Genomic DNA, 109,002 nt, shown 5'->3' on the forward strand with positions numbered 1-109,002 from the left:
GTGGCGGTCAAGCCAGCCCCTGAAGGCTTCGTGATCCGCCACCGGGCCGCCAGCGCCAAGGTGCTGGTGCTGACCCCGCGCTCGGCCGAATTGCACCGCAAGCTGCCGCCCAAGCAGGCGGCCGACACCTCCAAGCTGATCCTGTCGCCGATGCCGGGCCTGGTCGTCACCCTCGACGTCGTCCCCGGCCAAGCGGTGCGGGCCGGGCAGGCCGTCGCCGTGGTTGAGGCCATGAAGATGCAGAACATCATCCGCGCCGAGCGCGACGGCCTGGTCAAGACCGTCGGCGCCAAGCCCGGTGACTCCGTCGCCGCCGACGAAGTCCTCGTGGAGTTCGCGTGATGTGGACCGGGACGCACGCCAGCGACGTCACCTTGAAGGGCGTCACCGGCCAGTTCGGCCTGACCGCGCGGGCGGTGCGCTATTATGAAGAGGTCGGGCTGATCGTCACCCGCCGCGACCCAGGTAATCGCCGGCGGTTCGACCCGCGCGCGGTCTCGCAGCTGCGCATCATTGCCGAACTGCGACGAGCGGGCCTGGGCATCGACGATATCCGCGTCGCCCTGCAATCGCGACCGGAGGCCGGCGACGCCCGGCTGGACGTCAGCTACGCGGTCAGCCGACTGCACGAGCGTCTGGCCAATCTGGAGCAGGAGCGCCGGACGGTCGAGGCGACGCTGGAGGCCCTGACGTCCACTGCGGACGCGAGCTAAAGCCGCCCCATGCAATGGGGGGAACTGGGACCGCGCCTGCGAGCTTTCGTAGGCGTGGCTCGCCCTTCGTGGGCCCTTGATCCCAGAGGGGACCTTCCATGCAGATGAAAGCAGCCGTGGCGCGGGCTTTCGGCAAGCCGCTCACCATCGAGGAATTCACCGTTCCCGAGCCGGGTCCCGGCGAGGTGCTGGTCAAGGTCGTGGCCAGCGGCGTCTGCCACACCGATCTGCACGCCATTGACGGCGATTGGCCGGTCAAGCCGACCCTGCCTCTGATCCCTGGACATGAAGGCGTCGGTCATGTCGCCGCCGTGGGAGCGGGCGTCACCGACGTGAAGGAAGGCGACGCCGTCGGCGTGCCTTGGCTCTACGACGCCTGCCGCGCCTGTGAATACTGCGAGACGGGTTGGGAGACGCTGTGCGAGCGGCAGCGGAACACCGGCTACAGCGTCAACGGCGCCTATGCGGAATACGTACTGGCCAGCGCGCCGTTCGTAGGCCACCTGCCGCGCGGAACCGATTTCGTCGCCATGGCCCCGATCCTCTGCGCCGGCGTCACGACCTATAAGGGCCTGAAGGAAACCGAGGCTCGGCCGGGCGAGTGGGTGGTGATCTCCGGCATCGGGGGGCTCGGCCACGTCGCGATTCAGTACGCCAAGGCCATGGGGCTCAATGTAGTCGCGATCGATGTCGCCGACGACAAGCTGGCCCTGGCGCGGCGACTGGGCGCGGACCTGACGGTGGATGCTCGTTCGCCCGATGTGGTCGAGACGGTTCGCCGCGAAACAGGTGGCGGCGCGCACGGGGTGTTGGTGACGGCGGTTTCGCCGCCGGCTTTCCAATTGGCCATCGCCTGCGCTCGTCGGCGCGGCACGGTCAGCCTGGTCGGCCTGCCGCCGGGCGATTTTCCAACCCCGATCTTCGACGTGGTTCTGAAGCGCATCACTGTGCGGGGATCGATTGTCGGAACCCGGCGCGATCTGGCCGAGGCGATCGCGTTCGCCGCCGACGGCAAGGTGAAAGCGACGGTCACGGCGCGGCCGCTGAGCGAGGTGAACGCCGTGCTGGATGACCTGCGGGCCGGCCGGATCGAGGGCCGCGTCGCGCTTACGCCCTAGGCCGATTAGCGCTCGGAAAGCCGCAAGACTGACGATAGATCAAGGGTCTGGCGCTGCTTGAGCGGATTCGACCCATGACGATCACCATCTACGGCATCAAGGCCTGCGACACGATGAAGAAGGCCCGAACCTGGCTGGATGAGCACGGGGTGGCCTATGACTTCCATGACTACAAAATGGTGGGCATAGATCGCGCACGGCTGGAGCGGTGGGTCGGCGAGGCTGGCTGGGAGACCGTGTTGAACCGGGCCGGGACCACGTTCCGCAAGCTGCCTGATGCGGACAAGACGGGCCTCGACGCCGAGAAGGCCATCGACCTGATGCTGGCGCAGCCCTCGATGATCAAGCGTCCCGTCCTCGACCTCGGCGATCGGTTGATCGTGGGCTTCAAGCCTGAGGTCTATCAAGCCGCGTTCGGCTGACCTGACGACAGCCCGGTCGCCGCCCGGCGATCATGACGAACATTTCATGCGTGCCATTGCATCTGTAGGCATAGGTCGGCGCCTCTTCCTTTCAGAACGGGGCTGATAGGCCCAACCAAAGGAGAACGGGGAAGTAGATGGAAATACTCATCCCATTGGCGTTTTTCGCCATGATCGCGGCGATCGTCATCGTGCCGCGATACCTGAAGAGCATCGAGCGCCAGAAGCTGCAGGACACCCTGCGCGCTTCGATCGAGAAGGGGGCAGAGTTGCCGCCCGAGGTGATCGCGGCCCTGACCAGCGATGTGAAGCCGCGACCTTCGCCCTATCGCGACCTGCGCACCGGGGTGATCTGGCTTGGCGTTGCAGTGGCCTTTGTCGCCCTTGGCGCGGCGGTGAGCTTCGAGGAGCCGGACGCGCTCTATCCGTTGCTGGGCGTTGCGGCCTTCCCGGGTTTCATCGGCCTGGCCCTGATCGGGCTCTCGTTCGTGCAACGCGGACGGCATTGATCGCGGGAAAAGGTGGGGGAAGCGCCCCTGATGTCGGGCTCTCAAAACACTAGGCTGGCCAATCTCCACGATGTGGAGCTAGCCGCTCTCGCAGCGGCCGGCGATCGTGCGGCCTTTGGGGAACTGGTCCGCCGACATGGCTCGGCGGTGCGCGGACTGCTGCGCCGGATGGGCGCTGCCCCGGCCGAGGCCGACGACGTCGCGCAAGACGCATTCCTGGTGGCCTTTGAGAGAATTTCGGAATTCCGGGGACAGGGCGCATTCGTCGCCTGGGTGAAGAAGATCTCGGCGCGCCAATATCTGCGCCGGCTGCAGCGCGAACGACGGCTCGCCAGCGTGGCCGTGGAAGCTGAGGAACAGGCCGATGTCGCCCCTTCGCGTGATACCGGCGACCGCATCGACCTGGATGAAGCCTTGAAGTCGCTGGGCGCGGCCGAGCGGATCTGCGTCTCGATGTGCTACGGGGCGGGCCTTTCCCATGCGGAGGCTGCCGACGCCTTGAATCTGCCGCTTGGAACGGTCAAATCCCATGTCAAACGTGGTGTGGAGAAGCTCAGAGCGCGACTGGCGCCGCCCGCTGACGCCGCACTGGAAGGTAGGCGCGACAATGGCTGAGCTCGAATTCGAGCGCCGACTCGAACGTCTTTTCAATGAACCGCCGGCCTTCTCCGATGAGAAGGCGTTCGCCGTTTCGGTCGAACAGAAGCTGGATCGCGGCTGGACGCTGCGCCGCTGGATCATTGGCGCGGCCGGGCTGGTCGGCGGGGTGGTCGGCGCCAGCCAACTGATCATGTCCAACTTCGTCGAACGGGTCGAAACCGCCTCGCAAGGCTCGACCCGGCTGATCGAGGCTGGATTTTCGCAGTGGACGCCGCGGCTGGAAGTGTTGTCGGCGCTGCCGGCGGGGTCATCCGTGGTATGGATCGCCGGAGGCATGGCCGTGTTGGCCATTGGCTTCGTCGTTACCCGTGTTCTCGAGGAGTTCTAGCCATGTCGGCTCAGCGTCAGGAAACTGTGAAGCGCATTTCTGCGCCGGATATCGCCGCGCGTAAGGGCGGCGTCCCTATCGTTTGCCTGACCGCCTATACCGCGCCGGTCGCCGAGATTCTGGACGAGCATTGCGATCTGCTGCTGGTCGGCGATTCCGTCGGCATGGTCGTTCACGGCCTGCCCAATACGGTCGGCGTGACGCTTGAGATGATGATCATGCATGGTCAGGCGGTGATGCGCACCGCACGCCGCGCGATGGTGGTGGTCGACATGCCGTTCGGGTCCTACGAGGGCTCGCCGGAAATCGCCTACGCCAACGCCGCCCGCATGATGAAGGAGACCGGCGCTCAGGCCATCAAGGTCGAAAGCGGCCCGACCGTCGTCGATACGATCGAGTATCTGGTCAAGCGCGGCATCCCGGTGATGGGCCATGTCGGCCTGCGGCCCCAGGCGGTGCTGGTCGATGGCGGCTTCAAGGCCAAGGGCAAGGGCGCCGACGAGCGCGCGCAGATCCTGGCCGAGGCCAAGGCCACCGCCGAGGCCGGCGCCTTCGCCCTGGTCGTCGAGGGAGTGGCCGAAGGCCTCGCCCGCGAGATCACCGAAGCGGTCTCGGTCCCTACCATTGGGATCGGCGCCTCGGCCGGCTGCGATGGCCAGATTCTGGTGACGGACGACATGTTGGGCCTCTTCGACTGGACCCCAAAGTTCGTGCGGCGCTACGGCGATCTTCGCGGCGAGATCAGCAAGGCGGTCGCCGGCTATGCCGAGGACGTCCGGGCGCGCAAGTTCCCTGGACCGGCCGAGATCTACTTCGCCAAGGCTGGCTAGGACTCGCTGAGTTGAACTAGGCGCGCCTCCAGGAAGCGGCGTTCGGCGGGCTGGCGGGCCAGTTCCAGCGCCCGCCGGTAGGAGGCGCGCGCCTCATCGGTCAGGCCGAGCCTGCGCTGCATGTCGGCGCGGGCGGCGTGAGCCAGATGGTAGTTGTCCAATTGTCCCTGTCCCAGCACCGCCTCGATGGCGGCGAGACCGGCCTGAGGTCCGTCACGCATCCCCACGGCCGCCGCCCGGTTGAGCGCCACGACCGGCGAGGGACCCAGGCGCTGCAAGGCGTTGTAGAGCGCGACGATCTGCGGCCAGTCGGTGTCTCCCGCGCTTGGCGCCTCGGCGTGGAGGGCTGCGATCGCGGCCTGCAGCAGGTATGGTCCGGCACGCTGTGATGTCAGGGCCTGGTCGATCAACGCCTGGGCCTCGGCGATCAATTTACGGTCCCACAGGGCGCGATCCTGATCGTCCAGCAGGACGATGTCACCGGCGGCGTCGATACGCGCGGCGCGCCTGGCCTCGTGCATCAGCATCAAGGCGAGCAGGCCCAGTGCTTCCGGTTCGGCGATTAGGTTCGCCACCAGCCGCCCGAGCCGGATGGCTTCGGCCGAGAGGTCGGCTCTGGTCAGACTGGGGCCGTCGGTGGCGGTGTAGGCTTCATTGAAGATCAGGTAGATCACCTGCAGCGCGCTATCGAGCCGGGCGGGGAGGTCGGCGCGAGCGGGAACCTCGTAGGGGATCGCCTCGTCCCGGATCTTGCTCTTCGCCCGGACGATGCGCTGGGCGATTGTCGGGGCGGCGACGAGATAGGCCCGTGCGATTTCCTCCGTCGTCAGTCCGCCGACCTCGCGAAGAGTGAGGGCCGCCCGCGCGTCGGGCGACAGCGCCGGGTGACAGCAGATGAAGATCAGCCGCAGTTCGTCGTCCTGGATGAGGTCAGGCGTGACAGGCGCGTCGTCGCCATCCGCGAGTCTGGCGAGTTCAGGCAGGATTTCTGCGAGGCGGGCCTGCCGCCGCCAGCGATCGATGGTTCGAAAGCGTCCAGTCGAGACCAGCCAGCCATATGGGTTCGCAGGGACGCCGTCCCGTGGCCATTGGGTCGCGGCTGCTGCGAAGGCCTCATGGAGCGCTTCTTCCGCCGCCTCGAACGCGCCCAGCAGCCGGACCAGGGTCGCCAGGACGCGCCGCTTTTCGGTGCGATAGGCCGCCTCCAAAGCGTGGCGTGCGTTGTTGACGTCGCCGTTCGCCATGAGCGCAACTTTTCTCGAATATCTGCCGGACTACGCCCGCTCAGAGCGGCCGGATCCTCGAGATATCTATCGTTGTCTCGAAAACAATGCGCGGCGAGACATGCAGGGCCGTGGTTAGGGCGTGGAGTTGCGCGGAATCGAGCCTTCGTCGGCCATGTTCGGCCATGGACAGCTCTGCTTGGCTTAGCCGAATTTCATCGGCCAACTGTTGGAGGCCCAGACCACGGGCCTCGCGGATCGCTCTCAATCTCCGGCCCACGGCTTCCAGGTCCGTGTTCACCGGAGGCAACGAGATGATCATCGCCATCCCTCCCGCCGCCATTGCAAATATGCGGCGACGTCCAAGTTTAGGTCGAAGGCGGCGTATCGCCAATACTCAATGGGAAGCGCGCGCCGACCGCCCGACGGCGAGCAAGGCGCCCGCCGGTAGGGCGAAATGGTTCGTAAATTCAAACAGGCCGAAAACAGGTTCCAACTTTGGACATCCTGGCACTAGGTTCGCGCAATGGCGAAGCTCCCTAGAGCGTTCCGTTTCGTGGGCGCGCAACCGACTTTCCGGATACTGTTCAGCCTGGTGGCTGGACTGTGTGTGGGCGCCGCCCTGGCGGGGCACCCGGGAATGACCCGTGTCCTGGCGGTGGCCGATCCGGTGGGCGGCATGTGGCTCGACGCCTTGCGCATGACGATCGTGCCCCTGGTGTTCTCGTTATTGGTCGTCGGGGTCGCCTCGGCGGCGGGGACCGCCGCGGCGGGGGGAACCGCCGCCCGGGCGCTCGGGCTGTTCGCCTTGCTGCTGCTGGGGTCGGCCACCTTCGCGGCGGTGGGCGTCACCGGCATTCTAGCCATTTGGCCCGCGCCGACCGAGGCGGTGGCGGGTTTGCGGGACGCTGCGGGGCATTCGACGGAGAAGGTGCCGGACTTCCCCGCGATGAGCGCCTGGCTGCGGGCCTTTATTCCGACCAACCCCATCCAGGCCGCAGCTGAGACCAGCATCGCGCCGATGGTGGTGTTCGCCCTGTTGTTCGGCTTGGCGGTGACGCGGATAAAGTCCGAGCTCAAGACCACCTTGCTCCAGGTCTTCGACGGCATCGTCGAGGCTATGCTGGTTCTGGTCCACTGGGTGTTGCTGCTGGCGCCTATCGGGGTATTCGCCTTGGCATTGATGGTAGGGGCGAAGGCGGGCTTCGGGGCCGCCGGCGCGCTTGGCCACTACATCGTGCTGCTTTCGGGCGTCTGCATTGCAGTCGGTCTGCTCTCCTATCTCATCGCGCTGCTGGCCGGCGTGTCGCTGTTCTCCTTCGCCCGGGCGGTCGCGCCGGCTCAGGCGGTCGCCTTTTCCACCCAGTCCTCGATCGCCTCGCTGCCGGCGATGATCGAGGGAACCCAGCAGTTGGGCATACCCGAACACATCCGCAGCGTGGTGCTGCCGCTGGCCGTATCGCTCTTTCGTATAACGAGCCCGGCTGCAAACCTGAGCGTCGCGATCTACTGCGCCCATGTCTACGGGGTGCATCTCAACCCTGCTGTGATGGTGGCGGGGGTCGCGGTCGCGGCGGTTATCAGCCTGGCTTCTGTCGGTTTGCCGGGACAGATCACGTTCTTCACGACCACGGGGCCGATCTGCCTTGTCATGGGGGTGCCTCTGGATCTGCTGCCGATCCTGCTGGCGGTGGAGACCATTCCTGACATTTTCCGAACCGTGGCCAATGTGACGGCCGACGTCGCCGTCACCTGCCTGGCCAAGGGCGCGGAGGATGACGACGCATGAGCCCGGCCGCGTCGCCGCTGTTGATCGCGCGCGGGCGTCGCCGAAAGGGGGAGGGCGCGGATCTGCGCGCGGTGATCCTGGATGCTGCGGAACTGCTGTTCGCCGGCCATGGCTTCTACGGGGTCACCACCCGTCAGGTCGCAGCCGAAGCTGGCGTCGACGCCGCCTTGATCCACTACTACTTCGGCACCAAGCGCGGACTGTTCGATGCGGTCTTCGCGCGCCGGGCCGAGATCTTGAACGTCGAGCGTCTGGAGGCGATGGCCGCCTATGAGGCCGCTCAGCAGGGCGCCATGACTCCGCGCGGCGTCGTGGAGGCGTTCATCGGGCCGCTCATCGAGCGCTCGCTGACCGGCGAGGCAGGTTGGAAGAACTACTTCCGTCTCGTAGCGCTGGTGAACAATACGCCGGCCTGGGGCGGGGAGACGATGAACCGCTTCTTCGACCCTGTGGTCCAGGAACTGATCTCAGTGTTGAAGCGGACGATGCCGGAGGCGGAACTGCGGGATCTCTACTGGGGCTATCAGTTCCTGACGGGCTCGATGATGCTGGCGCTCTCGGAAACCGGGCGGATCGACCAACTCTCCGGAGGGCTTTGTCGCTCGACGGATCTCGAAGCGGTGAGGGCGCGGTTGTTCGACTACTGCGCGGCGGGGTTCGAGGCCATCGTCAAGCCGCTACCCTAGTTCGGGACGGCGGCGTTGAAATGTGCGATCTAGCTCAGGCTGGATTCTATCTGTTGAGCGTCTCGCTCTTCGATGGCGCGGCCACCGTGATTAAGCGCGACCGGATCGAATGACCGGGAGCGTTGCAGCCACGGCTCCGCCGCTATAGGTTCCGCCGCTCTGAACCCAAACGCCCATTCGCGCGGAGTCCCCTTACGTGGTTGATGTCTTTGAAGAGGTCGAGGAGCAACTCCGCACCGACCGCTACAAGGCGCTTGCGCTGAAAATCCTGCCCGTGGTCGGTGGCCTGCTGGTCATCGCCTTGGTCATCGCGCTGGCTGTCTGGGGCTACCAGCACTTCCGAACGCAGGCTGCGGCCAAGGCGTCGGAACAGTACGCGCAGGCGATCGAATCCTTCAACGCCGGGCGGCGCGACGAGGCGATCCGCCTGTGGAGCGAGGTCAGCCAAGGCTCGTCCAAGGCCTATAAGTCCCTGTCGCTGCAGCACCTTGGCGGCCTGAAGTTGGCCGACAACAAGACCGCCGAGGCGGTGAAGCTGTTCGACGAGGCCGCGGAGGCCGCGCCCAACGACGTTCTTGGCGATTCGGCTCGCCTCAAATCCGCCTTCGCCTTGCTGGACACGGCTCCTTACAAGGATATGGAGGCGCGCCTGACGCCGCTCACGAAAGAAGGCCGCCCCTATCGCGCTGAAGCTCGCGAAGCGCTCGCCTTTTCCAAGCTGATGGCCGGCGATCTTGCCGGGGCCCGCAGCGACTTCAGCCTGATTACGCTGATGGCCGATGCTGGCGAGGCCGCTCGCGCTCGCGCTCAGGCCGCCCAGGCCCTGATCGACTCCGGCTCGGCCAAGGCCCTGCCGGCCGCCGTGAAGAGCGCCCTGGCCCTGCCGCCGCCGGTCCAGCTTCCGCCGGGGGCCGCCGCGCCCACCGCGCCCCAATCCGCCCCGCCTGCGCAACAACAGCCAGCCCCCGGACCCCAATGACGCATATGCGCCGTAACAGCCTGCTTGCTCTCCTTCTCACGGCCAGTGTCGCCGTGAGCGGCTGCTCGACGATCGGCAAGATGAACCCCTTCAACAAGGGTGACGACGGTCCTCAGGAGACGGCTGCCGAGGGCGAGCGCATCGCCATCGTGGCCGCCGACCAAACCCTGGAAGTGGCCGAGGCCCTGAAGGGCGCCGACTTCTTCCTGCCGACTCCCGAGACCAACGCCAGTTGGGCGCAGCCGGGCGGCACGCCCGATCAGGCGATCACCCATCCGGAAGCGGGCGGCTCGCTGAGCATCGCGTGGAAGCGCGGCTTCGGCGAGGGTTCGAACCGCGGATCCCATGTGACCGCGCCGCCAGTGGCGGCCGACGGCAAGATATTCGTGATGGATGGCGGGGCCGCAGTCTCGGCGATCGACGGTCAAACCGGCTCGGTGCTCTGGAAGGCCGACCTGCGTCCCGGCTCGCGTCGCGACAAGGAAGCCTTCGGGGGCGGCTTGGCCTTCGCCGACGGCAAACTCTATGTGACATCCGGCTACCGCTTCGCCGCCCAGCTCGACGCTGGCACCGGCGCGGTGCTGTGGAAGACGACCACCGAACAACCGCTGCACGCGGCGCCGACAGTGTCGGGCGGCCGTCTGTTTGTTGTCGCGATCGACAACACCCTGATGACCTTCGATACCGCCACTGGCGTCGCCGGTTGGAACTATCAGGCGCTGTCCGAGCCGGCCCGCATCCTGGCGGCCTCCAGCCCCGCGGTGCAGGGCGACACGGTCGTGGCGTCGTTCGGTTCGGGTGAACTGGTCGCGCTGCGTGCGGCCAACGGCAACGACCTGTGGAACGAGGCGCTGAGCCGCGCCAACCGCAACAACGCCTTGTCCGAAATCCGCGACATCGCCGGCCGTCCGGTCATCTATCAGGGCGACGTGTTCGCGGTGAGCCACTCGGGGGTCTTCGCGGCCACCGACCTGCGCACCGGCCAGGCGCGTTGGAGCCTGCCCGTCACCGGCATCACCACCCCATGGCCTGCGGGCGACGTCGTGTATGTCGTCTCCAAGGCCGGCGAGGTGATCTGCGTCGCCCGTGAAAGCGGCCAGATCTACTGGATCCGCGATCTGGGCGAGGGTCGTGAAAAGCGCGCTGGCGGCTTCATGGGCGTCGGCAAGAAGAACTTCACCACCCGGCCGATCTGGTCGAGCCCGTTGCTGGCGTCCAACCGCGTGATCGTGGCCGGTCAGACCGGCGAACTGGTGGCGATGAATGCGCGGACCGGTGAAGTCGAGAAGACCGTGAACCTGGGAGGGCCGACATTGATCGGCCCGATCGCGGCCAACGGAACCATCTATGTCGTGACGGATGAGGCTCAACTCATCGCGCTGCGCTAAACTAGACAGAGCGTGACGCCATGCCCATGCGGCTTGCAATTGTAGGGCGTCCAAACGTCGGTAAGTCGACGCTGTTCAACCGACTGGCCGGGCGCAAGCTCGCCATTGTCGATGACCAGCCCGGCGTTACCCGCGACCGGCGCTTCGGCACCGGTCGAATCGGCGACCTGGACCTTGAACTGATCGACACCGCAGGCTTCGAGGACGTCACCGACGACAGCCTCGAATCCCGCATGCGCCAGCAGACGATTCTGGCCATTGAAGAGGCCGACGTCGCGCTGTTCGTGGTCGACGCCCGCGACGGCGTGACGCCGATGGACGAGGTCTTCGCCGAGATCCTGCGCCGTCACGACAAGCCGGTGATCCTTGCGGCCAACAAGGCCGAGAGCAAGGCCAGCAATGACGGCGTGAACGAGGCCTTCGGCCTTGGCCTCGGCGAGCCGATCGCCATCTCCGCCGAGCACGGCGAGGGCATGGCCGATCTCTATCAGGCGCTGCTGGCTGTCTGGCCCGAGATCGACGAGGAAGAAGACGAGGAGGGCGAGAAGCCCATCCGCATCGCCATTGTCGGCCGCCCGAACGCCGGTAAGTCGACCCTCGTCAACAAGCTGATCGGCGAGGACCGTCTGCTGACTGGCCCAGAGGCCGGCATCACGCGCGACGCCATTCCGGTCGATTGGACCTGGGACGACCGCTCCGTGCGGCTGGTCGACACCGCTGGCCTGCGCCGGAAGGCCAAGGTCCAGGAGAAGCTCGAGAAGCTTTCGACGGGCGATACGATCCGGGCGATCACCTTCGCCGAGATCGTGATCCTGGTGATGGACGCCACGCACCCGTTCGAAATCCAGGACCTGCAGATCGCCGACCTGGTCGAGCGCGAAGGCCGTGGCCTGGTGTTCTGCCTGGCCAAATGGGATCTGATCGAGGACCAGGGCGCGACCCTGAAGGAGATCACCGAGGAGGCCGGTCGCCTGCTGCCGCAGCTTCGTGGATCGCCGGTGATTGCGCTGTCGGCCGAAACCGGGCGTCACCTCGACCGGCTAATGCCGGCTGTGTTCAAGGTTCACAACGACTGGTCCACCAAGGTCAAAACCCGCGACCTCAACGACTGGCTGAAGATGGCGCTGGAGCGCCACCCGCCGCCCGCCGTCGGTGGCCGACGGGTCAAGCCGAAGTACATGGCCCAGACGAAGGCGCGCCCGCCGACCTTCGTGATGTTCGCCAGCCGCGCCGACCAACTGCCGGACCACTATCGCCGCTACCTGATCAACTCGTTGCGCGAGAGCTTCGAGATGCCGGGCGTGCCAATGCGCCTGACGGTCAAGTCGACCAAGAACCCCTACGCCGAGGGCGAGGAAAAGGGAGGACCTGCGCCACGTTCGCGTGTTCCGAACTTCGCGCCAAAGCTGGGCAAGAAGGTCGCTGAACCTAAGGGCGTGGCACGTGCGCGCCTCGGCATGGCGCCTCTCGCCGAACCCGTTGTCGAGGCCGCTGAGAAGGTCAAGGCCAAGCCGAAGCCCAAGGTGAAGCCGCGGAGCAAGCTGCTCTCGCCTGGCAAGCTGAAGGTGGGCGCGGGCCCCACGCCGAAGGGCCGCGCGCAGAAGCTCGCCCGTCCCGGCGTTAAGCCGAAGCGAGCTTCCCGGCCGCTTTCCAATCGGAAAAACGGACGTTGACCTTGGGCAGGCCCAGGTCCGCCTGAGCCAGCTCGACGATCAGCGGGCCGATTTCCGAGGGGTCGGCCAGGGTCGCAGGATCCTCGCCCGGCATGGCCTCGGCGCGCATCTTCGTCCGCATCGTGCCCGGATCGAGCAGGGTCGCGCGGATGTTGGTGTTCTCAAGCTCGTCGGCCCAGGTGCGGACCAGGTGCTCCAGCGCGGCCTTTGACGCGCCATAGGGGCCCCAGAACGCCTTCGGGCGTTCGACGCGCCCGGTCGTGAAGAAGATACCGCGGCCGGCGGTGGACTCGCGCAACAGGCGCTCGGTCGAGCGGATCAGCCGGTAGCTCGCCGTGACGTTGGTGGTGAACACCTTGTCCCACATGCTCGGATCGATATGCGAAACCGGCGTCAGGCCGCCGAGGATGGCGGCGGCGTGGACCAGGATGTCCAGGCGCTGGAACCGCTGGTGGATAGCCAAGCCCAGCGCGTCGATGTCGTCGCCCTTGTTCAGGTCGAGCGGAACCAGGGTGGCCGCCTTGCCGGTGGCGGTCTTGATCTCGTCGTCCAGTTCTTCGAGAGCGCCTTGGCTGCGGCCCACCGCAACGACGTGCGCGCCGGCATTGGCGAGCGCCAGCGCGCTGGCGCGGCCAATGCCGCGGGTGGCGCCGGTGACCAGGGCGATGCGGCCGTCGAGGGGAAGGGTCTCAGTCATGACTTTGCTCTTGAAGCGGGCGTTTAGCGTAGCGCTGCGCCAGGGCGGCGCAGACCATGAGTTGGAACTGGTGATAGAGCATCACCGGCAGAAGCACGAACCCAACTGTCGCAGCAGGGAACAGCACGCCGGCCATCGGCACGCCAGCCGCCAGGCTCTTGTTGCAGCCCGCGAAGGCGATGGCGATTTCGTCTTCGGTCGAGAAGCCGCGCGTTCGAGCGACCCAGATCATGAAGCCGAGCGACAGGGCCAGCAGAGCCAGGCAGATCATCACGATGCGCGCCAGGTCCCAGGCTGAAACCTGACTCCAGATACCGGCGACGACGGCGCCGGAAAAGGCGTTGTAGACGACCAGCAGGATCGAGCCGCGATCAGTCAGGCTGAGCGGCTTGGCGTACTTCTGGATCCATTCGAGGATCCAGCGGCGAAGGATCTGGCCGGCGATGAAGGGGACCAGCAGTTGCAGCAAGATCGCCTCAAGCGACGACAACGATAGCGATCCGCCCTCCGCCCCCAGCAACAACCCGACCAGCAGCGGCGTGAGGAACATGCCAAGCAGATTGGAAACCGAGGCCCCGCAGACGGCTGCCGGGACGCTGCCGCGGCCGATCGCCGTGAAGCTGATCGCGGACTGGATCGTGGAGGGCAGGCAGGCGAGGTAAACCAAGCCCGGCGCCAGCGCTGCCGGGACGATCCAGCCTGGAAGAGAGGCGGTGCCCAGGCCGACGATCGGCCAGAGTACAAAGGTGGTGGCTAGCACCAGACCATGCAGCCGCCAGTTCAGCAGGCCCTTGAGCACGGCGTCAGGGCTGAGCTTGGCGCCATGCAGGAAGAAGACCAGCGCGATGCTGATTTTCGTCAGGTTGGAGACGAGATGCGCGGCATCTCCGCGCGCCGGCAGGATGGAGGCGAGCACCACCATCCCCACGATCGCGGCGATGTACCAATCGAGGCCTAGCTTCTTGAGCCAGGCCGCCGGCCTTGAACTCACGCGTCGACCAGGAACGACAGTTGGCGGTCGGCGCCGTCGTTGCGGCCCTCGGCGATTTCACGATCCAGCAGGCGGGTCGGATAGTCGCCGGTGAAGTAGTGATCGGTGAACTGCGGATTGACCGGGTCGCGGGCCTCGGACTGCATGGCCGCATAGAGCCCGTCGACGGAGAGGTAGCCCATGGAGTCGACGTCGAGGATCTTGGCGATTTCCTCGACTGACTTGTTGGCCGCCAACAGGTGCTCGCGGTCGGGCATGTCGATGCCGTAGTAGTCGGGCCACATGATCGGCGGAGAGGCCGAACGCAGGTGAACCTCGGCGGCGCCGGCTTCGCGGACCATGCGGACGACGCGAACCGAGTTGGTGCCGCGAACGATCGAGTCGTCGATCAGCATCACGCGCTTGCCGGCCAAAACGTTGCGGTTCGGCGAGAGCTTCATGCGCACGCCCAGTTCGCGGGCGCCCTGGGTCGGCTGGATGAAGGTCCGGCCGACATAGTGGTTGCGGATGATGCCCATTTCGAAGGGCACGCCGGTCTCTTGCGAATATCCGAGCGCGGCCGGGACGCCGGAGTCAGGCACCGGCACGACCACGTCGACCGGGACATGGCTTTCCTGCGCCAGGCGGCGGCCCATGCGCTTGCGCACGTCGTAGACCGAGCGGCCGTTCACCACCGAGTCCGGGCGGGCGAAATAGACATATTCGAAGATGCAGGGGCGGGCGCGGGCGGCCGGGAAGGGCTTCAGGCTGCGGATGCCCTTGTGGTCGATCACGACCATCTCGCCGTGCTCGATGTCGCGGACGAACTTGGCGCCGATCATGTCGAGCGCGCAGGTCTCCGAGGCCAGGACCGCCTTGCCGTCGAGATCGCCGAGCACCAGCGGACGGATGCCCAGAGGGTCGCGGACGCCGATCAGCTTTTTGTTGGTCAGGGCCACCAGGGCGTAGCCGCCCTCGATCTTGGACAGGGCGTCGATGAAACGGTCGACGAACTTGGCCTTCCGCGAGCGCGCCAGCAGGTGAAGGATCACCTCGGAGTCGGAGGTCGACTGGAAGATCGCGCCCTCGGCGACCAATTGCTCGCGCAGGGTCAGGAAGTTGGTGAGGTTGCCGTTGTGGGCCAGGGCGACGCCGCCAGCCTCAAGATCGGCGAACATCGGCTGGACGTTGCGGATGAAGCTGCCGCCGGCCGTCGAGTAGCGGGTGTGACCGATGGCCGAATGGCCCGGCAGGCGGTCCACAAGATCGGAGCCGGCGAAGGCGTCGCCGACGTGGCCCATGTGGCGTTCGGTGTGGAAACGCTGGCCGTCGAAGACCGCGATGCCGCAGGCCTCCTGGCCGCGGTGCTGCAGCGCGTGCAGGCCAAGCGCCGTAATAGCTGCGGCCGCCGCCGTGTCGTGAACGCCGAACACGCCGCACTCAAGGCGGGGAGTGTCGTCGTCAGGATCCCGGAAGGTCGGCTCGCGCCATCGATCTTGATCCTGAGTCATCGGGATTTCTCCACCAGATCGTCTAGCCCGCGTCGTTCGCGGGGGTCATAGCCTTGGGCGTCACGAGAGTCACGTTGATCGGTCGCCGAACCTTCACGCACCGCATCCTCAACGGCCGGTGCGAACTTGTCTGCCATGTCTAAGCCCTTGGGCGCGAAGGCTTTTAGGATTTCGCCTGACGCCTTGGTCAGGGGGTAAAACGCCGCACCCGTCATCCATTTCGGAACCCGGTCCGGCGGCGTCGCGGCATTGAAGGCCAAATGCAATGCTCCGAGCACCACTAGCGCGCGTAGAAGTCCGAATCCCAATCCGACCGTGCGGTCCAGGATGCCGAGGACTTGGGTGCTCTGTACGCCCCGGGCAAGGCCGCCGCCGGTGATCCGAAGTGCGGCATAAACGACCACGAAGACGATCAACCCGGCCAGGACCGTGCCGCCCCAGTCCGGATCGACGAGATCGCGGCCGATGGGGCCGGTCCAACGAAGGCCATAGATCGCGATGACCGCGGCGAGTACGAACGACAGCGCCCGCACCATCTCGCGCGTGGCGCCGCTGACAAAACCGAACCCGGCCGAGGTCAAGAGGATCGCCAGGACGACAATATCGAACCAGGGCAAGCCGTTCATTCCCATTGGCTTTCACCAATACGCCGGATCGCGTCGGCCAGGCGCGTCACGCCATGTATCTTCATGGAGCCGCCCTCGAGGTCCTGGGGACCGAGGACGCGTTTGAAGCCGAGCTTGGCGGCTTCCTTCATACGGCTTTCCATACGGCTGACCGGGCGAATGTCTCCGGACAGGCTGATTTCGCCGAACACTACGCAGTCCTGCGGCAAGGCCTCGTCAAGCGCTGAGGAGGCCAGGGCGGCGGCGGCGGCGAGGTCGGCGGCCGGCTCGCTCACGCGCAGGCCGCCGGCGACATTCAGATAGACATCGCGATTGCCCAGCGAGAGCCCGCAGCGAGACTCGAGCACCGCCAGCACCATGGCCAGCCGTCCGGAATCCCAACCGACCACGGCGCGCCGGGGCGTGCCATAGGCCGAGGGAGCGACGAGAGCCTGGAACTCGACCAGCACCGGGCGCGAACCCTCGATGCCCGCGAACACCGCCGCGCCCGCCGCGCGTTCACCCGAGGTGTCGAGGAACAAGGCCGAGGGGTTGGTCACCTCGCCCAGCCCGGCGTCACCCATTTCGAACACCCCGATCTCGTCGGTGGCGCCGAAGCGGTTCTTGGTTCCGCGCAGGATCCGGAACGGATAACCCCGCTCGCCCTCGAAGGAGAGGACGGCGTCGACCATGTGCTCAATCACTCTGGGACCGGCGATCGTGCCCTCCTTGGTGACGTGGCCGACCAGGATCACAGCGACGCCATGCTTCTTGGCCAACCGGACCAACTCGCCGGACGCCGCCCGCACCTGGGTCACTGAGCCCGGCGCGGCCTCGTGAGCATCGCTCCACATGGTCTGGATCGAGTCGATAACGACGAGGTCGAACTTCTCGCGCTTCAGACTCTCGAGAATGTCGCGAAGCGAGGTTTCGGTCGCCAGGCGAACGGGGGCGTCGGCCAGCCCCATCCGTTGGGCGCGGCCCCGCACCTGCTCGATCGCTTCCTCGCCGGAGATGTAGGCGCAGCGCACGCCGCGGCGGGCGGCGCTGGCGGCGACCTGCAACAGTAAGGTCGATTTCCCGACGCCGGGGTCGCCGCCCAGCAGGATCGCCGAGCCGGGCACGACGCCGCCGCCGCAGACCCGGTCAAACTCGTCCACCCCCGTCGAGATCCGGGGCGGGGCGGGTGTCGATTCGTCCAGGCCTTGGAACGAAAGTCCACGCGCCCGGGCGCTGCGGCTAGGCGCGAGCGCGCCGGGCGGGCGCGTCTGGAGTTCTTCCACGAGGGAGTTCCAAGCGTTGCAGGCGGGGCACTGGCCAGCCCACTTGGTCTGCGTGGCTCCGCAGGACTGGCAGACATAGACGGCGCCGTCGCGGGCCATGCGAACTCTCTGATTCGGGTAAAGCAGCAGTCTAGCGGGCTGCGCGGGCCAAGTCCGTCGCGGTGAAGTTGTTGCTCGTCGCAGCGCATGGGATAGATTCACATGACGCGGTTACGGAAGCCGACTTTCAAGGGCGGGACAACATGAGCGCAGTAGAACCGGGATCGGCCACGTCGGGCCTCGTCGAACGGGTGAAATCCATCCTTCTAAGGCCGGCGCCCACTTGGGACGTCATTGACGTCGAGCCGGCGACCACGTCGGGATTGTTCAAGAACTACGCCATGATATTGGCGGCGATTCCTGCGATCTGCGGCCTGATCGGAGGCGCCGTCATCGGGGTTGCTGGTTTCCGGACGCCGCTTCTCGGCGGGATCATCGGCGCCATCGTCGGCTACGTCCTGTCGCTGGTCATGGTCTATGTGCTGGCCTTGATCATCGACGCGCTCGCGCCGAGCTTCGATGGCCAGCGGGATAAGATCCAGGCGCTCAAGGTCGCGGTCTATTCCAGCACCGCGGGCTGGGTGGCGGGGATATTCTCGCTGATCCCAATGCTGGGGATTTTGGCCGTCCTTGGGGGCCTCTATGGCCTCTATCTCCTATATCTTGGGCTGCCGAAGCTGATGAAAGCGCCGCAGGAAAAGGCGCTGGGCTACACGGTCGTCACTGTGATCGTCGCCGTCGTGCTCTCGATCGTGGTCGGCGCCGTCACCGCCGCCGTCGCGGGTCTTGGCATGCTGGGGGGCGGTATCGGAGCCATGGGCGCGGCCAGCGCGCTCAACGGCGGTTCGGTCAAGCTGGGCGACCACTCTGTCGACCTCGCCAAACTGGAGGCGGCGTCCAAGCAGGTCGAAGCGGCCGCCAAGCAAATCGAGAACGGCGAGGGGCCGGCCCCTACAAATCCCGATGTCTTGAAGGCCTATCTGCCTGAGAACATCGCCGGCTATTCGCGGACCGAGCTCACAACCGGCTCAGGCGGCGTCGCCGGCATGAGCGGATCCCAGGCAGAGGGCGCCTACGCCAAGGGACCCGTCACCTTCCGCCTGACCATCGTGGACATGGGCGCCGCAGGGGCGCTGGCCGGCATGGCCGGCGCGTTCAACGTCCAGTCCTCCAGCGAGAGCGAGGGCAAGTACGAGAAGATCGGTAAGGTCGATGGCCGGATGACCCAGGAGTCCTACGACAAGGCCTCCAAGCACGGCGAGTACAGCGTGCTGGTCGGTGACCGGTTCATGGTCGCGGCCAAGGGCGATGGGGTCAGCATTGACGAGCTCAAGGCCGCCGCGTCCGCGGTAGGCCTGGCGCGTCTCGAGGCCCTGGCCAAGGCCGGCTAGACCTCTCCGAGATAGATCCGCTCAGCCCGGGTGCTGAGGCGCACGAGGCATTCGTGCGCCACGGTGCCCGCGGCGGTGGCGATGTCGTCCAGCAGTACGTTAGGTCCCAGAAGTTCCACCCAGTCGCCGATCCGCGCCTGGGCCGGGCCGATGTCGAGGGCGATGAGGTCCATGGTCACAATGATGACCGGCCGCCGCTCGCCGGCCAGCCAGCCATAGCCGCCGTTGCGCGAGGCGCGAATGATGCCGTCGGCGTATCCGGCGCCGACTACCGCCACGCGGGTCGGACTGTCGATCACAGTGTGTGAGCCGTAGCCGATCATTTCGCCGGGCTCGACATTGCGAATGTAGAGGATCGGCGCCTCGAACTTGGCGACGGCGTGCAGCCGCGCGTCCGGCCGTTCCTCAGGGCCGCCGCCATAGAGGCTGATGCCTGGGCGGATCAGGTCGTTGCGGTAGTCCGGGCCGAGCATGATGCCGGCGGAGGCGGCGAAACTGGTGCGGACGCCGGGGAACAGGCGGCGGACCTGGGCGAACCGTCCCAACTGCAGTTCGTTGCGTGGATCGTCGGGGCTGGTCGCTGAGCCAAGGTGGCTCATGAGCAGGACGATATCGAGGCCGCGAAGTCGGTCGCCCGATTGGGCGACGGCCTCAGCCTCGGCCAGGGTCAGGCCTTGGCGGTTCATGCCGGTGTCGACCTGGAGGGCGACGGCCAGCGCTTGCCCCGACGCGGCGGCGAAGGTGGTGGCGGCCTCAATCTGCGGCAGGCTGGAAAGCACTGGGGTCAGGCGTGCGGCGGCCAGGCGGGGACCTGCGCCGGCCAGGAAGCCGTCGAGAACATAGATGGTCGCCGGATGCTCGGCGCCGAGCGCCGCCCTCAGGCTTTCGCCCTCCGACAGCCGCGCCACGAAGAAGCCTTGGGCGCCCTCGGCCCAAAGGCGGCGCGCCACCTGGGCCGCGCCCAGACCGTAGCCATCGGCCTTGATCACCGGCGCGGCGTCTGCCCCGGCGGCTTGCGCACGCAGCACAGCGAAATTGTGCGCGAGCGCGTCGAGATCGATGGTCAGGCGCGCGGAGGTCGGAAGAGACATTGGCGGTCCCATAGCCGAGCAGGCGGCCCTAGGCGACGTCTTACTCGTCGGGAGCGAAGAACTGGCTGTGCGCCAAGTTGCCGAACTTGGTGATGTCTTCGTTGAAGGAGAGCCGCACGGTGCCGATGGGACCGTGACGTTGCTTGGCGATGATGACGTCGGCGGTGCCCCGCACCTTGTCCATGTCTTCTTGCCAGGTGAGGTGTTCGGGCGTGCCTTCGCGCGGCTCGGACCGGCCGAGATAGTAGCTCTCGCGATAGATGAACATGACCATGTCGGCGTCCTGTTCGATCGAGCCCGATTCACGCAGGTCGGAGAGCTGCGGGCGTTTGTCTTCGCGGTTTTCAACCTGACGGGAGAGCTGGGACAGGGCGATCACCGGCACGGCCAGTTCCTTGGCCAGGGCCTTCATCGATTGGGTGATCATCGAGACTTCCTGCACCCGGTTGTCGCTCTTGCCTTCGCCGCCGGTGACCAGCTGCAGGTAATCGATGACGATCAGGTCGAGGCCGTGGGTCCGCTTCAGCCGCCGCGCGCGGGCGGTCAGCTTGGCGATGGTGATGCCGCCGGTGGCGTCGATGAACAGGGGCGCGTCCTGGATTTCCAGGGCGGCGTCGCGCAGCCGGCCGAACTCCAAGGCGTCGATCTCGCCCTTACGCAGGCGGTCGCCGGAAACCCCGGACACTTCGGCCAGCAGACGCATGGCCAACTGCTCGGCGGACATTTCCAGCGAGAAGAACGCAACGACGCCGCCGGACACGGTCTTCTTGGTGCCGTCCGGCTGGGGTTCCCAGGCGTAGTTCCGGGCGACGTCGAAGGCCACGTTGCAGGCCAGAGAGGTCTTACCCATCGATGGACGGGCGGCCAGGATCAGCAAGTCGGAGGGATGCAGGCCGCCGATCTTGCGGTCCAGGTCCAGCAGGCCGGTCGAAATCCCGGCCAGGCCGCCGTCGCGGGCGTGAGCCTCCGCCGCCATGGTGACGGCGCCGTGCAAGGCGTCGGCGAACGGCACGAAGCCCTGATTGCTGCCGCCGGCCTCGGCCAGGGTGAAGAGCTGGGCCTCGGCGGCCTCGATCTGGTCGCGGGCCGACCGGTCGGCGTCGCCCTGGGCGGCCTGCTGGGCGATCTCGCCGCCGATCCGGATCAGGTCCCGACGCAGGGCCAGGTCATAGACGGCGCGCGAATAGTCGGGCGCATTGGCGGCGGGCGGGGCCCGGTCCACGAGGTCGGCGAGGTAGCGGATGCCGCCCAGTTCCTCGAAAGCCGCGTCGCGGTTGAACTGTTCGGCCAGCAGGATCGGCTCGGCCAATTGGCCCTTACGGACCGCGCTCTCGATCGACGAGTAGAGGCGCTGGTGGAAGGGTTCATAGAAGTGGCGGGCCTGCAGGAAGTCGCCAATCCGTTCGAAGGCGGCGTTGTCGTAGAGCAGGGCGCCCAGCAATGCCTGTTCAGCCTCGATATTGGCAGGGGCGTGCGGGATCGCGATGTCGTTCTGAGCGGGGCGGAGGTCGAGAGCGGGGACGAGCGACATGCGTTTACAGGTACCTAAACCGTCGTACTCTGGTCGCTGACGATCTCGTGGAACTCACAGGAACTTGCGACCCTGTGGACAGATCGCGGAACAGAAACGGCGCGGAGCTTGTAGCCCCGCGCCGCGTCAGTCTCGGTCGTATAGTCGACCTGCTACCAGTTGTAGGCGAGGCGCCCGTACACGAAGCGGCCGCTGAAGCCGAACGGCGAGAACGACGAGAACGGCGAGGCCGAGGTCGTGTTCTGCGACGGGATGATCTGGCGCGGATAGACGTCAAAGACGTTGTCGGCGCCGACCGAGGCGGTCAGGCCCACCGGGAAGGTGTAGCGCGCTTCCAGATCGACCAGCCCACGGTTGCCGGTGCTGTTGTCGGCGCTGCCATCAGCCAGCGTGCCGGGCGAGAGGACGTCGCCATAGAAGGTGGTGCGCACGGTCGCGCCCCAGGCTTCCTTCTTCCAATCGCCTTGCAGGGTCAGCTTTTGCTTCGGCGTGCCTTCCTCGAACCGCAGGCGCGCCTGGCGGGCAAACAGCGAGGTCGGGGTCGGCAGGGTGGTGGTCACCGGGGTGCGCTTGACCTCGATGTCGTTGACGTTGCCCGCGGCGGTCAGGTCGAAGGTGCCGGCTTGCTCATCGACAATCCGATAGCGCGCGACCACGTCCACGCCGACGGTGTCGGTGTCGACGCCGTTGATGAAGAAGCGGGCCGCGGTGGCGCCGTAGGGCGCGAGCAGGTCGTAGATCACGCGGGCGTTGGTGCCTGGCGCGGCGGTGGGACTGCCCTGCAGGGTCTCGGACAGAACGATCCGGTCCTTCACGTCGATCTTGTAGCCATCGACGGTGAGTTCGAAGGCGCCACGACGGAAGACGAAGCCCAAGGCGTAGTTGTCCGAGGTTTCAGCCTTCAGCGGCTGGGCGCCCAGGGCGGCGGCGACGTTGCTGGTCGCCGGATAGGTGCCGGTCTCGAAGGGCACGTTGTCGATGTAGAGGATCGAGGTCGACGTGTAGTACTGCTGTTGCAGCGCCGGCGCGCGGAAGCCGGTGGAGACCGCGCCGCGGATGGCGAATTCCGGCGTGAAGTCATAGCGAGCGGCGAGCTTGCCGGTCGTGGTGTCGCCGAAGTCCGAATAGTCCTCGTAGCGCACGGCGGCCGACAGGGTCAGTTGCTCGGTGACCTTGCCTTCCAGGTCGATATAGACGCCGACATTGTTGCGATCGACATCGACTTCGTTGGACGGGGTGAAGCCGGTGAAGCCGCGCGAGCCGAAGGCGACGTTGGTGATCGGACCGCGGGCGTAGGATTCATATTGGCCCTGGTTGATCTTGTAGGTCTCTTGGCGAGCCTCAAGGCCGAAGGCGACGTTCAGGGGGCCAGCCAAGCCGACCTCGAATTCGCGGCTGAAGTCCGCGCCGAAGACGATTTGATCATAGGTCAGGCCACCGGCCTGGAACGAGGTCGGCGAAGCGGCGCCGAACGACGGGTTGATCGTGTTCTGCACGCCGAAATCGATGTCGTTCTTGCCGTAGACGACATTGAAGTCGGCGGTGAAGCCGGCGATCTCGCCGCGGATGCCGAGGCCGGCGCTGTTGTCTTCGGTGTCGGTCGTCAGGAAGGGAAGGTAGCCGTTCGGATAGACCGAAGGGACGTTTTGCTGGGTGTCGGTCGGCAGGCGGAACGTCGCAGCGCTGGAGGCGTCGCGATGCTGGTAGCCATACCAGCCATAGAGATCCCAGGTGTCGTTCAGCGACTTGCCGGCGTTGGCGTAGAACGACAGGTCTTCCACATCGGCGTCGCCGAAGCGCGAGGTGATGCGGTTGGGCGTGACGCGCTTGTCGATGTCGCTGCGGTTGGTGTTCTCGCGGTTGCGATACTCAGCCGACAAGGTCAGGAAGCCGTCGCCCAGGAAGCTCAAGCCTTGCCAGCCCGAAACGGTGGTGGTGGCGCCGTCGGTGATGTCGTCGTTGCGGCCGTAGAAGCCGTCAAAGCTGGTGACGTTCGAGCCGTAGGTGACCGACAGGCCGCCGCCGCTGGCCGCTTCGCGCAGGCGCAGGTTGATGACGCCGGCGATGGCGTCCGAGCCATACTGCGCCGAGGCGCCGTCACGCAGGACTTCGATGCGGTCGATGGCGGTCGACGGAATGGCGTTCAGATCGACGGCGGCCGAGCCGCGGCCGACGGAGCCGTTGGTGTTGACCAGGGCGGTGGCGTGGCGGCGCGTGCCGTTCACCAGCACCAGGGTCTGGTCCGGGCCTTGGCCGCGCAGCGTGGCCGGGCGGATGGCGTCGGTGCCATCGGTGTTCGACGGACGCGGGAAGGTGATGGACGGCACGCTGGTCGCGAGCGCCGTGGCCAGTTCGGTGCTGCCGCGTTGTTGCAGCGCATCGGCGCTGATGACGTCGACGGGCGCCAGGGTCTCAAGACGCGAACGACCCTCGGTGCGAGTGCCGGTGACGACCAGTTCCTCTACGTCGGCTCCGGTCTGAGCAAACGCCACGCCGGATGTAAGACTCGCAGCGGACGCCGCCGCGAGTAGAAACACGCGATACTTCATTGATATTCCCCAATTATTTTCCGTCATGAGAGACGTCAGGCTTAAGCCTTGGCGGAACCTATGAATTTGGGGCCGCGGGGGGAATGACATGGGCGCCACATCCGCGGGAAAACGCCCGTTTGAGTGGAGCGAACCGCGCAACCCCAAGGCGCGCGGGCCTGACTATGAGGCCGGACAGAAAAACTATGAGGTCTCTGGCGTGTCGACGCCGGCTAATGAGGCTGCGCTGCGACTGTCTGCGCGCACGAAAAACGGCGCGGACCGTGAGGTCCGCGCCGTTCTCTAGGTCCGAAGGACCAGGTAGGCTTAGCGGTCGGCGCCGAAGTCGACTTCGTGCGAACCAGCTCCACCGGCCACCATGTCGGCGGCGGCTTCTTCGTCCGCGAGACGATCTTCCTCGTATTGCGAGGCGATCACGTTCTCACCACGGGCTTGGCGCTCGGCCTCGTCCTGGCTGCGGGCGATGTTGATGTTGATGCTGACGACCACTTCGGAGTGCAGGCGAACCTTCACGGGGTGGACGCCCAGCGTCTTCAGGGGCTTGTCAAGAACGACCATGGAGCGGTCGAGCTTGCCACCGGCGCCGTTGACGATGTCGGCGACGTCGCGACCGGAAACCGAACCGTAAAGCTGACCGGTTTCGCCAGCCTGACGGATCAGGATGTACGAAGTGCCGTCCAGGTTATCGCCGGCTTTCGCGGCAACTTCCTTGGCCTTCAGGTTGCGGGCTTCGATGTCGGCGCGTTGGCCTTCAAAGATCTTCAGGTTGGCGCTGTTGGCGCGCAGGGCCTTGTGACGGGGCAGGAGGAAGTTACGGGCATAGCCGTCCTTCACCGTGACCAAGTCGCCGAGGCCGCCACGACCTTCGACTCGTTCGAGCAGAATAACTTTCATGTGCCTGGTCTCCCTACTTCACGACGTAGGGCAGCAGGGCGAGGAAGCGAGCGCGCTTGATGGCCTTGGCCAGTTCGCGTTGCTTCTTGGCCGAGACCGCGGTGATGCGCGAAGGGACGATCTTGCCACGCTCGGAAACGTAACGCTGAAGCAGCTTCACGTCCTTGTAGTCGATCTTCGGAGCGTTGGCGCCGGAGAACGGGCAGACCTTGCGGCGGCGGAAGAACGGGCGGCGAGCGCCGCCGGCGGCGGCCGCGGGGGCCGAAGCGGTTTCGTCAGACATTAGAAGCCACCTTCCTTCGGAGCAAAGCCACCACCTTCTTTGGCGCCGAAATCGTCGCGGCGCGGCTCACGCTCGCGTTCACGATCGCGACGGGCCAGAACCGGCGAGAGTTCCAGGTCGAGTTCCTCGACGCGGACAGTCAGGGTGCGCAGAACGTCTTCGTTCAGACCCAGCTGACGTTCCATTTCCTTCACGGCCGCCGGCGGGGCGTCGAGCGAAAGAAGGGAATAGTGGCCCTTGCGGTTCTTCTTGATGCGGTAGGTGAGGTTGCGAAGACCCCAGTACTCGATCTTGGCGACGGTGCCGCCGCCTTCTTCGATCAGAGCCTTGATCTGGTCGTTCAGGGCTTCAGCCTGTTGCGGCGAGATATCCTGCCGCGAAATAACAACGTGCTCGTAGAGCGCCATTTTTTCCTTTTCCCATTTGGAAGGCGGCGCGTCCTGCGGCGGGTGACCGCGGGAAGCGATGGATCTCAGGCGCGGCGACCGGGATGTTCCCGATCCTTTCGCGTTCCGGCTTGAGACCGCCTTCCGTGAAGAGGCGCGCTAATACGGGAAAAGTGGTTGTAGGGCAAGGGTTGTCGCTCGCCGTGCCCCCTCCGCCCGAAGGGAAGGGGGCCGGCGGCGCGCCTATTTCTTCTTCGGGTGGCTGGCGTTCCAGGCCTTCACGGCGGTCATCGTCTCGGTGACGTGGTCGTTGGCCTTCATGTCGGAATAGGCGTGGATGACTTGGCCGGAGGGCGAAATCACATAGGACGTGCGGCTCGACCAGCCCGGGCGCACTGCCATCGTGGCGTCGTAACTGGCGGCAATCTTGGCGCTGGGATCGGCGGCGACCGGGAACTTGCCCGAGCACTTCTCGGTATCGGCCGAGAAAGCGGCCAGCTTGTCGAGGTTGCCTGAGGTCACGCCGATGACGGTCGCGCCCTGCTTCTTAAAGTCGTCGGTCGCCTCGGCGAACAGCCGGGCTTCCAGGTTGCAGCCGGCGGTCTCGGCGGCGGGGAAGAAATAGAGCACGACGGGACCCTTCTTGCGGGCCTCGGCCATGGAGAAGGTGATGGGCTTGCCGGCCTGATAGCCCTGGGCGGTGAAGTCGGGGGCCTTGGCGCCTTCCTTCAGCGCCGCGAAGGCGGGCGTGGCGGCCAGGGTGGCGAGAGCGGCGGCGAGGGCGAGGCGGCGCATGCGGTATTCCTCCGTGTTGTGGAGACTATACGGAGCGTAGGCCTCTTTGTCTTCGCGGTGCTTGAGGTTCGCGGCGGGGGCTGGCCTGACCGCCGGAATAGGCTAGAGAGCCTGCTCCTGGTTTCGGCGCGGATCACCTCCATGGACAAGACGGCCCTTACGCGGCACGCCCATCGCGTTCTGCGCGACGCGATCATTCCCGAATTGCCGAGCCCGTATTTCGGCAAGGTGCGCGACAACTACGATCTGCCGGACGGCCGGCGGATCATCATCGCCAGCGACCGGATCAGCGCCTTTGATCGCATCCTGGCGGCGATCCCCTTTAAGGGCCAGGTGCTGACCCAGACCGCGCGGTTTTGGTTCGAGAAGACCGCCGACATCTGCCCCAACCACGTCCTCAGCTACCCGGACCCGAATGTGGTGATCGGCCGCCGGCTGGACATCCTGCCGGTCGAGATCGTGGTGCGTGATTACCTTGCCGGCACGACCGGCACCTCGATCCTGACGCTCTACAAGCAGGGCCAGCGCGAGATGTACGGCCACACGCTGCCCGACGGCCTCACCGACAATCAGAAGCTGCCGACGCCGATCATCACCCCGACTTCCAAGGCGTTCGACGGCGGCCACGACGAACCGCTGACGCCCGAGCAGATCGTGGCGCAGGGGCTGCTGACCGCCGAGCAGTGGGAGACGCTCTCGACCTACGCGCTCGCCCTGTTCGCACGCGGACAGGAGATCGCAGCCGAGCGCGGCCTGATCCTGGTCGACACCAAGTACGAATTCGGAACCGACGCCGAGGGCCAGATCATCCTGGCCGACGAGATTCATACGCCCGATTCCAGCCGCTACTGGTTCGCGCAAAGCTATCCGGAGCGGTTCGCCGCCGGGCAGCGGCCCGAGAGCTTCGACAAGGACTTCGTCCGCTCGTGGGTGGCTGAGCGCTGCGATCCCTACAAGGATCCAATCCCGGAAATTCCGGCGGAGATGCTGGTCGAGACGGCCGCCGTCTATATCCAGGCCTTTGAGACGATCACCGGCCAGGTCTTCGAGATCGAAGAGAGCGACGAACCCGTCCTGGAACGGATCCGCCGCAATCTCGCGCAGTTCTTCTAGAGGCCCTGCTTTCTAAAAGGTCTGGCGGAAGGTCACGCCGATCGTGCGTGGCTGGTTGGTCTGATAGCCGTAGCGGGCGCGCAGGCCGCGTTCGCGGTCGATCGAGAGCAGGGCGCGTTCGTCGGTGAGGTTCTGGACGAACAGCGCCAACTCGAAGTCGCGATAGCGAAGACCGCCCCGCAGGTTGACGATCTGGTAGTCAGGCAGTTCCAGCGGGAAGCTGAGCGTGGACACCGTGGGCGCGCCGATCCCGAACAGGGCGACATCCCGCGGATTGTCCTCCTGGTCGGAAACCTGCGTGAAGCGGTCGCCGACATACTGCCAGGTCAGGTTGCCGAACGGCGTCCATTCCCCCCACTGATCCCCGACATAGTTGAGGCTGAAGGCGGCCTGGAACTCCGGCACGGTCGGCAAGCGATTGCCGTCCCGCAGGCCCTGGATCGGGACGCCGGCGGCGTCCTCCACGCTCGAGGTCAGCTCGGCGTTGTTGTAGGAGGCCGAGGCGGCGACATCGAAGTTGCTGTTGAAGCTGTAGGATAGTTCAGCTTCGACCCCGGCCGACTTGGCCTTGGGCACGTTGACGATGACGCGCGAGGAGCAACTGCCGGCGTCGATGGTGGCCTGCAGGTTTTCAATGTCGGAATAGAAAGCGGCGAAGGTCAGGGACCCACGCCGGTCCGCGAACTCGGCCTTCACGCCGGCCTCGTAGTTCCAGACGGTCTCATTGTCGAAGCTGGGCGTGGACAGGGCGTTGAAGGTGGCGAAATCGGCCGGCGTGCAGAGCGGCCGATTGAGCGGGTCGTTGATGCCGCCAAGCCGGAAGCCCTTGGAGGCCTGGGCGTTCAAGGTGATGTCGTCGGTGGCCTTGTAGGCGACGATGACGCGGGGTGCGAAGTCGTCTGCGTCGGTGTCGCCGGGCACGTCGATGGTGCGTTCGGCGAAGATCCCGTCGAAGGTGAGGGTGCGGGTTTCCTCATAGCTCGACCAACGCAGGCCCGCGGTGATGTCGAGCCGCTCGTTGACTGACCAGGTCCCTTCGCCGAACAGGGCGTACTGGTTCTGATCGTAGGGCACGACGGAGTAGTAGAGCGCGTCTCTAGGCGCGGCGGGCCCAGCCGTGGGAATGCCGGTGAGGGCTTCAAAACCTCGGACATCCAGGATCTGGGAATAGTCGCGCTTCACGTCGCTGTAGAAGCCGCCGATCACCCAGGCGAAGGGGCCATCATCGGTATTGGCCAGCCGGATTTCCTGGGTGAAGGACTTCACCTTGGTGGCGTCGTTGAGCGGGGCGTTTAGGGTGTAGACCGGCTCTGGTAAGCCGATACTGCCGCCGGTGATCGAGCCGGTCAGGGCGGTCGCATCGCGGATCACCAGGACATCGCGATCCTGGTAGGTCGAGATCGAGGTCAGGCCCAGGGCGCCGAAATCGTACTGGATCGTCAGGTCGGCAAGCAGCAGCTCGTCCTCGAACTTCTCCTGAAGCTGGGTGAACTGCTCGAGATCGCCCAGCGTCACCGCCGGGCGGGTCGTCGTGTAGGGATTGGCCAGGATGTTGAAGAGATCGACGCGGTTGAAGCCGTCCACGTCGATCTTCTGGTACAGCACACGCGGGGTGATGCTGAGTTGGTCGGTGGGCTGGATCAGCAGGGCGGCGCGGACGCCGGCGCGGGTCCCGCCATTCACGTCCTGGTCGACCCAGCCGCCGGGCTGAACCGCATCAATGAAGCCTGCATAGTCGGTCGCGTAGCCAACGATGCGCAGGGCGACCTTGTCGCTGAACGGCATATTGACCATGGCCTTGATCTCGGCGCCGGTCTGGCCGTCCTTGACCCCGCTCAACGTGGCTTCGACCGCGCCCTCCAGTCCGGCGGTGGTCGGCTGGTTGGTGATGTAGCGGACGGTCCCGGACAACGATCCTGAGCCGTAGAGCGTCCCCTGTGGGCCGCGCAGCACCTCGACCCGGTTGAGGTCGAAGAGGTCGATGTCGGGGGTGAAAAGCGAGAGCGAGATCACCGACTCGTCGAGATAGACCCCGACCTGTTCCTTCACGCCGGGCTGGTCACGAACGATCTGGCCGGCGGAGATGCCGCGGATCGCGACCTGGCTTTGGCCTGGGCCCAGGTTCTGGACCGTGAAGTTGGCGATGTTTCGCGAGAGCTCCTCGATATTGGTCGCGCCGCGCTCGCGCATCTTGGTCTCGCTGAGCGCGTTGATCGAGAACGGCACGTCGATCAGCGCCTCGTCGCGCTTACGCGCCGTGACGAGGAGTTCTTCGACAGTGGATTGCGCCAGGGCCTGGCCGGCCGGCAGCGCCATGATGAGAGCAAGCAGACTCACTTGAGCCGCGGAGCCGCGGTGATACGCCATGATGTCCTCCCTCTGACCCCATTGCTCGGCGATCTCTGGCGAGGCGCACGGCATGGGTGTTCTGAGAGGAAGGGTAATCCCTTGGCGCCAGTCGCTGTCTAGCGCCGTTGTCGTGCCGGAAAATGCAGCCTGAACAATGGTCTAGCTAGATTTTTAGGGCGGGCGATCACGCAAACCCTTAGCTGGGGCGGTTTAGCGGCGATTGGTGGTCGCATCGCGTGGGCCATTGCGCCTGTGGCGCCGATCGCACAGTGGGCGGAGCATCGACACGCGCAGGCCCGACAGGTCCTGCGCGGTCTGATTTCGTAGGGGTTTTAGCCGAGGTCGAGTTTGCTGACGTCAACGCCGCCGGCCACCACCTTGACCTGCAACAGGCGCATTTCGCCGCCCGTGAAGCTGAGGTCCTGAACCGGGATTTCACCATCGCGCCGGATGTTGGATGCATCGCGGAGCGTGAGGCGCAACGTCATGGCCTCTCTTTCGACCCCGGCCAGCAGAGCAGCTTCGATTTCGCCGCAGAACTTGGTGGCCAGCGAGCCGCGGGGCGGGACGGGGCGGCGGACGGGTGTCTCGGGGTTCATTACGAAGGCTCCGGTTAGATGAGCCGAACCACGGGACCCCCGCGCCTAGGCTGGTGGGTGGGTGCTATGCGGAAGCGAAGAAGCCGTGCTCGCCAGTGACCCGCACTTGGCATGGCCGGCCTGCGTCCTGCGCAGCGCGAGCGCGCTTGTTCGCGGCGGCCTTGGCTTCTTCCTTGTCGATGGTGTGGTCGAAATACTCGCCGCCGTGTTCAACGGCCCAACGGCCGTCGTGGCGCGCCACGGTGAAAATGGAACGATCGGCTGAATCTCTAATGGCCATGCGGATAACTCCTTCTGTCCACGCCGGCGCGTCGTCGGGCGCGACGGCGGCAAAGTCCCACGCCGCAGGGCGCGCGCGGATGCGCGACTCCTGGAGCGTCGGGGCGAATGTCGTTTATCTATAGGTAATACGCGAAGAAGTCTGCGTATTTCGGCCAAGCGACGTTCGATCTCGTCGGCTGAGAGGAAAATCTCGCTGAATCCACGACTGGTCGTGGGCTCGAATTCATGTGTTGATTTGCGTGTTGAAATCCTGCGGATCAGCTCATTTTGATTTGGCTCATATCGACGAAAACTGATCCGCAGTTACTGAAGATTATTCGCGATGTCTTGGTTTCAGGCCGCGAGTTGCTCTTCCACCTGGCCTAGCCGTTCCTTGCCGAAGAAGATCTCGTCCCCGACGAAGAAGGTGGGGATTCCGAACGCGCCCCGTGCGGCGGCGGCCTCGGTGTTGGCGATGAGCTCGGCCTTCACCTCGGGGTCTTGGGTAGCGTCCAGGAGGGCGCGAGCGTCGAGCCCGGCCTCGGTCAGCACGTCGGCCACCACGGCGGGGTCATCCATTTTCAGGCCCCGTTCCCACATTCCCGCGAAAACCGCGCGGGTATAAGCGCCTTCGACCCCCATGCGGCGGGCGGCGATCAGGCCGCGCATGATCAGCAGGGTGTTGATCGGGAAGTGGGGGTTGTGCCGGTACTGGCTCAGGCCGTGCTTCTCGATGAACCGGCGGGTTTCGAGCGCCTCATAGGCCAGTTTTCCCTTTATCTCGCCAAAAGCCGTCATGGGCGCCTGATTGCCGGTGAGCTTGAAGATGCCGCCCAGCAGGCAAGGGGTTACCTTGATGTCGGCGTCGGTGCGCCGGGCGATGTCCGGCAGGATGCAGTGGGCGAGATAGGCGTTGGGGCTCGCGAAATCGAAGATGAACTCGACAGTCTTTCCCATGGGATTCTTCCTCACCAGCTTTCCGACCAAGGGCGCAAATCGAGTTCGTGCGTCCAGGCCGAGCGTTGTTGTTTGTGGAGCCAGACGTAGTTGCTGGCGATTTCCTCAGGCTTGAGGATGTCGTCGCGATCGACCCGCTCTTGGCGGTCGGGAATGTTGGTGCGGGCGAAGACGCCATCGATCGCGCCGTCGACCACTACATGGGCCACATGGATGCCGCGCGGGCCTAGTTCCTTGGCGGCCGACTGGGCGACAGCCCTCAGCGCCTGCTTGGCGGCGGAGAAGGCCGAGAAACCCTGCCGGCCGCGCAGTGAGGCCGAGGCGCCGGTGAACAGGATCGTGCCCTGGCCCCGGGGCAGCATCACTCGGGCTGCTTCGCGACCTGTCAGGAAGCCCGCGAAGCAGGCCATTTCCCAGACCTTCTGGAAGACCCGGCTGGTCGTCTCGGTCAGCTCGAAGCGGACATTGGCTCCGATGTTGAAGACCACCACCTCCAGCGGCCCGACCTCACGCTCAATGCGGTCGAACAGGGCGATCATTTCGTCCTCGGAGCGGGCGTCGACGCCATAGGCGTGAGCCTTGCCTCCATCGTCGCGGATCGACTGGGCCAGTTCTTCGAGTTGGCCGATATTGCGGGCTCGGCGCGTGATGCAGACCTCGAGCCCCTCCTTGCCGAAGGCGCGGGCTATCGCCCCGCCGACCCCGTCTCCGGCTCCGACCACCAGACAGACGCCCATGGCTCATCTCCCGTCAGTTTATTTTCTGGACGGACGATGGTATCGAATCTGGACCCGGTCAACAGGGGGTGAGCGAGGTACGCGATGAAGTGGGAAGATTTGGCGCAGGAGCCGTGCTCAGTGGCGCGTTCGGTCGCGGTCATTGGTGATCGCTGGACCCTGATGATCCTGCGCGATTGCTTTCTGGGCGTGCGCCGTTTCGAAGCTTTTCAGGAACGGCTGGGGATCTCGCGCACCATCATCGCCGACCGCCTGAAGCATCTGACGGAGGAGGGCGTACTGAGGCGCGTGGCCTATCAGGAGCACCCGGTCCGCCATGAGTACCGGCTGACCGACAAGGGCCTGGACCTGCATCCGGTGGTCATGGCCATCGTGCACTGGGGCGACCGCCACTATGCGGGCGAGGCGGGGCCGCCGCTGCTGCACCGGCACAAGACCTGTGGCTGCGATTTCCATCCGGTGCAGACCTGCTCGGAATGCGGCGAGCCGGTGGACGCCCGGGCGGTCGAGACGCGCCCGGGCCTCTAGGGCGCTTCAGTCCATCAACTGCTGCGTCAGATAGGTGTATTCCAGCGCCTGACGCTTGGCTGTCTCGTTGAGATTGGCCGCTGCGGCGTGACCGCCGTCGATGTTCTCATAATAGAGGTAGTCGTAGCCCAGTTCCTTCAGGCGGGCGGCGGCCTTGCGGGCGTGGGCGGGATGGACCCGGTCGTCCTTAGTGGAGGTCTCCAGGAACACGCGTGGGTAGGGCTTGCCCTTGGCGAGCTTCTGATAGGGCGAATAAGTGTCGATCACCGCTCGCTCGGCCGGATTGGCAGGATCGCCGTATTCGCCGACCCATGACGCGCCGGCGCCGATGTGGGTGTAGCCGATCATGTCGAACAGCGGCACCTGGATAACCACGGCGTTGTAGAGCTCCGGCCGCTGGGTCAGGGCGACGCCCATCAGCAGCCCGCCGTTCGAACCTCCCATGATGCCGAGCTTCTTGGGATTGGTGACCTTACGGGCGATCAGGTCCTCAGAGACGGCGAAGAAGTCGTCATAGACCCGTTGGCGATTGAGCTTCAGGCCGGCCTCGTGCCAGCGCGGCCCGAACTCCCCACCGCCCCGGATGTTAGCGATGGCGTAGACGCCGCCGCGTTCGAGCCACAGCTTGCCGACGCTGGCGGCGTAGCCGGGGGTCTGGGACACTTGAAAACCGCCATAGGCGTAAAGCAGGGTCGGCGCCGAACCATCCAGTTTCAGATCCTTTGGCCGCGCTAAGAAGTAGGGGACTTTGGTTCCGTCCTTGGAGGTCGCCCAGTGCTGCTCGACGACGTGCTTGGATGCGTCGAACCGGGCCGGCATGGTCCGCAGGGTGTCGGACTTGCCGGACGCCGCGTCCGCCAGGACCTGAGTCGAAGGGGTGAGGAACCCGGCGATGTGCAAGATCAGGCTGTCATCGTGGTCCGAGGCTGATGCGATCCCGACCGAGATGTCCTTCGGCAGGTCGAGCTGGGTCGAGGTCCAGCCCTTGGGGCCGTGCTGGAAACTGAGGATGCCGCCCTTCACGTTGTCATACAGCGCCACTACCAACCGGTTGCGGGTGGTCGCGACCTGTTCCACCGCCTGACTGGCGGTCGGGCGCAGAACCAGCGCCGGCCTCACCGAGGCGGCGTCGGTTTTCAGGCCCGCCAGATCCATCGCCAGCAGGTCGCCGGACTTGCCGTCGGCCGCGGCCCAATCCTCCTCCAGGGTGAGTATCATCTGACCGTCGATTAGGCCCTGGACCGAGGACCGCAATGGCAGCGGCAGCTTGGTCGCGCCAGCCGGGCCGATCAGGTGATGCTCGGCGTTGAAGGTGTCGAGCGGTCGGTGGGCGATCAGCGCCTGCAGCTTGCCGTCGGCGTCGCGCAGGGCGATCGGCGAGACGCCGTATCCGCCGTCGTCAGCCTTGCCGCGGAAGACTTCATGGGCGTCCGACAAGGGTTGGCCGCGCTTCAGCAGCTTGATCACATAGGGATAGCCGGAGGTCGTGACCTCGCCCTTGGTCCACTCGGTGGCGACGGCCAGGGTGTCGGCGTCGACCCAGGCGAAGCGATGCTTGCCCTCGGGTAGCAGGAATCCGCCCTTGAGGAACTGGCCGGTCTGCATGTCGAACTCGCGGACCTCGACGGCGTCCTTGCCGCCATCCGACAGAGAGACCAGGCAATAGCGGTCGTCCGGCGCTAGGCAATCGGCGCCTTTCCAGACCCAGTTCTTGCCCTCGGCCTTGGCCAGGGCGTCGATGTCCAAGATGGTGCGCCACTCGGGCTGGCCGGTGCGGTAGCTTGCGAGCGTGGTGGATCGTAGGACGCCGCGTACGTGCTGGGCGTCCTGCCAGAAGTTGCGCAGGGTCTGGTCGCCCGTGAAGCCGACGGCTGTGATCCGGTCTTTGGCCGTGGCGATCGCCAGCGCGTCCGCATAGAGCCCGGCATAGCGCGGGTCGTTCTGCAATTGCGGCAGGGAGCGGTCGTTCTCGGCCGTGGCGAAGGCCATGGCGCGGGGACCTTCGATCTCCTCCATGTAGACATACGGATCGTTCGAATCGGGCAGGGCGGCGGCGGGGAATGCGGTCATGCCGCTCAACATGGCGCCGATGGCCAATTTTCCAAGGAACGGGACGCGCATGAAGAGACTGCCTGGGGACTGTTTCACCAGGTTCGGGTTCTGACAGGGCCGGCTTGGGCGCGCAAATCGAGAGCGGTGAAGCAAGCCTGGACGCGTCCCGATGGCGCAGTCCGGCGTCCAGATATTCCGAAATGGCGAAGCTGAACCTGCAGTCTAGTTCGCTGACCGGGAATCCGTCATGGTCCCGCGCCATGACAAACGAACCCTTTTTCAAACGGGACGGTCAATATTTCGTCCCAACCTCCGCCTGCCGTGGTCCCTGGAATCCGAAATCCCTGCATGGCCGGGTAATTATCGGCCTTCTGGGCTTCGAACTTGAACAGCGACATGGTGATCCGGAATTTCTGCCGGCGCGCCTGACGGTCGATATGTACAAGCTGCCCGGCTTCGATCCGATCGAGATCACGACCAAGGTCGTCCGTGAGGGCAACCGCATCCGGGTCGTCGACGCCGAGTTCATTTCCGGCGGCGTCAGCATGGGACGAGCCACCTGCCAGTTCCTGAAGCGCACCGAGAACCCCGAGGGCGTGATCTGGAAGCCGCTGGCCTGGGACGTTCCGAAGCCCGCCGATATCGAGCCTCCGCCCGAGCGTCCGATGGGCGGCATGTGGGCGACCCGCCAGATCAGCGGCGGCTTCGCCTCGAGCGAGCAACGCCGGATTTGGATGAGCGAAGTGCGTGAAGTGGTAGAAGGCACGCCGCTGACCCCGTTCCAGCGCGCCGCCGTCGCCTGCGACTTCGCCAGCCCCGCCGCCCACGTCAGCGACCAGGGCCTGGGCTACATCAACTCCGACGTGACCCTCTATCTGCACCGTCTGCCGGCCACCGAATGGATCGGCTTCGAGACCACCTATCACGACGCCGACGACGGCGTGGCGGTCGGCGAATGCCGGCTCTATGACGAGCAAGGTCCGATCGGCCTGGCGAGTTGCGCGGCCTTAGCCCAGCGGCGCCTGCCGCCTCCGCCGCCGCCTAAACCTGCGAGCTGAGCAATGACTGACCATCTGCTGTTCGTCACCCACTCCGAGGTGGTGATCGATCCGGATCAACCGATCCCGGATTGGCCGCTGTCAGAGGTGGGGCGGGCGCGGATGGTCCAGTTCGCCGAGGCGCTGGCCACGGGCGACATGCCCGTGGCGGGCGTCTGGTCGAGCGACGAGCGCAAGGCCCGCGACAGCGCCGCGATCATCGCCGGGCGCCTGGGGCTGGAGCCCCGTATCGAGCACGGCCTCCACGAGAACGACCGCAGCGCCACCGGCTATATCGCGCCGCCGGAGTTCTGGGAGGTGGTGGCCCAGTTCTTCGGCCGCCCGGACGAGAGCGTCCGGGGATGGGAGACCGCCAGGGCCGCCCAAGCTCGGATTGTTCAATCTGTTGAGCAGGTGTTGGCGGCCGAGACTGCGCCCGGCCTCATCGTCGTCGTCTCCCATGGCGGCGTGGGGCAATTGCTGACGGCGCACTTGCAGGGCGTGGAAATTGGCCAGGAAGACCGCCCAGGCAATCCTGGCGGTGGATGTTGGATCGCCATTGGTCGCCAAGATCTCAGGCTCGCCGGCGCGTGGCAGGATATTGAGGCCTACGAACCCGTTTCGTCCCCACCTTAAGTCGAGCGCGACCCGAGGCGTTGTTCCCCGCTAGGATGGGCTCCATGTCCGACACGCCACCGGTTCTGAAAATTGTATCCCTGACGAAGTCGGTCCCCGGCGGCCGGGTCCTGTTCGAGAACCTGAACCTTGAACTTCAGGCCGGCGAGTTCGTGGCGATCATGGGCGAATCCGGCGTCGGAAAATCGACGTTTCTCAATCTCATCGCCGGACTCGATCAGGCCGACGCCGGAGCCATCGCTATCGACGGCGTCGATCTGGCGGGCCTGAATGATGATGCTCGGACCTTGCTTCGGCGCGATCGGATCGGGTTCGTATTCCAGGCCTTTCACATCCTGCCGCATCTCACCTTGGGCCAGAACGTGGCCTTGCCGCTGGTGCTGCAACAGGCGCCCGGCGAAGGGGCGCTGACCAAGGCGCGAGCGATGATGGAGGCTGTGGGGCTCGGCGGGCGGGCCGAGGACTATCCGCGTCAGCTTTCTGGCGGTGAACTGCAGCGGGTGGCCATCGCGCGGGCGTTGGTGCATCGACCAGGCCTGCTGCTCGCCGACGAGCCGACCGGCAATCTGGATCCTGAAACTGCAACCCGGGTTCTGGCGGTCTTCGCCGATCAGGTCCGGCGCTCGGGTGCGGCGGCGGTGCTGGTTACTCACTCAGAGGTCGCCGCTGCGGTGGCCGACCGCACCCTGACCCTGGCGCGTTCGGGCCTGGTGGAGCGCCATGGCCGCTAAGGGAGCCGGCCTCGCCGCGCGATGGATGATCCTGGGCGAGTGGCGGGCCCATCCGATGCGGGTGGTGACGGCCGGCGTGGCCATCGCCATCGGGGTCGCACTGGGCCTAGCCGTCCATCTGGTCAACGCCTCGGCGCTCAGCGAATTTTCGCGGGCGGTCAGCACGGTCAATGGCGACGCCGAACTGCAGGTCAGGTCCGCCGCCCCCGCCGGTTTTGACGAGCAGCTCTATCCGCGCCTGGCCCGGTTGCCCGGCGTGAGCGCGGCCAGCCCGGTCATCGAGTTGAAGGCTACGACCGGACGTGCTGACGAGCAGATCACTGTGCTCGGCCTGGATGTCCTGCGCGCCGCGGCCGTGACGCCCAGCCTGCTTGGTCGCCCGGTGGCGGCGGAGGGTGAGGGAGCGCATGGCCCGACAAACGACGCGCCGTTCGACGAGGATGCGATTTTCCTGTCGGAGGGCGCGCTCGAGGGTAGGGCGGTCGGGCAGCTGATCGTCCTGACGGCGGGCGGGCGCACGGCGACGTTCAGGATTTCGGGCGTCGCCTCGGGCATCGGCGAGGGACGGAAGGTGGCGGTCCTCGACATCGCCGCGGCGCAGTGGCGGCTGGGCGAGATCGGCCGGCTGCAAAGGATTGATCTGAAACTGGCCGAGGGCGCCGACGAGACCCGGATGAGGGCGGTTATCGCAGCGGCGCTTCCCGCCGACGCCCAGCTGGTGACGCGCGATAGCGAGGCCCGTCGCAGCGATAGCCTGAGCCGGGCCTATCGGGTCAATCTCGACATGTTGGCCTTGATGGCGCTCCTGACCGGCGGCTTCCTGGTCTATTCGGCGCAGTCGCTGTCGGTCGCGCGGCGGCGTCCTCAGTTCGCGTTGCTCCGGGTGCTTGGCGTGCGTCGCAACGCGCTGCTGGCGCAGGTCCTGGTCGAAGGGATCAGTGTCGGTCTGGTGGGCGGACTGGCTGGCCTGGCCCTGGGCTTCGGACTGGCGAGCGGCGCACTGCACCTGCTCGGCGGCGACCTCGGCGGCGGTTATTTCGGCGACACCCGTCCCGAACTGGTGTTTTCGCCGCTCGCCGGATTGGTGTTCCTGGTGCTTGGCCTGATGACCTCGATCGTTGGGAGTCTGGCCCCGGCGCGAGAGGCCGCTCGGGCTCAGCCCGCCGTCGCACTGAAGAATGCTGGCGATGCGGTCGATCCACGAATATCGCCACCGATCTGGCCGGCGCTGGCCTTGTTGGTCGCCGGCGGAGCGGCGGCGCTTGCCCCGGCCGTCGGCGGCATCCCGCTGCTCGGCTACGCGTCCATGGCGCTGTTGCTGGCGGGCGGGGTGGCGGCCATGCCATGGATCGCCCGAACGTTGTTGGGACCCGTACAACATCTCAGCCTGAGGTGGGCGGCGGTGGACCTGGCGTTCAAACGGCTATGGGGCGCGCCGTCGCAGGCGGCCGTCGCTCTTTGCGGCATTGTCGCCAGCACCAGCTTGATGGTCGCCATGGCGGTGATGGTCTCCAGCTTCCGCGGATCGGTCGACGATTGGCTGCAACAGCTCTTGCCGGCCGATCTCTATATGCGCGTCGATGGCGCGGGCGCTGGCGGCGGCTTCGATCCCAAGGCGCAGGCCGCATTGGCCGCCACGCCGGGGGTGGCGACGATCATCTTCCAGAAGACCACCAGTTTGATGCTGGCCGCCGATCAACCGCCGCTGGCCATTGTGGTTCGCCCGATGAGGGGCCCGGAGGCCGCCAATCCTCCCCCGGTCATCGGCCGCGAGTTGGCACCGCCATCGGGGCAGACGCCGGTATGGGTTTCCGAGCCTGCGGCATGGCTCTACGGCTGGAAGCCCGGCCAGCAGATCGTGCTGCCCATCGCCGGCGCGCAGCCCTTCTTCGTGGTTGGCGTCTGGCGCGACTATTCGCGTCAGCATGGCGCGGTGACGCTCGACGCTCGCGACTACACACGGCTGACAGGAGACTATTGGCGAACAGAGGCCTCGGTCGATGTCGCCGAAGGCCGCTCACCCAATCAGGTCATGGAGGCTCTCCGCGCCAAGCTTCCGGCCGATGTCGCGCCGCGCGTGACCTTCGCCGAACCTGCAACGCTGCGAGCCTTCGCCCTTCGGATTTTCGACCGGAGCTTTGCGGTGACCTATGGCCTGGAGGCTATCGCTATCCTGGTCGGGCTGGCGGGCGTCGCCGCAACCGTGTCTGCCCAGACCCTGGCGCGGACCAAGGAGTTCGGCATGTTGCGTCATCTGGGCGTCACCCAGCGGCAGATCGTCGCCATGCTGGTCACCGAGGGCGCGCTGCTGGGCGCGGTTGGCGTGGTGGCTGGGATTGGACTGGGACTGATCATGAGCCAGGTGCTGATCCATGTGGTCAATCCGCAGTCGTTCCACTGGACGATGGAGACCAAGCTTCCTTGGGCCCTTCTGGCCGGCGTCGCCTTCGCCCTGGTGGCGTCGGCCGCTGGGACCGCCCTGCTGGCTGGCCGGCGCGCGCTGTCGGCTGACGCCGTCCGCGCGGTGCGGGAGGATTGGTGATGGCGCGGTTTCTGGCCCTGCTGGCGGCGATGCTGGTCCTGGCGAGCCCGGCGGCCACGCAGCCAAAGTCGGCTGTGCGGCTGCCCGTCTTTCCTGCGGTCGAACCGGGGGCGCCGTTGCGGTTCCCAGCGGACCACGGCGCGCACCCGGACTTCAGGACCGAGTGGTGGTACGTCACCGGCTGGCTCGACGCGGGCGACGGCCAGCAGATCGGCTTCCAGGTGACCTTCTTCCGATCGCGCCCGTCGATCGATCAGCGCAATCCGAGCGCGTTTGCGCCCAAGCAGATTCTGTTCGCCCATGCGGCGCTTTCGGACCCCAAGCTTGGCAAGTTGCTGCACGACCAGCGGGCGGCGAGGGCGGGTTTTGGATTGGCCGAGGCCGCGACCGGCGACGCCGATATTGTAATCGACGACTGGCGCTTTCATCAAACTGCCGATGGTCGCTTCAAGGCCAAGGCGGGCGGCAAGGCCTTCATGCTCGACCTGAACTTCGCGCCGACCCAGCCGATCCTGCTGCAGGGGGAGGGCGGATATAGTCGCAAAGGACCCAGACCCAGCCAGGCCAGCCACTATTACAGCATCCCGCAGCTCCAGGTTTCGGGGACTGTGACGCGAAACGGGAAAGCGGTTCCCGTGAAGGGTTCGGCGTGGCTGGACCGCGAATGGTCCTCGACCTTGCTGGATCCCAAGGCAGTCGGCTGGGATTGGGTCGGGCTCAATCTGGATGATGGCGGGGCCTTGATGGCGTTCCAGGTGCGCGACGCCGCGGGCCAGCCCTTGTGGGCCGGAGGCTCGCTGCGCGGTCCAGATGGAACCGTCACGCGTTTCACGCCGGGCATGGTGCGCTTTGGCGCCGAGCGCATCTGGCGTTCGCCTCGCACGGGGGGGCGATACCCCGTCGAACGCTCGCTCACCATCGCCCTGCCGCAGGGCGAGCGGCGCTGGAATTTGAAGCCGTTGTTTGACGACCAGGAACTCGACAGTCGCGCCGCGGGCGGCCCCATCTATTGGGAGGGGGCGGTGTCGACCGATGGCGGGCGCGGCTATCTGGAGCTGACTGGTTATGTCAGCCCCATGAAGCTCTAGGCGGCGGCCCACGCATCCGCGACGGCCAGGAATTCTCTGGCGAGGCGCGGCTCGCCGAGTTGGTGCAGCAGCAATCCGGTCGAGACCCGTTCGATGAAGCCCCATTGCCAGATGGGCTCGGGGTCCACGCCGGTCAGGCGGGCGAGCAGCTCGCAACGGCGCCGCCCGAGTTCGAGCGGATTCCCGGCCAGGAGTTTCTCGCCCCACTCCCGCATGGGGATCGCCAGGTCGTAGGCGCGCTCGACGAAGAGGCTGTCCGGGTCGATGAACTTGAAACAGGCCTCGTCGCCGGGAACGGCCAGGGTATTGGCGGCATGGGCGTCGCCGTGGGCCAGCACGCAGGTGTCTGGATCGAAGGCTTCGCGGCGCAAATCCGCGAAATGGTAGGCCACATCGACCGCCCGCTGCGAGCAAACGCCGGCGAAGTCGCGCCACAGCCCGGCTATGAACGTCGCCAGACTGTCGGCCTTCTCGGCCCCAGTCATGAACCCGCCTCCGTCCGGACTGGCCGACCAAGTTTCACGCAAGGTCGCGCAAATCGCCTCGATCTGGGCGCTCACGGGTAGGCCCAGTTCGCTGAGTTGCGGGCCGAGCTTTTCCATCAGGATCGCATTGCGGTCTGGATCGTGGCGGAGCACCGTCACGTAGCCCCGGCCGCCGAAGGCCAGCAGCGCGCGGACCTGATCGTTCCCAGGCGTGAGCCCGGGCATCATCGCCTTCAGCACGACCTCCTGGCGGTCGCGAGTACGGCAGGACACCACCAGAGCATCCGTGCCGCCGGTGAGTACGCCGATGGTCTCCAGATCCCACTCGCGCGCCAGGCTGGCGGCCACGGCGGGCAGGTCGTCGACCCAGCGCCGGCCTTCCTCGCCGCGAAGCAAGGCCCGCGCCCGCACGATCTCCGGAACCTGGAGTTCGCGCACGCCGCTAGCGCAGGTCCGGCTGGACCAGGATCTTCACGTGAGCTTCGGGGTCGCCAAGGTCCTTGAAGGCCTGGGCCACGCCGTCGAGACCGACCGCGCCGGTGACGACGCCGCTGACGTCAATGACGCCCTGGGCGATGTTGTGCAGGGTCTCGGCGAACTCCTCGGGCGTGTAGCCAAACACGAAGGTGAGCTCGATCTCCTTGGTGATGGCGATCGCCGGCTCGATCCGGTCGGTTTCCATGCAGACGCCCGCCACGACGATCTGCGCGCCGGCGGGGGAGGCCTCGATCAGGCTCTGAACCACGCCGGGCGAGCCGACGCACTCGAACACGACCGGACGGCCGAACGAACCGCCCATCATGCGGACCATGTTCTGCGCCGCGCGAGCCGTGGGAACCCCAAAGCCTTCCCAGCGGGTGTGGGGGCTCTCGACCGCTGGGTCGATGACCACGTCTGCGCCAAGCATTTCGGCCGCCGCGCGGCGACGCGGGGAGTAGTCGGCCGCGATCACCGGCCCATGTCCCTTGGCCTTCAACCCGGCGATGACGGCCAGACCAACCGGCCCGCAGCCGACCACGAGGGCGACACTGTTAGGGTCGAGCCTGGCCTTGGCCACCGCGTGCGCGCCGACGGCGAACGGCTCGGTCAGGGCGGCCTTGTCGGTCGGCAAGCCGTTGGGGACTTCCAGCAGCAGAGCTTCGGACAAGATCATCTGTTCGGCGAAGCCGCCGGGCAAGTTGTTGGAAAAGCCGAGCATCTCGACGCCGCCAGCCGGGGTCAGGGTGGCGGGGATCGAGACGATACGTGCGCCGGCCTTCAAGGTCTTGAGCGTGCCTGGACCGTGATCCAGGATTTCGGCGCAGAACTCGTGACCGAATACGGTGTCGGCGGTGGGATCGAAGCCATTGGTCATGCCGCCGTTGGCGCGGCTGGTCAGGTCGATCATGTGCTCCATGTGATGCAGGGCGTGGAGGTCGGACCCGCAGATGCCGCAGGCGAGCGTTCGGACGAGGACCTGGCCTTGATCCGGCTTCAGATCGGCGATTTCGTCACAGACCAACTGCTTGTCGCGCCGGATGACCGCCCGCATTGCTCTCTCCCGTCCTTGATCGCCCACCTTGCCGGGGCTTGGCATATCCCCTAACCCTCCCGGCTCGGAATCGTAAGTGCGTGGGAGACGCGCAATGAGCCTCGCCTTTCTTTTTCCCGGTCAGGGCAGCCAAGCTGTCGGCATGGGCGCCGACCTCGCAGAGGCCTTCGCCTCAGCCAGGGAAGTGTTCCAGGAAGTCGACGACGCCTTGGGCCAAAAGCTGTTCGCGCTGATGCGCGAGGGGCCGGAAGATCAACTAACCCTGACCGAGAACGCTCAGCCCGCCCTGATGGCTGTTTCGCTGGCGGTCACCCGGACCCTGGAGAAGGAGTTCGGCGTCGGGATTGAGCGAGCCGCGTTCGTCGCGGGCCACTCGCTGGGTGAATATTCGGCGCTGGCCGCCTCTGGCGCGATCAGCCTGGCCGACACCGCCCGGCTGCTGAAGCTGCGCGGCCAGGCCATGCAGCGGGCCGTTCCGGTCGGCGCCGGGGCCATGGCCTCGCTGATCGGACCCAAGACGGACGTGGCCCTGGCCGAGGCCGCGGCGGAAGCTGGTTCGGCCGCTGGCGTCTGCGTGGTCGCCAACGACAACAACAACGGAAATGTCGTGATCTCGGGGGACAAGGCCGCGGTCGATCTGGCCATCGAGAAGGCCAAGGAACTCGGCGCCCGCGCCATTCCGCTGAACGTCTCGGCGCCGTTCCACTGCCCGCTGATGCAACCGGCCGCCGACGAGATGGCGCAGGCGCTGGCCAGCGCCACCATCCTGGCCCCGCGGGCGCCCCTGGTCGCCAACGTCACGGCGCGTCCGACCCTCGATCCGGAAGAGATCCGCCGTCTGCTGGTCGAACAGGTCACTGGCCGCGTCCGGTGGCGCGAGAGCATGATCTGGCTGGCGGGCGAGGGCGGGGTGACCCGCTTCGCCGAAGCCGGCGCCGGCAAGGTGCTATCGGGGATGGCCAAGCGCATCGCCCCGGACGCCGAGGCCACGCCGCTGAACACGCCTGCTGACCTCGAAGCCTTTGCGAAGGGACTCTGAGATGTTCGATCTGACCGGAAAGACGGCCCTGGTCACCGGGGCGACCGGCGGCATCGGCGGCGAAATCGCCAAGGCGATGCACGCGGCCGGCGCCCATGTCGTCCTGTCAGGCACCCGTGAGGCGGCCTTGCAGGACCTGGCCCAGGTCCTGGGCGAGCGCACATCGGCGGTCGCGGCGAACCTTTCGGACGCCGAATCTGTGGATGGATTGATCGCTCGCGCCGAAGAAGCGGCCGGCGCCGGCCTCGATATTCTGGTCGCCAACGCCGGAATCACCCGCGACGGGTTGCTGATGCGGATGAAGGATGAGGACTGGGACGCGGTCCTGAAGGTCAATCTCGAGAGCTATTTCCGCCTCAGCCGCGCGGCGATGCGCGGCATGATGAAGCGTCGTTCCGGCCGAATCATCGGCATCACTTCGGTGGTCGGCGTGATGGGCAATCCGGGCCAAGCCAACTATGCGGCGTCGAAGGCGGGCATGATCGGCTTCTCGAAAGCCTTGGCTCAAGAGGTCGCAACACGCGGGATCACTGTAAATTGCGTGGCGCCGGGCTTTATCGAGAGCCCGATGACTGACGCGCTGAATGAGCAGCAGAAGGCGCAAATCCTAAGCACGATCCCGGCTGGCCGTCTCGGTTCAGGCGGTGACGTGGCCGCGGCATGCGTTTATCTGGCAAGTAATGAAGCTGGCTACATGACGGGACAAACCCTTCATGTGAACGGCGGCATGGCCATGATCTGAGCCCGCTGGCGTGGCCGTAGCGAACATGCTACGTCGCCGCCCGAACCGGCGAGGCGAAGGTCTCAACCTGTATGTTTGCAACGGTTGACATCCTGTCAGTCGTCGCAGATGGATTTAGAAACAAAGGGACTTAAGCGAATGTCCGACATCCTCGAGCGCGTGCGTAAGATCGTCATCGAACATCTCGACGCCGATCCTGAGAAGGTCACCGAGAAGGCGAGCTTCATCGACGACCTGGGCGCTGACAGCCTCGACAACGTCGAACTGGTTATGGCCTTCGAAGAAGAATTCGATATCGAAATCCCCGACGACGCTGCGGAGCATATTCAAACCGTTGGCGACGCGGTGAAGTTCATCGGTGAGCGCCTGGGCGCCTAAGGCAACCCACGGAATTCATTGACTATTCGACCGCCGCGAAGCTCTTCGGAGTTCGCGGCGGTCTGCGTTTTGGAGGCCCCCACGCATGCGTCGCGTCGTCGTCACCGGTATCGGTCTACTCACCCCTCTCGGCCAAGGCGCCGAACTTAGCTGGCAAGCCATTTTGGCCGGCAAGTCGGGTGCGGGACGGATCACCACTTTCGACCCCACGGACTACGCCTGCCAGGTGGCCTGCGAGATTCCCCGCGTCGATGGACGCGGCGGCGGTGGCGCAGGCGTCCCGGGATCGTTCAACCCGGACGACACCATGGCCCCCAAGGACCAGCGCCGAGTCGACGATTTCATCCTCTATGCCATCGCCGCGGCTGACGAGGCCGTGAAGGATTCTGGTTGGGTTCCCGAGTCCGACGAGGACAAGGAGCGCACCGGGGTCATTATCGGATCGGGAATTGGCGGCCTGGCCACCATCGAGAAGACCTCGATCGAGCTCTACGAGAAGGGCCCCCGCCGGGTCAGCCCGTTTTTCATTCCCTCGGCCCTGATCAACCTCGCCTCGGGCCAGGTCTCGATCCGCCACGGGTTCAAGGGGCCGAACCACTCGGTGGTGACGGCTTGCGCGACCGGTGCTCACGCCATCGGCGACGCCGCGCGGATGATCAAGTACGGCGACGCCGACGTCATGGTGGCGGGCGGCGCAGAGGCGGCGATCTGCCCCGTGGGCGTCGCAGGCTTCATTGCCTGCCGGGCGATGTCGACCGGCTTCAACGATGCTCCCGAAAAAGCCAGCCGCCCCTATGACAAGGACCGCGACGGGTTCGTGATGGGCGAGGGCGCGGGCGTCCTGGTCCTGGAAGAATACGAACACGCCAAGGCGCGTGGCGCGAAGATCTACGCCGAGGTGGCCGGCTATGGCCTGGCTGGCGACGCCTATCACATCACTGCTCCAGCCGAGGACGGCGACGGCGGGTTCCGCGCCATGAAGGCGGCGATCAAGGACGCCGGGATCGACCCGTCCGAGATCGACTACATCAACGCCCACGGCACCTCGACGCCGCTTGGCGACGAGATTGAACTGGGCGCCGTCACGCGCCTGCTGGGCGATGCGGCCAAGGGCATGACGATGTCGTCCACCAAGTCGGCGACCGGCCACCTGCTTGGCGCCGCCGGGGCCATCGAGTCGGCTTTCGCGGTGCTCGCCATCCGCGACCAGATCGCGCCGCCGACGATCAATCTCGACAACCCCTCGGTTGAAACCGAGATCGACCTGGTTCCGAACAAGGCCAAGCCGATGAAGATCGACATCGCGCTGTCCAACAGCTTCGGCTTCGGCGGCACCAACGCGTCCGTGGTCTTTAAGAAGGTCTCGTGAGCCGCAAACCTCGCAAAGCCAAAGGCAAGGGACGTCGGACCGCAGGTCTCTCGCCCATGCGCCGGTTTATCATCATGCTCGGCAGCGCCGCGGCGACGCTGGGCGTGGTCGTGGCCCTGGTCCTGGCCTGGGGGCTGTGGTCCTACCAAGGGCCCGGCCCGGCGACCGACGGCGGGGAGCCCCGCGTTGTCATGTTGCGCAAGGGGGCGGGCCTGACCGAGATCGCCTCGACCCTCGAACGCGATGGGGCGATCCGTTCAAAGGCGATGTTCGCCGCGGCCGCCCAGGTTACCGGCGCGGCCAAGTCGCTGAAAGCGGGTGAATACGAATTCAAGAGCCGCGCCTCGATGGCCAGCATCCTGCGCGACATTCGCGACGGCAAGATCGTGGTTCATCAGGTGACGATCCCCGAGGGCATGACCTCGCAGGCGGCGGTTGAATTGTTGATGGCGCGCCCGGACCTGACAGGCGACGTGGCCGCACCTCCTGAAGGGGCGATCCTGCCGGAAACATATCAGTACGAGCGCGGCGAAGACCGCGCCGCCGTGCTGAAGCGGATGATGGACGCCCGCGACGAACTGCTCGTGCTGCTCTGGGACAAGCGCCAGCCCGGCCTGCCGATCACCACGCCGCAGGAGGCCGTGACCCTGGCCTCGATCGTCGAGAAGGAAACCGGCATCGCCAGTGAACGGCCGCAGGTCGCCTCGGTGTTCGTGAACCGCCTACGCGCCGGCATGCGGCTGGAGAGCGATCCGACGATCATCTACGGCCTGACCGGCGGCAAGCCGCTGGGCCGCGGTCTGCGAGCCTCGGAGCTGGCTGTCCCGAACCCGTACAACACCTATCAAATCGACCGGCTACCCCCGACGCCGATCGCCAATCCGGGCCGTGCGGCCTTGGCGGCGGTGCTCGATCCGCCCAAGAGCGACGCGCTGTTCTTTGTCGCCGACGGCACCGGCGGCCATGTCTTTGCTCCGACCTACGAAGAGCACCTGAAGAACGTCGCCAAGTGGCGCGCGATCGAGCGGGAACGCGAGGCCAAGGCGCTGCAGGACAAGGCCGCCGAGCTGAAGGCTGGGCGGTGAGCCATCGCCGGGTGTGACCGGCTTGCCCATTGGACGGGCGGAGAATTCTGATGCCGCTATCTGGAATGACGGGCTTTGGTCGGGCTGAAGGTTCGGCCGCCGAGTGGAGCTGGGCGGTCGAGGCGCGCTCAGTGAACGGGCGCAATCTGGAGATCCGCTTTCGCGGCCCTCCCGGTTTCGACCAGCTTGACCGCGCCGCACGTGACGGCGCGCAGAGCCGTTTCGCGCGCGGGCAGGTGAGCGTCGGCTTACAGGCCAAGAAGGCCGAGGCTGGCGTTCAGGTGCGGGTCAACCAGGAGCAACTGGACCGATATCTGGACCTTGGCGCGCCGTTGATCGCCGCCGGCCGGGCGGGGCCGCCGAGCCTCGACGGCCTGCTGGCCTTGCGCGGCGTACTGGAAGTCGTGGACATCGAGGATGATCCGGAGGCCCAGGCGAGGCTGGAGGCCGCGATGGCGCTCTCGGTCGGCGCGGCGTTGGACGCCTTGGCCGCTTCACGGCGCGAGGAGGGTCTGGCGTTGACCGCAGTGCTGGTGGCGCTGGTTGACCGGATCGAGATGCTGGTGGGCCGTGCCCACGCCCTGGCGGAGGGACAGCCGGCCGCGATCAAGGAGCGTTTCGAGCGCCGGATGGCCGAACTGATCGGCGAGGCCGCGCCCGCTGACAAGATCGTCACCGAGGCGGCCGCCATGGCTGTGAAGGCAGACGTCCGCGAGGAGTTGGATCGGCTGCGGGCCCACGTGGACGCTGCGCGCGGGCACATCGTCGGCGAGGGCCCGCAAGGACGCCGCCTGGACTTCCTGACCCAGGAGTTCATGCGCGAGGCCAACACCCTGTGTTCAAAGTCCGCGCTGAGCGCGATGACGACGGTCGGGCTGGACCTGAAGGCCACCATCGAACAGTTCCGCGAGCAAGTGCAGAACGTGGAGTAGTCACCGTTGGTGACAGTTCCCCTTGAAGGGGAGCATCTAAGTGCGACCGCTCCCAGGCCGGGAGCAACTGGAAGAGATTGATGACCGACGACCACGCCAAGCCTTGGGAAACCACCCGTCGCGGCCTTCTCCTGCTGGTCTCCAGCCCGGCCGGAGCGGGTAAGACTTCGCTTTCGCGGCGACTGGTTTCCGACCACGCCGACCTGACGCTGTCGATCTCCTGGACGACGCGGGCGCCACGGCCAGGCGAGGAGGAGGGCCGTGAGTACTTCTTCGTCGATCGGCCCGGCTTTGAGGCGATGATCGCCAAGGGCGGGTTCCTGGAGTGGGCCGAGGTGAACGGCAATCTCTACGGCACGCCGATGGCGGCCGTGATGTCCGCTCTCGATGAAGGCAAGGATGTCCTCTTCGACATCGACTGGCAGGGCGCCAAGCAGATCGCCGAGAAAGCGCCGGACGACAGCGTGCGGGTGTTTATCCTACCGCCGTCGTGGGAGGACCTTTCGCGCCGCCTGCATGCCCGCGCGCAGGACAGCGAAGAGGTGATCAACCAGCGTCTGGCGCTCGGCAAGGAAGAGATCGCCCACTGGCGGCTCTACGACTACGTCATCGTGAACAAGAATTTCGACCGAGCCTACGCCGATCTTGGCCATATCTATCGCTCGGAACGGATGAAGCCCGGCCGCAATTCCTGGCTGCCCGAGTTCGTGGACGGCCTGTTGGCGGAGTAGCCCGGCTCAAAATCAGCACGACCCTGGGGATAACAGCCGAAAACAACCAGAACTGAGTCGCTCAAGCCTTCGTGTTCTGTCTTTGTTCTAGTCATGGAGGTGCTCATGGCTAGACGCGACGGGCCGCCCTTGCTGGCGTGCGTTGGGATGGATCGGCATCTGGTGGCGCGTTGCGCTTCGCCCGGGTGCGAGCGAGCCACGCCATGCGATCCGACGATCTGGGTGGCGCAGGGGCTTGGCGGCCTGCCGCTGGGCGCGTTTTCCGAGCGATTGCGCTGCGTTTGCGGATCCCGCCGAGGACGGCTGCAAATTGAAAGCGGCCCGTTCCCGGATGTGCAAGCGGGCGGCGGTCTCTACGTCTTCCGATGAGGTGCGCAAACGAGCATCCAGCCAAGCTTGGACTGTTGCAGCGCCCGCATGCTGCTATCGTCCGGGCGAAGGGCGGAGAACAGATCAAATGCTCAAGCCGGCCAGGACGAAGGCGCTCTACGCAGGATCGTTTGATCCGGTGACGCGCGGGCATCTGGATATCATCAGCAAGGCTCTGATGACCTTCGACGCCGTGCATGTCGCCATCGGAACCAACGTCCGGAAAGCGCGGGCCTTCGGCGTGGCGGAGAGCCAGGCGCTTATCGCGCGCTCGATCATCGAATTCTGGCCTGAAGCGGCCGACGGAGAGGATCCGCAACCAGGCGCGACGCTGTTCGGCGGCGCGCTGGAGATCGGCGAGTTCACCAACCAAAGCCTCATCGGCTATGCCCGTAAGATCGGAGCCACGCACATCGCGCGGGGCCTTCGGGAGGCGAGCGATTTCAACGACGAGTTCAACCTCCACGGTGTGGCAGGGCGGATAGATCCGTCCATCCCAATGGTGCACTTCATCTGTGAGGCGCAGTACCTTCACGTATCGTCGAGCACCGCCAAGGAGTTGGCGGTCATGGGCGAACAGGTCGGCTGGTTGGTCATGCCGTGCGTGGAGGCGGCCTTCGAGGCGCGCCGCAGATAGGCATCCTGCGCGTGTTTAGATTGGCGTAAAAGGTTCAGGTTGTTAGGCTTCGGATTGGCGCAAGACCGCGCCAATCTGGAGCGCCTCATGGACATTCCTTGCGCGATCCTGATCACCGCCTTCTGCCTGCCGGATTCGAACTTCAGGCTTGAGGTGAAGTCGGGGCCAGACGGGGCTGTCGCCATCGTCACGTCCGGCGAAGTTCGCGCCAATATCCTGCTCTCCGACGATGACGGCGCGCCTCCGACCCAGATGGATAGGCAACTCTGCTATGGAGGAACCTGCGTCGATTATTCAGCGCGGCTTAGGGACGACGCCTCATCCATCGAACTGCTCATCGCGGCGGGCCGGGGACGGGAGCGGTTCATTCAACTTCGCGGTCCCCTTCAGCCAGTGACGGATTTCTCAGCTCAGATGAGCTACGTGGTCGACACCCGCGATGGCTGGGTGCGGATCCCCCTCAGCGAATTTCTGCCCGCAGTCGATACGCCGGTTGATGAGCCGCCGTGGCCCTATCGCTACTGACAGTCGTAGGGAGAAGAGATGCGATCACCGGTGAACGTGCTTGTTCTTCCGTTTCGGGGTACGCTGAAGGACGGATTTAGCTACGCGGTTTTTCGACGTTCGGATGGTGATGCAGCGTCTTGGCAAGCCGTCGCTGGCGGTGTCGAAGGTGGGGAAACTCCGCTGGAGGCGGCCCAGCGTGAGCTTGAGGAGGAGACAGGCCTGTCTCCCACTAGGCGATGGGTGGAACTGGATGCGCACGCCACCGTTCCCGCGCGTTTGTTTCGCGATTGGCCAAGTTGGGGGCCGGATGTGTACGTCGTTCGCGAACTGGCGTTCGGGGCCGAGGCGGCGATGGACGAGATCATTCGGTTGTCTGATGAACATGCCGACGTGCAGTGGCTGAGCTATTCCGATGCCCGCGAATTGCTCCGGTGGGACAGCAATCGCACCGCCCTGTGGGAACTGCACACGCGGCTTACCGACGGCGTGCTGGCGCCGGCCGGGTTGGACTGAGGGCGCAAATCCTGTAGGAGGCGCGCTTCACCACATCTGTGACGGCCTCTTTCGGGTTTCCGGCCGCCACTGACATCCGAGCCCGCTGCTGGAGAAATCCCATGGCGTGGCTCGCGCTTAGCATTGCCGTCGTAACCGAAATTATCTGGGCGTTGAGCCTGAAATGGGCCGGCGTGCAGGCGACCTGGCAATCAGCGACGGTCCCGATTGCGCTGAGCTTCGTGAACATGGGCCTGCTAGCCTTCGCCATGCGCGGTTTGCCGGCCAGCACCGCCTATGCGATCTGGACTGGGCTGGGCGCGGTCGGGGTGGGCGTCTGCGGCGCCTTGCTGTTCGGCGAGAAGCTGTCCATGGCCCAGATCGGCTTCATGGGCATGATCGTGCTGGGGGTCGTCGGTATGAAACTGGTCTCCCAGGCCTAAGAAATCGAAGGAAGTAGGCGCTCAATGTCGCGTTCGCAGGTCATCGTGCTCAATGGGGTGGGCAGCGTCGGAAAAAGTTCGACGGCGCGGGCGCTGCAGGAGATCGCCGCCCGCCCTTTCCTGCACGTAGCCATGGACACGTTTCTGGAGATGCTGCCGCCCAGCATGATGGGGCATCCCGACGGGCTATTGTTTGAGCCCGGGCTCGAAAATGGCCATCCATCCATCGCCATCCGGACCGGCCTGGTGCTGGACCGCGCCATGCAGGGCATGCGTCACGCGATCGCGGCGATGGCCGAGCAGGGTAATCACCTCGTCATTGACGAGGTGATGCTGGGACGGGGCGAAGCGCTGGCCTATCGCGAGCTGCTCTCTGGCCATGACTTGCGTATCGTCGGCCTGTTTGCCCCGCTTGAGGTGCTGGAACGACGCGAGCGCGAGCGGGGAGACCGTGAACTCGGACTGGCGCGCTGGCAATTCGAACGCGTTCATCGCGACGTGATCTACGATCTGGAGATCGACGCCACGGCCACGACGCCGGCGGCGAATGCTCAGAAGATTTGCGAAGCTTTCGGGCTGTAGCCCACATGCGAAAACGCCCCGACCTCGGTGAGGGCGGGGCGCTTTGTAGCAAGGTCTGGCAGGCTGGTTACTTGGCGAGCATCGCCTTGAGTTCAGCCTGGGTGGCGTTGATCGTCGCCGAACCGTCAGCAATGGCGAGCTTGTCGGTCTCCACCGCGAAGGTGTCGGTTCCCATCTTGATGGTCGCCACCTGCTTGCCGGTCGGATCCGGCTTCACGGCGGTCACCTCGCCGATCGACGTGCCGGTCTTGTCCTTGACGGTGGCGCCGACCGCCAAGGTCGCCGCCGTTGCGCTAGCGTCCGCGCCTGCCGGGCTGCTGGCCGCAGGCGCCGCTTCCTTGGCCTCATCCGACTGGGCCGCGCTTTGAGCCATGGCCGGAGCGGAGGTGATCGCAAGAGCAAGGGCCGCGGCCCCGAAGGTGAGAATTGAACGCATGAGGTCTCCCGAAATGATTGAGGCCTCCCCCGACGAATGTTCAGGCTGGAGGGGCTTTGCGGTCATCAATGGACCGTGATGGGGCGATATCTTGGCTTGGCTGTAGCGCGCCTGACCTTGCGAACATGGCCAAAAGACCCGAGACCTTGGCTCGAGGCCAAGCTGGTCGGTGGGCGGATGCTTGAATGACAGTGCTCTACTATGCGCTCGCGGCGGTCGCTGAGATCGCCGGATGTTTCGCGTTCTGGGCGTGGTTGCGGCTGGACCGCTCGGTGTGGTGGGTGGCGCCGGGGATGGCGTCGCTGGCCTTGTTCGCCTTCCTGCTCACGCGGGTCGATAGCGACGCGGCGGGGCGGGCCTATGCGGCCTATGGCGGCGTATACATCGTCGCCTCGATTGGCTGGTTGTGGCTGGTGGAGCAAAGGGCTCCAGACCGTTGGGATCTGCTGGGGGCCGCGATCTGCCTGGTCGGCGCGGGCGTGATCCTGCTGGGGCCGCGCAGCGCCTAGGCGTTGACAGGCGAGGCTTGGCGTCCCTAGCTGAGGCATGGCCTGAGATCGGCATTCGGGGCGTGTTTCGCGCTCCCTTCTAAACGCTCCGCGGCGTTCGCCGCGCGGGGCCCTCCGATCACGCGCCACCGAGACATTCCCATGAGCACCCCTACGGTCGCCATCCGCCGCATCTGCGCGCAAGACCTCAACCAGATCGGCCGGTTCGCCTTCACCGTGTCGATAACCGAGCCGCTGACCGAAGCTGACCGGCTCGGCCAGGCGTTGGAGAACACCGGATTCTGGCAGGAGGAGGCCGGCGCTGTCGCGATTGTTGAGACAGCCAGCGGACGACTGCTGGGCACCGCGCAATTCTACCGTTCCGGACCGTGCATTCACGGGTTGGAACTGGGCTACATCATTCACGATCCGTCCGACCGCGGCCGGGGCTACGCCGCGCCTGCCGTGGCGATGTTCGCCGACCTGTTGTTCGAGCAGCGGCCAGGCGTCCACCGTCTGCAGCTGATGATCGAGGTGTGGAACACCGCGTCCTGGAGGCTGGCCGAGCGTTGCGGTTTCGTCCGCGAGGGGCTCGTGCGCAGTTCAGGGTTTGGCGAGAGCGACCCGGGCGACAGTTTCCTCTACGCCCGAACCCGAAAGGACTGGCGTGAACAGCGTCAGACCAAGGTTGGCGGCTAGGCGAGCGGGTTCCTGGCAAGGGTGCAAGTGACGCCGACGCAGATCAGGGCCTGGCCGAAGAAATAGAGGCCCCAGATGGCCAGGCCGATCCAGGCTGCGTGTTCGAGGGCGCCCGCCCGGGCGAAGATCAACAGGTCGGACACCACGAACATCAGCGCGCCCGCGCCGACCAGCGCGCGCGGAAAGCGGCTGGTCCAGGCCATGGCGGCCATCACCGCAAGGCTCATGGAATAGAGGGTGGCGGCGGCCGCCAGAGCGCGGTCCGTAGGCAATAGGAAGGCCAATATTCCCGTCGCCGGGACCAGGAGGATGGCGAACAGCATCTGACTGCGAGTCACCGCCCGCCGTCGATTTCGCAGGTAGAGCCAGATGGCGATGAGATGGCCGACCAGGAACGCCACTGCGCCCACCGTCAGGCCGGCGGCCTCCAGCAGCATGTCGCCGAGCGCGCCGAAGGCCATGACCGCACAGATCAGCCAGCCGTCGAGGCTGCGCGCCTTGAGGCCGGCATAGAGGGCCAACAGGCTGACGCCAGCGCCCTTCCAAAGCATGCTGGCGAGAGGCGGGATATCCATGTCCCATGAGGCCACATAGCTGACGCCAGCCGCTATGGCGCAGGCCAGCACCAGGTACGGCGCAAGGTTGCGTCGATCCATTCTTGTCTCCCCCCAAGGCGCTTAGGCGCCAGGCCGGCAATAGAGCCGGTGGCGGGGGAGGGCGGCAAGCCCTTTGCTACCAGACCTTCCACCACTGATCGGACGCCACGGACGCATCGCCGGGACGGACCTCCTGCTGTCCCCAGGAGAAGACCATGAACAGGGTGTGGCTACGGATCTTGGCGGTGCCGGCCATGCGTGCGCCCAGCGCGATCGGACGCCCAGAGTGGGTGTCGTAGGCGAAGGCGGAAAACTCGGCGACGCCAGTCCGGTCCCGACGGGAATAGGCTGAAAGCTCCGGAATGGTGGCGTTGGTCAGGTTCGAGGAGATCGGCAGGGTCAGGCGCGGAATGCCAACCACCCGCTGCATCTTGTCGATCGACAGCGCGCCTAGCCGGATCTCGACGACGATGTCGGAGTCGGCCTTGGTCGGGCTAAGCCGGTTTCCCCGGGAGACTAGCGCCTCGCGCACCGCGCTGGCGGCGTATTCCGAGCCCTCGCCCCGGAAGTTGGATGTGTCGAGAAACACGCGCGCATCGGCCGGCAGGGCTAGAGAGAACTCGCTCGCCGCACGCTCGGCGGCGTGGGCGACCAGCAGTTGCTCGGTAGCGGTGCGGGCCGGCGCGGTCTCGTTGGCGCTGGCGCACGCGGCGAGAATGGAGCCGCAGATCGCGACGGCGCAGTACCCAACTAACTTCACTATATCGCTCCGGCCGTGACGGAAGGGGGCCAGAGGCTTCTGATTCGCGGCATCAATGGGGCGACGCCCACATTCGGTAGCAGGCTGTAAACGCTCGCTGCTACACTTTCTGCGGGCAGTTGGGGGGGAACAATGGCGAAGCGATGGATCTTGGCGGCGTTGGTGGCCGCTAGCTGGGCCGGGACGGCGATGGCCGCGACGATCAGGATCGAGCCGGTCGAAACCTTGGGATCAATGGTGGAGTTTCGCGACGGCATGGCCGGCGCACGCTCCAGCTTGGCGCGAAGCGACGCGGCCCTGCTGGTGCAGCGGGCGACCCACGATGAGAAGGATATGCCGGCGCTGGTGATCGCCGTGGAGAACCACAGCCAGGCTCCGTTCAACCTGACGCCTTCAAGCGTCGTCGTGACGACGCAGAGCGGTGAACCGGTGGCCGTCTTTACGCGCGATGAGATGATGGCCAGTCTCGAAATCCGCGCGAGGAAACGCGCGAAGTGGGCGCAAATCGCCGCGGCGATGGACGGGGCGGGAGCAGCGGCTCGCGATCGGCCGACGCCAACCAATCCACGAATCCAGGATGGCCCGGCCCGTGTCGAGGCCGAGAACGAGGCGATGATGGCCGCGGCCGAGGGCCTGGGCTTCGTGGCTCAGACCGTCCAGCCAGGTGAGAAGCACATGACCGACTTGGGGCTCGGTCCGTTGCCCAAGGATACCAGCGAGCTGACGGTGACGGTCACCCTGGCGGGCGAGGCGCACCGCTTCCCGCTGAAGGTGACGCGCTATCGATAGGACGGTGAAAATCCGGCCGACGAACGCCGTCGGCCGGTGGAGGCCCTAGTCGAAAATATCGAAGATCGAGCGCTTCTTGCGATAGCCACCATAGCCTTGGCCATACTCGCCGCGCTCGCCGTATTCTCCTCGCTCTCCGCGCTCCCCATACTCGCCACGTTCTCCGCGCTCGCCGTAGCCGGTGTTCCAGGGCGTAGCCGCTTGGGGCGGCGGGGCGGTGGGGCTGGGAGCAGCCTGTCCGGCGGGCGGCACGGAGGCTTGAGCCCCCGCCGCCATCAGTTTCTCCAACTCACCGCGGTCAAGCCAAACGCCGCGGCAGGTGGGGCACATGTCGAATTGTACGCCTGCACGGTCCACGGTCTGCATGGAGGTGTTGTCGTTGGGGCATAGGAGTAGCGGCATCAGGGCTTCCTTCTGGACGATGGAGGCGCGACAGCTTCGGGCCGGCCTCACGTGGTGACGTGATGCGTCCGACATCATAACCACCGACAAAGCCGGCGGTTACCAGAGGGGCCCGGTCCGCGCGCAGAAGATGGGAGTTCGCCTTACTCCCGGCAAGACCCCGGCTTGCCGTAGCGCTGCGGCGCCGCGAAAAGAGAAGCTGGGCGCCAACCGGTGCTCCGCACGGCCGGGAGGAGGCGTAGGTTGATCGTTCCAGATGTGCTGAACCCACAGCAACTCCTCACCATCCAAGACGGCTTGGCGAGCGCGCCGTTCCGCGATGGGCGGGCGACCGCGGGGGCGGCGGCCGAGCAGGTGAAGCGCAACGAGCAGGCCCGTGGCGACGATCCCGGCGTGATCGATCTGGCCCGGAAGGTGCGGTTCGCGCTCGAAACTCACCCGACATTCCGCACCCTGGTCCGGCCGGCGCGTTGGTCCAGCCTCATGTTCTCGCGCTACGGACTTGGCCAGCAGTACGGCCTGCATGCCGACAACGCCTCGATGTACGACGTGGACGGCTGGCCTCTGCGAACCGACCTGAGCTTCACCGTCTTCCTTTCCGACCCTGAAACCTATGAGGGCGGGGCTTTGCTGCTGCGCGACCTAGCCGGCGATCGCGAGTTTCGGCCGGCGGCCGGCTCAGCGGTCCTCTATCCGACCGGCCAGTTGCACCGCGTCACGCCGGTCACGCGCGGCGTTAGGCTGGCCTGTGTCGGATGGGTGCAGAGCACGATCCGCCGCGCCGACCAGCGAGAGTTGCTGTTCGATCTTGAGCGCGTCCGGCAGGGTCAGGACCGCGAAGAGGCGGCCCTGCTTCTGGACAAGACTATCGGGAACCTGCTGCGGATGTGGGGCGAGGACTGACGGCGTCTTGGACAATCGCCTCGGCCATCAGGGTCTGGGTGGTGGCCTGAAGGGCGGGAGACTTCTCGGAGAGCAGTTGGACCATGCCGACGAATAGCAGGTCGTTCTGCGGATCTACCCAGAACCAGGTCCCCGCCGCGCCGTCCCAGTGATAGGTCCCAACGCCAACGGGAATGCCGGCCGCTTGCGGGTCGGTGAACACTACGCCGTTGAAGCCGTAGCCGAAGCCGGGGCGGATTTGCTGGTGTCCGACGCCCCAGCCGTTGGCAAGCATTTCGCCTGACAGCTGGTTGGTCATCATCAGGCGCGCCGCCTGCTCGCTGATGATCCGGCGGCCATCCAGCTCGCCGCGGTTCAGCAGCATCTGCGCGAAACGGGCGTAGTCGCCGACCGTCGAGACCAGTCCGCCGCCGCCGGAGGCGAGGGCCGGCGGCGCCTCATAGTCCGGCAGCAGGGGATTGACGGGGAGCGGAACCAGGCCGCGGCTGGAGCTGGAACGATAAAGCGTGGCGAGCCGCGAGCGCTTCTCCGGCGGGGTGTGAAAGGCCGTGTCGACCATGCCCAGCGGCGCGAAGATTTCGTCGCGCATGAAGTCCGGCAGGCTCTTGCCGCTCAGCTTCTCGATGATCGCGCCCTGGACATCCATCGCCAGGCTGTAGATCCACTTGGTCCCGGGCTGGTAGGCCAGGGGTAGGTCGCCCAGTCGCGCGGCCATGTCGGTCAGGTCGGCCGAGCCCCAGACATTGGCGGCCTCGTAGAGCGCCTCCAACCCGCCCATCGGCTCACGGCCATAGGTCAGGCCGGCGGTGTGAGTCAGAAGTTCACGCAAGGTCGGTTCATGATCGGCGGCGATCAGGATCGGCGCGCCGTCGCCATCCAGCCCGCCAAACACCTTGGCGCCTGCAAAGGCCGGCAGATGCTTGGCGATGGGATCCTCAGGAGACCACAGCCCGCGGTCATGCAGGATCATCATCCCCACGGCCGTCACCGGCTTGGTCATCGAGAAGATGCGGAAAATGGTGTCGAGGGCCATGGGCTCGCCGGTCGCGAGGTCCTTTTGGCCCAGGGTGCTGGTGTGGATGATCTTACCGTGGCGGGCGGTCAGGGTGACCAGGCCGGCGACAACGCCCTTGTCGATCCAGCCCTGAAGGTAGCTGTCGATGGCCGCCAGGCCGGCCTCGCTTAGCCCTACCTCCGCTGACGCGGCGCGTGAGAGATCATACATTCTAGGTCGCTCCCTGGCCTCTGTCGGGCCTGGGAAAGGAAAGTATCTGGCAATCGCCGACACGCCAGCCTCGTGCGCTGTTGATGCGCGACTGGAACCTTCGCCCATGGTGCAGGTTTGGCTCATATGTCCATTCTCATTCTCATCCTCGTCGTCGTCGTCCTTCTGGCCCTGGCGCTGTACGCCGTTCAGAAGATGCCGATCCCATCGCCGCTCAACTGGATCATCCAGGTGGTGCTGATCGTCATCGCCATCGCGATCATCGGCCAACGCGCCGGCCTCTTCTAGCCGCCGCGCTAGCGGCTCATGTCCCTCACCGAGCATCTCGACCTGCGCGGCGGCGCCGTGTGCTGGCCCGAACCTGCCTCCGATCTTCCCGTGGCCTCACCGCCTGCTGACCTCGTCGATGTCGCCATCGTCGGGGCCGGCGTCATGGGAGCCATGTTGGCGGAGCGGATCAGCGGGCAGGGGCGAAGCGTCGTCGTCCTGGACCGCCGACCTCCAGCGTGGGGCGCCACGGCGGCGTCCACCGCCTTGGTAATGTGGGGGGCCGACACGCCGCTGAGTCATCTTGGCCGCTCTCTCGGAGCGGCTGAAGCCGCGCGCCGTTGGCGATGCGTGTACGCGGCGGTGGCCGACCTCGACGAACGCATACGGCGTCTGGCACTCGATTGCGGTTGGCGGGCGCGTCCGGAAGTCTATCTGGCCGGGACCTTGCTCGACGAAGAGGAGCTGCAAGCCGAGGCGAAAGCGCGTCAAGCGGCCGGGCTCCCGTCCCAGTTCCTGGACAGCAAGTCTCTGGCTGAGAGGTTCGGGCTTCCGCCGCGCGCGGGCCTGATATCCGACTTGGCCTTTGAGGTCGATCCCGTCGCCCTGACGCTGGGGCTATTGAAGTGTGCGGTTGGTAGGGGCGCAAAGCTCATCTGGCCCGCCGATGTCGTCGCCGTCGCATCCCATGAGGCCGGGGTCTCGCTGACCTTGGCGGACGGACGCGCCGTTCTAGCCCGCCAAGCCGTGCTCGCGACTGGATATGAGGCGGCTCGCGCCTATCTTCCGCCCGCCTTCGAGTTGGGCTCAAGCTTCGCTATCGCCTCGGCGCCGGGGCTGGCGCCGCTTTGGCGTGAAAATGCGCTAATCTGGGAGGCTTCCGATCCCTACCTCTATGCCCGGACGACACGTGACGGGCGGGTGATCATCGGCGGCGCCGACGAGGATTTCGCGGACGCCGAGCGCCGCGACGCCTTGCTGGACGCCAAGCGCCAGACGCTCACCGCTCAATCTGGCGATCTGCTCGGGCGTGAGGGCGTGGTGGCGGAATGCGCCTGGGCCGCGACGTTCGGGAGTTCACCGGATGGTTTGCCGGCCATCGGACGTGCGCCGGGCTTTGACGCACTGTGGCTGGCTAGCGGATTTGGGGGAAATGGCGTCAGTTTCGCCAGCATGGCGGCGTCCCTCATCTGCGGCAGTCTGGACGGTGTTCCGGCGCCCGATCTTGATTGCTTTGCGCCGGATCGCTTCGAGACGTGATCGCCGGCTGGCTCTAGCGCGGGAGCCGAACCTGGGGGATAAGTCTGGCGAAGCCGGGGCAACCGGTCAGGCGGGGGAGTTGAACCATGGAACTGATCCTCATTCGGCACGGTCTACCGGTGCGCAATGACGAGAGCTCCGATCCGGACCTTTCGCAGGAGGGCCACGATCAGGCCCGCAAGGTCGCTGGCTGGCTCGCTCACGAAGGCGCGGACGCCGTGTGGTCCAGCCCCATGCGCCGGGCCGTGCAGACGGCGCAACCCTTCGCCGCCCATCTTGGCCACGACATCCGCCAGCACGAAGGCGTAGCGGAATTCGATCGCGACTCCGGCTCCTACATCCCGATGGAGGTTCTGAAGCGCGAGAACTACGAGGCGTGGCTGGCCCTGGCGAACGGCGAGCATGCGATGGACATCAATGCCTTTAACGCCGCCGTTGTCAGTGCGCTAGAAGAGGTCATCGCCTCGCATCCTGGCCAGCGCGTCGCGGTCTTCTGCCACGGCGGGGTCATCAATGTCTGGACGGCGCACGTGCTGGGCATGGCGCCGCGGCTGTTCTTCGAGCCCGGCTATACCAGCGTGCACCGCTATATGTGCGCGCGCGGCGGCCAGCGCGCTGTTATGGCGCTGAACGAACGCGCCCACCTGCGCGAGACGGTGGGCTAGGGGCGGTCGCGCGGCCGCAACGCCTCGACCTCGGCCGGGCTAAGCAGTGTGATACGATGAACCTGGCAGCGTTGCTGCCCGGTCACGCCGCGGCTGATGAGGGTGGTTCCAAATCCGGTCCCTGTACAGATCGACGAGCCGGTCCGCGAGGCCAGGCTCAACCGGTTGTTCCAGTTCACGTTCCGGCACGAGCTCATCAAGTCCAGCCGGTAGACGTCTGAGCCGACCCGAATATTGACGGTGCTGGCGTCTACGGCGGTGAAGTTGCTGACGTTGCCAGCGAAGAAGCACTGCTGGCCGGGGTTCGAGGCGCGGGGCCTGTCCGGATCTTGGCTGGCGCAGCCGAAGACCAGCAGGACGGCGACCATTGTGGCCCAGGCTGCGGTGCGTGACATTGATCGGCTCCCTTGACGCGTTTTTCGCCAGACTGCTCGGATAGGGCGAGTTTGTGGCGTCGGGCCTGACCGCGCAAGTCCAAACGGAGCCGGTTTGCGCACCTTGCACTCAATGCCGGCCTTGGCGCCCGGTCGCGATTGGACCAACTTGCTCGTCCGCCCGTTTTGAATCGCCAAGCCGGACTGGCGTCCACGTCGTGGATGCACAAGCAGCGAGCTGGCGCCTGGAGCCCGACAAGATGACCGACACACCGGAATACACGCCGCCGAAGGTCTGGACCTGGAACAAGGAAAACGGAGGCCGGTTCGCCAGCATCAACCGGCCGATCGCCGGGCCGACCCATGACAAGGAGTTGCCGGTCGGCCGCCATCCGTTCCAGCTCTACTCGCTGGCCACGCCGAACGGCATCAAGGTCACGGTGATGCTGGAGGAGTTGCTGGCGCTCGGCCATAGCGGCGCGGAGTACGACGCTTGGCTGATTAACATCGGCAATGGCGATCAGTTCGGCAGTGGGTTCGTCTCGGTGAATCCCAACTCCAAGATCCCGGCGCTGATGGACCGCAGCGGATCGACGCCGATCCGAATTTTCGAGTCCGGCGCGATCCTGGTTCACCTGGCCGAGAAGTTCCGCGAGTTCCTGCCCACCGATCCGGCCAAGCGCGCCGAGTGCATGTCGTGGCTGTTCTGGCAGATGGGCAGCGCGCCCTATCTCGGCGGCGGCCTGGGGCACTTCTACGCCTATGCGCCGACCAAGATCGAATACGCCATTGATCGTTTCGCCATGGAGGTGAAGCGCCAACTGGACGTGCTGGATCGCCAGCTGGCGGATAACCGCTATATCGCCGGCGACGAGTACACCATCGCCGACATGGCCATCTGGCCCTGGTACGGCGGGCTGGCCAAGGGCGTACTTTATGACGCTGGCGAGTTCCTCTCGGTGCAGGACTACAAGCATGTCCAGCGCTGGGCTGACGCGCTGGCCGAGCGGCCGGGCGTCCAGCGTGGCCGCATGGTCAACCGCACCTGGGGCGAGCCCTCGACCCAGCTCTATGAGCGCCACGACGCCAGTGACTTCGAGCTGAAGACTCAGGACCGCGTGGCGGCGAAGTAGGATCCATCATGACCTTTGAGACGACACGATCGCTGGCAGGTCCCCTGCGACGTCCTCGACAGATGCTGGGCGACCAGGAATATGGTGGCCACGCCTCGATCCATGACGACGAGATGGCCGAGAAGCTGGGCTTCCGGGCCGGGCCGATCGAAGGGCCGACCCACTTCAGCCTGTTTCCGCCGCTGCTCGAAAAGATCTGGGGCAAGGCCTGGTTCGAACAGGGCTGCATCTCGTCTCACTATTTGAACATGGTGGTCGAGGGGGAAGAGGTCCGCGCCTTCGCTGAGATTCCTGCGGAAGGCGCGACCATGACCCGCGTCTGGGCCGAGAAGGCCGATGGCACGCCGGTGTTGGAGGCGAGCGCCAGCATTGGACGCGAAGCCGGCCCGACGCTGCTCGAGCGCCGCATGGGGGCGCTGCGACCGCCGGAGAAGCTGCTGATCTTGGAAGACCTGCATGTCGGGATGAAGGGGGCGGTGGACGAGCATGTCCGGATGGACGCCGACCAGCACATGGGGGCGCTCTATCCGTTCAGCTTGAACCAGAAGCTGGCGGCGATCACTGAAACCTCGCCTTGGTACTCGGATGGGAAGGCCTCGCCCTGGGGCCGGCCGATCATCCCGCTGGAAATGATCAGTGTCCTGGCCGAGCATTCGAGCCGGCTGGCGGGTTTCCCGGTCAAGGGACCGGCCGTGGGCCTGTTCGCCGACCAGGAGATCCGGCTGATCGACGGGCCGCTCTTCGTGGGTGAGGACTATGTGCTGCGTCGCGAGATCGTGGCCTTGGCCGAAAGCAAGCGCACCGAGTCCTATTGGGTGCGGACCCGCATCTTCGACGCCAGCGGCGAGCGGCAGGTGGCCGAGATGCTGCTGAACCACGCGACGCTCAAGCATTCATACGCCGGATACGCCGACGCGGGCTGACGCCTGCGGGCAAGGGAGATCAAGACATGGACGTGAAAGACAAGGTCGTCGTCGTCACAGGCGGCGCCGATGGGATCGGTGCGGCCCTGGCCCGACGCTTCGCCAAGGCCGGCGCGGCGCAGGTGGTGGTGGTCGACCGCAATGGCGAAGGCGCGGAGGCGGTGGCCAAGGAGATCGGCGGCGAGGCGGTGACGCTCGACGTCACTGACGGCGAGGCGATGTCTGCGATGGTCGCTGATGTCGAAGCCCGCCACGGACGGATCGACCTCTTCGTGTCCAACGCCGGGGTCGGCGATGGCGACCCAGACCGGAGCAACGCGGCCTCGTCGCCCGACGCGGTGTGGCAGCGGGCCTGGAGCGTGAACGTCATGGCCCATGTCCATGCGGCGCGCGCGGTGACGCCTGGCATGGCGGCGCGAGGCGGCGGCTATATCCTGAACACCGTCTCGGCCGCGGGCCTGCTCTCGCAAATCGGCGGGGCGGTCTATTCGACCACCAAGCACGCGGCGGTGGGTTTCGCCGAGTCGCTGGCGATCACCCACGGTGATCAGGGGATCAAGGTCTCGATCCTGTGTCCGCAGGGCGTCGATACGGCGATGCTGCGCCAGGGCGGATCGGGTTCACCGCAGAGCCTGGACGGGGTGCTGACGCCGGACGAGGTGGCCGAGAGCGTCATCGCCGGGCTGGCGGAAGAGAAGTTCCTGATCCTGCCGCATGCCGAGGTGCTGACCTACATGCAGCGCAAGGCCGGCGACTATGACCGCTGGCTTGGCGGCATGCGCAGGCTTCGCGCGAAGGTGATGGGCGGCTGAGGTTCTAGTCGCCGGGCGACGATGGCGCTCGGCAGCCCTAAGCGGGAGCGCGCTTGCATCGTGCAGATGAAGCCGCTCCATCACCGCCGAGCGGCGGAGTTCACCGCGTAGCTGCGGTCGATAAGGCCACCGTAGCTAGCCGGTCTAAGGCGGGTTGAGGCTGAGAAGCGCCTCAGTGGGGTCATGTGTGTCTTGAGGCGTCGAGAAAACCTGAGGTGGGCATTTCAAGGCTAGGCTGCTATTTTAAGTTGTCGTCAGTTCGCTGACCCTCAATTTGACAGATGCATGACATGGCTGATCGATTGTTCGCCGACACCACATTGGCCGCGCTGTACGATTCTTTTTGTCCTAGAGGGCGGCGCGACGACTTTGATTTCTACATGCCCATGGTGATGGCGGCGGAGGCGGTGCTCGACGTCGGGTGCGGCACAGGCGCGATGCTGCATGAGGCGCGCGACGCCGGGCATCAGGGCCGGCTGTGTGGACTGGACCCTGCCTCTGGCATGATCGAGCAGGCGCGCAAGCGTTCAGATATCGAGTGGGTGTTGGGGGATCTGACATCATGCGTCTGGGGCGCCGAATTCGACCTGGTGGTGATGACCGGACATGCCTTCCAGGTCTTGATTGAGGACGCGGACCTGAGAACCTCGCTCACGGCCATCGCCGCGGCTCTGACGCCAAGCGGCGTTTTCGCCTTCGAGACACGCAACCCAAAGGCGCGGGAATGGGAGCGTTGGAAGCCGGAGCACGCGGCGCTGGTCACCGATCCGGACGGCCGCACCGTACGGATGAGCCGCCAAATCGAAGCGCCGTTCGATGGGAACGTCGTCTCGTTCAGCCATACGTTCAGCAGTCCCGACTGGGATCAGGTGGAGGTCAGCCACAGCACGCTGCGGTTCATCGAAGCGGAGCTGCTGGCAAGGTTCCTGGCCGAGGCGGGGTTGGAGATCGAGACGCAGTTCGGGGACTGGGACCGCAGCCCGCTGACCGACGCCAGCCCTGAGATCATCACCCTTGCCCGTCTTGCGGAAAAAGCCTGACGCGCGCTGCGCCAAGACCGGCGGCTTGCTTGGCAGGGAGTCGGAACCTGTAACGACGTATCCTCTCGGCGCGGCCCACAGCGGATGGCCTGGAGCGAGCTGAGGGGGCCGGCCCATTTCGCGATGACCAAGTCCGAGCCAGCGAGAGTCTGCATCATCACTGGCTACGGCCCTACCGACACGGACTATGTTGACCCGGCCGCAGCATCGGCGCGGTGAGCACCGCGCCGGGAAATCGCGCTACTGCCGCGCCATGGCGATGCGGATCGCGTCGTCGGCCGAGACCAGATGGTCAGTGCTTTCGCTGGCCTCATCGATGGCGATCTCAACACCCCTGATTTGGCCGTTGAAGGCGTTGCCGTGAGGACCGTAGTCCTGCGACACCGGCGCGCCGGTGTCGCGACCGACATCGCATCCGTCGTCCGCCGAGAAGATCATGGCGGCGGTGGCGGCGATATGGCCGCTGCCGACTTTCTTGCCGTCGACATAGAGGGTCGCGGTCCCGCCCTTGCCTGGCCCACCTCCGTCATAGGCGAACTCCATGCGAACTTGGTGGTCGCCGGGGGAAAGGACGCTATCGGCCTCGACGTAGAAGTACTGAATGCCCATCAGATTGTAGCAGTACTTGAGCTTGCCGCCCTTGGCGTAAAGGGCCCAGCCGCCGATGTTGCCGCCCTGGGCGATGATGACGCCCTCGGCGCCGCCAGAGGGCACGGTCAGGCCGGCCGTCACGGCGTGCGACTTGTTCTTGATGTTGACGACCGAGTTCTCTGACAGCCGCCCCATGCCGCCGAACAGGACCTGGGTCTTGCCCTTGATGAGGACCGGCCGTCCGGCCAGGTCAGAGTTGAGCCGCCGCGCAAGATCATCGTCCATCGGCAGGACATTGTAGCGCACCGCCTCGATCAGCCACAGGCGCTGCAGGTCATGCAGCTTTTCGGGCATCGCCTTGGATAGGTCCTTGGCTTGCGACCAGTCCTTGGTGGTGTCGTAAAGCTCCCAGACGTCGTCGTCGAAGGCTGGGACCTGCTCGCCGATTAGCAGCCAGGGGGTCTTGTGCCGGGTCACCGCCGTCCAGCCTTTGTGGTAGACGCCGCGATTGCCGAACATTTCGAAGTACTGGGTCTCGTGGCGCTCGGCCGCGCTTGGATCGTTGAACGAATAGGCCATGCTGACCCCCTCGATCGGGATCTGCTGCACGCCGTTTACGGATAGGGGCTCGGGTAGGCCGGCCACGTCAAGCAGGGTGGCGGCGACGTCGATCACGTGGTGGAACTGGGTACGGATCTCGCCCTGGCCTTTGATGCCGGAGGGCCAGTGGACGATCGTCCCGTTGCGCGTGCCGCCAAAGTGCGATGCGACCTGTTTGGTCCATTGGTAGGGCGTGTTCATCGCGTGGGCCCAGCCCACGGCGAAGTGGTTGTAGGATTCCGGACCGCCCAGCTTGTCGATGCGGTCCATCAGGAATTGCGGCGTCTCTAGCGCCGCCGCCCCGTTGAAATTGATCATTTCGTTGAAGGTGCCGTTCAGGGTGCCTTCGGCCGACGCGCCGTTGTCGCCGATGATGTAGTAGACCAGCGTATCGTCGAGGAGATGAAGCTGCTCGAGGCTGTCGATCAGCCGGCCGACATGGTGGTCGGCATATTCGAGGAAACCAGCATAGATCTCCATCTGCCGACGCAGGACCGGCTTCAAGGCGTCGGGCATGTCGTCCCAGGCGGGGACTTGCTTGTGCCGGGATGTTAGTTCGCAGTCTTTGGGGATAACGCCCAGCGCCTTTTGCCGCGCGAAGGTCTCTTCGCGGACCTTGTCCCAGCCACCATCGAACTTGCCCTTGTACTTGTCGGCCCATTCAGTTGGGACATGGTGCGGGGCGTGGGTGGCGCCCGGCGCGAAGTACATGAAGAACGGCTTGTCTGGGATCAGCGCCTGCTGCTGGCCAACCCAGGCTATCGCCTTGTCGGTCATGTCAGCCATGAAGTGATAGCCCTCTTCAGGCGTCTTCTCGACCTCGATAGGGGTCGTGCCTTCATAGAGCGAGGGGTACCATTGGTGGGACTCGCCGCCGATGAAACCATAGAAGTATTCAAACCCGCCGCCGCCGGTCGGCCAGGCGTCAAAGGGGCCGGCCGGACTGGTCTCCCAGACCGGGACCTCGTGGCATTTGCCGAATTGCGCCGTGGCGTAGCCATTCAATTTCAGGGTTCGAGCGATCGGCGAGGCCGTGTTCGGCAGGATCGAGTTGTAACCGGGCGCGCCGGTGGCGATCTCGGTGATGCCGCCCATGCCGACCGAGTGGTGGTTGCGGCCGGTGAGCAGAGCCTGGCGGGTCGGCGAGCACAGGGCGGTGGTGTGGAAACGATTGTACTTCAGTCCCCGGGCCGCCAAGCGTTCCGCGGTGGGGGTTTGGCAAGGTCCCCCGAAGGCGCTGGCTGCGCCGAAGCCCACATCGTCGAGCAGCACGATCAGGATGTTCGGGGCGCCTTTCGGGGGGCGCAATTGCATGATCGGCGGATATTTGGTGTCCGGATCCTTGGCGTCATAGGTGACCAATCCCGTTCGGGGACGGTCGGGGATCGGCAGAACCGTACGCGAGATGTCGTGCGAGGCGCTCATGGCGACGTCCTTCCCGGGGGTGCGGGCGAGGGCCCGAGGGTGCGCTCGCTTCGGATAAGCTGAAGCTAATGGCTGGTGTAACCTCGGTATATCGGGCCGAACCCTTAGGTCGGCGCTAGCCACCACCTCCAAGTCGTCTGGGGGCGAAATTCAGGCCTTAGGCTCGGCGTCTGCCGCATAGTCGGCGACGTGCGGGGCGTGGCTGGCGACGTGAGCGGTAGCGGCGGCATGACCGGCTGCCCGCGCCGCGGCGCGGGCGGGGGGATTGGTGGTTTCGCGCGCCGCGGCGTGGGCGGCGAAGGCGGCGGCCCGGGCCTGGCCGACCGCGATCTCGCCTCGGGCCCAGGCGCGGGCTGCTGCGATCGCATGGCGCGGACGTTGGTCGTGCGGGCGCTGGTTCTCAAAATATGGGAGGACTAGCTCTGCGAGGTCGGCGGCCCTGAGCACCAGCATTCTGTGTTCGCTCGCCTCGAGTTTCATCTATCCTCCAGACCCTTGCGCCCATGACCGTAACTCTGATCCAGGCTTCCGCGCAGCAGGAGCCGATCCTTCAGAACCTGATGCAGTTCTACACCCACGATTTTTCGGAATTTTGGGCGGGGACGTCCAGGGGCGACTTGACCGCTGACGGTCAATTCGAGGCCTACCCCTTGGCCGATTACTGGACCCGGCCCGCTTGGTCGGCGCAACTGATCTGGCGAGACGGCGTCCTGGCCGGTTTCGCCCTCATCAACGATCAGGCCCACGCCGGCCAGCCGGTGCAGAGCAGTGTGGCCGAGTTCTTCATCCTGCGAAAACATCGTGGCGGCGGCGTGGGACGCGAGGCGGCCGAGATGATCTTCTCGCAGCGGCCGGGCTCGTGGGAGGTGGCGGTGGCGCGCAAGAACGTTCGTGCCTTGGCCTTCTGGCGACGGACCGTGCGAGAAACGGGCAGGGCGAGACGCATCTCCGAAACCGACGTTGACGACGCGCACTGGAACGGCCCGATCCTCCGCTTCACCTGGTCAGGGGCATCAACCTAAGGGCTAGACGCTGACTGTCGACCGGACCCGGCCGGCGTCGCCGAACACTCGCAGGTAGCGGGCAATCTCCGCCGGATCCCCAGTCGCCTTTTCGGGATTGTCCGACAGCTTCACAGCCGGACGGCCGTTGGCGCTGGTGACCTTGCAGACCAGGGAGATCGGGGCGAGGGCGTCGCCGCTCCCCTGGCCATTGCTGGGCAGGCAGCCCTTGAAGTCGTTCGTCAGGTTGGTGCCCCAGCCAAAGCTGGTCCGCACACGGCCGGCGAAATGGGCGTGGACCTGCTCGATGGTGTCGATGTCCATACCGTCGGAGAACACCAGCAGCTTGGAGCGCGGGTCTATTCCCTTGGCCTTCCACCAGGCGATGATCTCCTCGCCGCCTTCGATCGGCGGGGCGCTGTCGGGGCGAAAGCCGGTCCAGTCGGCGACCCAGTCCGGGGCGTCGTTAAGGAAGGCGCGGGTGCCGTAGGCGTCGGGCAGGGCGATCAATAGATTGCCGCCATAGGTGTGCCGCCATTCGTCGAGCACGTGGTAGGGCGCCTGGCGAAGCTCGTCTTCGGTGTTCGCAAGGGCCGCGGCGACCATTGGCAATTCGTGGGCGTTGGTGCCGATGGCCTCCAGGTCGTTGTTCATGGCCAGCAGCACGTTGGAAGTGCCGAGCAGCGCCCCGCCGACGCCTTCCTTCAGCGCTTCGACGCACCAGGCTTGCCAGAGGAACGAATGGCGGCGGCGGGTGCCGAAGTCCGATAGAGCCAACCCCTCCAGCTGTCGGAGGCGTTCGACCTTGCCCCAGAGCTTTGCTTTGGCGCGAGCGTATAGAACATCGAGCGCGAAGCGGCCCTGATCGCGCAGCGCCGCGCGGGTGCGCAGTTCGTTGACGATGGCCAGGGCCGGGATCTCCCACATGGTCGTGTGGGTCCAGGGGCCATGGAAGTGCAGTTCGTACTGGCCGTCCTTCTTGGACAGCTCGTACTCGGGTAGCTGAAAGTCCCGCAGCCAGGCGATGAAGGCTGGGCTGAACATCTGGGTCTTGCCGTAGAAACTGTTGCCGGCCAGCCAGATCAACTCCTTGTTGGTGAAGGTCAGGGTGCGAGCATGGTCCAGTTGGGCCCGCAACTCCCCTTCATCGACAACCTCGGCCAGGCGGACATGGCGGCTACGGTTGATCAGCGAGAACGTCGCCCGCACGTCAGGGTGCAGCGACCATATGAGCTGCAGCATCAGCAACTTGTAGAAGTCGGTGTCGAGCAGGCTGCGGACGATAGGGTCCAGTCGCCAGCCGTGGTTGTAGGTGCGCGTCGCGATGTCGGTCAGGGCCATGGTGCGATTACAGCACGAGCGCTTGGCGATTGCAGCGGCTAGGGGCCGTGGCTCAGGCGGTTTGGGAGCGGCCGGGAAGATCGCCTACTGCCAGCGTCCCGTCGGGCGTCAGTTGGGCGACGCGGCGTCCGCCGTCCCAAAGCTCGGCGGGGTAGGGGCGCAGGTGCGCAGCGATGAAGCGGTCCACCGCCTCGGCGTCGCTTTCACATTCCAGCGTCCCGCCGAGCCGCAACCGGGAACCTTCGAGGAGATAAATCTGATAGTTCGTCATGTGCGTCGCCCAGATCAGTTTAACGACTTTCTGCCCGTCGATGTCGAGTTAGGTCTGTCGGGCGCCAGACAGTTCGCGCTCAAGGTTGGTTGATCCAGCGATCTCGCCGAAACTGCCGAGTGCGCTGACGGAGCGGCAACCTGCGCTATATTCGGTCTATGCATCAGATCCGCACCGAGGCCGTGATACCAGCGTCGCCTGACGAGATCTGGGCGGTGCTCTCCGACTTCTCGCGCTATGGCGAATGGAACCCGCTGAACCTCCAGGCGTGGGGCCAAGCGCGTCTGGGCGCGCGGGTGCCGATGGTGTTCCGCAATCTGGCGTCGGGCGGCGACGCCGTGGTTCGGCAAACGGTTCGGATCGTCGCCGCCGAGCCAGGTCGAGAACTGGCCTGGGCTGGTCATGTGCCGTTCCTGTTCGCTGGGCGTCACGGCTTTCTGCTTACGCCCCGCGGACGCGAGACCCATGTTCTGCACACCGAAATCCTGGGCGGGCTGTTGGCGCGAACCTGGACCAAGGCCAAGATCGCGCGCGATTTTACGCCGGCCTACGAGGCGGTGAACGTCGCCTTGGCCCTTCGTGTCGCTGCGTTGCACTGACCCCCTATCCATCGCCGCGTTTCTGATAGAGACTCGCAACAGTATGACGCGGGCGATTTACTTGCTTTTGGGGCTGGGGTTCACCGCGCTGGGTGTGGTGGGCGCGTTCCTGCCGCTGTTGCCGACCACGGTGTTTCTCATCCTGGCCGCCGCCTGTTTCGCCAAGTCGTCCCCGCGCATGGAAGCTTGGATCCTGGATCACAAGGACTTCGGCCCCCTGGTCCGGGCCTGGCGCGAGAATGGCGCGATCCCGCGCAAAGCCAAGGTGCTGGCTTGCGCCGGCATGGCCGGCGGCTTCGTGCTGTTCTTCCTAAGCGTTCACCCCAAGCCATGGCTGGCCCTGTTGGTCGCCGTCGCTCTGGCGGCCTGCGCGCTGTTCGTGGTGTCGCGGCCCAGCGCCCCGCAATAGGGCCGCTAGGCTCCTTCGACCCCGATGAGCTGGAGGAAGCTGACGACCGCTACGCTCTTGCCCTGCGGTTGAGGAGGGCGACCCTCGACCCACATCGGCATGATGATCCAGGCCTTCGGAAAGCGTCGCAACTCACGCCCGGATTTGTCGTCCGGAAGCAGCCGTTCGGCAGGGCCCAGGTCGACGCAGGCGCGGTGCATGGGCGCAATGGCTCCGCAGTCCAGCAACGGCTGTGAATCGGGCATGGCTGGCGGCAGCGCCGGGCCAAGACCTTTGGCTCGCAAAGCACCTGCGGTGGTCGGCTGGGCGGTCCGGCTCCAACGATCATCCTCTTGAGTCGGCTCACCGCACATCGGGCAGCGCATCTCACCCACAGACCTGCGTTGGCGGAAGAGATGGGCCCGAGTGTAGACGGGCTCGCCCACGCCGGGTTTGATTTCCTGGCTGATGGCCAGTTGGCCATCGACGCTGGGGCAGCGGGAGACGCCTGTCTGCGGCTCCTCCGACCAGCTGGCGATCCACGGGACGTCGACGCCTATCTTGAGATCCGACACGGGGCTCATTTCGCGATTTCGATGGCAGGGAGGCGGAATGCGGGCGCTAAGGCGGCGGGGCGAGGAGCAGCGGCAAGATGGATCAACATGGCCTGCAGTTGAGCGCAGAAAGCAGCGGCGCGCCATATCCCCTTTGACGCGAAAGTAGCTGCAATGGACGTAGGCGGCGGCCAGCGGACTTGGTATGGCGGGCCCTTAGGAAGCGGAGAGCGTCATGGCCGAACCGAAGGGCAAGCGGGACTTTCGCGACAATCCGCGGATCGACGTCCGCGAGCGTCATGAGGTGGCGTTCTGGGCCAAGCGCTGGGGCGTGACCGCCGATCAGGTCGTAGCCGCGCACCGCAAGGTGGGCCACAACGTCAAGGACATCGCGGCCGAACTCGGCAAGCGGAAGTGACCACCCACTGCTGACTGACCCATTCTTCTACGCGGTGGCGATTCCCGCGGTGATCCTGCTTGGCCTGGCCAAGGGCGGGTTCTCCGGCATCGGGGTGATCGCGGTGCCGTTGATGGCGCTTAGCGTTTCGCCGGTGCTGGCCGCCTCGATCACCCTGCCGATCCTGATCGTCCAGGACGTGGTCAGCGTGTGGGCGTTCCGGAAGACGTGGGACAAGCGGGTGCTGCTGGTGATGCTGCCCAGCGCGGCGATCGGGATCGGGCTGGGCTTCGCCTTGGCGGCGTTCGTCAAGCCTGGCGCGGTCGAGTTGGCGGTCGGCGCGATCTCAATGGTGTTCGCCGTGCAGCGGCTGTGGGTCGAGCGGGCTACGGCGCCGGTCGCCGAGGCGCGGCCGGAAGGATTGCCTTGGCGCGGGGTGCTGGCCGGGATCGCCGCCGGCTTCACCAGCCAGATCGCCCACGCGGGCGGGCCGCCGTTCCAGATCTATGTGATGCCCAAGAAGCTAGCGCGTGATGTGTTCATCGGCACCAGCGCCATCTTCTTCGCCGTCGTGAACTGGATGAAGGTTCCCGCCTATTGGGCGCTGGGCCAGTTCACCCGCGAGAGCCTATCGACCGCCGCGGTGCTGCTGCCTCTGGCCATCGCCTCGACCTGGGCCGGGGTCTGGCTGGTCCGCCGGGTGCCCGGGCGGAACTTCTACAAGATCATCTATGGCCTGCTGATCGCGGTGGGCGGCAAGCTCGCCTGGGACGGCGCCAGCTCACTGTTGGTTGGATAAGGCCACAAGAGCGCCCATATCAAGGCGCTAAGCTTGAGCTTCAGTGGAGCGTGCGTCATGCGGACATCATCGAAGACGATGGCGGCGGGGATCATCGCCCTGGCCATGGCCGCAGGCGGCGCTCAGGCCCAGGAGGCGATGGCGACCGCCGGGGCCACCGGCGCGGCGCTGAGCGATGTCGTAGCGAGCGAGCCGGCGCCCGCGCCGCCAGCCGCCGCGGCGCCGCTCGAAGACACCGCCGCGCAGATCCAGCGTTGGCTGACCGAAAGCCCCGTCAATGCTGACGATAGCGACGGCCAGCTGCTCGACCTGCGGCGCGAAGATCGCCAGATGCATGGCGAGGTCGGTGTCGCGGTCGGAAGCGGCGGCTATCGCAGCGCCTACATCACCAGTGTCATGCCGCTCGGGGACAATGGAACGTTGGCGCTCAGCTTCGGCCAGGAAAAGAACGCTCGTGGCTACTATCGCGGGGCCTACGGCTACCCGTTTGGGGAGTCTTTAGGCTACGGCCTGCCGGGCTACTATTCGCCTGGGCGCGGGCCGGTCTGGTAGCAGGCCGGCAACCCGGTCAGTTCGTCCAGCAACTCCTTTCAGGAGTCTTCATCAGGGCCTGCGCCTCGCGCGGGCCCTTTTTCGTGTTCGTGATCGAGGCGCCGCGCCGGCGCCGATGAGCGCCTTCTGGGCAGGAGGTCGTTCGCCGCACCTATCACAGCCGTCGGTGCTGAAATCCAACAGGGGTTCGCGCTTACCGTGCGTTGTGCGAAGGTCTCGAAAACCGACGATATCCGAACATCCAGAGCTGAGTTGAACGTTCGACGGCTCAGCTTTGAAGCTGCAGGAAAAGACGATGGCCACGATCACTACAAAGGACGGCGTGACGATTTTCTACAAGGACTGGGGGAAAGGACAGCCGGTGTTGTTCTCTCACGGCTGGCCCCTCTGCGCCGACGCGTGGGATGGACAGATGGCGTTCCTGGGGGCGCAAGGCTACCGGGTGATCGCGCATGATCGCCGCAGTCACGGCCGTTCCGACCAGACCTGGGACGGGAACGACATGGACACCTATGCTGACGACCTGGCTGCGCTGATCGAGGCGCTGGACCTCAAGGACCTTGTCATGGTCGGCCATTCGACCGGAGGCGGGGAGGTCGCCCATTATCTGGGTCGCCACGGAACGGGCCGCGTGGCGAAGGCGGTGCTGGTCAGCGCTGTGCCGCCGTTGATGCTGAAGACCGTCGGCAATCCTGGCGGCCTGCCGATCGAGGTCTTCGACGGTATCCGCAAGGGCACGTTCGACAACCGAGCCCAGTTCTACAAGGATCTGGCGACGCCGTTCTTCGGCTACAATCGGCCCGGCGCCACCTTGTCCGAGGGGGTGCGAGATTCCTTCTGGCTGCAGGGGATGATGGGGGGGCTGAAGGGACAGCTCGACTGCATCCATGAGTTCTCCGAGGTCGACTACACCGAGGATCTGAAGAAGATCGACGTGCCGACCCTGATCATCCATGGCGACGACGACCAGATCGTGCCGATTGATGCGGCCGGACGGATGTCGGCGAAGATCATCAAGGACGCGACGCTGAAGGTCTATCCAGGCGCGCCGCACGGCCTGGCGGTCACCCATCAGGACCAGCTCAACGCCGACCTGCTCGCCTTCATACGGGGCTGACGTCCATGAGCCAGGGGGGCGGTCGGTCGTTGGTTTTGATCCACGGGGCCTGGGTCACGGCGCAATCATGGGACACCTTCCGCCAGCCTTTCGAGGCCGCCGGCTACACGGTGCACACCCCGACATGGCCCATGCTGGAGGGGCGCAGTGCGCGGGAGCTCAACGAAAGCCCGCCATCAGGCTTTGGCGCGCTGACCACCGGCTCCATCGTCGACCGTCTGCAGGCGTTCATCACGACGCTTCCAGATGCGCCGCTCATCGTGGGTCATTCGTTCGGCGGGCTTTTCACGCAGATGCTGCTGGACCGCGGGGTGGGCCGGGCGGGTGTGGCGATCAATCCGGTGCCGATAGGCGGTATTGTTCCGGGACCTACTTCGCTGACTGCGGTGCTGCCGGCGGTCGCACGGTGGAACGGTTGGAACCGTCCCTATGCCATGAGCCGCCAGGTCTGGTCCAAGCGGTTCGCCAACACCGCTCCGCCGGTGTTCCAGAACTCATCCTACGACACCTACGTAATCCCGACCTCGGGCCGCATCCTGCACCAAGCGGCGACCTGGCTCGGGACCGTCGTCAGGCCGGCGCGGCGAACGGTTCCCCTCCTGATCACCGGGAGCGAAGGTGACAGGCTGATCACGCCCTACATTTCCAAGGCGACCTTCAACCTTCAACGCCATTCGCTTGCTCCCACCGACTTCACGCAGTTCGCCGACCGATCTCACTTGCTGATCGCCGAGCCGGGTTGGGAGGAGGTCGCCGCACGCGCAATCGACTGGGCGGCGAGGCGTGAGGTCTAAAGCGAAGCTTAGAGAGTCGCGTAAAAACAAAACATAATTGGAGATATCTAACGTGGCTGAGAGCTCGACCAAGACCGTGGTTTTCGTCCACGGCGCCTGGATGACGCCGGAGTGCTGGGACAGCCTGCGCAAGCCGTTCGAGGCGGCGGGCTACACGGTACATGCGCCAACCTGGCCCTATCTCGACCAGGGAACTGCAGCCGAGTTGCGCGCCAATCCGCCTGCGGGGTTCGGAGGATTGGGGATTGGGCCGATCGTCGATCACTACCAGTCCTTTATCGAGAAACTGCCAGAAAAACCGCTGATTATCGGCCACTCCTTCGGGGGCCTCTATGTCCAGATGTTGCTGGATAGGGGGCTCGGCGCGGCTGGAATCGGCATCAGTCCGGGGCCGGTTGGCGGCGTCATTCCCGGCCCGATCTCGCTGGCGGCGGCCCTGCCGGTGATCGCGCGGGTGGGGGGCTGGATGCGTCCCTACACCCTGTCCCGGGAGGGCTTTGCCAAGAATTTCGCCAACACCGTCTCACCGGAGATGCAGGCGGCAGCCTATGACAAGCTGGTCGTGCCGACGCCGGGGATGATTTTCTATCAAGCGGCAGGCTCGATCGGGACTTGGGTCAATCCAAAGCGGCGAACCCAGCCGCTGCTGATCATGGCGGCCGAGCACGACCGCACGGTCACGCCCTATGTCTCTAAGGCCTCTTACAATGTGCAAAAGCACTCGGACGCGAAGACCGACTTCAAGTTCTTCCCGGGTCGCTCGCATTTCCTGATCGCCGAGCCAGGCTGGGAAGGGGTCGGCGACTACGCGCTCAATTGGGCGCAAGGGCTCTGACGGTCAGCGCAGCCGCCAGGTGTCGGCAAGGGCGAGAAACCCTTCAATGTCGATGGTTTCGGCCCGCGCTTCAGGCGGGACGCCGGCGGCCTCGCAGAGATCGCCGCCGCCCAGCGCCTTGAGGCTGGAGCGCAGCATCTTGCGGCGTTGGCCAAAGGCTGCGGCGGTGATGGTTTGCAGGGCGTCGAGGCGCGGCGCCTCCGGCCGCTCGGCGAGGGGCGTCAGGCGAACCACGGCCGAGGCGACCTTCGGCGGCGGGGTGAAGGCGCGAGCTGGAACGTCCATCACGACTTGGGCGTGGCTGGTCGCCTGGGCGATCACCGAGAGCCGCCCATAGGCGTCCGAGCCAGGTTCAGCGGCCACACGATCAGCCACTTCCTTCTGGAACATCAAGGTCATCGACGCGGGAGTGAAAGCGCCCGTCAGCCATTTGATCAGTAAGGGCGTGCCGACGTTGTAGGGCAGGTTGGAGACCATGTGGGCCGGCACGCCGCCAGCGACCTCGGTCTCGTTCGTGGTGAGGGCGTCTTCCAGTCGCAGGGTCAGGGCGCCGCCTGATGCGGCCGACAGTTCCTCCAGCAGCGGGGCAAAACGGGGATCGGCCTCGACGGCCGTGACCCGCGCGCCGGTCTCCAACAGGGCGCGCGTGAGGCCGCCCGGTCCCGGGCCGACCTCGATCACATGATCGCCGGGGCCGACCTGCGCCAGGCGAGCGATCTTGCGGGTGATATTGAGGTCGAGGAGGAAGTGCTGGCCAAAGCTCTTCTTGGCCAGAAGGCCGTGCTCGGCGAGGGTGTCGCGCAGGGGCGGGAGCTGGTCGAGGGTCATCAATGTTGCGAATAGCAGGCTCGCGGCCTTCGCCATAGCTTAAGGCTCGCTTCACCGCCTGTGGATAGAATCGACGGGCCTTTCACGGGATGATTTCGACGTGACGATCACGCCCATCACCGGGCCGATGATGCCCCAGGTGACGATCCCGGTGACGCCGGTTCGTCCGGTGATCCCCGTGGTGCCGGCCTCTACTCCCTCGATAGAGATCGGGGCGGGGCAGATCTCCGCACAGGTCCTGGCCCAGACCGCCGAGGGCGCGGCGGTGCGGCAGGGCGGGTTGGCGCCGCTCATGGCGGACCTCGCCCAGGCGGCCAGCAATCCGGCGCTGCCGACGCCTGTGCGATCGGCTGCCGCCCAGGTCCTGGCCCAGGCCAGTCCTGCCAGCGCCGGCGTCACTGCAGGCGACCTCGCTAGGGCGCTCAGCCGGTCGGGCCTTTTCCTCGAGGCAAACCTCGCAGCGGCTCCCCAAACGTCGCCGATTGGTCAGGACATGAAGGCCGGACTACTGGTGCTGAACCAGGCGCTGACCGCCTGGCTGGCGGGCGCCCCACGGGCCCCGGCGCCTCGCAATCCGGCCAAAACGCCGCCGCCCCCCTATAGGGCCGGATCGACGCGGGCTCAGCCTAGCGCCACACCGAGCCTGCCCGCCGATGCTGCTCCCAGCGCGGTCGGCCAACGGCTGCTCGCTGAGACCCAGGCCGCCGTGGCGCGCCAGGAGCTGCTGCAGATAGCCTCGCTGCCCGCTGCGCCGGGTGAGGCTCTGGACGCTCAGGTCACGCGCTGGATGTTCGAGATGCCATTCACGACGCCGCAGGGCGCGAGCGTGGCCCAGTTCGAGATCAGCCGCGATGGAGCTGGCGGCGTGGGAGGCGAACCGGCCTGGCGGGTGGCGTTCTCCTTGGACATCGAACCGTTGGGGCCAATTCATGCCCGGGTGTCCCTGGTGGGCGATCAGGCGGTTGTCAGCCTATGGGCCGAGCGAGAGATGGGGTTGGCGCGCTTGCGTGACGACCAGGCGATGTTGAGCGCTGCGCTGGCGCGGGCCAGTTTCCGCGCCGAGATCGCGGTGCATCCGGGCGCGCCGCGGAACGCTGAGCCGCATGCCGGCCAGCTGGTGGACCAGACCTCATGAGCACGCCCGGTAAGCGGCCGGTGGCCGTGGCCTTGACCTATGACGCCCCGAACGCTCCCCGCGTCGTTGCCAGCGGCCGTGGTCTGATCGGCCAGAGGATCATTGAGGCCGCCGAAGCTCATGGCGTGCCAATCGAGAAGAACGCGGTGCTGGCCGAGGCGCTGTCGACTATCGAACTGGAGACGGAGATCCCCGAACGCCTCTATGTCGCCGTGGCGGAGATCCTGGCGTTCGTCCTGCGGGCGGCGGGGGACAAGCGGCCGGGCTAGATGGAGCGCAAGATATGTACGGCATCCTGTGCGCCACGCCAGAAGAACTGGCGGCGCTGAAGGCCACGCTCCACCTCGACATCGAACCCGAGGTCCATGGACCGACAACGGTCTGGACCGGACGCCATGAGGACGAGACGATTGTCGTGGCCCTGGCCGGGATCGGAAAGGTCAATGCGGCCGCCGCCGCGACGCTCCTGCTGGCGGTCTTCAGCGCCCGGGTCCTGATTTTCGCAGGCGTCGCCGGCGGTCTGAATCCAGCCTTTCCCGTCGGCTCGGTACTGCTGGGCGAGCGGCTGGCGATCCATGACTATGGGGCGATTTCAGCCCGAGTGTTCACGCCGACCGCCTATGGGGTCATTCCGGTCGGCGCGCCGCGGCTGGATGAACTGACGATGGCGTCCGAGTCGGTGCGCGCCGTGTTGATGCGGTTGGCGGATACGGTCGCCGGGCGGCTCGACGCTTCGCCCTATCTGGGCGGGGTGATCACCGCCGACTACTTCCTCAATTGCGCGGAGACTCGTGATGAGCTCCACGCCGCGTTTGGCGCGGACGCCATAGACATGGAATCTGGCGCGGTGGCGCAGGTGGCCGGCGCCTGGAACGTCGACCTTTACGTCATTCGTACGTTGTCGGACCTGGCCGGCGCGGATAGTCACCTGACCTATGGTGAAACGGCGGCGATGGCGGCGCGGAATTCGGCGCTGTGCGTCCCGGCCTTGCTGGAGATCCTGAGCAAGGATCGCTAGTCGACCGCGACGATCTCCACCTCGGCGCCGGCCACGGTGGCGATATCGCCGACGGTCTTGCCCATCAAGGCGCGCGCCAAGGGCGAGTTGTAAGACACCGAGCCCTGGGTCGGATCGGCCTCGTCCTCGCCGACGATGGCAAAGGTCTGGCGGCGGCCGTCCTCGCGCTCGAAGGTGACCTTGCGACCGAACTGGATGGTGTCGAGCGAGAGGTCGGGCTCGATAAGCTGGGCGCTGGCGCGGCGGGCGGAATAGTAGCGCAGATCCCGGGTGGCGCGGGCCATGGCGGAGCGGTCGGCGCCGGCGTCGCCACTGACCTGGGCGGCGCTGTAGGCCGCACGCGCCTTGGCGAGTTCGTCCTCGATCTGGGCCAGGCCACGGGCGGTGACAAGGTTGGGATGCGGTGAGATGGGGCGGTCGGGCAGGTCGGCGGCGGCCGACTCGCTGTCCTGCTCCTTGGTGAAGGCGACACTCATGGTGCGATCCTCTCGGTCGAGGGTGTCATGAATACGTCGTATCGCAGGGTCTTGCCGATAATCTGATGCGACGGCTTGCGCAGGCCAGGCATGGGCGGCCCCTTGCGCGGCCACTTCAGGACCACGCGCTTGCGGGCGCAGGCCAGGGCCGCCTGCATCAATTCGAACTGGTCCGGATCTGTTCCGACGAGCTCGCGAAGGATGCGCATGTCCTTCTTCACCAGGGCGGTGGAGGTGCGCTCGGGATGCATGGGATCGACGATCACCACGTCGGCCGAGAGGCCCTTCAGCAATTCGCGGGCGTCTCCGTGCAGCAGGGTCATCCGGGCGACGGTCTCCACCGTTGGGGCGTCGCCCTCAGCGGCAGCAGCAGCCAGCCCGGCTTTCAGGCGAGCGTGGACCTGGGGCGAGCGCTCGATGAGCGTCACCTGGGCCCCCAGCGAGGCCAGCAGAAAGGCGTCGCGGCCGAGGCCGGCCGTGGCGTCCACGATGCTAGGCGTGACGCCTCCGGTGAACCCAGCGGCGCGCGGCAGGTCCTGGCCGCGCCCGCCGCCAAAGCGAAAGCGATGGCCTACCGCGCCGCCGACGAAGTCGATGGTCAGGTCTTGCGAAAGCTCGTCAGGCGAAGGGTGGGGTGAGGCGGGCAGGGCGGCGGGTCCGTGAAGCAGATGCGCCTATCTCGCCCATGGGCCTGCGCGCGGCAAGCGCTCAGCCGGTGAGCGCCTCGACCCATCGCGCAGCCGACATCCAGGCCGGGGTGGCGCTGAGCGGGACGATGAGGATTTGCTGCGCGAGCAGCAGCGGAGCGCCGATCAGATAAACGGGGTGCGGGCGGCCGCGCGTGCGCCAGTCGTAGACGATCGCCGCCACCAGGAGCAGATCTACGGTGAGGCCAGGCGGGACCGAGACGAAGACTGGCGGTGGGCCGATGACGCCGGGCGGGGTCATGGCTGTCGCAAACAAGCGCGCCATGGCGGCCTGCATCAAGGGGATCATCGCGAGGATCATCAGCCGCTTGTGGACCTCCGGTCGCCGCACCTGGGCGATGGCGGTCCCGAAGAAGCCGGCGAACATCACCAGGGCGGTGAGCGAAACGATCGAGAAGCGGCGGGCCTGGTCCGCCATGCCGATGGCGTCGGCGACCTTCATCGAGTTGATCGCCGCCAGTACGACCGTGAACCCCATGGCGGTGGCCAGAGATATGCCAGCCATGCCCCAGGAACGGTGATCCAGCACTCGGCCGGTGGCCACCAGCGTCGTCTGCACCAGAAAGAACAGGGTCCAGGTAAAAAATAGCGTGCCGTGGATATGAAGGATCGGCGCGCCGGTGAATGTGCCGCTCGCCATTTTCGCCCAGTAGGTGGGGATGAAGCCGCCGAACGCGATCAGCACGAATGCCGATGACATGCCGACGTAGAACCAGCGCGTTTTCGCGCTGGCGGCGTCAAACGTCACTGCGACCATGACCTGCCCCTCACCACCCAATTAGACAACGATGTTATCTTAATCGTAGGGGGCGGCCAACGCCATCGCGAGGCCAGATCGACCAAGTCGGCCGCCGGCGCGTCCAGCTATCCCCGGCGGGACGCCGCCCACTGGTCGATAACCTGCTCCAGGATCGTCAGCGGGACCGCCCCGCCCAGCAGGACGACGTCGTGGAAGCTCTTGAGGTCGAATTTGGGACCGAGCATCGTCTTGGCGCGGCTGCGGAGACGGTCGATCTCGGTGTGGCCGATCTTGTAGCCGCAAGCCTGGCCCGGCCAGACGACATAGCGGTCGATCTCGTTTTCGGCGGCGCCACGCGGCATGCCCACGGTGTCGAGCATGTAGGCGACGGCCTGTTCGCGGCTCCAGCCCTTGCCGTGGATGCCTGTGTCGAGAACGATCCGGGCCGCTCGGTAGAGGAACGATTGCAGGTAGCCGATCTTGCCCGGTGGGTAGTCGTCGTACATCCCCAGTTCGTCGCCGAGTTGTTCTGCATAGAGGCCCCAGCCCTCGTTGTAGGCGGTGAACCCCAGGTTCTTGAACAGCATGGGCGACTCTCCAGCCTCCAGTAGCAGGGCCCCCTGGAACAGGTGGCCGGGAACAGCCTCGTGGTAGGTCAGGGTCGGCAGCGCCCACTTGGCCCAGTCGCTGGTGTCGCGCAGGTTGATGTAGAACGTGCCTGGGCGCGTGCCATCCAGAGATCCGCTCTCGGCGTAGCCACGCGGTGCGCCAAGCTCGATGGCTGGCGGCACGCGGCGGATTTCCATGCCTGCCTGTGGCATGCGGTTGAAAACGCGCGGCGCTTGCGCCTTCACATCGGCCATCATGCGATTGAGGTCGGCGAGCAACGCCGCGCGGCCGGCGTCGGTGTTGGGGAAAAGCTGCGCGGGATCTTGAGCGTAGGCGGTCAGGCGCGCGCCAACGCTGCCCTTGGTCAGGCCCTGCGCCCTCAGGAGCGGTTCAAGCCGCGCGGTAAGGTCCGCGACCTGCGCCAGCCCGATGTCGTGGGCCGTCATGGCGTCCAGCTTGGTCGTGGTGTGGAAGCGCAGGGCGAACTCGTAATAGGCCGCCGTGATCATCTGGCGCGAGACGGTGGCGTCGTGAGTTGCGGTGCGCCGCTGCTCGGTCAGCAGGGCGATCTGTTCGGCCAGCCCCTGCGCGATCGGGCCATCCACGATGGAGGCGGCGCGGGCGGCCCAATCGGTCCCCAGCCCCTTGGCGGCGGCGCGGCGGCCGAGCGAGGAGGCCAGACCCGAGGTCTCGCCGCGCTGGGCGGCCAGCGAGCGCAATTGGGCCAGGGCCTTGTCGATGATGAAGTCCGGCGGGGCCATGCCCATGTCGGCCTGCGCGCGGGCACGGACCGATTCAGCGCGCAGCGCGGTGGCGAAGTCGGTCAGACGGGCGAGGTAGGCCTCGCAGTCGGCCTTGGTCTCGATCATGTGCTTGGTGTCCAGCGCATCGGGAACCTTCTGATAGGCGCCGGTCAGCTGGCTGATCACATACGGCACCGGATAGTCGTAGGAATCCACGCCGACGAATTGGAACCGCTCGGCCTCGGCGCACTGGTCGGCGTACCAGACCACGGTGTCGAGCTCGGTGGCGCCCCGTCCGGTCAGGCTGGCGCGGTCGATGGTCTTGAGCGCGCCGCGCGCATCGATCAGCGGCTGGAAAGAGCCCATTCGGCCGGCGTGCGAGCGGTCGCCGACTCGTGACTTCAGGGCCGCGCGCGGGCCCTTGTCGAGGCCAAGGCCGCTGGCGTTGAGGGGATCGGCGACCAGCATCGCCTCGAAGATGCCGTCATAGATCTGGTGAGCTCGCGCCTGCGCCGGGCTGACCTGCTGGCCGGGCGCGGCGGTGGCGCAGCCGACGACGCCGAGGCTCGCGGCGCTGGCGGAGGCGGCGAGCATTTGACGACGATTGAGCATGCGGAAATTCCCCTCTTGAGACGAGCGCAAGAGGGCACGAGCCGCGGGAGTCGGCAAGATGGTGGAGCTTTCAGGTTCGCCGCGTGGCCAGAGCCCAGGCGATCACGCCGAGCAGGCCGCCCAAGAGCAGCCAGGAGATGACGTTGAAAATTCCGTCGCCGATCAGGGCGCTGATCAGCCCGACCAGGCTTGCGACCGCCAGGATAACCGGAACCACATAGGCGCGGCCTGTCCAGTTGGTCCGCCGGCTCATGGGATGTCCCGTGCCGCTATGGGCAGGCCGCCGCTCTGAATCTCGGCGACGCGGACGTCAGCCGAGGCGCGGCCGCGAGCCAGCCAGAGATAGAGGCCCGACCCGAGCACGACGATGGTGACGAGATCGAGCAGCGCCCAGATGATCTTTAGCGGCAGGCCGCCATAGTCGCCAAAGTGCAGCGGCTGCGACAGCAGCAGGGCCTTTAAATGCCAGGGGAGTTCGGGCGTCGCGGTCACCGCCCCGGTGGCCACATCGACCAGCACCGGCCGATAGAGCCGTTCCCCCAGCGGCGTGGCCCCGTGGACAAAGACGCCATAGTGATGCTCGCCGCTGTAGCCGGTGCCCGGATAGCTGACATAGGCCGGCGTCATGCCGGGCGCGGCGGCGCGGGCGTCCGCCACCGCCTTGTCGATCGAGGCGAACGGTCGGGCGGGCGTCGGCCTGGCGTGGTAGGCGGCGGTAAACTCGGCGAGCTCGTTCTTTTGCCAGGCGGCCTGGAGCGGGGAAGCGAGGGTGTTGATGGCCCCGGTCAGGCCCACGACCAGCGCCCAGCCAAGGGTGACGACGCCAAGCAGGTTGTGCAGGTCTAGCCACTTCAGGCGCGAACTGCGGCCGGTGCGCACCGTCCCGAACTCCAGCTTGCGCATGAAGGGGCCGTAGATGACGAAGCCGGAAACGATGGCGGCCGCGAATAGCAACGCCTTGGCCCCGAGGAACAGCGTACCCGGGAGGCCGACGAACAGGTCCGTGTGCAGGCGAAGGATGAAATACATCACGCCTTCGTTGAATTGCGGGACCGGCAGCACCTCGCCCGTATAGGCGTGCATGACGACGGTGTGCATTTGCGGGGGCGGGGTGTCTGGCTGCGCGCCGGTGTTCACATAGACGGTGGGGGCGTGGTCATCCCAGCCCAGGAACAGAGGCACGTCGCCCGGATACTGCGCCAACGCCTGTGCGACCAGGACGTCCAGGTTGATCGGCTTGGCTCCTGGCTGCGGCGCGCTGACCTCCGGTTCGGCGCCAGTCAGATGGTTGATCTCCTCGTAGAAGATCAGGGGCAGGCCGGTCAGGCAAAGCAGCAACAGGAACAGCGTACAGACGAGGCTGGTCCACTTGTGGACAAGGAACCAGGTTTTCATCGTCGAACGCTGCATGGATCGCGAACCCTAGAAGTGATAGCCGAGGGTGGCGATCACATTGCGGCCGTTGCCGGTGAAGCAGTCACCGAAGGCGCGGCACGGTGAGTAGTAGGTCTTGTCGAACAGGTTTGTGGCGTTCACCGAGAGCGACCAGGCGTTCCAGTCAACCGCCACCAGGGCGTCGGCCAGGGTGTAGCTGGGGGTCTTCAAGGTTCCCGCGACGCCCGTGGAGATGGTCGAGCCGACATACCGAACCCCAAGGCCTGTACGCAGCGAGACCTCGTCGTTCAGCCGCCAGGTCTTCACGCCCCAAGCCGAGGCGAGGTGCTTTGGCGTATCGCTGAGCTGGACACCGATCTCCTCGGCGAAGGTCGATTTGGTGACCTCGGCCTTTGTGTAGCTGTAGCTGGCGGTCACATAGAAGCTGTCGGTCACGGCGGTGGAAGCCTCAAGCTCGAAACCCTTGGATTCCACTTCGCCGGTCTGGACCGTGTTCAACACATTGTCCGGGTCGTTGGTCGGACGGTTGGTCTCGGTGATCTTGTAGCCGGCGAGGGTTACCAGGGTCGTCAAGTTCGGCTGCCACTTCAGACCGCCTTCGTACTGGCTGCCTTTCTGGGGCTTGAAGCTGTCGCCGTAGAAGTCGAGCCCCCCGACCGGCAGGAAGCTCTCGGTGTAGCTGAAATAGGGCGAGAGGCCGTAGGCGAGGTCGAAGATCACGCCGGCGCGGTAGGTCGTGGCGTGATCGACGAACTCCTCGTCGGATCCGACCTGGGACTCGGCCCGGTCGCGACGTGCGCCGAGGACGATCGAGACGCGATCGGCGAAGCGGATCTGGTCCTGCAGATAGACGCCGACCTGGCTCTGCTTCAGCGTGCCGAGAGGCGCCAGTTCTGGCGCGATGAAGTCGCCATAGACTTGGGCGAAGATGTCGATGTCGGCGACCGGACCAAAGCCGCTGTTCTGCTTCTCACGATTGTCGAGATAGTCGACGCCGACCAGGACCTTGTGGGTGAAGGCGCCGGTGGCGACATCCCAGACCACATGATTGTCGGTGGTTAAGGTGCGGGTGTCGGATTCGATCGCATAGGCGCTGCGCGCGACGCGGCGCTGGTCAGCGTCGATGAAGGGGTCGGTGGGGTTCGAATAGACGTCCGGATAGATCTCGTTGAAGGCCGCGCTGGCCTCGACATAACGAATGCCGCTTGAGAACTTCAGGCTGCTAGAGAAGCTGTGATCCGTCAGCAGGGTGATGGCGGCCTGGTCGGTGTCGAGCTTGTCGTAGCCCGGCTCTCCCAGGAATGTGCGGCTGTCCATGCGGCGGCCAGGAGGAGCCTTCAAGGTCGCGACCACCGGCAGGAATTGTTGGCTCGAGGCGGTCTTGTCTTGCTGGTAGAGGCCTAGGAGCGTGAAGCTGGTGGCGTCGCTTGCCCGCCAGGTCAGCGAGGGGGCCACGACGAAGCGGTCGTCGCGAATCTCGCGGGTTTGCATGTTGGAATCGCGGCCGACGGCGACGATGCGGCCGGCTAGGCTGTCGGACGCCAGCGGGCCGGTTGCGTCGATCTGGAACTGTGTGCGATTGAACGAGCCGTACTGGGCGGAGACCTCGCCGCCGGCCTCCCAAAGCGGGCGCTTGCTGGCGACGTTCACGACCCCGCCGGTGGATCCTGCACCGTACAGCATCGAGGAGGGGCCACGCAGCAGTTCGACGCGGTCCAGGGTGAAGACCTCATTGCGCGGGATCAGGCTGTAGCCGAACAGGGTCCGCATGCCGTCCTTGTACTGCGTGGCGTAGAAGCCACGCACGACAGGCTGGTCCTGGCGGGTGTCGAGGCCGAACGCCTCTGCGGTGACGCCAGCCGAATAGCGCAGCGTCTCCTGCAGCGTCAGGGCGCCGCGATCGGCGATCTGGGCGGCGGTGACGACGCTGATCGACTGCGGCGTCTCGATCAGGGCGGTGTCGGTTTTGGTGGCGGTGGTGGCGCGGGTGGCGGTGACCAGCAACTCGCCGACCTGGACGTCTTGTGCGTGGGCGACGCCCGTCAGGCTGATCGACGATACGGCCGCGAGGAGGATGGCTTGGCGGCGGAAACGCAGAGGCGTCAGCATGAAAGGCTCCGATCTAGGGTGGCTTTCCTCTAGCGCTGAGTGTGTAAGGGCTGCAAGTCATTCGCAATTTCAATCGCATAAGTCTGTGCGACTGTGGTTTTCGGCCCATGGTGACGGTCTTGGAGCCACCTGTTTCGGTCTTCTAGGCCGCGCGCCGTCCTGCGATGTCGTGGGCCATGCGGATCGCCGCGACCAGGCTGTCCGGGCGCGCCAGGCCGCGTCCGGCGATGTCGAAGGCGGTGCCGTGGTCAGGCGAGGTGCGGACGATCGGTAAGCCTAGCGTCAAGTTCACGCCGCCCCAGAAGTCCAGCATCTTGACCGGGATCAGGGCCTGATCGTGATACATGCAGACCACGGCGTCGAACTTGGCGCGCGCCGCCTCGTGGAACAGGCTGTCGGCCGGGGTCGGGCCCTTGGCGTCGATGCCGAGCTCCCGCAGCGCCGCGACCGCAGGAGCGATGATCTCCACGTCCTCACGGCCAATCGACCCATCTTCGCCCGCGTGCGGATTGAAGCCGGCGACGGCGAGGCGCGGAGCCTCGATCCCGAAGTCGCTGCGCAGGGCCTGGGCCGTCACCATTCCGGCATTGACGATCTTGTCCACGCTCAGCAGTCCGCCGACCTTCGATAGCGGCTCATGAACGGTGACCAGCGTGGTGCGGAGACCCTCGACGGCCAGCATCATGATCGGACCGCGGGCGCCCTGATAGTTGGCGCTGGCGGTGAGTTCGCCCAGAAATTCGGTGTGGCCTGGGAACTGGAACCCGGCCTCGTAAAGCGGCGCCTTGGCGATCGGGGCGGTGACCAGGCCGCTGACCGCGCCGGACAGCGCCAAGCCGACGCCGGTCTCAATCCATCGGATGATGGCGGGCGCCGCGGCCGAAGAGGGTTGGCCAGCCACGACGGGGCTGCGAAGTGGGATGTCGAGGACCGGCAGGACTTGGCTAAAGACCTCTGCGCCTTGCTTGGGCGTGGTCACGCGCCGAACCATGTGCATGCCCGAGCCGGAGGCCGAAGCCAAAGCCTGGAAGTCGCCGACCACCACGAAGGCAGGGCCTGAAGCACGCAGTTGGCTCCAGGCCTTGAAGACGATCTCAGGGCCGATCCCGGCGGGATCGCCCAGGGTCAGGGCGAGCGGGCTCACCGGGTCTCGATCGTCGCCGAGTTCCGTAGGTCGCGCATATAGCGCCGGGCGATCATGCTGAGTTGCTGGCCAAACAGCCGGCTCTCGATTTGCTCGGCGGTGACTTGTTCACCGCCGGCGCCGCGCTTGGAGCAGACCGCGAGGATATGGAGACCCGCATTGGTGCGGATCGGCTGGGAGAGCTGGCCCGGTCCTAGGGTCTCGACGGCCTGACGGAAGGCTGGGGCCAGATCCTTGATCTCGGCCTCGCCGAGATCGCCGGCCACGACGCCGTTGACCGTGCTGGCCTTGGCTTCGAGATCGCCGCAGCCGGTCACCTGGCCACGCAAGGTTTCGAGCGTCGCGGTGGCAGCGGCGATTTGGCCTTCGGTGGCGTTCTGAGGCAGTGCGACAGCCGCCTGCTTCAGGCTGACCAAGGTGGCCGAGCCGCCGGCGCGCTTTTCACGCAGATAGATGATGTAGACGCCGTCCCGAACCTGAATGGGCTGGGACAGCTGGCCAGGACGCATCTGTTCCAGGGCCGCGTCGATCTCCGGCGCCATTTCGCCAGCGGTGATCCAGCCGGCGTCGCCGCCGTGCGCCGCGGTCGCCGCCGCCGAGAACTGCCGGGCGACGGCCGGGAAGGGCGCGCCCTGCTGCATCTGGTTCACCAGCTGCGCGGCGCCGGTCATCGCCGTCTCCATGCCGCCGACGCGGTTGGCGTCGAGGAAGACTTCGCTGATCTGGTATTGCGGCTTGGAGGCCGCCGCTTCCATGCGTTGCTGCACGGCTTTCACCTGATCCTCGCCGACCCGCAGGCGCGAGCCGTAGCGGCCGCGAATCCAGCGTTGCCAGCTGATCTGGGCGCGGATCTGTTCCTTGAGGGTGACGATCCCAATGCCTTGGGACTGCAGAGAGGCGATGAATTGCTCTGCGCTGAGGTTGTTGCTCTTCGCCATATCGGCGATTTCTTCGTTTAGTTCCTCGTCGCTCGCGATGATCGAGATCTTCTGATCCTTCTCCTGACGGCGCAGTTCCTGGATCTGCAGGCGTTCATCGACGAGGGAGATGAGAGCTTCGCGCTGGAACTGCGGAATGTTCTCCTGGGTCGGCTGGATCCCGGAAGTCGCGATCAGCAGGCGCATCCGCTGGGCGAGGTCGTAGGTCGAAATGATCTGGTCGTTGACCACGGCGGCCACCGATTCACTGAGGCCGGCAGGGGGCGCAGCAGGCCGGACTGCCGGAGCCGCCGAAGCCGCAGGAGCTTGGGCTGCAGGAGCCTGGGCCAGGGCGTAGGGGGGCGCGGCTGCGGCCGCGAAGGCCGCCGCCAAGACGACGCCGCGCGCCGCGAGGCCCGTGACTTTACGCGCGCGGTTCATGGGTGAGGTCTTCCTTAGCGTATAGCCGTAGCGGGCGGCCGGCGTGCGGTCGCGGTTGTCAGTTGCCATATAACGGTTCGCCCAATGTGGCGAGGGTTAGGCGGACGGTGATGGACTCAGACGGACCTAGGCGACCGCGCAGGGTGTCTTCCTTGCGATAGATGACGTCGATGCGCGTGCATTCGTCGGTGTAGAACACGCCCAGATCTCGGATAACCCAAGCATCTTCAACCAAATCGCGGTTGCCGTAGGCGGTTAAACCCCAGTTCTTGGTGAGTTTGAGCTGGCCGCCCACATCGAGGTTTTCGACCTTGTCATTGTTGGGGTTGGCGCGGTCGCGCAGGTAGCGGACGTAGCCGTTGCCCCACTTGTTGTAGACGTTCATGCCCATCTCGGCGCGGGCCACTTCAAGATCGTCGTCAAGGCGCGCCCGGGTGAAGAGCGACACGCCGCGCAACGGTTCGGCGTTGACCGCGACAACCCAGTCCGAAGCTTTCGAACGCAGGCCGCTCTGCTCGGTGAAGATGTCGTTGGTTTCGGTGCGCAACGAGCGACCGATCAACAGGCTGGCGCGTCGCCCGTCGTCCCACAGGATCGAGGCGCGCCCGCCGACATTGGCGCGAATCCCGTCTTCGTAGAGGTCGTAGCCGGGGAACTTGTTGGCCCGGAACAGGTTCGTGTCGTCGAACTCGAAGGCGATCGAATCTTCGTTGAGATAGATCGGGTCGCCATTGGCGTCACGGCCGAGTTCCACCTGCTTCACATCGGGCGACAAAGCCACCTGAACCAATGGTTCAATAACTGCTGTGAAGTCCTTGAAACGACGGAAGAATGGATAACTTACATCAGCGCCGACTACGCCAACGGCGCGGGCCATGCTGTCTGACGTAGAGCCTGATGCGATGCCAGCGATATTGTCGTCGACGCTATAGGCGTCGATCCGAGCCTGTGCGTAGGGCGATACCCGGAGGCCGCCCGCGCTGGTGTAGGTCGCACGCCAATCGAGTTCCCCGGTGGCGCGGCGGCTGTCGAGGCCAGGCAGGTGCTCCGGTGGCGCGTTGACGGGCGACTGATCACGTGTGAGCGCGACGGCGCTCGCTCGCATCCGCAAGCGGCCGCCCGCGATCTGCGGAGTGGCTTCGAACCGCGACTCGATCAGAGGCGCGGCGATCGGGAAGGTGCGATCGTTGTCTTCTGGGCGCAGGCCCTGGATCGTGAAGGCGGCGATCGACAGGTAAGAAGTCTGGTTCTGACGAACCGCATAGAGCTGGCTGATCAGGCGGCGGTCGTCGGCGACATAGAGCCCGCGATTCTCGTAGACGCCGCCGATGTCATACTTGTCGAACAGCAGGTCATCGGAAGTGCGCTCGGCGGTGAACCCCCACAGCCAGTCCTCATTAAGCGCGAAAGCGCCGGCGCTGAGGATGTAGCTGCGCGAGGTCCGGTCGTTGACGGTCTGACCCGCCGCTGCGGCGATGTCCTTGTCGTAGGTGTAGCCGAAGCGGGCGTTGAGGGCGCCGGAGTAGAACCGCTTGCGGAATTCGCCATTAAGGAATGGCGCAACTTTCGTGTTAACTTGAGGGCTTAGCGTCAAATCTGAAGACGGCGAAAGCACGAATAGATAGGGCTGCTCGTAGGACAGACCGCGGCGCTCGGACACCGAGACTTCCGGCGGAAGCAGGCCCGACTTGCGCTCAGCCTGCGGATCCGGATGCCAGAACACCGGCAGGTAGATCAACGGAACGCCCATGATCTGAATGACGGCGTTGCGATAGTAGACGAGCTGGCGGTCGCGATCCTGCACGACGTGATCGGCCTTGATCGACCAAGTGGGCGCCTTCGAAGCGCCATCGGGCGCGCAGATGTCGCAAGGGGTGTAAATCGCCCGGTTGAGCTCGTTGACCCGGTCGTTGCGATGGATGGCGCTAGCGGCCGCCATCTTGATGTTCTGCGGCAGACGCGAGGAGAAGCCAGTCGCCACGCCGGCCTTCATCTGATCGTCGAGCACGAGCTCATCGGCGAACTGGACGGAACCATCGGCGTTGATGATCGTCGTGTCGCCCTTGGCCCGCATGACGCCCTTGGCTTCGTCGTAGATCAGCTCGTTGGCGCGCAGGGTGCGGCCCTGGTAGCGGACCTCCACGTTGCCGCGCGCCGTGGTGACCTTGTTCTTGTCATCGCGGATGACAAGGTCGGCCTCCATGTACAGTTCGCCTTCGGCGAGACCGTCCGGAGAGGGCGCAGCGACGCGCGGCGCTTCCTGGGCTTGAGCGTCATACGCTCCGCCGGCGAGGACCACGAGGGCGACGCCTGCGAGCAGGGCGCGCTTGGCCGAGGCTGAACGCCTGCCGAAACTCATGAAGCTCAGGATCCCCTCAACGCGGTTCGAAGCCGATGCATAGCCGGGTCAGCCGGCGATTCAACCGTCTTCGGTGTAACAGAGCAGTGCAAGCCCCGACAGCAGGGCGACGACAGGTGGCGCCCAGGCCGCAGCGAACAACGGAATGATGTCGGCGTTGGCCAAGGCGCCGGAGAACTCGTTGAAGAAGAAGACGACGAAACCAAGGCCAACGCCAGCCCCAGCCAGGCCAGCCAATCCGCCCAGTCGGGCCAGTCGCAATGAGAACGCCGCGGCGAGAATCAACATCGCGGCGAAGAGGATGGGCGTGGCCAGCAATTGCTGAAAACGCAGCCGGTAGCCGTTGGCCGAAAAACCTGCCTGCTCGGTCAGGCGTATGGCGTCCGGCAGGCGCCAGAACGACACCGACTCCGGTGCGGCGAACCGCTCCATGGCCGACTCAGCGTCCAGGGTGGAGCGAATGGAGAGTGATTCTGAGCGAACTGAGCTTTCCCCGGCCGCGGCCTCGCGCACATCGGTCAGCTTCCAATAGCCGGGATAGAGTTGGGCCTCGGCCGCTTCCAGCCGACGTTTGAACTCCGGAATGCCCTGCTTGTTCTTCTGGTAGACGAACAGCGAGACGCCCGTCAGCCGCACGCGGCCCTGGGTGGTGTCGCGCTGCTTGGCGTGGATGACCATCTGGGTGCGATCATCGCCCTGGCGCAGCCAGACCTCTTTGGGCGCGTCGGTGAGATAGTTCTCCATCAGGTTCGCGCGGTCGGATTCGTACCGGGCGCTGAAGGCCGCGGCGAGCGGGTTGAGCAGGGTGACCGTCAGGACGCCGATCGCGAACGCTGCGGCGGCCGACGGCAGGATGAACCGCCACGCCGATATGCCGGCCGCTCGCATCGCCACCAGCTCCGAGCGCCGATTGAGGCCGACATACGCCCCCATGCCCCCGAACAGGAAGACGAACGGCAGCAGCAGCACGACGATCGAGGGGGTCTGCAGCAAGGTCAGGATGAAGAGCTGGGCGACGCCGACATCGGCTCGCACCGCGACCTCGCGCGAGAGGTTCACGAAGGACACCAGGATGATCACCGCGGCGATCACGGCCAGGGCGGCGCCTACGCTGGCCAAAGTCCGGCCCATGACATAGCGCTCGAGCTTGCCGGCCCCGATCATGCGGTCGCCCCGGACGCGCGGCTGATGCGGTGCGGTTTGAGGCGCATGTCGATGAACCGCGTGACCTTCTGGCGGAAGATGCTGCGGAGGGCCAGGTAGGTCGCCAGGACAGGCACGGCGTACTGAAGGAGGTTCAGCCAGGCGGCCTCCTCGGCGGCGGCCTGGACCACGAAGCCCAGGATCCGGACGCCGACGGCGATGGCGCTCATGATGGCGATCCGCCGGCCATAGCCGGTGCGGCTGAACCCGCCGCCAATGATGGCGGTCAGGGCCATGGCCATCAGCGCGATATTGTACAGCGGACTGGCGATCCGACTGTGACCTTCAGCCAGCAGTTTCAGGTAGTTGCGCTTTTCCCAATCCTGGGTGAGGTCCGGAAACAGCAGCTCGTGCAGATAGCGGTCCGAGGGCTTGTAGTGGATCATCTGCTCGGACGTCATGAACGGCGACAGATCGTAGGGATAGTCGTCGAAGGTGAGGAAGTTCAGCACGTCGGCTTCACTGAACTCCTGCATCGAGCCCTTGTGCATAACCAGCACCGCGCGATCGCCGCGCTTTTCCAGCCGCCCCTCGTCGGCGGTGTAGGTCGTGGCCGAACTGCCGCTCTTTTCGTGATGGATGAACAGGTTGTGGATCAGGCCGGTGGCGTCGACCGACTGTGCGTAGACCGTCAAGCCAGGCGCCGGGTTGGTGAACTCGCCCTCGCGGATGAGCGTCGAGGCGAGGTCTGTTCGGACGCTGAACAGCGTCTGGCGCATCTCGCGCGCCGCCATCGGCTGGATCCAAAGGTTCACGGCCAGGGCGATGATGGTGATGTAACCGGCCAGCCTGAGGGCCGGGGAAATCACTCGCCATCGGCTCATGCCGCCCGCGAAGCAAACCACGATCTCCTGCTCGGTGTGGAGACGGTTCATAGCCACGAGCGCGGCGACGAACACCGCGATCGGCAGCACCATGTTGAGCAACTGCGGCATGGCCAGCAGCGTCACCTTGGCGAAGACGAGCGCGCTCTGCCGCTGGCTGACAATGATGTCGAGCGCCGAAAGGCTCTGGCTAAGCAGTGCGACAGCCGTCAGCGCCGCCGTGGCCAGCACGGTCGGTCCCAAGAGCTGGCGAAACAGATAGCGGTCGATCAGGTGCATGCGGATTTTTTAGGATTCACCCAGGGATTTTTCGCGCCCCGAACGTGAACCTGCTCTAAATCATGCGTCGCTGCGTCACACAACCGCCGCTCGCGCGGCTGGACAAATCGAAACTGGGCCGAATTCGCGGGCAGGTTCGATCCTTGTTGGAGCGCGGCCCCTGTTTTGTCTGGAGTTCGAGAGACCATGGAGATCGAATTCGTTGCGGCTGGCGCCGCGCTTGGCGAGAAAACCGTTCTGGCCTTGGTTGTCTTCGAGGGCGACCTGCTGTCAGGCGCCGCAGGCCAACTTGACGCGCAGACCGGCGGCGCGCTGGAGCGCGCCATCGCCGCCGCCCGCTTCAACGGCGGCAAGGGGCAGGTTCTGGACGTGCTGGGCGCCGGCGGTGAAGCCGCGCGGGTCCTGCTGGTTGGAGCGGGCAAGGCTGAGGGCTTCGACGATGTCGGCGCTGAGCACGCCGCGGCCTCGGCCTATGGCGCGGTGAAGTCTTCGGGACTGACGACGTTGCGAGTGGTGTTGCCGTCCGCCGAACATGGCCTGGCCGCTCGCGCCGCACTTGGCGTGCGACTGGCCTCGTATCGTTTCGACCGCTATCGCACCAAGGAGCCGGCGGAGAAGAAGCCCTCGATCGTCAAGACCCAGGTGGCGACCGGCGACGACGGCGCGGCGCGGACCGCCTTCGCGCCGCTCGCGGCCCTCGCCGATGCGATCGCCTTTTCGCGTGATCTGGTCTCCGAGCCGCCAAACGTCCTCTATCCGGAAGAGTTCGCCCGTCGCGTGAAGGCGCTCGAGAAGCTGGGCCTCGAGGTCGAGATCCTCGGCGAGGCCGAGATGGCGAAGCTTGGCATGGGCTCGCTCCTGGGCGTCGGTCAGGGCAGCGTCCGCGAGAGCCAACTGGCGATCATGAAGTGGAATGGCGCGGCTGATCCCAAGGCCCAGCCCATCGCCTTCGTCGGCAAGGGCGTCTGCTTCGACACCGGCGGCATCTCGATCAAGCCGGCCGACGGCATGGAAGACATGAAGTGGGACATGGGCGGCGCAGGCGCTGTCGCCGGCCTCATGCACGTGCTGGCCGGCCGCAAGGCTAAGGTCAACGCCATCGGCATCCTGGGCCTGGTCGAGAACATGCCCGACGGCAACGCCCAGCGACCTGGCGACGTGGTCACCTCGATGTCGGGCCAGACCATCGAGATCATCAACACCGACGCCGAGGGCCGCCTAGTGCTGGCCGACGCCATCTGGTACTGCCAGGACCGCTTCAAGCCGAAGTTCATGGTCGATTTGGCGACCCTGACGGGCGCGATCATCATCAGCCTCGGCAACGACTATGCCGGCCTGTTCTCGAACAATGATGAGTTGTCGGGCAACCTGCTGGCGGCTTCGGGCGTCGAGGGCGAGCCCCTCTGGCGCATGCCGCTGCCGGCGCAGTACGACAAGAACATCGACTCGATGATCGCCGACATGAAGAACACGGGCGGCCGTCCGGGTGGTTCGATCACCGCGGCCCTGTTCATTCAGCGGTTCGTGAACAAGGTGCCGTGGGCGCACCTGGATATTGCTTCGACCGCTTGGAAGAAGCCGTCCTCGGTTCCGACCATCCCAGACGGCGCCACCGGCTTTGGCGTGCGTCTGCTGAACCGCATGGTTCAGGACAAGTACGAAGGCTAGGCGAACTTGCCCCTCCCCAGACGGGAGGGGCGGATCGCACGATTCAACGCCTGTTCCTCCTGACGTGGGGGAGGGATAAGGGGCCATGCGCTTTGTACTGCTTCACAGCCCGCTGACGGGTCCGTCGGTCTGGACTCCGGTCGCCATCGAACTGGCCCGTCGCGGAATAGACGCGACGCGGCCCGTGATCCCGCCGCTGGGCGAGATCGACGCTCCGCTCTACGCCAATGTCGGTCACGCGGTCGCGGCCCAGTTCCTGGGGCAGGGCGGTCCCTTCGTGCTGGCGGTTCACTCGGGAGCTGGCGGCATCGCGCCCGCCGTGGTGGCGGCCGCGGCCGGGCAGATCAAGGCGGTGCTCTACGTAGACGCCATTCCCCCCCATCCTGGCCGTAATTGGTTTGAAACCGCCTCCGACGCCCTTGGGGACAGCCTGAAGGCCAAGGCCGTGGGCGGTATGGTTCCGGCGTGGGACGAGTGGTTTCCGCCCGACGCTCTCGCAAGCCTGACGCCGGAAGGCGCCCTGCGTGAAGCCATCCTCACCGAGCTAGCCCCCACGCCGCTAGCGTGGCTTGAAGAGGCCGCGCCGGACATCGACTTGCCGTCGGACGTGGGCTGGGGTTTCCTGCGGTTGAGCAAGGCGTATGAGCGTGAGGCGGGGGAAGCCAGACGCCTGGGTTGGCCGACCTTGCGGCGCGACCTGCATCATCTGGCGATGACCACCCATCCGGAGGAAGTGACAGCGGGCATGTTGGCGCTGACGCGATTGTTGGGATTGAAGGCCGCATGAGCGAGGCGCCTTGCGAGGTCTGGTTCTATCACCTGGAACGCTCGGACCTGGACGATGTCCTGCCTGAGCTCTTGGAACGCACCCTTTCGCGTGGCTGGAAAGCCGTCGTGAGGGCGCGTCAAGACCAACGTATTGAGCACCTTGATGGCCGGCTCTGGACCTATCGCGACGACAGCTTCTTGCCGCATGCGCCCGACAGCGAGCCGAGCGCAGCGCGCCAGCCAATCCTGCTGACCACGGGGTTCGACAACCCAAACGGCGCCGACGCCCTATTCCTGGTTGATGGCGCCGATCCGGGAGAGCTTGCCGGATACACCCGATGCGTGGTGCTCTTCGATGGTCGCGACGAGGCTCAGCTCGCTGTCGCACGCAGCCAATGGAGCGCCGTCAAGGCCAAGGGGCATCCGGCCTCCTACTGGAGGCAGCAGGCCCGAGGATGGGAGAAACAGGCATGAAGAAGATCCTGATGTTGGGAGCGGCGCTTATCGCGCTGTCGGGTTGCGTCAGCGAGCCGCCAGCTCCGCCGCCCGCGCCGCCTCCGCCACGTCCTGCCCCCCCGCCGCCGCCCGCCGATGCGAACGACAAATGCGGCGCCGCTGAGGCGCAGCGTTTTGTCGGTCGTCCGCGTAGCGAAATCCCGGTGCCTGTACGGCCCGAAAAGCAGCGCGTGCTCTGCACGACCTGCATGGCGACCATGGACTTCCGTGAAGACCGGCTGAACTTCTTCTACGACGCCGACACCGGCGTCGTGAAAAGGGTCACCTGCGGTTAGAGGCCGTGAGGCCGAAGGCGCGGCGAACCGCGCCTTCGGTCGTCCGCGTCAGGCGACGCCTTCGAAGCGAAGCATGTCGATGATCGTGAAGTCGTCGCCTTGTCTCGACGGGGCAATGGTCGGCAGGCTGGCTTGCCATTCCGGCTCTTGCGCAAGGTAAGAGCTGCGGTCGCCCTCGATGAGGCCAAGGAAGACCTCGGTGACTATGCGCCCGCCGACCGGGGATTGGCCTTCGCGAGCCGAATGGCTATTTCCGTTTGCGGAAGATGTGGCGCAAGGCGGCGATCGCCGCCGGGGCGAGCAGCACCAGAACTAGCAGTAGATAGACGAGGCGGGCTTCTTCGGGCATGGCGTCAGTGCTCGTCGTCGTTGGGGATGTTCAGCAGTTCCCCGCAGGCCTTGCAGTGGACAGCGTCGACGTCATGCCTCTGCAACCCGCAGGTCGGGCAGGGAAAGCGCACCTTGTAGGGGCGGAACAGCGCCTGGGCGAGGCGGACGAAAAGGGTGATCCCGGTCAACATGGTGACGATGGAGATCACTCGGCCCCAGGTTCCAGGCAGGGTGATGTCGCCAAACCCTGTTGTCGTCAGGGTGGCGATCGTGAAGTAGAGGGCGTCGATATAGCCGTCGATGCCGTCCGTCCGGGCGAAGCTCGTATAGACGAAGCCGGTCACCACGAAGATGAAGGTGATCAGGGTCGCCGAGGCGCGGACGACGTCTTCCCAGCGCGTCTCGTCATAGCGACGGCCGATGGTTCGCCAGAAGAACTCGGAGTGAACCAGGCTCCATAAGCGAAGCACCCGCAGGAAGGCCAGATTGAAGAGCCAGAAGGGGAAAAGCAGCGTCACCAGGACGAACAGGTCGATCCAGGTGACCGGCCGCTTCAGCCATTCGCCGAACCTGTCGGAGGCATAGGCCCGCGCGGTGAGATCGACCGCCAGGATAAAGGCCATCGTGTAGTCGATGAACAGGAATGCTGGGGTGTCGCGGAGCAGCGGCGAAGCGATGAAGAAAGCGATCATCACCAGGTCGATCGTGATGACCGTCAGGCGAAAGCGCACCGACTTCGCCGAATGGCCGAAGTACAGCTCGTGCAGCCGCGCCCTGATGCGAGGTGCGCGGCGCCGTCTGCCGGGGTCGGGAAGCGACTCTGCGTCGGTGGCCATGGCGCCACTGTAGTTACCCCTCCCCACGAAGGGGAGGGAGAAGGTTAGGCGTCGACCTTTACGGCCTCGTAGGCTTCCACCGCGTCCAGCCATTCCTGCTCGGCCTTCTCGAGGGCGACCTGGGCCTGCTCACGCTTGCGGCCAAGTTCGGCGGCCTTGGCGGGATCCTCGCTGAACACCTTAGGATCGGTCAGGGCCTTATCGAGTTCGGTGACGGCGGCTGTGGCGCGGGCGAGCGCGGCCTCAGCCGACTCGGCGCGGCGGCGAGCCGTTCCGGTCGGGACCTTCGTCTTGGGTGGCGGCGGCGGTTTGGGAACCTCGACCGGCTCGGCGGCCCGAACCTGGGTCGGGGCCTTGCCGGCCTGTTTGGCGCGGTCGATGACGAACTTGGCGTAGTCGTCCATATCGCCATCGAAGGGCGCGATGGTCCCGTCGCTGGCCAGCCAGAGGCGATCGGCGACCAGTTCCATCAAGGAGCGGTCGTGGGTGATCAGGATGACAGCGCCCTCATACTCGTTCAGCGCGTCCAGCAGGGCGCGGCGAGAGTCGATGTCGAGGTGGTTGGTCGGTTCGTCGAGAATCAGCAGGTGCGGGGCTTCGAGCGCCACAAGGTTCAGCAGTAGGCGGGCGCGTTCGCCGCCGGACAGGCTGTCGACCGTGGTCTCCACCTTCTGGTGTCCCAGGCCGTACTGGGCCAGGCGCGCGCGGCGACTGGCCTCGGAGGCCTCCGGCATCACCGTGCGGATGATGTCGAGCGGTGTGTCCTTCGGATTCAGGGCTTCGATCTGGTGCTGGTGGAACCAGCCGACCTTCAGCCGAGCTGAGCGGGTGAATTCGCCCGATTGCGGCTTCAGCGCGCCGGCGACCAGCTTGGCGAAGGTTGACTTGCCGGCCCCGTTGACGCCCAGCAGACCGATCCGGTCGTCGAGGTCGAGGCGTAGGTTAAGATGCTTGAGGATCGGCGTCTCGTCGTAACCGGCCGATACGCCTTCAAGGCGCAGCAGCGGCGGGGCCAGGGGGCGTTCCGGCGAGGGCAGGATGAAGGGCGCGACGTGCTCGGCGACCACCGAGGAAACCGGCGGCAGCTTCTGCAGCATCTTCAGGCGCGACTGGGCTTGGGTGGCCTTGGACGCCTTGGCGCGGAAGCGATCGACGAAGGCCTGGAGGTGGGCGCGCTGGGCGTCGACCTTGGCTTTGTTGGCTTCCTGCAGGCGGGCCTTTTCCTCACGCTGGCGCTCGAAGCTGTCGTAACCGCCGGTGTAGATTGTCAGCTTGCCGTCGGCGAGATGCAGGATGTGGTCGCAGCTATTGTTCAGGATTTCGCGGTCGTGGCTGATGATGACCGCGGTGTGCGGATACTTTTTCAGCCGGCTTTCCAGCCAAAGCGCGCCTTCGAGGTCGAGATAGTTGGTCGGTTCGTCGAGCAGCAGCAGGTCGGGCTCGGCGAACAGCGCGGCTGCCAGGGCGACCCGCATCCGCCAACCGCCGGAGAACTCGGCCATCGGACGCGAAAGGTCAGCGTTGGAGAAGCCTAGGCCTGAGAGGATTTCCGAGGCGCGTGACGGCGCACGGTCAGCGCCGATCTCATAAAGCCGAGCGTAGATTTCGCCCAGGTGCTCGGGATCTGCGGTTTCGAGCTCGTTGGTCAGGCGCTCGCGCTCTTCGTCGGCGGCCAAGACAGTATCGAGCAGCGAAATCGGCGTCGCCGGGTGCTCCTGGTCGACCGAGGCGATGCGCGCGTTCTTCGGATAGCCGATCTCGCCGTCACCGGCGTGAAGCTGGTCAAGGATCAGTTTGAACAGCGTGGACTTGCCCACGCCGTTGCGGCCGACGAGGCCCACGTGGGCGCCCACAGGAATGCTCACGGTCGCGTGGTCAAAAAACCGGCGGCCCCAGGCGTCGAAGGTCAGATCATTGATTTGCAGCATGGCGAGCGCGGGGGCTTATCAGAGGCGGGCCCCTGAGGGAATGCGTCCATTATTCCGCCCTGCTTGGCGATGTCACATCAGACCGCTATAAGCCCGCCACCCGCGCGGGGCTCCGCGCCTCCCCAACAATACAAAGACAAGTCAAAGACAATGACCGAACGCACCTTCTCGATCATCAAGCCGGACGCCACGAAGCGTAACCTCACGGGCAAGATCAACGCGGTGATCGAAGACGCCGGCCTGCGCATCGTGGCCCAGCGCCGCATCCAGATGACGGAAGCCCAGGCCAAGAAGTTCTACGAAGTCCACGCCGAGCGCCCGTTCTACGGCGAGCTGGTCGAAACCATGACCTCGGCGCCCGTCGTCGTGCAGGTCCTGGAAGGCGAAGGCGCCGTGGCGAAGTACCGTGAAGTCATGGGCGCCACGAACCCTGAACAAGCCGCCGAAGGCACGATCCGCAAGCTGTTCGCCCTGAACGTCGGCGAAAACTCGGTCCACGGTTCGGATAGCCAAGACAACGCCAAGCTGGAAATCGCCCAGTTCTTCACTGACGATCAAATCGTCGGCTAAGACGGCGGGGAACGGTGGAGCTCGTTCTGCGTTGATCTAGCGCGGAACGAGCCCAAGTGGTCCCTCCAGAGACCGGCCGCACCAGTCAGGCCCCGTTCGGCAAAGAGCCGGGCGGGGCCTGCTTGTTTTTAAGGAGCGGCACCATCCGTAAGGCACCCCCTATCGTCACCGCCGGCGCGGGCGACCTCAAGTTCACCGGGCACGAGCTGCAGGTAGACTACGAGATCACCGGCCAGATGCGTACCTTGGCATCGGCCCACGTTCCTCTGCGGGGCCTGCTGCGCACCGCGCCTGATGTGGCCGAAGCGTTATTTCGCGCCGGAGAAGCGGCCTTGACCCTGGACGACGGCCGGGGCTGTCGGATCCGGATGCTCGGCTACACGAGCGGCAGCGACACCGCCTACTTTGAAATCAGAATTTAGCGGGGCCGTGTGATCTGCGTCGGACGCAGATGTGGCGAGTAGAGGCGGTCGTAGGCGCCGGCGTCCTTCAGGTGCAGAGCCGCGTCCAGCAGGCGAGCGCCACGCAGTCCGTTCGGCGGCGGCTCGGCCGACAAGGCCGCCCACAGGCTCTCGGCTTCCCGGTGAAGACGCTCGTTGCGTTCCATGTTCTTCCCATCCATGCCGGTCGAACCATCCAGACGGCCTGAAGTTCCGTCCAAGTAAGGTTGATAAGAGGTAAGAAATTGTAACCTCGCCGTGCGGTTGTGGTGATTGCAGTCGCGCGAGTAGTCTCGATGCTTGTGTGTTGAGTTCACAAATAGCGGGCCGACACATCGTTTGATCGCTGGGCTACGCGCGACGCATCCTGTCCCTGATTTGAGCAGCAGGGCTTCAGTTCATGAGCGAGATCATCACCCTTGCGGGCGAGGTCCAGGGCGTTTTGGCGCTCCCCAGAATGGCGTCTGGGGTAGGGGTCTTGATCCTGACCGGTTCCAGCGGCCGTGTTGATTTGGATAGAGCGCGTCTCTTCGCCGATCGCGGCGCGGTCGCCCTGGCGCAGCGCTGGTGGGGCGGGGAGGGGCAGGCGCCCGGGATCAACCTCATTCCGCTAGAGGTCTTCCTGAAGGGTGTCGATCGACTAAGGGCGGAAGGCTGCAACAGGATCGCGGTCCTGGGCACATCGAGGGGCGCCGAGGCGGCGCTGCTGACCGCGGTACGGGATCCTCGCATCGAGATCGCGATCGCCATCAGTCCGTCTCATGTCGTCTGGCAGGACTTCGGCCCTGGGTTGGACGGCGTCTACTGGCCGCCGCGCTCGGCCTTCACTTGGGAGGGGCGCACCCTCCCGTGCATCATCTACGATCCGAGGGTCTGGCCGGCGGTCGGCGCCCCGCAGATCTATCGACCGACCTTCGAGAAGAGCCTGCAGACCTTCGCCGAGGACGTTCCGGCCGCCAGCATTCCGGTCGCGGAGGCGCGGGCGGAGATCATTCTGGTCGCCGGTGCGGGCGATTTGCTTTGGCCCTCGGATACCTCCGCTCACCATATCGCCGAGCGGCTGAAACGGCATGGAAAGGCCGTGACGGTCATCGAGCATCCGCACGCCGGCCACAGCCCTGTGTTCCCAGGCGAACCCCGACCGCCGGAGCCGGCGGCGCGAGCCTGGGGTGGGACGCAGGAGGCCGACCGTGAGTTGGGCGCCGCGGCCTGGGCGGAGATCACCTCGCGGCTGGGGCTGCCCGCCTGACGCTACGACATGGGTTCCACCGCTGGGGCCATATGCGCTAGCTGAGTGGCGGCGCGGCGCCGCGGCGGAGGATCGTGGTGGACGTCAGTGAGAGCTTTCCGGAGATCCGTGACGCCGTACGAAAGCTCTGCGCCCAGTTCCCTGGCGAATATTGGCGAGCGCTGGATCGCGACCGCATCTATCCGACTGAGTTTGTACAGGCGCTGACCCAGGCGGGGTTCCTGTCGGTGCTGATCCCCGAGGCCTATGGCGGTTCGGGACTCGGATTGGCGGCCGCGACGGCGGTGCTGGAGGAGATCCACCGCTCGGGCTGCAACGGCGGCGCCTGTCACGCCCAGATGTACACGATGGGCACGATCCTGCGGCACGGCAGCGAGGCGCAGAAGGAAGCCTATCTGCCGAAGATCGCCACCGGCGAGCTGCGCATGCAGGCGTTCGGCGTCACCGAGCCCACGGCAGGGACCGACACTACCCGGATCTCGACCTTCGCCCGCCGCGAGAGCGACCACTATGTGGTTAGCGGCCAGAAGCTCTGGATCAGCCGGGCCGAACATTCTGACCTGATGGTGCTGCTGTGCCGCACGACGGCGCGCGAGGATGCGGCCAAGCCTTCCGACGGCATGAGCGTACTGATCGTCGATCTGCGCGAGGCAGTCGGAAATGGGCTGACCATCCGCCCGGTACGGACCATGCTGAACCATGCCACCACCGAACTGTTCTTCGATGAATTGAAGGTCCCAGTCGCCAATCTGATCGGCCAGGAGGGCAAGGGTTTCCGCTACATCCTCGACGGGATGAACGCTGAGCGAATCCTGATCGCTTCTGAATGTATCGGCGACGGCAAGTTCTTCATCGACCGGGCCAGCGGCTACGCCAAGGAGCGCGAGGTGTTCGGCCGGCCGATCGGCCAGAACCAGGGCGTCCAGTTCCCCATCGCCCGAGCCCACGTGCAACTGACCGCCGCCTCGCTGATGGTCGACAAGGCCTCGGCCATGTTCGACGGCGATATCCCCTGCGGCACAGAGGCCAATATGGCCAAGATGCTGGCTTCCGAGGCGTCGTGGTTCGCCGCAGACATGGCGGTGCAGACCCATGGCGGGTTCGGGTTCGCTGAGGACTACGACATCGAGCGCAAGTTCCGGGAGACGCGGCTCTATCAGGTGGCGCCGATCTCCACGAACCTGATCCTCAGCCACGTGGCGACCCACGTGCTGGGTATGCCGAAGAGCTTCTAGGGGGACGAATGTACGACCTTCTCAAAGGCCTGCGCGTTGTCGAGGGATCGGCCTTCGTGGCCGGTCCGACCTGCGGCCTGTATCTCGCCCAGCTTGGGGCCGAGGTGATCCGGTTCGACAATATCGGCGGTGGGCCCGACTTCGGGCGCTGGCCGCTGACGCCGGGCGGTGACAGCCTCTATTGGGAGGGTCTGAATAAGTCCAAGAAATCGGTCGCGCTCGACCTCGGCCGGCCCGAGGGGCGCGAACTGGCCGCTCGGCTGGCGGCGGCGCCGGGCGAAGAGGGCGGGATATTCGTCACCAATTTCCCGGTCGAGGGGTTCCTGTCCTACGAGAAGCTCAGCGCGTTGCGGCCGGATCTGATTTGCGCGCGTGTGATGGGCTGGGCCGATGGCGGGCCGGCCGTGGACTACACCGTCAACAGCGCCATCGGCGTGCCGATGATGAACGGTCATCCTGACGACCCACGCCCGGTGAACAACGTGGTGCCGACTTGGGACCTGCTGACCGGCGCCTACGCCGCCTTCGCCCTGGTTTCGGCGCTGCATGCCCGCAGCAGGGACGGCAAGGGGCGCGAGATCCGCATTCCGCTGTCGGACATCGCCGGATCGACCATGGCCAATCTCGGCTATCTGGCAGAGAGCCTGGCGGGACCCGACCGGCCGCGGATGGGTAACGACCTCTATGGCGCCTTTGGCCGCGATTTCACGCTGAAGGGCGGCCAGCAGATCATGTTGGTGGCGATCACGCCCCGCCAGTGGAAGGGGCTGCTGGCGGTGCTGGAGATCGAAGCTCCGGTCGCGGCCTTGGAGGCTGAACTCGGCTTGAGCTTTGCGAGCGACGAGGGGCTACGTTTCGATCATCGCGGGCGGCTGTTCCCGATCTTCGAGGCCGCGTTCGCCCGCAAGACCCTGGATGAGCTGAAGCCCTCCTTCGAGGCGACCGGGGTGTGCTGGGGACCGTACCAGCCGATGAGCCAGGCGGCGGAAGATCCCCGGCTGATCAAAGGCAATCCGGTGTTCAGCGACGTGGCGCACCCCAGCGGCCGAACCTATCCCGCCGCCGGCTTCGCGGGGACCATTCCGCAGGACGTTCGCGCGCCGGCGAGGGCCGCGTCGAAGCTGGGGCAGCATACCGACGAGGTCTTGGCGCAAGTGCTGGGGCTGTCCTCGGGTGAAATCGCGCGATTGCATGACGCCGGCGTGGTCGCCGGACCGGAGGGACGATGACCAGCACGATCGAACTGAGCGAACCTTCGCCGGGCGTCCGGGTGGTGACCTTGTCGCGACCGGAAGCGGCCAACGCGTTGAACACCGCCATGGGTGAGGAACTGCTGGCGTTGTGGACAGCGCTGGCCGCCGATCCGACCATCCGGGTAGTGGTCCTGACCGGCGCGGGCCGTTTCTTCTGTGCTGGAGCGGACCTGAAGGAACGCGATGGCATGAGCGATCAGGCCTGGTCTGATCAGCATGTGATGTTCGAGGCGATGATCCGCGCCCAGCTGGCCTGCCCGTTCCCGATCATTGCGGCGGTGAACGGCGCGGCCATGGGCGGTGGGGCCGAGATGGCCTTGGCCTGCGACTTCGCCTGGGTCGCTGACACCGCCAAGATGGGCCTGCCCGAGGTAGGCCTTGGCATCATTCCGGGCCTGGGCGGCACCCAGTTCGTTACGCGGGCGGCCGGCGAGCGGCGCGCCGCCGAACTGCTGATGTCGGGCTTGCCGGTCGATGCCGCCCAAGCGTTGGAGTTTGGCCTGGTGAACCGGGTGGTTCCGGCCGCTGAGCTGATGACGCAGGTGCTGCAGCGCGCCGAGGTGATCGCCAGCAAGGCGCCGTTGTCGGTGAAGGCGCTGAAGGCCGTAGTTCGCGGTGGGGCGGCTCTCCCGCTCGATCAGGCGATGGAGCTTGAGTTGTCAGAGTACAATCGCCTGTTCCGCACAGCCGATCGCCGCGAAGGCGTGGCGGCGTTCAATCAGAAACGGGCGGCGGTGTTTAAGGGTAGTTAGATCCTCCCCCGCTGCGGGAGGTGGCTCGCCGCGTCGCGGCGAGACGGAGGGGGCGGCGACCCTGGCCCCAGTCCCCCTCAGTCAGCTTTGCTGACAGCTCCCCCAAAGGAGGAGCATCTGCATCGGCTTTAAGACGCCGCGACCAGCTCGCCGCAGACGAACGCGTCTTCGCCAGCGTGGAGTAGGCCGTCGAGGACGTCCGGCAGGTTCTCAGGGCTGACGATGAGCATCATGCCGACGCCGCAGTTGAAGGTGCGGCGCAGTTCGTGCTCGGAGATCCCGCCAACCTCGGCCAGCCATTGGAACACCGGGGGCAGGGCCCAAGCGTCCCAATCGAACTTGGCTTCCAGGCCTTCGGCGATCGCACGGGGCGGGTTCTCGTTCATGCCGCCGCCGGTGATGTGAGCTGCGCCCTTGATGCGGCCGGCCTTGATCTGGGGCAGCACGCTTTTGATGTAGATCCGGGTCGGGGCCATCAGGGCCTGGGCCAGGGTCTTGCCTTCAGCGAAGGGGGCCGGGGCGTCCCAGGCTAGGCCCGAGCGTTCGACCACGCGGCGAACCAGCGAATAGCCGTTCGAGTGCGGGCCCGAGGAGCCGAGCCCGATCAGCAGGTCGCCGGGCTTTTGGGTGTCGAGGGTCGGCAGCACAGCGCCGCGTTCAACCGCGCCGACCGAGAAACCGGCCAGGTCATAGTCGCCTTCGGAATACATGCCCGGCATCTCGGCGGTCTCGCCGCCGACCAGGGCCGCGCCAGCCTGCTTGCAGCCCTCGGCGATGCCGGCGACCACGCGGGTGGCCTCCTCGACGTTCAGCTTGCCGGTGGCGAAGTAGTCGAGGAACAGCAGCGGCTCAGCGCCCTGGGCCAGCAGGTCGTTGACGCACATGGCCACCAGGTCGATGCCGACCGTGTCGTGCTGGTCGGTGTCGATGGCGATCTTGAGCTTGGTGCCGACGCCGTCGGTCGTCGTAACCAGCAGCGGATCGGCGTAGCCGGCCGCTTTCAGGTCGAACAAGGCGCCGAAGCCGCCCAGGGCGGCATCCGCTCCAGGACGGCGAGTCGCCTTGGCCAGAGGCTTGATACGCTCGATCAGGTCGTTCCCGGCGTCGATGTCGACGCCCGCCTGGGCGTAGGTGAGGCCATTGGGCCGATCGGTCATGTGACGCCTTTTGGGCTCAGGGGAGGCAGAAATTAACGCCTGCGCGCATCCGGCGCTTGCAGACTCGGGGCTGCGCGAGCGTATAGCTACTTGATGACGCCGATTACAACCACCGCCGAACTCCAGGCGTTCTGCGACAAGATCAAAGGCCAAGCCTTCGTCGCCGTAGACACCGAGTTCATGCGCGAGACCACCTACTGGCCCAAGCTCTGCCTGATCCAGGCCGCAGCCCCCAACGCCGAGGCGGTCATCGACCCTCTCGCCGACGGGCTGGACCTTGAGCCATTCCTTGAAATCCTGCGCGATCCGAGCATCGAAAAGGTGTTCCACGCCGCCCGCCAGGACGTCGAAATCTTCAATAATCTGAAGGCGATGCCGGTTCCGCTGTTCGACACCCAAGTGGCGGGCATGGCGGCCGGATTCGGTGAACAGATCGCCTATGACGCGCTGGTGCGCCAGATGCTGAAGATCGAGATCGACAAGTCCTCGCGCTTCACCGACTGGGCCAGGCGACCGCTGACCGATGCTCAGCTCGTCTACGCCCTGGGCGATGTGACGCACCTGGCCAAGCTCTATCCGATGCTGCGCTCGCGGCTGGAAAAGGAAGGGCGGCTGGCCTGGGTCGTCGATGAGATGCGCAGCCTGGCTGATCCGGCGCTCTACGACGTGACGCCGGAGAACGCGTGGAAGCGGCTCAAGCCGCGCCGCCACACGGCCAAGTATCTGGCGGTCTTCAAGGCTGTCGCCGCTTGGCGCGAGCAGACCGCCCAGATCCGCGATCAGCCGCGCGGCCGCATCCTGAAGGACGACGCGATCGACGAGGTCGCCACCCAGGCGCCGACCGACGCCGAGGCCCTGGATCGCCTGCGCTCGGTGCCCAAGGGCTTCTCGGGGTCGCGGTTTGGACCCGACCTGCTGGCAGCCGTGCGCGAGGCGCTCAAGGATCCGGAGGCCTACGCCCCGGTGATCGAACGCGCCAAGCATCAGCCGTCACCGGCGGCGGGCGCTGTCGTGGAATTGCTTAAGGTGCTGCTGAAGGCGCGCTCGGAAGACGCCGGTGTGGCGTCCAAGCTGATCGCGACGATGTCTGACCTTGAGCAGATCGCCAATGACGACAACGCCAAGAGCCAGGCGCTCACCGGCTGGCGTCGCGAGGCGTTCGGCGAGGACGCCCTGCGGCTCAAGCGCGGCGAGCTGGCCCTGGTGCTGGACGGAACCCGTGTGCGTGTCGTGGAAGTCCGCAGGGCGCCCAAGGCGACGGCTGCGGCGGAGTGACGACAGCAAGAGCCTTCCGGCAGGAAGGCTGTGATCGAAGCTGACAACGGCTCCCTCTGATGAGGGAGCCGTTTTCGTATCAGCAGGCCACGGCCGGCCGCGTGGTCAGGCGTTGACTGTAGAGCGCCGCGGCGATCGCGGCGGCGGGCATGAAGGCGCCGATCCAGGTGACGGCGTGCAGGCCAGGCCCGTGGTCGATGACCGTTCCGCCGAGCCATGCGCCCAGCGCGTTGCCGAGGTTGAACGCGGCGATGTTCAGGCTCGACGCTAAGGTCTGGCCCGCGCCGCCCGCCGCCTCCATTACGCGAAGCTGCAAGGGGGCGACTGTGGCGAAGGCCGCCGCGCCGAGCAGGCCGGTGAAGATCACGGCGGCGATCTTGCTTTCCAAGAAGAAGGTCATGGACACCATCACGATGGTCAGGACGGCCAGGGTGCCAAAGAGAGCCGGCGTCAGGGCGCGGTCCGCGAACTTGCCGCCCAGGAAATTGCCGGCGACCAAGCCACCTCCGAACACCAGCAGGATGGGTGAGACGGCCGCCAGCGGGAAGCCGGTGATCTGGGTCAGGATCGGCTGGATGTAAGTGAAGACCGCAAAGACCCCGCCAAACCCCAACACGGTCATCAGCAGGCCGAGCAACACCTGCGGGCGCTTCAGCACCGCCAGTTCTTCGGATAGAGGGCCGACCTCGGGCGCCTGCTTGGCGCGGGGCACGAAGCCGATCAGCACCAGGGCGGCGAAGACGCCGATACCGGTGACGGCCCAGAAGGTCGAGCGCCAGCCGAAGGCCTCGCCCAACCAGGCGCCGAACGGGACGCCGACCAGGGTCGCGGCGGTGAGTCCGGTGAACATCAGCGCGATGGCAGAGGCCCGCCGTTCAGGC

At 65.8% G+C, this 109,002-nt stretch carries 118 protein-coding genes (1 of these 118 only partly in view); 67 read left to right on the plus strand and 51 right to left on the minus strand.

Annotated features, from left to right (window positions below):
• The 8 genes from Q8M13_RS12625 to panB all read left to right on the plus strand — a co-directional run.
• The coding region (locus tag Q8M13_RS12625) for a biotin/lipoyl-containing protein (protein ID WP_305300304.1) at window positions 1–342 on the plus strand (342 nt) is incomplete at its 5' end.
• Window positions 342–713: a MerR family transcriptional regulator gene (locus tag Q8M13_RS12630; RefSeq protein WP_305300305.1), complete on the plus strand. Its 372-nt coding sequence runs from the start codon at window positions 342–344 to the stop codon at window positions 711–713. The genes Q8M13_RS12625 and Q8M13_RS12630, both read left to right, overlap by 1 nt.
• A 104-nt stretch (window positions 714–817) precedes the next feature.
• Window positions 818–1,831, plus strand: coding sequence for an alcohol dehydrogenase AdhP (gene adhP, locus Q8M13_RS12635; protein ID WP_305300447.1), 1,014 nt, complete (start codon window positions 818–820; stop codon window positions 1,829–1,831).
• A gap of 74 nt (window positions 1,832–1,905) precedes the next feature.
• Complete coding sequence (locus Q8M13_RS12640; RefSeq protein WP_305300306.1) at window positions 1,906–2,253, plus strand: ArsC family reductase; 348 nt, start codon at window positions 1,906–1,908, stop codon at window positions 2,251–2,253.
• Between the two features lie 137 nt (window positions 2,254–2,390).
• Window positions 2,391–2,762, plus strand: coding sequence for a DUF6249 domain-containing protein (locus Q8M13_RS12645; RefSeq protein WP_305300307.1), 372 nt, complete (start codon window positions 2,391–2,393; stop codon window positions 2,760–2,762).
• A 30-nt stretch (window positions 2,763–2,792) separates the two neighbouring features.
• Window positions 2,793–3,377, plus strand: coding sequence for an RNA polymerase sigma factor (locus Q8M13_RS12650; protein ID WP_305300308.1), 585 nt, complete (start codon window positions 2,793–2,795; stop codon window positions 3,375–3,377).
• Window positions 3,370–3,750: a hypothetical protein gene (locus Q8M13_RS12655; protein ID WP_305300309.1), complete on the plus strand. Its 381-nt coding sequence runs from the start codon at window positions 3,370–3,372 to the stop codon at window positions 3,748–3,750. Before Q8M13_RS12650 ends, Q8M13_RS12655 begins: the two co-directional genes overlap by 8 nt.
• A gap of 2 nt (window positions 3,751–3,752) precedes the next feature.
• Window positions 3,753–4,580, plus strand: coding sequence for a 3-methyl-2-oxobutanoate hydroxymethyltransferase (panB, locus tag Q8M13_RS12660; protein ID WP_305300310.1), 828 nt, complete (start codon window positions 3,753–3,755; stop codon window positions 4,578–4,580).
• On the opposite strand, the gene Q8M13_RS12665 is transcribed toward panB, so the two are convergent.
• Both Q8M13_RS12665 and Q8M13_RS12670 read right to left on the minus strand, forming a co-directional pair.
• Entirely contained in the window at window positions 4,577–5,824 is a 1,248-nt protein-coding gene (locus tag Q8M13_RS12665) for an RNA polymerase sigma factor (protein ID WP_305300311.1), read from the minus strand. The genes panB and Q8M13_RS12665 overlap by 4 nt on opposite strands.
• Window positions 5,825–5,864: 40 nt before the next feature.
• The gene (locus Q8M13_RS12670; protein WP_305300312.1) at window positions 5,865–6,131 is read right to left on the minus strand and encodes a helix-turn-helix domain-containing protein; all 267 of its coding nucleotides are present in this window, start codon (window positions 6,129–6,131) and stop codon (window positions 5,865–5,867) included.
• Window positions 6,132–6,359: 228 nt separating this feature from the next.
• Here Q8M13_RS12670 and Q8M13_RS12675 point away from each other — a divergent pair, with 228 nt between their 5' ends.
• The 5 genes from Q8M13_RS12675 to der all read left to right on the plus strand — a co-directional run bounded on the left by Q8M13_RS12675 (window position 6,360) and on the right by der (window position 12,318).
• The gene (locus tag Q8M13_RS12675; protein ID WP_305300313.1) at window positions 6,360–7,592 is read left to right on the plus strand and encodes a dicarboxylate/amino acid:cation symporter; all 1,233 of its coding nucleotides are present in this window, start codon (window positions 6,360–6,362) and stop codon (window positions 7,590–7,592) included.
• Complete coding sequence (locus Q8M13_RS12680; RefSeq protein ID WP_305300314.1) at window positions 7,589–8,278, plus strand: TetR/AcrR family transcriptional regulator; 690 nt, start codon at window positions 7,589–7,591, stop codon at window positions 8,276–8,278. Before Q8M13_RS12675 ends, Q8M13_RS12680 begins: the two co-directional genes overlap by 4 nt.
• Window positions 8,279–8,474: 196 nt before the next feature.
• Window positions 8,475–9,257: a tetratricopeptide repeat protein gene (locus tag Q8M13_RS12685; RefSeq protein WP_305300315.1), complete on the plus strand. Its 783-nt coding sequence runs from the start codon at window positions 8,475–8,477 to the stop codon at window positions 9,255–9,257.
• The gene (locus tag Q8M13_RS12690; protein WP_305300316.1) at window positions 9,254–10,645 is read left to right on the plus strand and encodes a PQQ-like beta-propeller repeat protein; all 1,392 of its coding nucleotides are present in this window, start codon (window positions 9,254–9,256) and stop codon (window positions 10,643–10,645) included. The genes Q8M13_RS12685 and Q8M13_RS12690 overlap by 4 nt, the downstream gene beginning before the upstream one ends.
• Before the next feature lie 20 nt (window positions 10,646–10,665).
• On the plus strand, window positions 10,666–12,318 hold the full coding sequence (gene der / locus Q8M13_RS12695) for a ribosome biogenesis GTPase Der (protein WP_305300317.1): 1,653 nt from the start codon (window positions 10,666–10,668) through the stop codon (window positions 12,316–12,318).
• Here the strand turns inward: der and Q8M13_RS12700 are convergent.
• Genes Q8M13_RS12700 through radA form a run of 5 tightly spaced genes read right to left on the minus strand, consistent with a single transcriptional unit; the run spans window position 12,266 to window position 17,483 of the window.
• Complete coding sequence (locus Q8M13_RS12700) at window positions 12,266–13,015, minus strand: SDR family NAD(P)-dependent oxidoreductase (RefSeq protein WP_305300318.1); 750 nt, start codon at window positions 13,013–13,015, stop codon at window positions 12,266–12,268. The genes der and Q8M13_RS12700 overlap by 53 nt on opposite strands.
• Window positions 13,008–14,006, minus strand: coding sequence for a bile acid:sodium symporter family protein (locus tag Q8M13_RS12705; protein ID WP_305300319.1), 999 nt, complete (start codon window positions 14,004–14,006; stop codon window positions 13,008–13,010). The genes Q8M13_RS12700 and Q8M13_RS12705 overlap by 8 nt, the downstream gene beginning before the upstream one ends.
• Window positions 14,003–15,496 carry an amidophosphoribosyltransferase gene (purF, locus tag Q8M13_RS12710; RefSeq protein ID WP_305300320.1) on the minus strand — a complete coding sequence of 498 codons (1,494 nt, stop codon included), beginning with the start codon at window positions 15,494–15,496 and terminating at the stop codon, window positions 14,003–14,005. The genes Q8M13_RS12705 and purF overlap by 4 nt, the downstream gene beginning before the upstream one ends.
• Window positions 15,493–16,122: a CvpA family protein gene (locus Q8M13_RS12715; protein WP_305300321.1), complete on the minus strand. Its 630-nt coding sequence runs from the start codon at window positions 16,120–16,122 to the stop codon at window positions 15,493–15,495. Before Q8M13_RS12715 ends, purF begins: the two co-directional genes overlap by 4 nt.
• Entirely contained in the window at window positions 16,119–17,483 is a 1,365-nt protein-coding gene (gene radA, locus Q8M13_RS12720) for a DNA repair protein RadA (RefSeq protein ID WP_305300322.1), read from the minus strand. Before radA ends, Q8M13_RS12715 begins: the two co-directional genes overlap by 4 nt.
• Window positions 17,484–17,626: 143 nt before the next feature.
• Between radA and Q8M13_RS12725 the strand changes: the two genes are divergently transcribed.
• Complete coding sequence (locus Q8M13_RS12725) at window positions 17,627–18,814, plus strand: Yip1 family protein (RefSeq protein WP_305300323.1); 1,188 nt, start codon at window positions 17,627–17,629, stop codon at window positions 18,812–18,814.
• Here Q8M13_RS12725 and alr read toward each other — a convergent pair.
• The 7 genes from alr to Q8M13_RS12760 form a co-directional block, all read right to left on the minus strand.
• Entirely contained in the window at window positions 18,811–19,905 is a 1,095-nt protein-coding gene (alr, locus tag Q8M13_RS12730) for an alanine racemase (protein ID WP_305300324.1), read from the minus strand. The two genes, Q8M13_RS12725 and alr, sit on opposite strands and share 4 nt — an antisense overlap.
• 40 nt (window positions 19,906–19,945) lie before the next feature.
• On the minus strand, window positions 19,946–21,436 hold the full coding sequence (locus Q8M13_RS12735; RefSeq protein ID WP_305300325.1) for a replicative DNA helicase: 1,491 nt from the start codon (window positions 21,434–21,436) through the stop codon (window positions 19,946–19,948).
• Window positions 21,437–21,588: 152 nt separating this feature from the next.
• The gene (locus tag Q8M13_RS12740; protein ID WP_305300326.1) at window positions 21,589–23,985 is read right to left on the minus strand and encodes a TonB-dependent siderophore receptor; all 2,397 of its coding nucleotides are present in this window, start codon (window positions 23,983–23,985) and stop codon (window positions 21,589–21,591) included.
• Between the two features lie 306 nt (window positions 23,986–24,291).
• On the minus strand, window positions 24,292–24,879 hold the full coding sequence (gene rplI, locus Q8M13_RS12745; protein ID WP_305300327.1) for a 50S ribosomal protein L9: 588 nt from the start codon (window positions 24,877–24,879) through the stop codon (window positions 24,292–24,294).
• Between the two features lie 13 nt (window positions 24,880–24,892).
• Window positions 24,893–25,162, minus strand: a complete 270-nt coding sequence (rpsR, locus tag Q8M13_RS12750; protein ID WP_305300328.1) for a 30S ribosomal protein S18 — start codon at window positions 25,160–25,162, stop codon at window positions 24,893–24,895.
• A complete protein-coding gene (gene rpsF, locus Q8M13_RS12755; protein WP_305300329.1) occupies window positions 25,162–25,569 on the minus strand; it encodes a 30S ribosomal protein S6 in 408 nt (135 codons plus the stop codon). The genes rpsR and rpsF overlap by 1 nt, the downstream gene beginning before the upstream one ends.
• 222 nt (window positions 25,570–25,791) lie before the next feature.
• Window positions 25,792–26,343, minus strand: coding sequence for a peroxiredoxin (locus Q8M13_RS12760; RefSeq protein WP_305300330.1), 552 nt, complete (start codon window positions 26,341–26,343; stop codon window positions 25,792–25,794).
• 141 nt (window positions 26,344–26,484) lie between these two features.
• Between Q8M13_RS12760 and Q8M13_RS12765 the strand changes: the two genes are divergently transcribed.
• Window positions 26,485–27,456 carry a phosphoribosylaminoimidazolesuccinocarboxamide synthase gene (locus Q8M13_RS12765; RefSeq protein ID WP_305300331.1) on the plus strand — a complete coding sequence of 324 codons (972 nt, stop codon included), beginning with the start codon at window positions 26,485–26,487 and terminating at the stop codon, window positions 27,454–27,456.
• 12 nt (window positions 27,457–27,468) lie between these two features.
• On the opposite strand, the gene Q8M13_RS12770 is transcribed toward Q8M13_RS12765, so the two are convergent.
• The 5 genes from Q8M13_RS12770 to Q8M13_RS12790 form a co-directional block, all read right to left on the minus strand.
• Window positions 27,469–29,823, minus strand: coding sequence for a TonB-dependent receptor (locus tag Q8M13_RS12770; RefSeq protein WP_305300332.1), 2,355 nt, complete (start codon window positions 29,821–29,823; stop codon window positions 27,469–27,471).
• A gap of 314 nt (window positions 29,824–30,137) precedes the next feature.
• Window positions 30,138–30,404, minus strand: a complete 267-nt coding sequence (locus Q8M13_RS12775; RefSeq protein ID WP_305300333.1) for a hypothetical protein — start codon at window positions 30,402–30,404, stop codon at window positions 30,138–30,140.
• A 64-nt stretch (window positions 30,405–30,468) separates the two neighbouring features.
• On the minus strand, window positions 30,469–30,684 hold the full coding sequence (locus Q8M13_RS12780) for a DUF2188 domain-containing protein (RefSeq protein WP_305300334.1): 216 nt from the start codon (window positions 30,682–30,684) through the stop codon (window positions 30,469–30,471).
• A gap of 335 nt (window positions 30,685–31,019) precedes the next feature.
• Window positions 31,020–31,622 (minus strand): 2-hydroxychromene-2-carboxylate isomerase, encoded by a 603-nt coding sequence (locus tag Q8M13_RS12785; protein WP_305300336.1) that lies wholly within the window; start codon window positions 31,620–31,622, stop codon window positions 31,020–31,022.
• An 11-nt stretch (window positions 31,623–31,633) separates the two neighbouring features.
• Entirely contained in the window at window positions 31,634–32,359 is a 726-nt protein-coding gene (locus Q8M13_RS12790) for an SDR family NAD(P)-dependent oxidoreductase (protein WP_305300337.1), read from the minus strand.
• 84 nt (window positions 32,360–32,443) lie between these two features.
• Between Q8M13_RS12790 and Q8M13_RS12795 the strand changes: the two genes are divergently transcribed.
• Complete coding sequence (locus tag Q8M13_RS12795) at window positions 32,444–32,887, plus strand: helix-turn-helix domain-containing protein (protein WP_305300338.1); 444 nt, start codon at window positions 32,444–32,446, stop codon at window positions 32,885–32,887.
• Window positions 32,888–32,893: 6 nt separating this feature from the next.
• Here Q8M13_RS12795 and Q8M13_RS12800 read toward each other — a convergent pair whose 3' ends face one another.
• Window positions 32,894–34,969, minus strand: coding sequence for a prolyl oligopeptidase family protein (locus Q8M13_RS12800; RefSeq protein WP_305300448.1), 2,076 nt, complete (start codon window positions 34,967–34,969; stop codon window positions 32,894–32,896).
• Window positions 34,970–35,199: 230 nt separating this feature from the next.
• Here Q8M13_RS12800 and Q8M13_RS12805 point away from each other — a divergent pair, with 230 nt between their 5' ends.
• Genes Q8M13_RS12805 through Q8M13_RS12825 form a run of 5 tightly spaced genes read left to right on the plus strand, consistent with a single transcriptional unit; the run spans window position 35,200 to window position 40,973 of the window.
• The gene (locus Q8M13_RS12805; RefSeq protein WP_305300339.1) at window positions 35,200–35,997 is read left to right on the plus strand and encodes an acyl-CoA thioesterase domain-containing protein; all 798 of its coding nucleotides are present in this window, start codon (window positions 35,200–35,202) and stop codon (window positions 35,995–35,997) included.
• 3 nt (window positions 35,998–36,000) lie between these two features.
• Window positions 36,001–36,612, plus strand: coding sequence for a histidine phosphatase family protein (locus Q8M13_RS12810; RefSeq protein ID WP_305300340.1), 612 nt, complete (start codon window positions 36,001–36,003; stop codon window positions 36,610–36,612).
• A 44-nt stretch (window positions 36,613–36,656) separates the two neighbouring features.
• Complete coding sequence (locus Q8M13_RS12815; RefSeq protein ID WP_305300341.1) at window positions 36,657–37,343, plus strand: ABC transporter ATP-binding protein; 687 nt, start codon at window positions 36,657–36,659, stop codon at window positions 37,341–37,343.
• Window positions 37,333–39,885 carry an FtsX-like permease family protein gene (locus tag Q8M13_RS12820; protein WP_305300343.1) on the plus strand — a complete coding sequence of 851 codons (2,553 nt, stop codon included), beginning with the start codon at window positions 37,333–37,335 and terminating at the stop codon, window positions 39,883–39,885. The genes Q8M13_RS12815 and Q8M13_RS12820 overlap by 11 nt, the downstream gene beginning before the upstream one ends.
• Window positions 39,885–40,973: a carotenoid 1,2-hydratase gene (locus tag Q8M13_RS12825; RefSeq protein WP_305300344.1), complete on the plus strand. Its 1,089-nt coding sequence runs from the start codon at window positions 39,885–39,887 to the stop codon at window positions 40,971–40,973. Before Q8M13_RS12820 ends, Q8M13_RS12825 begins: the two co-directional genes overlap by 1 nt.
• Here the strand turns inward: Q8M13_RS12825 and Q8M13_RS12830 are convergent.
• Together Q8M13_RS12830 and Q8M13_RS12835 are read right to left on the minus strand one after the other, a co-directional pair.
• Window positions 40,970–41,896 carry an aminoglycoside phosphotransferase family protein gene (locus tag Q8M13_RS12830; protein ID WP_305300345.1) on the minus strand — a complete coding sequence of 309 codons (927 nt, stop codon included), beginning with the start codon at window positions 41,894–41,896 and terminating at the stop codon, window positions 40,970–40,972. The genes Q8M13_RS12825 and Q8M13_RS12830 overlap by 4 nt on opposite strands.
• Before the next feature lie 4 nt (window positions 41,897–41,900).
• Window positions 41,901–42,989, minus strand: coding sequence for a zinc-binding dehydrogenase (locus Q8M13_RS12835; RefSeq protein WP_305300346.1), 1,089 nt, complete (start codon window positions 42,987–42,989; stop codon window positions 41,901–41,903).
• 94 nt (window positions 42,990–43,083) lie between these two features.
• On the opposite strand from Q8M13_RS12835, the gene fabD reads away from it, so the two are divergent.
• From fabD to Q8M13_RS12895, 12 genes are all read left to right on the plus strand, one after another.
• Window positions 43,084–44,028: an ACP S-malonyltransferase gene (gene fabD, locus Q8M13_RS12840; protein WP_305300347.1), complete on the plus strand. Its 945-nt coding sequence runs from the start codon at window positions 43,084–43,086 to the stop codon at window positions 44,026–44,028.
• A 1-nt stretch (window position 44,029) separates the two neighbouring features.
• The gene (gene fabG, locus Q8M13_RS12845) at window positions 44,030–44,770 is read left to right on the plus strand and encodes a 3-oxoacyl-[acyl-carrier-protein] reductase (RefSeq protein WP_305300349.1); all 741 of its coding nucleotides are present in this window, start codon (window positions 44,030–44,032) and stop codon (window positions 44,768–44,770) included.
• Between the two features lie 138 nt (window positions 44,771–44,908).
• On the plus strand, window positions 44,909–45,148 hold the full coding sequence (locus Q8M13_RS12850; protein WP_056019455.1) for an acyl carrier protein: 240 nt from the start codon (window positions 44,909–44,911) through the stop codon (window positions 45,146–45,148).
• A gap of 85 nt (window positions 45,149–45,233) precedes the next feature.
• Window positions 45,234–46,517, plus strand: a complete 1,284-nt coding sequence (fabF, locus tag Q8M13_RS12855; RefSeq protein WP_305300354.1) for a beta-ketoacyl-ACP synthase II — start codon at window positions 45,234–45,236, stop codon at window positions 46,515–46,517.
• On the plus strand, window positions 46,514–47,602 hold the full coding sequence (gene mltG, locus Q8M13_RS12860) for an endolytic transglycosylase MltG (RefSeq protein WP_370870048.1): 1,089 nt from the start codon (window positions 46,514–46,516) through the stop codon (window positions 47,600–47,602). Before fabF ends, mltG begins: the two co-directional genes overlap by 4 nt.
• 50 nt (window positions 47,603–47,652) lie before the next feature.
• Window positions 47,653–48,534 carry a YicC/YloC family endoribonuclease gene (locus Q8M13_RS12865; RefSeq protein WP_305300355.1) on the plus strand — a complete coding sequence of 294 codons (882 nt, stop codon included), beginning with the start codon at window positions 47,653–47,655 and terminating at the stop codon, window positions 48,532–48,534.
• Window positions 48,535–48,614: 80 nt separating this feature from the next.
• A complete protein-coding gene (gmk, locus tag Q8M13_RS12870; protein ID WP_305300356.1) occupies window positions 48,615–49,265 on the plus strand; it encodes a guanylate kinase in 651 nt (216 codons plus the stop codon).
• A gap of 457 nt (window positions 49,266–49,722) precedes the next feature.
• Window positions 49,723–50,271 carry a pantetheine-phosphate adenylyltransferase gene (gene coaD, locus Q8M13_RS12875; protein ID WP_305300357.1) on the plus strand — a complete coding sequence of 183 codons (549 nt, stop codon included), beginning with the start codon at window positions 49,723–49,725 and terminating at the stop codon, window positions 50,269–50,271.
• 87 nt (window positions 50,272–50,358) lie between these two features.
• Entirely contained in the window at window positions 50,359–50,796 is a 438-nt protein-coding gene (locus tag Q8M13_RS12880; RefSeq protein ID WP_305300358.1) for a hypothetical protein, read from the plus strand.
• A gap of 18 nt (window positions 50,797–50,814) precedes the next feature.
• On the plus strand, window positions 50,815–51,291 hold the full coding sequence (locus Q8M13_RS12885) for an NUDIX pyrophosphatase (protein ID WP_305300359.1): 477 nt from the start codon (window positions 50,815–50,817) through the stop codon (window positions 51,289–51,291).
• 101 nt (window positions 51,292–51,392) lie between these two features.
• Window positions 51,393–51,713 (plus strand): multidrug efflux SMR transporter, encoded by a 321-nt coding sequence (locus Q8M13_RS12890; RefSeq protein WP_305300360.1) that lies wholly within the window; start codon window positions 51,393–51,395, stop codon window positions 51,711–51,713.
• Between the two features lie 24 nt (window positions 51,714–51,737).
• Complete coding sequence (locus tag Q8M13_RS12895) at window positions 51,738–52,295, plus strand: chloramphenicol phosphotransferase CPT family protein (protein WP_305300361.1); 558 nt, start codon at window positions 51,738–51,740, stop codon at window positions 52,293–52,295.
• A gap of 67 nt (window positions 52,296–52,362) precedes the next feature.
• Here Q8M13_RS12895 and Q8M13_RS12900 read toward each other — a convergent pair whose 3' ends face one another.
• Window positions 52,363–52,731: a hypothetical protein gene (locus Q8M13_RS12900; protein ID WP_305300362.1), complete on the minus strand. Its 369-nt coding sequence runs from the start codon at window positions 52,729–52,731 to the stop codon at window positions 52,363–52,365.
• A 185-nt stretch (window positions 52,732–52,916) separates the two neighbouring features.
• Between Q8M13_RS12900 and Q8M13_RS12905 the strand changes: the two genes are divergently transcribed.
• Both Q8M13_RS12905 and Q8M13_RS12910 read left to right on the plus strand, forming a co-directional pair.
• Window positions 52,917–53,240 carry a YnfA family protein gene (locus tag Q8M13_RS12905; RefSeq protein WP_305300363.1) on the plus strand — a complete coding sequence of 108 codons (324 nt, stop codon included), beginning with the start codon at window positions 52,917–52,919 and terminating at the stop codon, window positions 53,238–53,240.
• Between the two features lie 141 nt (window positions 53,241–53,381).
• Window positions 53,382–53,918 (plus strand): GNAT family N-acetyltransferase, encoded by a 537-nt coding sequence (locus Q8M13_RS12910; RefSeq protein ID WP_305300364.1) that lies wholly within the window; start codon window positions 53,382–53,384, stop codon window positions 53,916–53,918.
• Here Q8M13_RS12910 and Q8M13_RS12915 read toward each other — a convergent pair.
• Both Q8M13_RS12915 and Q8M13_RS12920 read right to left on the minus strand, forming a co-directional pair.
• Window positions 53,915–54,574: a lysoplasmalogenase gene (locus tag Q8M13_RS12915; protein WP_305300365.1), complete on the minus strand. Its 660-nt coding sequence runs from the start codon at window positions 54,572–54,574 to the stop codon at window positions 53,915–53,917. The two genes, Q8M13_RS12910 and Q8M13_RS12915, sit on opposite strands and share 4 nt — an antisense overlap.
• 76 nt (window positions 54,575–54,650) lie before the next feature.
• The gene (locus Q8M13_RS12920; protein WP_305300366.1) at window positions 54,651–55,274 is read right to left on the minus strand and encodes a DUF6655 family protein; all 624 of its coding nucleotides are present in this window, start codon (window positions 55,272–55,274) and stop codon (window positions 54,651–54,653) included.
• 132 nt (window positions 55,275–55,406) lie between these two features.
• On the opposite strand from Q8M13_RS12920, the gene Q8M13_RS12925 reads away from it, so the two are divergent.
• Window positions 55,407–56,063 (plus strand): hypothetical protein, encoded by a 657-nt coding sequence (locus Q8M13_RS12925; protein WP_305300367.1) that lies wholly within the window; start codon window positions 55,407–55,409, stop codon window positions 56,061–56,063.
• A gap of 45 nt (window positions 56,064–56,108) precedes the next feature.
• Here Q8M13_RS12925 and Q8M13_RS12930 read toward each other — a convergent pair whose 3' ends face one another.
• Window positions 56,109–56,465, minus strand: coding sequence for a zf-TFIIB domain-containing protein (locus Q8M13_RS12930; protein WP_305300368.1), 357 nt, complete (start codon window positions 56,463–56,465; stop codon window positions 56,109–56,111).
• Between the two features lie 243 nt (window positions 56,466–56,708).
• Here Q8M13_RS12930 and Q8M13_RS12935 point away from each other — a divergent pair, with 243 nt between their 5' ends.
• A complete protein-coding gene (locus tag Q8M13_RS12935; protein ID WP_305300369.1) occupies window positions 56,709–57,368 on the plus strand; it encodes a Fe2+-dependent dioxygenase in 660 nt (219 codons plus the stop codon).
• On the opposite strand, the gene Q8M13_RS12940 is transcribed toward Q8M13_RS12935, so the two are convergent.
• The gene (locus Q8M13_RS12940) at window positions 57,331–58,593 is read right to left on the minus strand and encodes a serine hydrolase (RefSeq protein ID WP_305300371.1); all 1,263 of its coding nucleotides are present in this window, start codon (window positions 58,591–58,593) and stop codon (window positions 57,331–57,333) included. The two genes, Q8M13_RS12935 and Q8M13_RS12940, sit on opposite strands and share 38 nt — an antisense overlap.
• 126 nt (window positions 58,594–58,719) lie before the next feature.
• On the opposite strand from Q8M13_RS12940, the gene Q8M13_RS12945 reads away from it, so the two are divergent.
• The 3 genes from Q8M13_RS12945 to Q8M13_RS12955 all read left to right on the plus strand — a co-directional run bounded on the left by Q8M13_RS12945 (window position 58,720) and on the right by Q8M13_RS12955 (window position 60,785).
• Window positions 58,720–58,881, plus strand: a complete 162-nt coding sequence (locus tag Q8M13_RS12945) for a hypothetical protein (RefSeq protein ID WP_305300372.1) — start codon at window positions 58,720–58,722, stop codon at window positions 58,879–58,881.
• An 18-nt stretch (window positions 58,882–58,899) separates the two neighbouring features.
• Complete coding sequence (locus Q8M13_RS12950) at window positions 58,900–60,120, plus strand: FAD-binding oxidoreductase (RefSeq protein WP_305300373.1); 1,221 nt, start codon at window positions 58,900–58,902, stop codon at window positions 60,118–60,120.
• Between the two features lie 86 nt (window positions 60,121–60,206).
• Window positions 60,207–60,785: a histidine phosphatase family protein gene (locus Q8M13_RS12955; protein ID WP_305300374.1), complete on the plus strand. Its 579-nt coding sequence runs from the start codon at window positions 60,207–60,209 to the stop codon at window positions 60,783–60,785.
• Here the strand turns inward: Q8M13_RS12955 and Q8M13_RS12960 are convergent.
• The gene (locus Q8M13_RS12960; RefSeq protein WP_305300375.1) at window positions 60,782–61,180 is read right to left on the minus strand and encodes a DUF6491 family protein; all 399 of its coding nucleotides are present in this window, start codon (window positions 61,178–61,180) and stop codon (window positions 60,782–60,784) included. The genes Q8M13_RS12955 and Q8M13_RS12960 overlap by 4 nt on opposite strands.
• Before the next feature lie 239 nt (window positions 61,181–61,419).
• Between Q8M13_RS12960 and yghU the strand changes: the two genes are divergently transcribed.
• The 4 genes from yghU to Q8M13_RS12980 all read left to right on the plus strand — a co-directional run bounded on the left by yghU (window position 61,420) and on the right by Q8M13_RS12980 (window position 65,067).
• Window positions 61,420–62,292 (plus strand): glutathione-dependent disulfide-bond oxidoreductase, encoded by an 873-nt coding sequence (gene yghU, locus Q8M13_RS12965; protein WP_305300376.1) that lies wholly within the window; start codon window positions 61,420–61,422, stop codon window positions 62,290–62,292.
• A gap of 8 nt (window positions 62,293–62,300) precedes the next feature.
• Window positions 62,301–63,215 carry a hypothetical protein gene (locus tag Q8M13_RS12970; protein ID WP_305300377.1) on the plus strand — a complete coding sequence of 305 codons (915 nt, stop codon included), beginning with the start codon at window positions 62,301–62,303 and terminating at the stop codon, window positions 63,213–63,215.
• 26 nt (window positions 63,216–63,241) lie between these two features.
• Complete coding sequence (locus Q8M13_RS12975) at window positions 63,242–64,027, plus strand: SDR family oxidoreductase (RefSeq protein WP_305300378.1); 786 nt, start codon at window positions 63,242–63,244, stop codon at window positions 64,025–64,027.
• A gap of 302 nt (window positions 64,028–64,329) precedes the next feature.
• Window positions 64,330–65,067: a trans-aconitate 2-methyltransferase gene (locus Q8M13_RS12980; protein WP_305300379.1), complete on the plus strand. Its 738-nt coding sequence runs from the start codon at window positions 64,330–64,332 to the stop codon at window positions 65,065–65,067.
• 240 nt (window positions 65,068–65,307) lie between these two features.
• Here the strand turns inward: Q8M13_RS12980 and Q8M13_RS12985 are convergent, their stop codons facing one another.
• Both Q8M13_RS12985 and Q8M13_RS12990 read right to left on the minus strand, forming a co-directional pair.
• Window positions 65,308–67,683, minus strand: coding sequence for an arylsulfatase (locus Q8M13_RS12985; protein WP_305300380.1), 2,376 nt, complete (start codon window positions 67,681–67,683; stop codon window positions 65,308–65,310).
• A 150-nt stretch (window positions 67,684–67,833) separates the two neighbouring features.
• Complete coding sequence (locus Q8M13_RS12990; RefSeq protein ID WP_305300381.1) at window positions 67,834–68,163, minus strand: putative immunity protein; 330 nt, start codon at window positions 68,161–68,163, stop codon at window positions 67,834–67,836.
• Between the two features lie 23 nt (window positions 68,164–68,186).
• Between Q8M13_RS12990 and Q8M13_RS12995 the strand changes: the two genes are divergently transcribed.
• Window positions 68,187–68,705 carry a GNAT family N-acetyltransferase gene (locus tag Q8M13_RS12995; protein ID WP_305300382.1) on the plus strand — a complete coding sequence of 173 codons (519 nt, stop codon included), beginning with the start codon at window positions 68,187–68,189 and terminating at the stop codon, window positions 68,703–68,705.
• Between the two features lie 3 nt (window positions 68,706–68,708).
• Here Q8M13_RS12995 and pncB read toward each other — a convergent pair whose 3' ends face one another.
• Window positions 68,709–70,025 carry a nicotinate phosphoribosyltransferase gene (pncB, locus tag Q8M13_RS13000; protein WP_305300383.1) on the minus strand — a complete coding sequence of 439 codons (1,317 nt, stop codon included), beginning with the start codon at window positions 70,023–70,025 and terminating at the stop codon, window positions 68,709–68,711.
• A gap of 52 nt (window positions 70,026–70,077) precedes the next feature.
• On the minus strand, window positions 70,078–70,296 hold the full coding sequence (locus Q8M13_RS13005; protein WP_305300384.1) for a hypothetical protein: 219 nt from the start codon (window positions 70,294–70,296) through the stop codon (window positions 70,078–70,080).
• A 158-nt stretch (window positions 70,297–70,454) separates the two neighbouring features.
• On the opposite strand from Q8M13_RS13005, the gene Q8M13_RS13010 reads away from it, so the two are divergent.
• The gene (locus tag Q8M13_RS13010; RefSeq protein ID WP_305300385.1) at window positions 70,455–70,895 is read left to right on the plus strand and encodes an SRPBCC domain-containing protein; all 441 of its coding nucleotides are present in this window, start codon (window positions 70,455–70,457) and stop codon (window positions 70,893–70,895) included.
• 43 nt (window positions 70,896–70,938) lie between these two features.
• Window positions 70,939–71,304 carry a YbaN family protein gene (locus Q8M13_RS13015; RefSeq protein ID WP_305300387.1) on the plus strand — a complete coding sequence of 122 codons (366 nt, stop codon included), beginning with the start codon at window positions 70,939–70,941 and terminating at the stop codon, window positions 71,302–71,304.
• A gap of 5 nt (window positions 71,305–71,309) precedes the next feature.
• Here the strand turns inward: Q8M13_RS13015 and Q8M13_RS13020 are convergent, their stop codons facing one another.
• Window positions 71,310–71,867, minus strand: a complete 558-nt coding sequence (locus Q8M13_RS13020; protein WP_305300388.1) for a hypothetical protein — start codon at window positions 71,865–71,867, stop codon at window positions 71,310–71,312.
• Window positions 71,868–72,072: 205 nt separating this feature from the next.
• Here Q8M13_RS13020 and Q8M13_RS13025 point away from each other — a divergent pair, with 205 nt between their 5' ends.
• The 6 genes from Q8M13_RS13025 (at window position 72,073) to Q8M13_RS13050 (ending at window position 76,331) form a co-directional block, all read left to right on the plus strand.
• Window positions 72,073–72,255, plus strand: coding sequence for a DUF3606 domain-containing protein (locus Q8M13_RS13025; RefSeq protein WP_305300389.1), 183 nt, complete (start codon window positions 72,073–72,075; stop codon window positions 72,253–72,255).
• A gap of 7 nt (window positions 72,256–72,262) precedes the next feature.
• Complete coding sequence (locus Q8M13_RS13030; protein ID WP_305300450.1) at window positions 72,263–73,033, plus strand: sulfite exporter TauE/SafE family protein; 771 nt, start codon at window positions 72,263–72,265, stop codon at window positions 73,031–73,033.
• 57 nt (window positions 73,034–73,090) lie between these two features.
• Entirely contained in the window at window positions 73,091–73,585 is a 495-nt protein-coding gene (locus Q8M13_RS13035) for a hypothetical protein (RefSeq protein ID WP_305300390.1), read from the plus strand.
• 295 nt (window positions 73,586–73,880) lie between these two features.
• Window positions 73,881–74,702 carry an alpha/beta fold hydrolase gene (locus Q8M13_RS13040; RefSeq protein WP_305300391.1) on the plus strand — a complete coding sequence of 274 codons (822 nt, stop codon included), beginning with the start codon at window positions 73,881–73,883 and terminating at the stop codon, window positions 74,700–74,702.
• Between the two features lie 29 nt (window positions 74,703–74,731).
• Window positions 74,732–75,496 carry an alpha/beta hydrolase gene (locus Q8M13_RS13045; protein WP_305300392.1) on the plus strand — a complete coding sequence of 255 codons (765 nt, stop codon included), beginning with the start codon at window positions 74,732–74,734 and terminating at the stop codon, window positions 75,494–75,496.
• A gap of 52 nt (window positions 75,497–75,548) precedes the next feature.
• The gene (locus Q8M13_RS13050; RefSeq protein WP_305300393.1) at window positions 75,549–76,331 is read left to right on the plus strand and encodes an alpha/beta hydrolase; all 783 of its coding nucleotides are present in this window, start codon (window positions 75,549–75,551) and stop codon (window positions 76,329–76,331) included.
• A gap of 3 nt (window positions 76,332–76,334) precedes the next feature.
• On the opposite strand, the gene rsmA is transcribed toward Q8M13_RS13050, so the two are convergent.
• Window positions 76,335–77,159, minus strand: a complete 825-nt coding sequence (rsmA, locus tag Q8M13_RS13055; RefSeq protein ID WP_305300451.1) for a 16S rRNA (adenine(1518)-N(6)/adenine(1519)-N(6))-dimethyltransferase RsmA — start codon at window positions 77,157–77,159, stop codon at window positions 76,335–76,337.
• A 100-nt stretch (window positions 77,160–77,259) separates the two neighbouring features.
• On the opposite strand from rsmA, the gene Q8M13_RS13060 reads away from it, so the two are divergent.
• From Q8M13_RS13060 to mtnN, 3 genes are read left to right on the plus strand one after another with little or no spacing between them, the layout of a single operon-like run.
• Window positions 77,260–78,294: a flagellar hook-length control protein FliK gene (locus tag Q8M13_RS13060; protein ID WP_305300394.1), complete on the plus strand. Its 1,035-nt coding sequence runs from the start codon at window positions 77,260–77,262 to the stop codon at window positions 78,292–78,294.
• Window positions 78,291–78,563, plus strand: coding sequence for an EscU/YscU/HrcU family type III secretion system export apparatus switch protein (locus Q8M13_RS13065; RefSeq protein ID WP_305300395.1), 273 nt, complete (start codon window positions 78,291–78,293; stop codon window positions 78,561–78,563). Before Q8M13_RS13060 ends, Q8M13_RS13065 begins: the two co-directional genes overlap by 4 nt.
• A 14-nt stretch (window positions 78,564–78,577) precedes the next feature.
• Window positions 78,578–79,312, plus strand: coding sequence for a 5'-methylthioadenosine/S-adenosylhomocysteine nucleosidase (mtnN, locus tag Q8M13_RS13070; protein WP_305300396.1), 735 nt, complete (start codon window positions 78,578–78,580; stop codon window positions 79,310–79,312).
• Here the strand turns inward: mtnN and greA are convergent.
• From greA to lptF, 12 genes are all read right to left on the minus strand, one after another.
• The gene (greA, locus tag Q8M13_RS13075) at window positions 79,309–79,788 is read right to left on the minus strand and encodes a transcription elongation factor GreA (protein WP_305300397.1); all 480 of its coding nucleotides are present in this window, start codon (window positions 79,786–79,788) and stop codon (window positions 79,309–79,311) included. The genes mtnN and greA overlap by 4 nt on opposite strands.
• Complete coding sequence (locus Q8M13_RS13080) at window positions 79,785–80,456, minus strand: class I SAM-dependent methyltransferase (protein ID WP_370870052.1); 672 nt, start codon at window positions 80,454–80,456, stop codon at window positions 79,785–79,787. Before Q8M13_RS13080 ends, greA begins: the two co-directional genes overlap by 4 nt.
• A 40-nt stretch (window positions 80,457–80,496) precedes the next feature.
• Entirely contained in the window at window positions 80,497–81,252 is a 756-nt protein-coding gene (locus tag Q8M13_RS13085) for a hypothetical protein (RefSeq protein WP_305300398.1), read from the minus strand.
• A gap of 107 nt (window positions 81,253–81,359) precedes the next feature.
• The gene (locus Q8M13_RS13090; RefSeq protein WP_305300399.1) at window positions 81,360–83,198 is read right to left on the minus strand and encodes a DUF885 family protein; all 1,839 of its coding nucleotides are present in this window, start codon (window positions 83,196–83,198) and stop codon (window positions 81,360–81,362) included.
• Between the two features lie 70 nt (window positions 83,199–83,268).
• Window positions 83,269–83,451 (minus strand): hypothetical protein, encoded by a 183-nt coding sequence (locus tag Q8M13_RS13095; protein WP_305300401.1) that lies wholly within the window; start codon window positions 83,449–83,451, stop codon window positions 83,269–83,271.
• Window positions 83,448–84,608, minus strand: a complete 1,161-nt coding sequence (locus Q8M13_RS13100; RefSeq protein WP_305300402.1) for a PepSY domain-containing protein — start codon at window positions 84,606–84,608, stop codon at window positions 83,448–83,450. The genes Q8M13_RS13095 and Q8M13_RS13100 overlap by 4 nt, the downstream gene beginning before the upstream one ends.
• A gap of 12 nt (window positions 84,609–84,620) precedes the next feature.
• Window positions 84,621–86,702, minus strand: coding sequence for a TonB-dependent siderophore receptor (locus Q8M13_RS13105; RefSeq protein ID WP_305300403.1), 2,082 nt, complete (start codon window positions 86,700–86,702; stop codon window positions 84,621–84,623).
• A gap of 142 nt (window positions 86,703–86,844) precedes the next feature.
• Window positions 86,845–87,846, minus strand: a complete 1,002-nt coding sequence (pdxA, locus tag Q8M13_RS13110) for a 4-hydroxythreonine-4-phosphate dehydrogenase PdxA (RefSeq protein ID WP_305300404.1) — start codon at window positions 87,844–87,846, stop codon at window positions 86,845–86,847.
• A complete protein-coding gene (locus Q8M13_RS13115) occupies window positions 87,843–89,273 on the minus strand; it encodes a peptidylprolyl isomerase (RefSeq protein WP_305300405.1) in 1,431 nt (476 codons plus the stop codon). Before Q8M13_RS13115 ends, pdxA begins: the two co-directional genes overlap by 4 nt.
• Window positions 89,263–91,563: an LPS-assembly protein LptD gene (locus tag Q8M13_RS13120; RefSeq protein ID WP_305300406.1), complete on the minus strand. Its 2,301-nt coding sequence runs from the start codon at window positions 91,561–91,563 to the stop codon at window positions 89,263–89,265. The genes Q8M13_RS13115 and Q8M13_RS13120 overlap by 11 nt, the downstream gene beginning before the upstream one ends.
• 60 nt (window positions 91,564–91,623) lie before the next feature.
• Entirely contained in the window at window positions 91,624–92,727 is a 1,104-nt protein-coding gene (lptG, locus tag Q8M13_RS13125) for an LPS export ABC transporter permease LptG (RefSeq protein ID WP_305300407.1), read from the minus strand.
• Window positions 92,724–93,869, minus strand: a complete 1,146-nt coding sequence (lptF, locus tag Q8M13_RS13130; protein WP_305300408.1) for an LPS export ABC transporter permease LptF — start codon at window positions 93,867–93,869, stop codon at window positions 92,724–92,726. Before lptF ends, lptG begins: the two co-directional genes overlap by 4 nt.
• A 186-nt stretch (window positions 93,870–94,055) precedes the next feature.
• Here lptF and Q8M13_RS13135 point away from each other — a divergent pair, with 186 nt between their 5' ends.
• The 4 genes from Q8M13_RS13135 to Q8M13_RS13150 all read left to right on the plus strand — a co-directional run bounded on the left by Q8M13_RS13135 (window position 94,056) and on the right by Q8M13_RS13150 (window position 97,096).
• Window positions 94,056–95,537, plus strand: coding sequence for a leucyl aminopeptidase (locus tag Q8M13_RS13135; RefSeq protein ID WP_305300409.1), 1,482 nt, complete (start codon window positions 94,056–94,058; stop codon window positions 95,535–95,537).
• A gap of 85 nt (window positions 95,538–95,622) precedes the next feature.
• A complete protein-coding gene (locus Q8M13_RS13140; protein WP_305300410.1) occupies window positions 95,623–96,324 on the plus strand; it encodes a hypothetical protein in 702 nt (233 codons plus the stop codon).
• Window positions 96,321–96,779: a DNA polymerase III subunit chi gene (locus Q8M13_RS13145; RefSeq protein WP_305300411.1), complete on the plus strand. Its 459-nt coding sequence runs from the start codon at window positions 96,321–96,323 to the stop codon at window positions 96,777–96,779. Before Q8M13_RS13140 ends, Q8M13_RS13145 begins: the two co-directional genes overlap by 4 nt.
• Window positions 96,776–97,096 (plus strand): peptidase inhibitor I78, encoded by a 321-nt coding sequence (locus tag Q8M13_RS13150; RefSeq protein WP_305300412.1) that lies wholly within the window; start codon window positions 96,776–96,778, stop codon window positions 97,094–97,096. The genes Q8M13_RS13145 and Q8M13_RS13150 overlap by 4 nt, the downstream gene beginning before the upstream one ends.
• 353 nt (window positions 97,097–97,449) lie before the next feature.
• On the opposite strand, the gene Q8M13_RS13155 is transcribed toward Q8M13_RS13150, so the two are convergent.
• Window positions 97,450–98,262 (minus strand): potassium channel family protein, encoded by an 813-nt coding sequence (locus Q8M13_RS13155; protein ID WP_305300413.1) that lies wholly within the window; start codon window positions 98,260–98,262, stop codon window positions 97,450–97,452.
• Window positions 98,263–98,306: 44 nt separating this feature from the next.
• Window positions 98,307–100,190, minus strand: coding sequence for an ABC-F family ATP-binding cassette domain-containing protein (locus Q8M13_RS13160; protein ID WP_305300414.1), 1,884 nt, complete (start codon window positions 100,188–100,190; stop codon window positions 98,307–98,309).
• Between the two features lie 150 nt (window positions 100,191–100,340).
• Between Q8M13_RS13160 and ndk the strand changes: the two genes are divergently transcribed.
• Window positions 100,341–100,760, plus strand: a complete 420-nt coding sequence (gene ndk, locus Q8M13_RS13165) for a nucleoside-diphosphate kinase (protein WP_305300415.1) — start codon at window positions 100,341–100,343, stop codon at window positions 100,758–100,760.
• A 56-nt stretch (window positions 100,761–100,816) separates the two neighbouring features.
• Window positions 100,817–101,182, plus strand: a complete 366-nt coding sequence (locus Q8M13_RS13170; RefSeq protein WP_305300417.1) for a hypothetical protein — start codon at window positions 100,817–100,819, stop codon at window positions 101,180–101,182.
• On the opposite strand, the gene Q8M13_RS13175 is transcribed toward Q8M13_RS13170, so the two are convergent.
• Entirely contained in the window at window positions 101,179–101,382 is a 204-nt protein-coding gene (locus tag Q8M13_RS13175) for a hypothetical protein (RefSeq protein WP_305300418.1), read from the minus strand. The two genes, Q8M13_RS13170 and Q8M13_RS13175, sit on opposite strands and share 4 nt — an antisense overlap.
• A gap of 218 nt (window positions 101,383–101,600) precedes the next feature.
• Between Q8M13_RS13175 and Q8M13_RS13180 the strand changes: the two genes are divergently transcribed.
• The 4 genes from Q8M13_RS13180 (at window position 101,601) to Q8M13_RS13195 (ending at window position 105,689) form a co-directional block, all read left to right on the plus strand.
• Complete coding sequence (locus Q8M13_RS13180; protein WP_305300419.1) at window positions 101,601–102,449, plus strand: acyl-CoA thioester hydrolase/BAAT C-terminal domain-containing protein; 849 nt, start codon at window positions 101,601–101,603, stop codon at window positions 102,447–102,449.
• Between the two features lie 77 nt (window positions 102,450–102,526).
• The gene (locus Q8M13_RS13185) at window positions 102,527–103,684 is read left to right on the plus strand and encodes an acyl-CoA dehydrogenase family protein (RefSeq protein ID WP_305300420.1); all 1,158 of its coding nucleotides are present in this window, start codon (window positions 102,527–102,529) and stop codon (window positions 103,682–103,684) included.
• 8 nt (window positions 103,685–103,692) lie between these two features.
• Complete coding sequence (locus Q8M13_RS13190) at window positions 103,693–104,913, plus strand: CoA transferase (RefSeq protein WP_305300421.1); 1,221 nt, start codon at window positions 103,693–103,695, stop codon at window positions 104,911–104,913.
• Window positions 104,910–105,689: an enoyl-CoA hydratase/isomerase family protein gene (locus tag Q8M13_RS13195; protein ID WP_305300422.1), complete on the plus strand. Its 780-nt coding sequence runs from the start codon at window positions 104,910–104,912 to the stop codon at window positions 105,687–105,689. Before Q8M13_RS13190 ends, Q8M13_RS13195 begins: the two co-directional genes overlap by 4 nt.
• Before the next feature lie 128 nt (window positions 105,690–105,817).
• Here the strand turns inward: Q8M13_RS13195 and purM are convergent, their stop codons facing one another.
• Entirely contained in the window at window positions 105,818–106,846 is a 1,029-nt protein-coding gene (purM, locus tag Q8M13_RS13200) for a phosphoribosylformylglycinamidine cyclo-ligase (protein ID WP_305300423.1), read from the minus strand.
• A 93-nt stretch (window positions 106,847–106,939) separates the two neighbouring features.
• Here purM and rnd point away from each other — a divergent pair, with 93 nt between their 5' ends.
• Entirely contained in the window at window positions 106,940–108,121 is a 1,182-nt protein-coding gene (rnd, locus tag Q8M13_RS13205; RefSeq protein WP_305300424.1) for a ribonuclease D, read from the plus strand.
• Between the two features lie 79 nt (window positions 108,122–108,200).
• Here rnd and Q8M13_RS13210 read toward each other — a convergent pair whose 3' ends face one another.
• A protein-coding gene (locus Q8M13_RS13210; RefSeq protein ID WP_305300425.1) for an MFS transporter crosses the window boundary here: on the minus strand, window positions 108,201–109,002 show its 3' portion. It continues 362 nt past the right edge of the window; only the last 802 of its 1,164 coding nucleotides appear in the window; its start codon lies beyond the right edge, outside the window — the gene reads right to left on this strand; it ends in the stop codon at window positions 108,201–108,203.

This window comes from Phenylobacterium sp. (assembly GCF_030681155.1).
In the GTDB taxonomy this organism is placed as follows: Bacteria; Pseudomonadota; Alphaproteobacteria; order Caulobacterales; family Caulobacteraceae; genus Phenylobacterium.

Bases quoted from the DNA above. Each gene is read 5' to 3' on its own strand.
- Q8M13_RS12630 (WP_305300305.1), top strand. From the start codon at position 342: ATGTGGACCGGGACGCACGCCAGCGACGTCACCTTGAAGGGCGTCACC.
- adhP (WP_305300447.1), top strand. From the start codon at position 818: ATGAAAGCAGCCGTGGCGCGGGCTTTCGGCAAGCCGCTCACCATCGAG.
- Q8M13_RS12640 (WP_305300306.1), top strand. From the start codon at position 1,906: ATGACGATCACCATCTACGGCATCAAGGCCTGCGACACGATGAAGAAG.
- Q8M13_RS12645 (WP_305300307.1), top strand. From the start codon at position 2,391: ATGGAAATACTCATCCCATTGGCGTTTTTCGCCATGATCGCGGCGATC.
- Q8M13_RS12650 (WP_305300308.1), top strand. From the start codon at position 2,793: ATGTCGGGCTCTCAAAACACTAGGCTGGCCAATCTCCACGATGTGGAG.
- Q8M13_RS12655 (WP_305300309.1), top strand. From the start codon at position 3,370: ATGGCTGAGCTCGAATTCGAGCGCCGACTCGAACGTCTTTTCAATGAA.
- panB (WP_305300310.1), top strand. From the start codon at position 3,753: ATGTCGGCTCAGCGTCAGGAAACTGTGAAGCGCATTTCTGCGCCGGAT.
- Q8M13_RS12665 (WP_305300311.1), bottom strand. From the start codon at position 5,824: ATGGCGAACGGCGACGTCAACAACGCACGCCACGCTTTGGAGGCGGCC.
- Q8M13_RS12670 (WP_305300312.1), bottom strand. From the start codon at position 6,131: ATGGCGATGATCATCTCGTTGCCTCCGGTGAACACGGACCTGGAAGCC.
- Q8M13_RS12680 (WP_305300314.1), top strand. From the start codon at position 7,589: ATGAGCCCGGCCGCGTCGCCGCTGTTGATCGCGCGCGGGCGTCGCCGA.
- Q8M13_RS12690 (WP_305300316.1), top strand. From the start codon at position 9,254: ATGACGCATATGCGCCGTAACAGCCTGCTTGCTCTCCTTCTCACGGCC.
- der (WP_305300317.1), top strand. From the start codon at position 10,666: ATGCCCATGCGGCTTGCAATTGTAGGGCGTCCAAACGTCGGTAAGTCG.
- Q8M13_RS12700 (WP_305300318.1), bottom strand. From the start codon at position 13,015: ATGACTGAGACCCTTCCCCTCGACGGCCGCATCGCCCTGGTCACCGGC.
- purF (WP_305300320.1), bottom strand. From the start codon at position 15,496: ATGACTCAGGATCAAGATCGATGGCGCGAGCCGACCTTCCGGGATCCT.
- Q8M13_RS12715 (WP_305300321.1), bottom strand. From the start codon at position 16,122: ATGAACGGCTTGCCCTGGTTCGATATTGTCGTCCTGGCGATCCTCTTG.
- radA (WP_305300322.1), bottom strand. From the start codon at position 17,483: ATGGCCCGCGACGGCGCCGTCTATGTCTGCCAGTCCTGCGGAGCCACG.
- Q8M13_RS12725 (WP_305300323.1), top strand. From the start codon at position 17,627: ATGAGCGCAGTAGAACCGGGATCGGCCACGTCGGGCCTCGTCGAACGG.
- alr (WP_305300324.1), bottom strand. From the start codon at position 19,905: ATGTCTCTTCCGACCTCCGCGCGCCTGACCATCGATCTCGACGCGCTC.
- Q8M13_RS12735 (WP_305300325.1), bottom strand. From the start codon at position 21,436: ATGTCGCTCGTCCCCGCTCTCGACCTCCGCCCCGCTCAGAACGACATC.
- Q8M13_RS12740 (WP_305300326.1), bottom strand. From the start codon at position 23,985: ATGAAGTATCGCGTGTTTCTACTCGCGGCGGCGTCCGCTGCGAGTCTT.
- rplI (WP_305300327.1), bottom strand. From the start codon at position 24,879: ATGAAAGTTATTCTGCTCGAACGAGTCGAAGGTCGTGGCGGCCTCGGC.
- rpsR (WP_305300328.1), bottom strand. From the start codon at position 25,162: ATGTCTGACGAAACCGCTTCGGCCCCCGCGGCCGCCGCCGGCGGCGCT.
- rpsF (WP_305300329.1), bottom strand. From the start codon at position 25,569: ATGGCGCTCTACGAGCACGTTGTTATTTCGCGGCAGGATATCTCGCCG.
- Q8M13_RS12760 (WP_305300330.1), bottom strand. From the start codon at position 26,343: ATGCGCCGCCTCGCCCTCGCCGCCGCTCTCGCCACCCTGGCCGCCACG.
- Q8M13_RS12765 (WP_305300331.1), top strand. From the start codon at position 26,485: ATGGACAAGACGGCCCTTACGCGGCACGCCCATCGCGTTCTGCGCGAC.
- Q8M13_RS12770 (WP_305300332.1), bottom strand. From the start codon at position 29,823: ATGGCGTATCACCGCGGCTCCGCGGCTCAAGTGAGTCTGCTTGCTCTC.
- Q8M13_RS12775 (WP_305300333.1), bottom strand. From the start codon at position 30,404: ATGAACCCCGAGACACCCGTCCGCCGCCCCGTCCCGCCCCGCGGCTCG.
- Q8M13_RS12780 (WP_305300334.1), bottom strand. From the start codon at position 30,684: ATGGCCATTAGAGATTCAGCCGATCGTTCCATTTTCACCGTGGCGCGC.
- Q8M13_RS12785 (WP_305300336.1), bottom strand. From the start codon at position 31,622: ATGGGAAAGACTGTCGAGTTCATCTTCGATTTCGCGAGCCCCAACGCC.
- Q8M13_RS12790 (WP_305300337.1), bottom strand. From the start codon at position 32,359: ATGGGCGTCTGTCTGGTGGTCGGAGCCGGAGACGGGGTCGGCGGGGCG.
- Q8M13_RS12795 (WP_305300338.1), top strand. From the start codon at position 32,444: ATGAAGTGGGAAGATTTGGCGCAGGAGCCGTGCTCAGTGGCGCGTTCG.
- Q8M13_RS12800 (WP_305300448.1), bottom strand. From the start codon at position 34,969: ATGTTGAGCGGCATGACCGCATTCCCCGCCGCCGCCCTGCCCGATTCG.
- Q8M13_RS12805 (WP_305300339.1), top strand. From the start codon at position 35,200: ATGACAAACGAACCCTTTTTCAAACGGGACGGTCAATATTTCGTCCCA.
- Q8M13_RS12810 (WP_305300340.1), top strand. From the start codon at position 36,001: ATGACTGACCATCTGCTGTTCGTCACCCACTCCGAGGTGGTGATCGAT.
- Q8M13_RS12815 (WP_305300341.1), top strand. From the start codon at position 36,657: ATGTCCGACACGCCACCGGTTCTGAAAATTGTATCCCTGACGAAGTCG.
- Q8M13_RS12820 (WP_305300343.1), top strand. From the start codon at position 37,333: ATGGCCGCTAAGGGAGCCGGCCTCGCCGCGCGATGGATGATCCTGGGC.
- Q8M13_RS12825 (WP_305300344.1), top strand. From the start codon at position 39,885: ATGGCGCGGTTTCTGGCCCTGCTGGCGGCGATGCTGGTCCTGGCGAGC.
- Q8M13_RS12835 (WP_305300346.1), bottom strand. From the start codon at position 42,989: ATGCGGGCGGTCATCCGGCGCGACAAGCAGTTGGTCTGTGACGAAATC.
- fabD (WP_305300347.1), top strand. From the start codon at position 43,084: ATGAGCCTCGCCTTTCTTTTTCCCGGTCAGGGCAGCCAAGCTGTCGGC.
- fabG (WP_305300349.1), top strand. From the start codon at position 44,030: ATGTTCGATCTGACCGGAAAGACGGCCCTGGTCACCGGGGCGACCGGC.
- Q8M13_RS12850 (WP_056019455.1), top strand. From the start codon at position 44,909: ATGTCCGACATCCTCGAGCGCGTGCGTAAGATCGTCATCGAACATCTC.
- fabF (WP_305300354.1), top strand. From the start codon at position 45,234: ATGCGTCGCGTCGTCGTCACCGGTATCGGTCTACTCACCCCTCTCGGC.
- Q8M13_RS12865 (WP_305300355.1), top strand. From the start codon at position 47,653: ATGCCGCTATCTGGAATGACGGGCTTTGGTCGGGCTGAAGGTTCGGCC.
- gmk (WP_305300356.1), top strand. From the start codon at position 48,615: ATGACCGACGACCACGCCAAGCCTTGGGAAACCACCCGTCGCGGCCTT.
- coaD (WP_305300357.1), top strand. From the start codon at position 49,723: ATGCTCAAGCCGGCCAGGACGAAGGCGCTCTACGCAGGATCGTTTGAT.
- Q8M13_RS12880 (WP_305300358.1), top strand. From the start codon at position 50,359: ATGGACATTCCTTGCGCGATCCTGATCACCGCCTTCTGCCTGCCGGAT.
- Q8M13_RS12885 (WP_305300359.1), top strand. From the start codon at position 50,815: ATGCGATCACCGGTGAACGTGCTTGTTCTTCCGTTTCGGGGTACGCTG.
- Q8M13_RS12890 (WP_305300360.1), top strand. From the start codon at position 51,393: ATGGCGTGGCTCGCGCTTAGCATTGCCGTCGTAACCGAAATTATCTGG.
- Q8M13_RS12895 (WP_305300361.1), top strand. From the start codon at position 51,738: ATGTCGCGTTCGCAGGTCATCGTGCTCAATGGGGTGGGCAGCGTCGGA.
- Q8M13_RS12900 (WP_305300362.1), bottom strand. From the start codon at position 52,731: ATGCGTTCAATTCTCACCTTCGGGGCCGCGGCCCTTGCTCTTGCGATC.
- Q8M13_RS12905 (WP_305300363.1), top strand. From the start codon at position 52,917: ATGACAGTGCTCTACTATGCGCTCGCGGCGGTCGCTGAGATCGCCGGA.
- Q8M13_RS12910 (WP_305300364.1), top strand. From the start codon at position 53,382: ATGAGCACCCCTACGGTCGCCATCCGCCGCATCTGCGCGCAAGACCTC.
- Q8M13_RS12915 (WP_305300365.1), bottom strand. From the start codon at position 54,574: ATGGATCGACGCAACCTTGCGCCGTACCTGGTGCTGGCCTGCGCCATA.
- Q8M13_RS12925 (WP_305300367.1), top strand. From the start codon at position 55,407: ATGGCGAAGCGATGGATCTTGGCGGCGTTGGTGGCCGCTAGCTGGGCC.
- Q8M13_RS12930 (WP_305300368.1), bottom strand. From the start codon at position 56,465: ATGCCGCTACTCCTATGCCCCAACGACAACACCTCCATGCAGACCGTG.
- Q8M13_RS12940 (WP_305300371.1), bottom strand. From the start codon at position 58,593: ATGTATGATCTCTCACGCGCCGCGTCAGCGGAGGTAGGGCTAAGCGAG.
- Q8M13_RS12945 (WP_305300372.1), top strand. From the start codon at position 58,720: ATGTCCATTCTCATTCTCATCCTCGTCGTCGTCGTCCTTCTGGCCCTG.
- Q8M13_RS12950 (WP_305300373.1), top strand. From the start codon at position 58,900: ATGTCCCTCACCGAGCATCTCGACCTGCGCGGCGGCGCCGTGTGCTGG.
- Q8M13_RS12955 (WP_305300374.1), top strand. From the start codon at position 60,207: ATGGAACTGATCCTCATTCGGCACGGTCTACCGGTGCGCAATGACGAG.
- Q8M13_RS12960 (WP_305300375.1), bottom strand. From the start codon at position 61,180: ATGTCACGCACCGCAGCCTGGGCCACAATGGTCGCCGTCCTGCTGGTC.
- yghU (WP_305300376.1), top strand. From the start codon at position 61,420: ATGACCGACACACCGGAATACACGCCGCCGAAGGTCTGGACCTGGAAC.
- Q8M13_RS12970 (WP_305300377.1), top strand. From the start codon at position 62,301: ATGACCTTTGAGACGACACGATCGCTGGCAGGTCCCCTGCGACGTCCT.
- Q8M13_RS12975 (WP_305300378.1), top strand. From the start codon at position 63,242: ATGGACGTGAAAGACAAGGTCGTCGTCGTCACAGGCGGCGCCGATGGG.
- Q8M13_RS12985 (WP_305300380.1), bottom strand. From the start codon at position 67,683: ATGAGCGCCTCGCACGACATCTCGCGTACGGTTCTGCCGATCCCCGAC.
- Q8M13_RS12990 (WP_305300381.1), bottom strand. From the start codon at position 68,163: ATGAAACTCGAGGCGAGCGAACACAGAATGCTGGTGCTCAGGGCCGCC.
- Q8M13_RS12995 (WP_305300382.1), top strand. From the start codon at position 68,187: ATGACCGTAACTCTGATCCAGGCTTCCGCGCAGCAGGAGCCGATCCTT.
- pncB (WP_305300383.1), bottom strand. From the start codon at position 70,025: ATGGCCCTGACCGACATCGCGACGCGCACCTACAACCACGGCTGGCGA.
- Q8M13_RS13005 (WP_305300384.1), bottom strand. From the start codon at position 70,296: ATGACGAACTATCAGATTTATCTCCTCGAAGGTTCCCGGTTGCGGCTC.
- Q8M13_RS13010 (WP_305300385.1), top strand. From the start codon at position 70,455: ATGCATCAGATCCGCACCGAGGCCGTGATACCAGCGTCGCCTGACGAG.
- Q8M13_RS13015 (WP_305300387.1), top strand. From the start codon at position 70,939: ATGACGCGGGCGATTTACTTGCTTTTGGGGCTGGGGTTCACCGCGCTG.
- Q8M13_RS13020 (WP_305300388.1), bottom strand. From the start codon at position 71,867: ATGAGCCCCGTGTCGGATCTCAAGATAGGCGTCGACGTCCCGTGGATC.
- Q8M13_RS13025 (WP_305300389.1), top strand. From the start codon at position 72,073: ATGGCCGAACCGAAGGGCAAGCGGGACTTTCGCGACAATCCGCGGATC.
- Q8M13_RS13035 (WP_305300390.1), top strand. From the start codon at position 73,091: ATGCGGACATCATCGAAGACGATGGCGGCGGGGATCATCGCCCTGGCC.
- Q8M13_RS13040 (WP_305300391.1), top strand. From the start codon at position 73,881: ATGGCCACGATCACTACAAAGGACGGCGTGACGATTTTCTACAAGGAC.
- rsmA (WP_305300451.1), bottom strand. From the start codon at position 77,159: ATGACCCTCGACCAGCTCCCGCCCCTGCGCGACACCCTCGCCGAGCAC.
- Q8M13_RS13065 (WP_305300395.1), top strand. From the start codon at position 78,291: ATGAGCACGCCCGGTAAGCGGCCGGTGGCCGTGGCCTTGACCTATGAC.
- mtnN (WP_305300396.1), top strand. From the start codon at position 78,578: ATGTACGGCATCCTGTGCGCCACGCCAGAAGAACTGGCGGCGCTGAAG.
- greA (WP_305300397.1), bottom strand. From the start codon at position 79,788: ATGAGTGTCGCCTTCACCAAGGAGCAGGACAGCGAGTCGGCCGCCGCC.
- Q8M13_RS13085 (WP_305300398.1), bottom strand. From the start codon at position 81,252: ATGGTCGCAGTGACGTTTGACGCCGCCAGCGCGAAAACGCGCTGGTTC.
- Q8M13_RS13090 (WP_305300399.1), bottom strand. From the start codon at position 83,198: ATGCTCAATCGTCGTCAAATGCTCGCCGCCTCCGCCAGCGCCGCGAGC.
- Q8M13_RS13095 (WP_305300401.1), bottom strand. From the start codon at position 83,451: ATGAGCCGGCGGACCAACTGGACAGGCCGCGCCTATGTGGTTCCGGTT.
- Q8M13_RS13100 (WP_305300402.1), bottom strand. From the start codon at position 84,608: ATGCAGCGTTCGACGATGAAAACCTGGTTCCTTGTCCACAAGTGGACC.
- Q8M13_RS13105 (WP_305300403.1), bottom strand. From the start codon at position 86,702: ATGCTGACGCCTCTGCGTTTCCGCCGCCAAGCCATCCTCCTCGCGGCC.
- Q8M13_RS13115 (WP_305300405.1), bottom strand. From the start codon at position 89,273: ATGGCAACTGACAACCGCGACCGCACGCCGGCCGCCCGCTACGGCTAT.
- Q8M13_RS13120 (WP_305300406.1), bottom strand. From the start codon at position 91,563: ATGAGTTTCGGCAGGCGTTCAGCCTCGGCCAAGCGCGCCCTGCTCGCA.
- lptG (WP_305300407.1), bottom strand. From the start codon at position 92,727: ATGATCGGGGCCGGCAAGCTCGAGCGCTATGTCATGGGCCGGACTTTG.
- lptF (WP_305300408.1), bottom strand. From the start codon at position 93,869: ATGCACCTGATCGACCGCTATCTGTTTCGCCAGCTCTTGGGACCGACC.
- Q8M13_RS13135 (WP_305300409.1), top strand. From the start codon at position 94,056: ATGGAGATCGAATTCGTTGCGGCTGGCGCCGCGCTTGGCGAGAAAACC.
- Q8M13_RS13140 (WP_305300410.1), top strand. From the start codon at position 95,623: ATGCGCTTTGTACTGCTTCACAGCCCGCTGACGGGTCCGTCGGTCTGG.
- Q8M13_RS13145 (WP_305300411.1), top strand. From the start codon at position 96,321: ATGAGCGAGGCGCCTTGCGAGGTCTGGTTCTATCACCTGGAACGCTCG.
- Q8M13_RS13150 (WP_305300412.1), top strand. From the start codon at position 96,776: ATGAAGAAGATCCTGATGTTGGGAGCGGCGCTTATCGCGCTGTCGGGT.
- Q8M13_RS13155 (WP_305300413.1), bottom strand. From the start codon at position 98,262: ATGGCCACCGACGCAGAGTCGCTTCCCGACCCCGGCAGACGGCGCCGC.
- Q8M13_RS13160 (WP_305300414.1), bottom strand. From the start codon at position 100,190: ATGCTGCAAATCAATGATCTGACCTTCGACGCCTGGGGCCGCCGGTTT.
- ndk (WP_305300415.1), top strand. From the start codon at position 100,341: ATGACCGAACGCACCTTCTCGATCATCAAGCCGGACGCCACGAAGCGT.
- Q8M13_RS13175 (WP_305300418.1), bottom strand. From the start codon at position 101,382: ATGGATGGGAAGAACATGGAACGCAACGAGCGTCTTCACCGGGAAGCC.
- Q8M13_RS13180 (WP_305300419.1), top strand. From the start codon at position 101,601: ATGAGCGAGATCATCACCCTTGCGGGCGAGGTCCAGGGCGTTTTGGCG.
- Q8M13_RS13190 (WP_305300421.1), top strand. From the start codon at position 103,693: ATGTACGACCTTCTCAAAGGCCTGCGCGTTGTCGAGGGATCGGCCTTC.
- Q8M13_RS13195 (WP_305300422.1), top strand. From the start codon at position 104,910: ATGACCAGCACGATCGAACTGAGCGAACCTTCGCCGGGCGTCCGGGTG.
- purM (WP_305300423.1), bottom strand. From the start codon at position 106,846: ATGACCGATCGGCCCAATGGCCTCACCTACGCCCAGGCGGGCGTCGAC.
- rnd (WP_305300424.1), top strand. From the start codon at position 106,940: ATGACGCCGATTACAACCACCGCCGAACTCCAGGCGTTCTGCGACAAG.